The following is a 112030-nucleotide window of genomic DNA, read 5'->3' on the forward strand; positions in this document are numbered from 1 at the left end:
CCTGAGGGCCTTGGCCGCCTGAGCACCGTCATGTGTCCGCCGCTCCGCTAAACACGGGGGCTGCGCGGCGGACACGCCGACGTCACCGCGATGCCACGCCATTTTGCAGAACTTGACGCACACAACTCGGGGCAGGGGTGGCGCCGACTTTGGTATCCGCATGAGGACGATCGTTACCTGATACCGAGCGGCACTTCGAACTGCCAAGCCGAGCGACCGGCTCCTTCCGGAATGGGAGGAAACGGAGAAGCCCGGCGGACTGCGTCGAGTGCGGCTTTGTCCAGCGCGGCAACACCCGAACTGCCCGTCAGCCTGGCTGACCGGACGCTGCCATTCGAGCCGACGGTAAAGGCAACGGTTGCTGTGCCGGTGGCGCGTGTGCGTGTCGAATGGAAGGCCCGCACCAGTTTTGACCTGATCTTGCCGGGATAGTTCGTGACGGCTGCATTGCCGATGCCTGATTTGCCGCCTCTGCTGGCGGTCAGGATCTTGCCGTCCTTCCTGCCGTCGGCCATGCCGCGCGCGACATCCGTTTCGTCACGGCCGCCGGAGCCGGCTTTTTTCTTCTTGGTGTCGGCTTTGGCCGCAGCCTTGCCCGCCTTCTTGCGCAGGGCCGGCTTTTCAGGCTCGTTTGGTTCGGCCTTCCTGGCCGGCTTGTTCTTTGCGGTTGCCTTCTTCGGCTGCCTGGGCTCCGGCCTGTCCGGCTTCGGTTCTTCCGCCGCGCCGACTGTCTCGGTCGTCTGAACTGTTTCGGCTGGCTTCGGATCGGCTGGTGCCGGTGCGCTTCTCTCGGCAGGCTCGGCCGTTTCGGCCGCGCTGACTGGCGGCGGCACGGCATTGCCGTCGGCAGGCACCAGCCTGTCGGTCGCAAGAATGTCGGGCGACGGGTCCTGGCGCGCCGGCTGGACAGTTTGCGCAGGCTCGGCCCGGTCGGCAACGGCAGCGATTTCCGTGGCGGCCTCGCTGACCGGCTCCACCACTTCTTTGTCCGATGTCTCCGCCGCATTGGTGACCGGCTGGAGCGTCTCCTCTGCCGCGGCCGCCTGCGCCTCGACCGTTTCGACCGGCTTGGCGTCCAGCATGGTCACCATCGTCACGTTGGCCACGTCCGGGTCGTCTGCGACATCGCCGGCCGCCTGCTGCGGGTCGGCGCCGAGCAGCATTTCGCCTTGCTGGTCGGCACCTTCGATGCTTGGCCGGTCGTCCGGCAGCGTGAGAAAGGCCAGCGCCACGGCTACGTGGAATGCGCAAGAGCAGGCGATCGCCACCGTCCAGTTGCGGCGCCGCCGCGTCTGTCGTGCCTGCCGCAATGGCTCCGCAGGCACCGTCGGCAAGTCGCCGTCGGCATCGGCGATGTAACTGTCTTCCGGCCTGTCGCGCAGCGAAACACGCAGCGCCTCGCGCGGGATGGCGAAGTCCGGATCGTCCGGCTCCGGCGGCAGGAAACCGGCTAGTGGCCACGCCACGGCGTTTCGCGCGAATGCGGGTTCCGGTCCCAAAATTCAGACCCCGAAGGCGATGCCGGTCCTGGTCTGCGTCGTCAGCCCGCGCATGCAGGCATTCGGCTCGGCGCCGGCGCATTCCGTGGCGCTGTTGATCAACACGCGGCTGACCTTGCCGCAATCCGTGCCGGCAAGATCGAAACGCGTCACCTTGGTCTTGCCTGCGGGCAGCTCCTTGAAGTCGAGCACGGTCAGCCGCTCGACGACGCCGGCCTCGTTGAACAATGCGATCTCGAATGCCGCCTTGGAAAGGTCGGCGCCGAGATTGTTGGTGACCACGAAGGTCAGGCGGCAGCCCTTGTCGGAGGGCTGCGCGCCGTTGAGCTCGAGGATCAGCGCCGGTGCTTGCTGTTGTGTCCACGCTGGAGCCGCCGCAAGCAATATTGCCAGCACCGCGGCGAACAGACGAAGGGATGCCGTCATGCCTTTCATTGTCTCAGCCTCCAAACCTCATGGTCGCCGCCAGCTTCAGGGTGACGCCTGGCTCGTAGACAACACTGGTGGTTGATGCGTTCAGCGGGTTGGCGTATTTGACGTCGAACAGATTGTCGGCGCGGAAATCGACCTTGAAATTGTCGGTTGCCTGGTAGCTGGCGAAGGCATTAACCAGCGTGTAGTCCTTGGCGACGGCGTTGCCCTGCGGCTTGCCGTTGTATTGCACCTCGCCGCCGACGGTCAGCCTGTCCTCGAGGAAGCGAAAGCCGAGTTGCCCGGTGACCTGGGAGGAAGGGACGGTGACAAGGTCCGCCCGTTCGCCTTCATAGGAAATCGTATGGCCGTCGGTGAACGACGCCGAAAGCCCGGCAAAGCCCCAGGCGGCATCATAGACGCCCTCCATCTCGAAACCGTGGATCTTGGCCTTGGCGAAGTTCTGATACTGGAAGCAGATCGGGATGCCCGGGCCGAACGGGCAGCCGCTGGTCGGGTCGAACGGTGATAGCGTTACGCCATCAATGTAGTCGTCGACGTTGTTGTTGAAATAGGCCGCCTTCAGCCGCAGCGCGTCATCAGCCTCGATGACGCCGTTGGTGCTGTAATTGACGCCAAACTCCACGGTCTTGCCGGTTTCGGGCTTGAGATTGGGATTGGGGAGGAACGGGAAGCTGACGCCGGCTGGATGGTTGCCGCTGATCAGGGTCTCCGACAGCGACGGAGAACGATAGCCTTCAGCGTAGGTGCCGTAGAATTGCAGCCCGGAAAGGCTGGCGCTCTCGAAGGGCGAAATGCCCACTGTGATGCGTGGCGACAGCCGGTCGCCAGAGGTTTCGCCGACATCGCTGTCAAGCTTGTAGCTGTCGTAGCGCAGCCCGGCGATGATCTCGAGCCAGTCCCAGGTGAGCTTGTCCTGAACGTAAGCGCCGGAGACGTTCCTGTTGCCCGAGGGCGTATAGAAGCTGTCGCCGCCCGCCGTGCCGCCTGTCTCGACATCGTCGCCAACCCAGTCGCCGCCATAGGTCAGCTCATGCGCAATGCCGACGGCCTCGAATCTCGACGTGTTCCAAATGTCGATGCCGGAGGTGCCGATGTCGAACGTCGATTTCGAACCCGCCGGCAAAACCACGGGCAGACCGGTGACCGGATCAAACCGGTTTTGCGCGACAAGGGTCGTCAGATCGAGCTTGGTCTTGTTGTAGGATGCGTTGATGTGGAGGTCGAGCCAGCTCTTGTCTTGGTCGGTGATGTTGTAGCGGGCCGTGAAGGTATTCGCCTTCAGGTCGGCGTCGTTCACCGGCGCGCTGCCGCTGGTCTCGGTCCATCCGTCGTTCGAGCCGATCCAGCCCAGCTTCAGCTCGCTGTTTTCGCTGGGGCGGATGGTCGTCTTGAGGAGGCCGCTCAAGACGTCGAAGCCGGTGCCCGCTACAGTGTCGCCGCCGCCATGCTCGTAGTCGTCATAGTCGCGGTAGACGATATTGCCGAGCACGTCCCAGTTCTCGTTGATCCGATAGGCGCCGGTGGCGCTGGTGGTCCAGCCTTCGCCGTTGGTTTCGTAGCGCCCGGTCGCGGATGCCGCCCAGGTCTCGTCGGGCTTGAGGAAATCCTGCGCATCCTTGGTGTCGAAAAATACGACGCCGCCGATCGCCCCGGAGCCATAGGTGTTGGCGACCGGACCGCGGATCACATCGACGGATTTGATCAATTCGGGATCGATGTAGAAGGTCGATTGCGTGCCATGATCCGAGCGCTGGAAATTCTGGCGGGCGCCGTCGACGATGACGGAGACGCGGCCGAAGTCCTGCAGGCCGCGGATGTTGATGCTGGAACTGACACGCCTTGTGTCGGCCTGGACGGCGACACCCGGCACACCGAACAGCATTTCGTTGGGCGTCGTCGCCATGCGGCGCTCGAGCTGTTCCTCGTCGACATGGCTGGCTGAAGCAAGCGACTCGATCGCCGTCTCGCCGGTACGGCTGAGGATCAGGATCTTGTCGAGCAGTGTGGTACCCGCCGGGGCCGGCTTTACCTTTTCGGGCTGTTGAGACGGGTCAGTCTGCTGCTGGTCGGCTGCCGGTTGGGCGGCCTGCTGGGCGCCGGCCGGTGTGGCAAGCAGCGGGATCGCCGCCGCGCCGGCCAGCAACGCGGCCATTTTGCTTGTCATAGAACAATGTGTCAGGCCGCTGCCCGCCAGCCGTCCCCAATTCGCCAACCCCATGCTGCAGCTCCAAGAATCCATGTTCGATGCTGGCTGGCTTGGGGCTCGCTGGCATTTTTCATCGTGTCCGGCGTCTTAAATGTTGACTCATTTACTCCGGTATTGCACTGCTAGATAACATGATCATTCGAGTCAAGAATTGAATCGGCATTTCACGCAGGCGCCGCGCCAGATGCCCGGCACAGGAAAGGGATCGAACCAATGAACACGCACAATCCCAGCGACTTTCGCTATCGCGTCCGCCGTTCCGACGAAAATTCCGTCCGTTTCGACCGGGTCCAATCGGCCGTGAGAACGCTGTCCAGCAACACGCTGTTCCAGGGCGAGCACGAGATCGGCATCGAGCATCATGGTGCGCTGTACCGGCTGAAGATCACCCGGCAGGGCAAGCTCATCCTCAACAAGTAGGTGGCAGAAATGGACCAGCGCGTAAAACCCGCCCCGCACGAGATCCGGCGGGCACGGGCAGACAATCCGAAAATGCGCGAGCGCGACCTCGCCGCCCAGCTCGGTATTTCGGAGGCCGAACTGGTCGCCGCGCATTGCGGCGACGGCGTCGTGCGCGTCGAGCCGCGTGTCAACGACCTTTTGACTGGCCTCGAAGCTGTCGGTGAGGTGATGGCGCTGACCCGCAACGAAAGCGCGGTGCACGAGAAGATCGGCGTCTACGACAAGGTTGTCACCGGTAATCACAATGCCATGGTGCTCGGCGAAAATATCGACCTGCGTATTTTCCCAAAAGTTTGGGCGCACGGCTTTGCCGTGGAAAAGCGCGATGGCGCCGACATCCGCCGCAGCCTGCAGTTCTTCGACACCGCAGGCGAGGCGGTACACAAGGTGCATCTCAGGCCAGCCTCCAACCTCTACGCCTATCAGAAACTGGTGGCCGGGCTGGAATCGCCGAACCAGGAGCCGACGGTGGCGATTTCAGCGGGCACGGCTGACGAGACCGAGACTGCGGACAATTCGGCGAGCATCGACGATCTGCGCGACCGCTGGAGCCGGCTGACCGACGTGCACCAGTTCTTCGGCATGCTGAAGACACTGAAGATCAGCCGCCGACAGGCGGTGCGCATGGTCGGCCAGGACTACGCCTGGCTGGTCGACAAGGATGCAGTGAACGCCATGTTCAACCACGCCGCTGCCGGCGCCATGCCGATCATGTGCTTTGTCGGCAATCGCGGCTGCATCCAGATCCATTCCGGCCCCGTCGCCTCGATCAAGCCGATGGGACCATGGCTCAACGTGCTCGACCAGAACTTCCATCTGCACCTGCGGACCGACCACATCGATGAGGTCTGGGCCGTGCGCAAGCCGACCGGGGACGGCCATGTCACGTCGCTCGAAGTCTATGGCGCCGACGGCAAGATGATCATCCAGTTCTTCGGTAAGCGGCATGAAGGCGAAAGCGAGCGCGACGACTGGCGCTTTCTGGCCGAAAACCTGCCGCGTATCCCAAGCCCGACCGCAGCCTGAGGAAAACGACGATGGTTCTTGTCTCCAGGCTGGCATCGGTCTCCAGGTCGGCGCTTGGTCCTGCGGCCGCCGTTTTCCTGGCCTTCGCCGCGCTGATAACGGCTCAAGCCGCTGAGGGCATCGCGACTTTCGCCGATCGCTCGAGGATCGTGGCTATTGGTGGCTCGATCACCGAGATCGTCTACGCGCTCGGTGAACAGGATCGTCTTGTCGCACGCGATTCGACCAGCCGCTATCCGCAAGCGGCGGTGGAACTGCCGGATATCGGCTACATGCGCCAGCTGTCGCCGGAGGGTGTGCTGTCGGTCAAGCCGTCGGGCATATTGGCCCTGCGCGGCAGCGGACCGAAGGAAGCCGTCGACGTCTTGAAGAACTCAAGCATCCCGTTCATCGAGGTGACCGAGCGCTATGATAATCAAGGCATTCTCGAAAAGATCCACATCGTCGGCAAGGCGCTTGGCACCGAGGCCAAGGCCGATGCGCTGGCGGCCCAGATAGACGCCAAGCTGAAGGCAGCCGAAAAGCAGACCGCCTCGATCAAGGAGCGCAGGCGCATCCTGTTCGTGCTGTCGATGCAGGGCGGCAAGCTGCTTGCTGCCGGCAGCGACACCGCCGCCGACGGCATCATCAAGCTTTCGGGCGGCATCAACGCCATCGACGGCTTTGCCGGCTACAAGCAATTGTCGGACGAGGCAGTCATCACCGCCAGGCCCGACGTGATCCTGATGATGAACAACGCCGGGCCGGCCACCGCGGATGACGAATTGTTTTCGAACCCTGCCGTGGCTTCGACGCCGGCGGGTGCCGCCCGCAAGCTGATCCGCATGGACGGCGGCTATCTGCTCGGCTTCGGCCCGCGCACGGCCGACGCCATCCACGACCTCGCCGTCTCGCTCTATGGCGGCCAGGTCACGGATTGAGCGCGATGGCGGATCATTCGATCGCCGGTGCGGCGGGCATCATGGCGACGGCAGCCGAGGGTGATCGTTCGCGGCGCGCCCGCCTTGTCATCGTGCTGCTCTGCGTCGGGTTGACTATCGCCGCGATGTTGTCGCTGACCTCCGGCGCATCCGATGCCTCGGCCATCGGCGTCATGCATGATTGGCTGTTCGGCGCGTTGCCCGGCGACGCGGCATTGAGCGCCCGCGACCGCCTGATCATCCATGACATCCGTCTGCCGCGCGTTGTTCTGGGCGTGCTGATCGGCGCATCGCTCGCAGTCTCCGGTGCCGTCATGCAGGGGTTGTTCCGCAATCCGCTGGCCGACCCCGGCCTGATCGGCGTTTCGGCCGGATCGAGCCTCGGTGCGGTCGCCGTCATCGTGCTTGGCTCGACCATGCTGGCGCCGCTGACTTCGGCGCTCGGCACGATGGCTTTGCCGCTGGCTGCGTTCTGCGGCGGGCTGGCTACGACATTGCTGCTCTATCGGGTCGCGACACGGCAAGGCCAGACCTCCGTCGCCACCATGCTGCTCGCCGGCATCGCGCTGGCCGCGCTTGCCATGGCGCTGACCGGCATCCTGATCTTCATGGCCGACGACCGGCAATTGCGCGACCTGACCTTCTGGCAGCTCGGCTCGCTGGGCGGCGCAACCTGGCAGAAGATCGGCTCGGTCGGGCCGGTCATCGTGCTGGCGCTGGCGGCAATGCCGTTCCTGGCGCGCGGCCTCAACGCGCTGGCGCTCGGCGAGGCCACGGCCGGCCATCTCGGCATTCCGGTGCAGCGGCTGAAATACTCCGCGATTGTCGGCGTCTCGGCAGCGGTCGGCGCGTCGGTCGCCGTCAGCGGCGGCATCGGCTTCGTCGGCATCGTCGTGCCGCATTTGCTGCGCCTGCTGATCGGCCCCGACAACCGCTATTTGCTGCCGGCATCGGCACTGCTTGGTGCCGCGCTGCTGCTGTTGGCCGACGCCGTCGCCCGCACCATCGTTGCCCCGGCCGAATTGCCGATCGGCATCGTCACCGCGGTCGCCGGTGCGCCGTTCTTCCTGTGGATCCTGCTGCGCAAGCGCGGCGTCATCGACTTGTGAGGGTTTGCCTATGATCGAAGCGCGCGATGTCTCGGTGGCGATTGGAGGCAAGCGCATTGTCGCCAATGTCGATTTCGAGGCGCGGCCCGGCGAAATCGCGGCCATCGTCGGCCCCAACGGTTCGGGCAAGACGACCTTCCTCAGAGCACTGTCCGGCGATCTTGGCTATTCGGGAGAGGTCACCGTCAACGGCCGCAATCTATCCGCGATGAAGCCTCTCGAAGCGGCGACACTGCGCGCGGTGCTGCCGCAGGCGACGACGCTGTCGTTTCCGTTCACCGTGCGTGAGATCGTCAGGCTAGGCCTGGTCGGCGGGCGCTCCGGCGCGTTGCCCGGCGAGGACCAGCGCCTGCCCGAACGGGCGCTGGCTCGCGTCGACCTCGACGGTTTTGCCGGCCGCTTCTACCAGGAGCTGTCCGGCGGCGAGCAGCAGCGCGTGCAGCTTGCCCGCGTACTCTGCCAGGTCTGGGCGCCGGTGCTCGATGGCAAGCCGCGCTATTTGTTCCTCGATGAGCCGGTGTCCAGCCTCGATATCAAGCACCAGCTGATCATCATGGACATCGCGCGCGATTTCGCCAGACGGGGAGGCGGCGTGGTCGCCATCCTGCACGACCTCAATTTGACGGCGATGTATGCCGACCGGATTTTCGTCATGCATCGCGGCAGGCTTGCCGCGACAGGTTCGCCGCAACAGGTGCTCAGCGACGAGCTGATCGAAAAGGTCTTCGATTGCCGGCTGAAGGTCGGCGTGTTGCCGGCCGCAAACATGCCGTTCGTATTGCCGCAGTCGGTCTGTTGATATTCAGGTGATGCCGGCCTGCAAATGGCGGTTTCCTGCGCTTCCGGTACTCACGTACCCAAACGTACTCCGTTCCGGTTCTCGGAACCCACCATTTTGGTCGCTTCGCGCCCGTCTTCGACTCCGGCTCGGCCTGACCTGAATCTCAACAGACCTCACCAATTGAGATGCGACCAGAAATCAGGCGGCCGGCGCCCTTTGCACCAGCATGTCGATGCCGAGCAGGTGGCGCACATTCGGGCGCGCCGCCACTAGGTCAGCGATCGTGTAGCGCGACAGCACGGCGAAGAAGGCGTTGAGCGCTTCGCGCAATGCCGAATTCAGTGCGCAGCTGTCAACCAGCGGACATTCGGCGGCGTCGTTCTCGAAGCACTCGGCCATGGCAAAGCTTTCCTCCGTTACCCGCACGACATCGAACAGGCTGATTGATTCGGCCGTGCGGCCGAGCCTGACGCCGCCATTCCTGCCGCGCACCGTTTCGATCAGGCCGTTTTCGACCAGCGGCTGCAGGATCTTGAACAGGAAAAGTTCCGATACCGAATAGGCGGCGGCGATCTCGGGGATGCGGCTCAACCGCTCGGTGTTGGCGGCGCAATACATCAGAATGCGCATGGCGTAGTTGGTCTGACGGGTAAGCCGCATTGTGTCCTCACATAACAGTGGTTGGCGTCAATATGGCCTATAGTTTGGAACAATTCCAGACTGGCGCTGCATAATAGATGAATTCCGGCGTCAAGTTTGCGTGCACGATTGCGCGCACCGGAACCAGCGGCGCGCTTTCTAGGGCAGGCGGCACTAGATAAGTTCGCATACACGATCAGGAGCGGCCCATCATGTCACGACCAGCCCCGGCATTTGCATCCGTCGCGTCCGTCCGGTTCGACGCCGATGCCGACGCCAAGCTTTCGGCGCTCAGGCGCACCAAGTTCGTCGCCGCCGCAGCACTCGCGTTTTGCCTGCTGATCTTCGCGGTGGCGAAATCGCTCGAGAGCCGGCATGCCTGGCTGGGCTTCGTCGCCGCTTTCGCCGAGGCGGCGACGATCGGCGGGCTGGCCGACTGGTATGCGGTGGTGGCGCTGTTTCGGCGGCCGCTTGGCCTGCCGATCCCGCATACGGCCATCATCCCGGAAAACCAGAACCGCATCGCCGACAATCTCGGCCGCTTCATCGAGGTGAATTTCCTGGCGCCGGAACCGGTGCGCGAAAAGCTCGCCGAGGTCGACTTTTCCGCGCTGGTCGCGGACTGGCTGGCCGACCCGAACCGCGCCGCCGATTTGTCGCGCTTCGTCGGCCGGCTGGTGCCGCAGACGCTGGCGGCGGTCGAGCAATCCGGGCTGCGCGGCTTCGTCACCAGCCGTATGCTGGAGCAGATCGAAAAGGTGCCGCTGGCGCCGCTCGCCGCCGAGCTGCTGTCGGCGCTGACTGACGATCGCCGCCACCAGAAATTATTCGACGAGTTCACCAAGGTGGTCGGCCGCTTCCTGAGCGACGAGCAGGCGCTGGCGACGATGCGCGAGAAGATCCGCGAGGAACTGCCGTCGCTGTTCAACCTGTTTCGCGCCGACGCCTATCTGTTGAAGAAGATCATTGCGTCGGCCGGCTCGCTGCTCGATGAGGTGCGGGCCGATCCGCACCATCCGATGCGAGTCGAATTCGACCTTTTCGTCGAAAGCTTCGTCGAGCGGCTGAGGACATCCAAACAATATGCCAGGCGCGCCGAAAAGCTGAAGCGCGATTTCCTTGCCCGGCCGGAGCTCAGCGCGCTGGCCGGCGATATGTGGGACAGCCTGCGGCTGTTCATCGAACAGGACGCCAAGGCGCCGAATTCGATGATCCGCGACCATCTCGCCACCATGTTCGTCGAGGTCGGCCGCCATCTTGCCGACGACGCGCAGATCAGGGCCGACATGAACCAGGGCTTCATCGTGGCGCTGGCGTCCTTCGTCGAAAGCCAGAAGAGCGGCGTGTCGAAGTTCATCGCTGACCAGGTCAAGCGCTGGGACCTCGCGCAATTGACAAGGCTTATCGAAATGAACATCGGCAAGGACCTGCAATACATCCGCTTCAACGGCATGATCATCGGTGGTCTTGCCGGGCTCGTGCTCTACATCGCCGAACGGCTGTTTCTTGTCGGCTGACTCGTCCGAATGGACCGCTGAGCTTCGCTGCACTATCTTCCGTGCCGTGGCGGCGTTCACGGCAACAAGGGCCCTCAAGGGGGAGAGAACCAGCATGGCAAAACGACCGGAGTCCGAGTCCTTCATCGACATGTTCGGCAAGTTCGGCCGCGACCTGAAGCTGCCGAATGTCGATGTCGAGGCGATCCTCGCCCACCACGCCAAGAACCTGGAAGCGCTGGAGAAGTCGGCCAGGGCGAGTGCCGCCGGAGCGTCGGCGCTGTTGTCAAGGCAACGCGAGATGCTGCAGGACACGCTGCGCGAAATCACCGACATGGCACAAACCTACAGAGCGCCCGGCAATCGGCAGGAAATGATGCAGAAGCAGGCGGCGTTCGCCAGGAAATCCTTCGAGACCGCGCTGAAGAATGCCGGCGAGATGGCCGAACTGGCGAGGGCGTCCGGCACCGAATCGATCGAAATCCTGCGCAGCCGCATCAAGGAGGCGATGGAGGAGATCCGCGCCGGCCACGACAAGAGGTAGCTGTTCCCCGGCAGCACACTTGGCGGCGGCGAAGACCGACGGCCGAAGATTATGGGCTGGAATCGCACTGGCGAATTGACAGGGGCGGCCCGTCGTGGTCCGGAACAGGCAAGCGATCGGGAAAGCAGGAATGACGCAGATACGGCCGAGGACGCCGCCGACCTTCGAGCAACTCAGGGCGATGGCCGGGCAGGAGTTGGGCGTCTCGGACTGGACACTGGTCGATCAGCACCGCATCGACCAGTTTGCCGAATGTACGGGCGATCATCAATGGATCCATGTCGATCCCGAGCGGGCGAGGCGGCAAAGCCCGTTCCGCACCACGATCGCGCATGGCTATCTGACCCTGTCGATCATCGGCGCGCTGGCGCTCGAGATGGGGATCGTACCCGAAAACACGCAGGCCGCGTTCAATTACGGTTTCGACAAAGTGCGCTTCGTGGCGCCGGTCAGGGTCGGCTCGCGAATCAGGCTGCGCACCACGCTGTTGTCGATGGAAGACAAAGGTCCGGGGCAATATCTGATGAAGGCCGCCAATACGGTCGAGATCGAAGGCGAGCAGAGGCCGGCGCTGACCGCCGAGACGCTCGTCATGCTTTACGCACGCCGCAAGCGGGCAGGGGCCTGAGAGCACAGCCTCAGGCCAGCAGGGTTCCGGCAGCGCGAATCAACGCGACATCGCCTGTTCAAGCGCCCTGAAAATCCGGTCATCTTCGGACTGCGCGACGTTGAAGCGCATGAAACGGCTGGCCGACCGGGACAGGCTGAACGCATTGCCGGGCGCGAGGACGACGTTGGCCGACAGGGCATGGCGGGCGACATCCGCGGCATCTATCCCCTCCGGCAGCCTGCACCACAGAAACATGCCGGCCGGCTGATCTATCCATGGCACGATGCCGATCGCCCTCAGGCGGGTGCTGGTTTCCTCCATTGCGCGCGAAAGCCGCGCGCGCAGCAGGTCCACGTGCTTGCGATAGAGGCCATCCTTCAGCAGCGTCAGTACCAGTTCGGATGCAAGCCGACCGCTGCCGAACGACGTGGCGATCTTGAGATCGGTCAATCCTTCCATCCAGTCGCGAGGAGCGGCGATGAAGCCGCAGCGCACCGATGCCGACAGCGTCTTGGAAAAGCTTCCGATGTGGATGACCCGGCTGAGGCCGTCGAAGGCAGCCAGCCGGGGCGCGGGCGTGTGTTCGAAATCGGCGAAGATATCGTCCTCGATGATGGTCAGCCCTGACTGGTCGGCGAGCTTCAGCACCCGATGGGCAACGACCGGGGACAATATGGCGCCGGTCGGATTGTGGAGCGCCGAATTGGTGATGTAGAGGCGCGGCCGATGCTCGTTCAGTGCCTGCGCGAACAGCTCGATGTCCGGACCCGAGCGCGTGTAGGGGACGCTGATCACCTTGGCCCGATGGGCGCGCAACAGGGCATGGAAGTTGAAGTAGCAGGGATCGTCGACCAACACCGTGTCACCCGGTTCGAGCAGGAACCGGCACAGCAGGTCGATCGCCTGAGTGCCCGATTCCGCCAGCATGATCTGGTCCGGGGAGGCTTCGATACCGTGCTCGGCCATGCGCCGCGCCAGCAGATGGCGTAGCGCCGGCAAGCCGAGCGGCGTGCCGTAGTCGGTCAGGGCGGCGTCGTCGGCGCGGGCCGTCGTCCGCAGTGCCCGGCGCAATCCGGCCTCGGGCATCCATGTTGCCGGCAGCCAGCCGCAACCCGGTTTCAGGACGCCGTCGCCGGCTTCCAGCGATTGGCGCGAGACCCAGAGCGGGTCGACGGCACGGTCAAGCCTAGGGCCGATCTCGGCCAGCGACAACGGAGCCAACGGTCCGGCGGCATAGAAACCCGAGCCCGGCCGCGAGCGGATCATGCCTTCCGCCGCAAGACGCTCATAGGCTTCGACCACGGTGGATTTGGAAACCTGCATGGCCTTCGCAAACGCCCGGATCGAAGGCAGCCGCGTTCCCGGTGTGAGGCTGCGCGCGGCGATCCTGTGCCTGATCGTCGCCATGACGCTTTCGACAAGCGTCCGGCTGCCCTCATCTGTTGTCGTCTGCTCATCCATCCGTACTGCTCGCCCTACCATGACGGTTTTGTCAAACTGTACCTGATTGTCTCTGGCGGAGCCAGACGCCCGGCCCGATAGAGGGCGAAATCAGCGGGGCATCGATGGACAAGGTGGCGAGTAGTTGGGCGGCGAGTGGTTGGGCGGCGAGTGGCTGGGTCAACGGGTTCATAGGCGTGCTGATCTTCAGCGGTTCGCTTCCGGCGACGCGCGTGGCGGTGATGGATTTCGATCCGGTGTTCGTAACGGTCGCCCGTGCGGCTTCGGCGGGCATCCTCGGCCTGGCGCTGCTGCTCATTTTTCGTCAGAAGCGTCCGGAGCGGCGAGATCTGTTCCCGCTGGCGATCGTGGCGCTTGGCGTCGTGGTCGGCTTTCCCCTGCTGACGGCGCTGGCGCTCAAGCACATCACGTCGGCTCACTCCATCATTTTCGTCGGCCTGTTGCCGTTGGCGACCGCGATCTTCGGTGTGGTTCGAGGCGGTGATCGCCCGAAGCCGGCGTTCTGGCTGTTCTCGTGCCTCGGCAGCGCCCTTGTCGCCGGTTTCGCAGTCACCCAAGGCCTGTCGGTCTCGCCGCTCGGCGACATCTTGATGCTGGCCGCCATCATCGTGTGTGGATTGGGCTATGCCGAAGGAGCGGCGCTGTCGCGCAAACTCGGCGGTTGGCAGGTGATTTCGTGGGCGCTGGTGCTGTCGCTGCCCCTCATGCTGGCGCTGACGTTCATCACTTTGCCGCCGTCGCTCGAAAGTGCCGGCAGGGGCGCCTGGATCGGTCTGGCCTATGTTTCGCTGTTCAGCATGCTGATCGGTTTCGTGTTCTGGTATCGCGGCCTGGCGCAAGGCGGCATCGCCGCCGTCGGGCAGTTGCAACTGCTGCAGCCCTTCTTCGGCCTCGGGCTGGCGGCAGCGCTGCTGCATGAGCAGGTCAGTCCCGCCATGATCGCCGTCACCGCCGCCGTCGTACTTTGCGTCGTCGGTGCCAAGAGATATGCGAGATAGGTGCGCCAGCTGCCGGAGTTGCATGCGAACGGGGTGGAAACCCTCAAGGATGCTTGGCAACGATATCAGTTCGCCCGGCCGTGGCGCGGGCTGAAAATACCGCAAGGATCAGCGCCATCAGCACCAGGCCCGTCGCCAGCTGGAAAGTGACCTGCATCCCTCGTGCCGCTGCCGCAGGTGCCAACACTGCCAAGCCAGTGCCTTCCCCAGCCGATGCGAAGGCGAACACCGCGCCCATCACCGACGCACCGGTGATCAGGCCGAGATTGCGCGACAGATTGAGCAGGCCGGAGACGACGCCACGCTGGTCGGATGCGACGCCCGTCATCACGGCCGAATTGTTGGAGGTCTGAAACAGGCTGTAGCCGGTGCAGACGATGATGATTGGTACGACATAGCCGGCAATACCGAATTCCGCCCGCGACAGACCAAAGGTGCCAATAGCGAGATCGAACAGGCCGACGATCATCATCCGGCTCGCCCCGAAACGATCGACCAGGCGTCCGGCCGGCAGCGCCGCCAATGCGGTAACCAGAGGGCCGGTCGACAGAACCAGCCCGACCATGGCCGCGTCTAGCCCAAGCGCGCGCGACAGATAGAATGGTGCGACCACCAGCGTCGCCATCATCACCGTGGCGACGATCAGGTTCATGGCGAGGCTTGCGTTCAACGCCTGGTCGCGGAACCTCGCAGGTTGAATCAAAGGGTTCTGGACCCTTGTCTGCGCAATGACAAACAGCAGGCCAGCCACGGTTGCGGCAATCAGCAAGCCGACATTGAGAGAACCAAAACTGCCACGCCCAAGGGTCATGGCGAGCGCATAGGCGGCTAGCGTCAGCGCGAGCAAAGCCGTGCCGATCCCGTCGAAACCGCGCCGACCTGGCGTCTTTTTTCCGGCCGGCAGGAAGCGCCAGGCAAGCGCAAAGGCCAGCATCCCCAATGGCAGATTGATGAGGAAGATCGCGCGCCAGCCGAGGCCGGCGATCAACTGTCCGCCAAGGGAGGGGCCAAGCATGGTGCCGATCGCCGACATGGCGCCGAGCAGGCCCATGGCGCTGCCGGTTTTATCCCGGGGAACCGTGTCGGCGACAAAGGCCAGCGTCAGAGCCATCATAATGGCCGCGCCGAGCCCCTGTGCCGCCCGAGCGGCAATCAGCAGCCAGAGCGTCGGCGCGAGCCCGCAAAGCACCGATGCGAACGTGAACAGGGCAATGCCGCCGAGCAACAGCGGTCGGCGGCCGAATACGTCGGCGAGCCGCCCGACGCTGACGATCAAGGTAGTAATGGCGAGCAGATAGGCCAGGACGACCCATTGCACGAGCTGGAACGATGCGCCGAATGCCTGCATCAGCGATGGCAGCCCGACGCTGGCGATGCTGGTGGCGAGCGACGACAGCAGCGTTGAAAGCGACAGGCTTGCCAATGCCCATCGGGTCGAGCGTGCGCTCACCGGGGCAACTTCGTCCCAGGTCTTTTCAGCGGTCGATGCCAAGGTGAACTCCTTTGCCGGCAGCCCCCAATCGGAGCTGTCGGACGCTAATCCCTCGCATGATGTGGCGGAAGGCGCAGTATTTGCATCTTATTCGTGCATAAAACGCCACATCGCGGCCGAGCTGTGCTACGGTCCTTCCATGTCGTCACCCGATCTCAATCTGCTTGTCGCCCTCGATGTGCTGCTGAGCGAGGGCAGTGTGGCGCGCGCGGCCGGGCGGCTGCGCCTCAGTCCCTCGGCGATGAGCCGGACGTTGGCGCGGTTGCGCCAGGCGACAGGCGACCCATTGTTGGTCCGGGCCGGCCGTGGCCTGGTTGCGACGCCGCGCGCGCTCGAATTGCAGCAACAGGTAGGCCGCGTCGTTCAGGATGCGGAAGCGCTGCTGCGCCCGGCCAAGCTCCTCGACCTCTCTGCTCTCGACAAGGTCTTCACGCTGCGCGCCAACGAAAGTTTCGTCGAGGAGTTCGCACCGCGTCTTCTGACCCGTGTCGAAGCGGATGCGCCTGGCGTGCGGCTGCGTTTTGCGCCGAAATCCGACAAGAACGACATGTCGTTGCGTGGCGCGGCGGTTGACCTCGAAATCGGGGTTGCCAGTGAAACGAACCCTGAAATGCGCATTCAGGCGCTGTTTCGCGACCGCTTCATCGGTGCGGTGCGAACGGGTCACAGCCTGGGCGAGGGCCCAATGACGCCGGAACGCTATGCGGCCGGCCGCCACATCAGCGTTTCGCGGCGTGGCCGCGAAAAGGGCCCGATCGACGAGGCCTTGAAACTGCTCGGTCTCCAGCGGACGATCGTGTGCATGGTTTCCAGCTTCTCGGCCACGCTCGCCATGGCGCGCGCCTCCGATCTGATCGCCAGCGTCCCCGAACGGCACACGCTGGGCGCGCGCACGGGCATATACAGCTTCCCGTTGCCGGTCGATATCGAGGAGGTCACCATTTCGATGCTGTGGCATCCGCGACTCGATGCCGATCCAGCACAACGCTGGCTGCGAGCCTGCGTGCGGGAGGTCTGCGCGTCGTTTCGCTGATCCAGGCTCAGGGCGTGATCTAGAATCTGGTCACCACGCCGATGCCTATGCCTTCGAAGCCGCCCATCGCCATCAATGCGGCCGGCGCCTCTTCGAGGCTGATCTTCTTGCCGACCAGCAGTTCGGGTTTCAGCTTGCCGGTGCGGATCATCTCCATCATCGCCTGGTAGCGAAACGCCTGCATGCCGTGGCTGCCGCGGATTTCGAGCTCGAATGCGATCACCTTGTCCATCGGAATCTGCGGCCTGGCATGGTCGCCGAGCATCAGGCCGACCTGCATGTGGCGCCCGCGGCGGCGCAGGTTTGCGATCGAGTTGAACGAGGTACTGGGGTGGCCGAGCGCGTCCATCGACATGTGCGCGCCGCCATTGGTGATCTGCTTGACCGCCTTGACCACGTTCGGCGTCTTTGCCGCGTTGATCGTCGCCACCGCGCCGATCTTTTTGGCAAAGTCCAGCTTCTCGTCCGTGAGGTCGATGGCGACGACATTGGCGCCCATGGCGCTGGCGATCATGATCGCCGACAGGCCGACGCCGCCGCAGCCATGCACGGCAACCCATTCGCCGGGGGTCACGCGGCCCTGATCGACGATGGCGCGGAACGAGGTGACGAAGCGGCAGCCGAGGCTGGCGGCGGTGGCGAATTCCATCTCGTCGGGCAAGCGCACGAGATTGGTATCGGCATGGTCGATGGCGACATATTCGGCGAACGAACCCCAGGCGCTGAAGCCGGGCTGGAACTGATGTTCGCACACCTGGTGGTTGCCCGAGGTGCATTCGAAGCAGCGGCCGCAGCCGACGGCAAACGGCACAGTGACGCGCTCGCCGCCCCTCCAGCGGGTCACCTGGTTTCCTGCGGAGACCACGACGCCGGCAAGCTCGTGGCCGGGCACATGCGGCAGGCGGATGCCGTCGTCGTGCCCCATCCAGCCATGCCAGTCGCTGCGGCAGAGGCCGGTGGCCTCAACCTTGATGACGACGCCTTCCGGCGCCGGCGTCGGATCCGGCACGGTCTGGATCGTCGGTGCCTCGCCGAATTTTTCGAAGACGACGGCTTTCATCGGCTGTTCCTCATGACTTCTGCGATTTGCGGTCTATTCGGCATCGATCTGGTTCTCAGGCGCGGCCTTCTGGAACGCCGGCAGCGCCGTGCAGGCGGCATTGATGCGCGAGATCGTCGGGTAGGGCGTCATGTCGACGCCGAAGCGGGCATTGCTGGTGACCTGTGCGACCAGGCAGATGTCGGCCAGCCCCGGCGTGTCGCCATGGCAGAATGTCTTGGTCTCGGGCGAGGAAGCCAGAATCTTTTCAAGCGGCTGGAAGCCTTCGTTGACCCAGTGCCGGAACCAGTTGACGACATCCTGGTCGCCGGCGCCGAACAGTGTGCGCAGCGAGGTCAGCACGCGCAGATTGTTCACCGGATGGATGTCGCAGGCGATCATCTGCGCCAGCATCCTGACGCGGGCGCGGCCAGGCGCATCCGTGGGCAGCAGCGGTGGCTCAGGCGTGGTCTCGTCGAGATATTCGATGATCGCCAGCGATTGCGTCAGTAGCCTGCCGTCGTCCAGGACCAGTGCCGGCACCAGCCCTTGCGGATTGACCGCGAGGTAGGCGGGTTCGAGATGCTCGCCGTGGCGCAAATGATGCGGCACGTAGTCGTAGGACAGGCCCTTCATCTCCAGCGCGATCCGCACCCGGTAAGAGGTCGAGGAGCGGTAGTAGTTATGGAGGACGATGTCGCTCATCGGATCGGTTGGCCGATGGTCAGTTCGATTTCGCCGATGCCGTCGACGCCACCGGTGATCTTTTCGCCCGGCCCGACGGCGCCGACGCCAGCCGGTGTTCCGGTGAAGATCAGGTCGCCGGGCTTAAGCTCTAGCGCCTCGCTGCAAATCGAGACGATGTCGGGAACCGGCCAGATCAGTTCGGCGAGGTCGCCGTCCTGCCTGATCTCGCCGTCGACCGCGAGCCAGATGCGGCCCTTGTCGGGATGACCGGATTTTTGCGCCGGAACCAGCGGGCCGCAGGGCGCTGAACGGTCGAAGGCTTTCGACCAGTCCCACGGCCTTGCCGCCTTTTTTGCCTCGTCCTGAAGGTCGCGGCGAGTCAGGTCGACGCCGACGCCGTAGCCCCAGACATGGTCCAGCGCGCGCTCGCGCCGGATGCGGAAGCCGGCTCCGCCGATCGCGACGACCAGCTCGATTTCGTGATGCAGGTTTTGGGTCAGCGGCGGGTAGGGGATAATCGTGCCCGAACCGACCGCCGCATCGACCACTGCGTCGCCTGGCTTGGTGAAGAAGAAGGGCGGGTCGCGCTCGTCATTGCCGAGCTCGCGGGCATGAGCGGCGTAGTTGCGGCCGACGCAGAAGATCCGGCGCACCGCAAAACGCTCCGGCGAGCCGGCCACGGCCACCGACGAGGTTGCGGGCAGGGGAAGGACGAAGCCGGTCATGCACTGTCTCTGTTCAGTGGATCTGTCCGCGGCACATTCGGCCGATTTGGGCAAACGGGCAAGGCATTGGATGGCGGAAGAGCAGGCCTGCCGCACGGTGCCGCGGAAATCGCCGGTACATTTTGCTCTGCCGGCCAAGATGGAGATGTACCATTTGCCGTTAGGCTGGCCATGGCGCGCAGCGCCTGCCGCCAACGCCTGAGACTGTCGACCGTTGGTTTCGAGTAACGGACGTGAGAGCCCCTTTTCGGTCCGTCCTGTACTTCGGGCGTGTCGTTATCTCGCACTTGCACAAAGCTCTGGTGCGCTGCAATATAGCTGGAGGAATGCGGCCTTCCGCCCGCCTTTCGCAGGTTCAATGAAGGGACCGGCATGACGGACATCTCCGCGACGCGTCTTGTCGTGTCCAGGCCTGTGGCCGATAGCTCGGCAAGAACCAGGCTTGCCTATCTCGACGGCTGGCGCGGCCTGTCGATCGCGCTGGTGCTGATCGGCCATTTCTTCCCCGTTCCCGGCATCAATCTCGGCGTCCTGGGCGTCGAATTCTTCTTCGTGCTCAGCGGCCGGCTGATGGCCGAGATCCTGTTTGTCGAATACTATCCGCTGAAGAAATTCTTCAAGCGCCGGTTCTCCCGCATCTACCCGGCACTGCTGATTTTTGTCGTCGCCGCGATGGTTGCCTTGTCCGGCACATTCATCGCCTTCAAGTGGAAGGCGGCGCTGACGGCGCTGACGTTCACCTACAACTATGCCGGAATTCTCGTCACCCGCGCCGGCGCGCTCGACCATATCTGGTCGCTCTGCGTCGAAGAGCACGCCTATATCATCCTGGCGCTGATCAGCGTCGTCGTCTCGGGGCGATCCCGGGTCATCATGTTGCTCGGCGTATTGTCGGTGCTGGCCATGGCAAACGGCGCCATCTCCTACTGGGTGCTCGCAATAGGCTACGAGGGCACCTATTGGCGCACCGACGTGCACATCGCCTCGATCCTGCTGTCGGCGGTGATATGCCTGCTCAAGGCCGACGACAGGCTGCCGGCGCTGTTCAAGGGGCCACATGTCGCCCTGGCGGCCTCAGTAGTGGCTGTGCTCCTTTTCATGGCTGCCGTGCCAACCCCCATCCACTATCTGGTCGCGGTGCCGCTGCTGGCACTCGCCGTCAATTCGCTCGACTTCGGCAGCCGGTATCTGACCGGGTTTCTATCGTCCCTGCCGATGACGATGCTGGGGCTGTGGTCGTATTCGCTCTATCTTTGGCAGCAGCCCTTTTATCAATTCGTCGACATAAAAGGCAGTTCGCCGTGGTTGATGCTTGCGGCGGCGTTCGCTTGCGCGCTGTGCAGCTACTACATCATCGAAAAGCCGGCCCGCTCCTGGCTGAACCGCAATTGGTAGGGCGTACGGCGCCCGCCGTTCAGCCGGCGATCCGTCTTGCATAATACCGCACGGCTTTCCTGCCGCCGTGGATTACCGCGTCGCCCACTTCCGCAAAGCCGAGTGCGGCATGGAAGGCGTCCGAAGCCGGATTGGGTGGCTCGGCATTGACTTCGCAGGTGACGATCGCCTGGCCCGCGCGTGACGCCTGCTCGAACAGATCCTCGTACAGCCGGCGGGCATGGCCGCGCCCGCGCGCTGCGGCGGCGACCACGACGCGATCGACATAGACGAACCGCGGGTAACGCTGGCGAAACCACAGGAAGTTCGGGCTGTCGTAGCTGGCGTCCTGGTCGAAGGTCATGATGAAGGCTTCGAGCGTACCGATGCGGCGCGTGTAAAACGCTTCGGCGAGCAGGAAGGACAGGCGCTCGGGTTCGAGCCACGACAATTCGGCGGCATGCTCGTTGTTGAGCGCGAGGATTGCGGACTCATCACGCGGCGAAACCCGTTCGATCGGCAAACGCACTTCGATCATGTTGTTCGATCTTCCAGGATCACAGCCGGGCGGCTGCGATGGTCGCCGCCACCAGCGCCTCGTCGGTCACGGTGTTGCGGTATTCGCGGTCGAGGTCGGTGCCGCCCATGCCGACTTTCGGGTTGCGGTAACGCATGGCACTCGGCACGTCCTTGAGCGCGGCGAAGTGCATTTCGCTCAACCCGGTTTTCCTCCGCACCTTGCCGATGTTCTCGGGATCAAGCCCGCCGCAGCCGAGGATGATGATGCGGTCGCCGGCCTGCCTGACAAGATCGGCGAGCAGGTCAGCGCCCTCGAGCGCCGTGTCGCGCTGGCCGCTGGTCAGCACGCGGCCGACCTTGCAGCGGATCAGCGCTTCCAGCGCCTCTGTCGGATCGCGGGTCATGTCGAAAGCGCGGTGGCAGGTGACGTTCAAGCTTCCCGCCGCCTTAACCAATTCGCTCATGCGCTGTTCGTCGATGGTGCCGTCGGCAGTGAGGCAACCGACGACGACACCGGCGACGCCGAGCTCGGCAAGCGCGCCGACATCGGCGAGCATCGAACGATATTCGGCTTCGCCATAGAGAAAATCGCCGCCGCGCGGCCGCACGATGACGTGGAAGGGGATCGTCGCCAGCTCGAGCGCCGTGCGCACCGTGCCGAAGCTCGGTGTGATGCCGCCCTCGATCAGGCTGGCACAGAGCTCGACACGGTCGGCGCCGGCGGCTTGCGCGGCCAGCAGGCCGTCTATGCCTTCGACGCAGATCTCGATCAGCGGCAGGCGAGGGCGTTCGGTCTCGATCATAGGCGATCCGTCGATGATTTCAGCTGCCCAGCGGTAGCATCGGGCATGGTGCGATGAAAGCCGGAACTGTTGGCTCAACACGCGACAGGGCGGCCGGCGGTGCTCCAATTTTGCCGCTTGACATATCCATAACCGTTCAGCTATATGTCGATTCATAGCCAGCGAGTTATTGATTGATTAACAGCACAGCCGACCGAAAGCTAAATGTGCGGCCGGCAGAAACACGCCTAAGGAGACCACCATGCAAGCACGGTTGAAAAACCCGGTGATGCTCATTCCCGGCGCCTTGCAGGCACTGCTCGCGCTGGACAAGTCGACGGAGACGGCCGACCTGTCCTATGTGACGCGCAAGCTCGTCCATCTACGCGCCAGCCAGATCAACGGATGCAGCCTCTGCGTCGATATGCATGCGCGCGAATTGAAGAAGGCCGGCGAAAAAGACGAGCGCATTTTGCCGTGTCCGCATGGCGGGAGACACCCTACTTCACCGACGCCGAACGCGCCGCGCTGGCACTGACCGAGGCGGCAACCCGGTTGGCCGATCGGCCGGATCCGGTGCCGGATGCAGTCTGGGACGAGGCCGCCCGGCACTATGACGAAAAGGCGCTTGCCGCCCTGGTCGTCCAGATTGCCCTGATCAACGCATTCAACCGGCTCAACGCAACCACCAGGCAGATTGTCGGCGCCTGGGGCTGAACGGGGCTCGCTTTTCGCAACGGCACGTCAGATCCGCAACTCGTGAGCGTTCGCGCGGACGAAGTCGATGAAGGCCCGCAGCTTCGGCGGTACGAGGCGGCGGCTCGGACAATAGAGGTGGAGCGGCTCGTAAGCGGGACAGAAAGGCTCCAGCACCTTGACCAGCGCGCCTGAGGCGAGAAGCGGCGCGGCGAGGCCCTCGACCGCGAAGGCGAGGCCCAGCCCTTGCGCGGCGGCGGTAATGCACAGCGGAAGTGTGTTCACGACCAGACATGCGTCCGGCGTGAATGCGACTTCGCGTCCATCCACGGTGAACTCCCAGGGCGAAATCGCGCGCGTGCGGGTGAGGGCGAATGCGATGCAGCGATGGGCGGCGAGGTCGGCCGGCCGCTTCGGTGTGCCTTTGCGCGCCAGATAATCGGGGCTGCCCACCACGACCATCTGCAGTGGCCCGCCCAGACGCGCGCCGATCATGTCTTTCTCGAGAAGCTCGCCGATGCGCAGGCCGGCATCGAAGCCCTCGGCGGCGATGTCGACGAAGCTGTCGTCGAAAATTAGACTAAGCCGCACTTCGGGATAAGCATCCATGAACGGCCGCATCAGTGGCTCTATCAGCAGCGGCGCGGCGATCCACGGCAGGCTGAGGCGCAGCGTGCCGGCGGGACGGTCGCGAGCTTCGCGCAGTGCCGCGCCAGCCGCCCAGATATCTTCGGCTGCCGGGCGCACGTGGTCGAGGTATTCAGCGCCAGCTTCGGTCAAGCCAACGCTGCGGGTCGTCCGGTTGAGCAGCCGCACCCCCAGGCGCTCCTCGAGCCCCTTGATCGCCTCGCTTAACGAGGCCGGAGCGACGCCGAGCTCGGCGGCGGCGCGGGTGAAGCTTTTGGCCTCGGCGACTTTGACGAAGGCGACGATGCCGCTGAACTGGTCGAGGCGCATTGTAAGGATTTTCCAAATAGCCCTGTCGAATTCTACCGGTTTTTCCGGCGAACGAAAGGCGTCATGTTGGGTCTGACGAACGGGCCTCGGTGTTGGGAACGGCTCGAACAGGCAAGGAGACAGGACCGATGACCAGGCTTGCTTTACTCGCCGCCGGCACTCTTCTGGCGGTGTCTGCCGCCCCGGCGCACAGCGGGCCACTGGAAGACCGCAATATCCAGCTCATCAAAGGCTATTACGCAGCTTACGCGACCGGTAATCCCGAGGCCGTGCGGCCCTTCCTCGCGCCTGATATCGTGTGGCGCATTCCCGGCCATCATCCGCTCGCCGGCGACAAGCGCGGGCCGGACGAGGTGGTCGCCTTCTTCCGCGGCCTGGCCGATGGCAAGTTCAAGGCCGAGCCGATCTTCTTCCAGGCGCAAGGCGACCTCGTTGTCGACGTCCATCGCGGCTGGTCGAATGTCGGCTCAGGTCCCGAGATCGACCAGTTCTACGCGCTGATGTTCCGCATCAAGGACGGCAAGATCGCCGAGGCACAGAATTTTTTGACCGACATGTACCAGTCGGACGCTTTCTACTGGGCGCATTACCCGCTGAAGCCGCTGCCCGGCCGACTGGCCGGCGAGCGCTGAGACGGCGGTCTTTCTCGCAACGCGCAGCGCTTCTCACTCCAAGCCAAAGGAGACTTGCGATGTTTAAAACCCTGACACTTGCCGTAGCAACCACCGCCGCGCTCGCCGTCACCAATGCCGTCGCCGCACCGCGCGTCGAGCACGTCACATTCTCCTCGCATGGTGAGCAGCTTGTCGGCGAGCTCTATCTGCCGGAGGATATGGACGCGGCAAAACCTCGGCCGGCGCTGGTCGTGACCGGCGCCTGGATGACGGTGAAGGAACAGATGCCGGCCCGCTACGCCCGCGAGATGGCCGATCGTGGCTTCGTCGCCTTGACCTTCGATTTTCGCGGTTGGGGCGAAAGCGGCGGCCTACGCCGCCAGTACGAGGATCCTAGGGCCAAGATCGCCGACATCGAAGCGGCGGTCGCCTATCTCTCGAGCCGGCCCGAAGCCGATCAGGACCGCATCGGCGGGCTCGGCATTTGCGCCAGCTCCGGCTATATGGTCACCGCCGCCGCCGAAAACGCGGCGATCAAATCGGTCGCCCTCGTTGCGCCCTGGTTACAGGATGCCGAAGTGGTCGAGCAGGCCTATGGCGGCAGGCATGGCGTCGCCAGGCTTGAAGCCACGAGCGATGCGGCAGAGGCGGAATATCGCCGCACCGGCAGACAGGCATTCCTTCCGGCCGCGAGCCTGACCGACGAGCGCGCGATCATGTTCAAGGTGCCTTACTACACCGAACCCGATCGCGGCATGATCCCGGCCTGGCGCAACGAGGCCGATCCGGCGTTCTGGCGCGGCTGGCTGACGTTCGACGCCATCCAGGCTGCTCCGCGCCTGCGCCAGCCTTTTTTGATGGTGCACAGCGAGGCGGCTGCCATTCCGAAGGGGGCGCACAAATTCTACACGCGGCTGAACAGTTCCAGGCGGGAGCTGTGGCTCGACAACGTCACCCAATTCGATTTCTACGATCGTGCCGCGCCGGTGGAGGCCGCAAGCGATGCCGTCGCCGCGCACTTCCGCGCGACGCTGGGCAGTGCGGGGGAGGCGGGACAATGAGCCTCGTCACGCGCCGGCATGTCCTGGCCTCGGCGGTTTCCGCTGCGATGATTTCCGCCGTCTCGGCGCCCGCCTCGAGCGCTCCGGGAGATGCGCTGACGGTCAAAGACAGGATCGCAATCGCCGAGGCGATTGCCGGGATCGGCCTCTATGCCGATCTGCGTGAATGGAACCGGGTCAGATCCTATCTCGCAGCCCGTGTCACGACCGACTACACCAGCCTCTTCGGCGGCAAGGTCACGACTAGCGGCCGCGACGCGTTGATCGCGCAGTGGCAAGGGCTGCTGCCGGGCTTCGACGCCACCCAGCACCTCATAACCAACATCACCGTCGAGGGCGCGGGCAATGACGCGGTCGCACGCAGCCATGTCCGCGCAACCCACTGGATCGGCGGGCGGTTCTGGACGGTCGGCGGCAGCTACCTCCACCGGCTGGTGCGGACGCCGGAAGGTTGGCGCGTCAAGGCAATCTCCATCCGCCGCTTGTACGAAGAGGGGGATCGCGCCGTGCTGGCCGCCGCTGCCGGCCGGGTAAAGGCGGAGGCCAAATGAGTGTTCGGGTTTGCGCAGGCCCAGTCGCGCGGCGAGGTTGCTCGGAGCATCGGCAACGTGACTGTTGATCGAAATGTCGGGGCAGGCTTGGCGCATGCGGCATTAGTGCCGCCAACCGCGGAGACAGGACATGACCCTTTCATTGCAGGAGGTTTCCGATAGGCTTGGGATCGAACAGCTGCTTGTTCGCTATTGCTATGCGGTGGACGATCGCGACTGGGAAGCCTATCGCAAAATATTCACACCCGATGCCGTGCTTGACGACACTGTAACAGGTGGAATCAGGAGCGGTGTGGACGAGCATGTTGCTTACATGAAAGGCGCCCTTTCGAAGATATTGATCTCGCAGCACGCCATTTCGACAATCCTTCTGGATCTCCGAGGGGATGAGGCCAGCGCGCGCGTGCATTGTTCATGCCCGATGGTGGTCGACCTCGGCGAAGGCAAAAGGCAGGTCTTCTTCCAGGGGCTTTGGTATCGAGACCGCGTCGTACGCACGTCCGAGGGCTGGCGCATAAGTGAACTTGTCGAGGAAGGCTATTGGAATCACAATTTGCCGGAGGGGTTCGCGTTCTGACGTCTGTTACGCGCTGTGCTGGATCCGCCCCGGACGCCGTTCTCAGACCTGGCAGCTACTGGCGCAACACCGTGTTCTTGGTGCCTTCTTCGACCTGGTCGATGACCAGCAGCTTGACCGGGTCGGCGCCGACATTGGTCGCCTGATGCCATTGCCCGATCATCTCGATGATGAAATCACCTGTTTGATAGGTGTTGCTCTTGCCGGTCTCGACATTGGTGACCTGAAGCGTGCCGGCCTCGACATAGGCATAGCGCGGAAACGGATGCTTGTGGACCGGCAAGGTCGCGCCCGGCGCGATCTGATAGGCCGAGACCAGGACCTGGACGTTGTTCTGCGGCAGCGTGATCGGCTGGCCGGACGCGGTCTCGGTGCGAGAGGCAAGCGGGGTCACCACTACCGGCGTCCCGCTGGCATCCAGCGCCTGGGCAGCCGTTGCGGATAGAACTACCGCGAGCAGCAGCGTCGATACCAAGATTTTTCGCATGATTCCCCCCGAGCTGCGCCAGCATTGCGCAGCGCGCATTGGCGCGCAAGCTTGTCCTGTTCAGCAGCGTTTATCCCGCTTTTCTGAACATGCCTGGCGTCATGCCATGCATGGCCCGGAATGTACGGGACAGATGGCTCTGGTCGGCGAAACCGGCCGCGATGGCGGCGTCGGCAAGGCCAAATCCCTGTTCGATCAGCGTGCTCGCCCGGCGCAATCGCCGGTCGCGGATATAGGCCGCCGGCGTCAGGCCGATCGCCTTGTTGAAGTCGCGGATGACCTGGAACCGGGTCACGCCTGCCACGCCGGCAAGCCGCTTGAGGTCGAGCTGCGAACCAAGTTCGCTTTCGATAAGGTCGCGACAGAGCGAAAATCTTCGCTGTGATCCGGAGCTTTCGATCTCTTCGGCCTGTCCGCTCGAATCGCCATGGCGAACGATCAGCCGTCGCAGCGCCACGAGCAGAGACGTCTCGGCCGTCATCGTGTCCGGGGATGTCGAGCCCTGGTGCGCTGCCGTCAATACTGCGGCGAGACTGCTGTCTTCGATCGTCGCGCGCGAAAACACCGGAGCGCCGTCGCGGCCGAGTTCGCGGGCAAGCGCGCTCATCAGCGGCACCGAAGGATAAAACGTCCGGTAGGCCCAGCCTTCATCCGCGCCGCGTTCGCCGTCATGCCACTCCTCGGGATTGACGACGGCAATGGTGCCTGCCGGAGCGAGAACGCTTTGGCGGCCGATGCGAATGCGTTCGCAGCCGGAGGTGATCAGGGCGACCACATAGGTCGGGTGCGTGTGCAGGTCGTAACGGTGCCGGGTGAAGCGCGCCTTAAACAGACCAAGGTCGGGGAAGCACGGATGGCGCCAGAATTTCCCGGTCTCTGCCGCTTCGTTTGTCCTTGCCATGGTCAATCCGGTTCAAGACGCTTCTCGTCCGGCCTTCTATGGCTGGCAGGATCAAACCGCGCCGCCTTGCCGGCGTGAAAGGAGGCATCATGCTGCATAATGACCCCATCGCCGCGCTGACACCAGAGGTCATAGGCTGGCGGCACCATATCCATGCCAATCCGGAGCTCGGATTTAATGAATACGAAACGGCGCGTTTCGTTGCAGAGAAGCTGCGCTCCTTCGGCGTCGATGAGGTGCATGAAGGGATCGGCGGCACCGGCGTCGTCGGTGTCCTGCGCAGCGGCGCTGGAACGTGCGCTATCGGCCTTCGCGCCGAGCTCGACGCGCTTCCGGTGCTGGAGAAAACCGGCCTGTCCTATGCTTCGAGGCAAGAGGGCGTGATGCACGCCTGCGGCCATGACGGCCACGCCGCGATGCTGCTCGGCGCCGCCAAATTGCTTAGCGAGTCGCGCGCCTTCGACGGCGCCGTCACTTTCATCTTCCAGCCAGCCGAGGAAAACGAGGGAGGCAGCATGCGCATGATCGAGGACGGCCTGTTCAAGCGCTTTCCGGTCAAGGCGGTCTATGCGGTCCACAACTGGCCGGGCTTCAGGCTGGGGACGATCGCCGCCCGCGTCGGGCCGCAAATGGCGGCCGTCGATAATTTCGAGCTGACCTTCGAGGGTCTTGGCGCGCATGCCGCGATGCCGCAGCTCGGCGACGACCCGATCCTGGCCGCCAGCGCCTTCGTGCAAGCCGTCCAGCGCATCGTCAGCCGCTCGGTCGACCCGCAGAGCGCGCTTGTCGTCAGCATCACGCAGATCCATGGCGGCAATGTCGGCAACATCGTGCCGGGCAAGGTCTGGCTGCAAGGCACCTGCCGCTTCTTCGAGCAAGGCCTTTCCGACCATTGCGAGAGGCTGATCGGCGAGATCGCACAAGGTATTGCCGCCGCGCATTCGCTCAAGGCCAGGCTCGACTACAGGAAGGGCTATCCGCCGCTGATCAATACGGCGGATGCGACGGCCCGCGCCGTCGAGGCCGCCGCCCCCGTCGTCGGCCGGGAGAATGTCTTGACCGAGTTCAGCCCCAGTCTCGGCTGCGAGGATTTCGCTTTCATGATCCGCGACGCCGGCGGCTGCTATGCCTGGATCGGCGCCGGCGAGGCTGGCCCGGGCAAAGGCCTGCATGGCGACCGCTACGTTTTCAACGACGAGATCGTGCCGACGGTGATGCGCTATTACGTCAACCTCGTCGAGCAGACGCTTCCGCGGGCCGATCCTTCGACAGCAGTTTTTCCGGCGTGATCGGCAACTCCCGGATCCGCTTGCCTGTGGCGTCGAAGACGGCGTTGGCAACAGCAGCGGCAACGCCGGTGGCGCCGAGTTCGCCGATGCCTTTGCCGCCGATCGGGCTGGCATGCTCGTCCACCTCATCGACGAAGTGGATTATGATGTCGCCGGGAATGTCGGCGTTGACCGGAATGGCGACCCCGGAAAGGTTCTTCGACAGGAACCGCCCAAGCACCGGTTCGTGCCTGCTCTGCTCCATGGCCGCCATGCCCCAGCCCCAGATGATGCCGCCCGTCATCTGGCTGCGTGCGGTGCGGGGATTGACGATGCGGCCGGCGCTGTAGCTGCCGACGGCGCGACGGAGCCTGAGCAGGCCGAGCCCCGGATCGACGCCGACCTCCATGAAAATCGCGCCGAAAGTGCGCATGGCGAGGCCTTTGCCATGCTGCGCCGGATCGAACGAGCCGGAGCCGGTGATCTCGCCGATGTCGGTATGACTCATCACGTCGGCGATCGTCTGACCGCCGGCAGCGCCCCTGCGGCGAATCTTGCCGTCCTGCATCTCCACCTCGTCCGGCAGCAGATTGGCAAGACGGGCAAGCTGCGAACGCGCATCTTCGGCGGCGGCAAGCACCGCCGCGCCCACCCCCATGGTCGATGACGAGCCATAGGTCGGTCCCGCCTCCGGCAGCTGCGTATCGCCCATTTCCAACTCGATCTTCTCCATCGGCAGGCCCAGCACGTCGGCTGCGATCTGCGGAAAGATGGTGAGTGTTCCGGTCCCTATGTCCTGCGTGCCGGTGCGGATGAGCACCGTGCCGTCCCTGTGCAGCCTGACCTCGGCTGCAGGCGTCGGGTGGCGGAAACAACCCATGGTACAGGTCGCCATGCCGTAGCCGATCAGCCAATCGCCGTCGCGTTGCGGCTTGCGCGGGCGCTCGCGCCAGCCGAACAGGCGGGCGCCTTCCTCATAGGCCTCGCGCAGCTTCTTCGATGACCAGGGCTGGCCGGTGGCCGGATCCGTGTCCGCATGGTTGATCAGACGCAGGTCGAGCGGATCGACGCCCAGGCGGTGGGCGAGCTCGTCCATCGCGCTTTCGAGGGCCCAGGTGCCTGGACCCTCGACCGGCGCGCGCAGCGCCGTCGGCATGGCGACGTTCGCGCGCTCGACGCGCTGGCTGAGACGCATCGCCGGCGTGGCGTAGAGACCCTTCGAGGCTTCGGTGGCGAACTCGACGAAATCGTCGCTCACGGTGGTCAGGTTGATCACGTCCTGTTGCACGGCGGTCAGCTTGCCCGAGCTGTCCGCCGCCAGCACGATCTTCTGCGCCATGCGCGGCTGATAGCCGAGACAGGAATAGGCGTTGGCGCGGCTTAGCGCCAGCCTGACCGGGCGCTGCGTGATGCGCGCAGCGGCGGCGGCCAGCACCTGATGCGGCCAGATCCAACCCTTGCCGCCGAAGCCGCCGCCGGTATGGCGGGAAATCACGCGGACCTTCCCGGCCGGGACATTCATGCGGGCGGCAAGCACCTGGCGGACACCGTAGACGTGCTGCGTGGCATCGTGCAGCGTCAGCTCTCCGTCATTCCACTCAGCGAGCGTCGCCGAGGGCTCCATCGCGTTGTGATGGCGCGACGGCTGCAGGTAGACGGCTTCGACCATGGCGGCTGCGTCGCTAAGCCCGCGGTCGACCTCGCCCTTCGTAAACGTCGGCTCCAGGAACAGGAAGCCGCTCTCCCTCGGCACGACCGCAGCCTTGTCGATGGCGGTCCACTCCGGCGGTGCCGGCAATTCCGGCTCGGCGAACTCGTAGCGTAATGCGACGCGGCGAGCGCCGGCCTCCGCCGCCTCCAGCGTCTCGCCCAGCACAATGGCAAGCGGCTGACCCTCGTGACGTATCTCGTCGCCCTGCATGGGCATGAAGCTCTGCGCTGCCGGCGGGCCTTCGGCCTGCTGCATCTGCGTATCGGGCTCGGCTCTCGGCGATGCGAACCGGCCGAATTTGGGCATGTCCTCATGCGTGAGCACACGCACGACGCCCTTCTCGGCGAGCGCGTCGTCGACCATGATCGACGTCACGCGGCCGGCCGGAACGGGCGCGGTCACGAGTACCGCATAGAGCAGGTCGGGGGCGAAATAGTCGGCCGCATAGCGGGCGCGGCCGGTCACCTTGGCGCCGCCGTCAGGGCGGGCAACAGGCTGGCTGATCATCATGACGGCATCCTCGCTGCTCTTTCGATCGCCCGCAAAGCGGCGGTCTTGGCCAGTTCGATCTTGTAGGCGTTCTGCGACAAGGGACGCGCTTCGGCGAAGGATTGCTCGATAGCGGTGCTCAACGCCTCGCGATCGCCGATTTCGGCACCGGCGAGCTGCTCCTCGGCGGCGCTCAGCCGCCACGGCCGCAGCGCGACGGACCCCAACGCCAGGGCCGCCCGACGGATAGTTTGGCCGTCCATCTCCAGCACAGCGGCGGCGGAGACGATGGCGTATTCGTAGGATTCGCGCTCGCGCACCTTGAGGTAAGCCGATCGCGGTGCCGCTGCCGGCAGCTCGATTGCCGTGATCAGTTCGCCTTGCTGCAACACATTGTCCGCCTCGGGCCGCGTATCGGGAAGCAGGTGGAATTCGGCTGCCGGAATGCGCCGGCCGCCGCTGCGGTGCGCGGTGACGATGACCGCATCAAGTGCTGCCAGCGCCACGGCCGGGTCGGATGGCTGGGTGGCGACGCAATCCTCGGTCCAGCCGAATATCGCGTGATTGTCGTTGATGCCATGCAATGCGGAGCAGCCGGAGCCGAGCTGACGCTTGTTGCATGGCAGCTGCTCTTCGGCACGGAAATAGGCGCAGCGCGTCTTCTGCAGCAGATTGCCGCCTATCGTTGCGAGGTTTCTCAGCTGCGGCGACGCTGCGTTGAGGATCGCCTGGCTCAACACCGGATAATCGCGCATCACCAGCGCATGCTGCGCGACATCGTTGAGATGCATCAGCGCGCCGATCGTCAAGCCGCCGCCTGGCAGTGCCTCGATCTGATCCAGCCCATCGAGGCGGGAGATATCGATGATCCGCGCCGGCCCGGCAATTCCAAGGCGCAGCCAATTGAGCAATTCGGTGCCGCCGGCGAGAAAGGCGCTGTCCGGCGCGGCACCGGCCGCGATCGTGTCGCCCAGGCTATCGGCGCGCGCGTAGACGAATGGGGTCATTGGCTCACCCTCCCGGCCGCCGCGCGCACCGCCTCGGCGATTTGCGGATAGGCGGAGCAGCGGCACAGATTGCCGCTCATCCATTCGCGGATCTCGGCATCGGAGCCGGTATGTCCCTCCTCGATCAGCGCCGCCGCCGACATCACCTGGCCGGGCGTGCAGAATCCGCACTGGAAACCATCATGATCGATGAACGCCTGCTGCACGGGATGAAGCGCGTCGCCGTCTGCCAGCCCTTCGATCGTCGTGACCTCGCGTCCCTCGCAGGACACGGCAAGTATCATGCAGGCATTCACACGCCGTTCGTCGAGATGCACGGTGCAGGCGCCGCACTCGCCGAAATTGCATCCCTTTTTCGTTCCGGTCAGATGAAGCCGCTCGCGCAGCAGGTCGAGCAGCGTGACGCGGGGATCGAGATCGGAAAGGCTGTGATCCTCTCCGTTCACCCGCAACCTCAATAGGTGCCGATCGTGGAAGTTCATGTGGGGGTACCTCGAAGCACATGCCGTACTCGCCGCAAGGGACTCGTCCAGCAAGCAGCCACCCACCTGTCGAGGCGAAATAGGGCGGTCAATTCCGGTGAAAAGGCGCTGCCGGTCAGGGAAGGCTAAAAAACGCGCATTTGAGATTTGCGGCGGAAACGCCCTGAATGCCGCCGCAAAAGTGTCACCGTAATTCCGTAATTCCCGTCATTCAGGTTGGCTTGGGCGGCCTACATTGGGAACATTGCCGCGCCGCTGTCCAATCTAGGGCAGGCGGCTTTCCAGGGCAGGGCGGCCTTGCGACTGGCAATGTCGTCCGGCAAATGAAAGATGAAGCTGAGAACTACGAGTTCGCAATCGGACGACGCCAGGATTCGCCGCAAGCGCACAGGAAACGAAACGTGACCGTGATCGCACTGAGGCGCTACTCGTTGCCGGCGGGCCGAGGAGGATTGCTCGTGAAGGTCGGCTAGGGACGGTATCGCGCGGCAGTGTTGAACGCGGCCTGGGGATCAGTACGATCACGAGGGAAATCAGGGAGCGGGTCGCCGCGGTGGCAAGGAGGTGCTCCATGCCGGTCGTGGCGTCTGTGACCGCAGGGGCAGGCGCTGTCGAAATCCGCACCCGGCTCATGCCGCTGTTTCCCGTGATGCCACCGCGCTGCACACGCCTCAGCCAGCACGTTCAATTCTCACCGTGACGGAACCGGGACGATCAAAGATCGAAACATCGCCGGCGACCTTCCCGAGCACAACGATGCCGGACGACGGGACGCGACCATTCCGATAGTAGATCACGAAATGATCGGAACTCCACAGCCCGAGCGTGCCGACCGAGAAGTCGCGCTGCCGTGTCTGTTCCGGAAATGGAACCGGTAGATTTGCCGGTCTTCTTCCTGGCGAAGGTGGTCGCTCATCTCAATGGCAAGCGGCAACATCTGAGCAAGAAATTTTTCGGCTTCGTTATCGGCAAGATCGGCCGTGACCTCGCCCCAGTCTGATGAAATGCCAATACGTTCTTGAGCCATCCTGGGTCCAACCATTCCAAATGCAATAGCGCCAGCGCTCAGCAGTGATTTCAGCACGGGTCATTCCTCCGTTTTCTAGGCAGATGGAGCCCGCCCCAGCAAACACAGGCTCCATCTCGTCAGTCACGCGGAGAGGTGCTGATTGAAGAAGCTGGTAAGCCTGTCGAACGGAATCAGGTCCACACGGTCGTAGAGATCGACGTGACCGGCGCCCTGGACCCAAACCAGTTCCTTGGGCTCGGCTGCCAGTCTGTAGGCTTCCTCGCTGAATTCCCTCGAATGCGCCTGATCGCCGCTGATGAACAGCATTGGGCGCGGCGAGATCGTCTCGATGTCATTGAACGGGTAGAAGTTCATGAATTTGACGTTGCTGGTCAGCGTCGGCTTAGTCGTTATCTGGTCGGAGACACCCGCCGGGGTAAACTCTCCGCGGGGTGTCCGATAGAAATCGTAGAACTCGCGCTGGATGGGATGCGTCGACGCGGTCAGTTCGAGATCAGTGCCGCCCGTATACTGGACTTGGCCGCCTTCGAATTCGGAGTAGCGCTGTTCGGCGGCCGCTGCGATGATCTGCTTCCGTTGCTCGACGCTTAGCGAGTGATTGAGTGCGTTTCGGTTCGCCGCGCCCATGTCATACATGCTGACCGTGGCGATGGCGCGCATGCGCGGGTCGATCTTGGCGGCGCTGATGACGAAGCTGCCGCTGCCGCAGACACCAATCGCGCCAATGCGGTTGCGGTCCACGAACGCGTGTGTCCCGAGGAAGTCCACCGCCGCGCTGAACGCCTCGGCGTAGACATCCGGCGAAACGATCTGTCGGGCTTCGCCCTCGCTCTCGCCCCAGGATGGCAGGTCGATCGCCATGGCGATGAAGCCCTGCTCGGCCATCTTGGTGGCATAGAGGGTCGCGCTTTGCTCTTTCACCGCGCCCATTGGATGGCCGACGACGATGGCCGGATGACGTGCATTGCGGTCGAGGTTCTTGGGAACGAGCAGATTTCCCGCAATATTCATCTGGTATTGGCTTTTGAAGGTCACTTTCTCCAGCGTCACCTGACCGCTTGTATAGAAATTGTTTGCACCGTTTGACATGTCTTGAGCCTTTGCGAAGGGAAAGTTGAAGAGTGACGCCCCACTGAAGGCGGCGATGCCGGAGCCGGTCAGCTTCAAAAGCTCCCGCCGGTGGATTTCACGCGCTGGTATTTTCGTATCAGGGGTATTCAAAGGCATTTCCGATCTCCTGTAAGTTTGGGTTGGAATTGAACCACTCGCCACTTTGGCCAGTCCTCTTCGAGTTTGAGCAGACGCCGACCGTTGCCGATCAGCGCGATTGCGAAGCCGGCCAGAACCAAGCTGCCGATGAAGATCGCGGAGATCGTCAGACCATACAGCAGCACCCCTCCGACTACCGCGCCCAGAAGGATCGAAGCCTGGATCGCCGCGACCATCAGGCTTGCCGGCGGCCTCGGCCGCATTTTGCGACATCCATGTCATCCAAATCACCGACATCGCGGTAATGCATTGTTGCAGTGCAAACCTAATGGTTTTGCCATAAAGCGATTACCCATATAAATCGGCATGAACCTATCGACTATATCGAATAATCCGCTGCAAGCGACGGAGAGAGAAACTTCATGGCCAGAACCGATCTCAACCAGTTGACGTGGTTTCAGGCTGTCGCAGAAGAGCGCAGCTTCACCAAGGCGGCGGCAAAGCTCGGCGTCGCGCAATCGACGCTCAGTCACACGATCAAGCAGCTCGAAACACGCATGGGCATACGCCTTCTGACCCGCACGACGCGTAATGTCGCGACGACCGTTGCGGGCGAAAGGCTGCTACAGACGATCACCCCGCGCATTGGTGAAATCGAAGACGAGATCACAGCGCTGATGGCGCTCCGCGAAAAGCCGTCAGGCTCGATCAGGTTGACCCTGTCCGACCACGCGCTCGAAAGCGTGGTCTGGCCGAAGCTTAAGCCGGTCCTCAGCGGCTATCCCGACATTGGCGTCGAACTGATCCTGGACAGCACCTTCCGCAACATTGTCGAGGAAGGCTTTGATGCCGGTGTCCGGCTTGGAGAGAGCGTCGAGAAAGACATGATCGCGGTCCGCATCGGCCCGGACTGGCGCTTAGTCGCCGTGGCTTCGCCGCGATACTTCGCGGCGCACGGCGTGCCTGTGCATCCGCAGGATCTGGTCCGGCACGTCTGCATCAACATGCGTCACGAAACCGCCGGTGGTCTGTACGCATGGGAGTTCGAGCAGGATGGACAGGCGCTGCGTGTCCGTGTGGACGGTCAACTTACCTTCAACAACTCCTACGCCATGATCGACGCGGCAGCGAGTGGCTATGGCATCGCCTATGTTCCCGAGAACATCGTGGAGCGGCACGTCGTCTCAGGATTGCTGGTGAAGGTCCTCGACGACTGGTCACCCTTCTTCGATGGCTATTTCCTCTATTATCCGAGCCGCCGCCAAAACCTTCCTGCGTTCAAGATCATTGTCGACGCGTTGCGGCATAGGGATCCGTCGGGATCGTGATGTCCCTTCGTCATATTGCACTCAGGGGCGTGGTCGATAGCGGCTCATTCCTGAATCTCGATAGGCGCAGCAGGAAAGGCTTAGGTCGAGGTCCGGTATCCAACTTGAAGCGTTCGTTATAACCAGAACATCGCGTCGATGCTTGCGCGGGCGTTGGCCACAACTTTCTTCCCCATCGCGCCGGCTGGAGCGAAGCGCATGATCCTACAGGGAAATTGAATAGGTCGCAGCCGCATCGCACCGCAGCATGCATGTTGGCTCCCCGGGCCGGATTCGAACCAGCGACCAACCGGTTAACAGCCGGTTGCTCTACCACTGAGCTACCGGGGAACAGAGGCTCTTGCGTGAGTGGGGCAGCCTATAGCAAACCCGTTTCGGCTTTGCAAAGAAGCATTTCGCATTTTTTCGATGCTTTTTGGCGCAGGGCTTGCTGGCAATGGCCGGCGAGCGCCCTCATATGAGCTATCTCTCGCATGTCACGGAACAGAAAAGGCCGTTGCGGCTTTCTCCGGCTGACGGTGCTACTGATGCAAACGGATCGACATTTCACATGACGGCAATGAGCGACGAACAGCCACCGGCCCGGAAAATCTCGGTCTTCGGCCGCCAGTTCACCATGCCGCGCTCGCGCGGCCTCAGGATTGCGATCGGCGTCGTGCTGATCATCGGCGGCATTCTCGGCTTCCTGCCGATCCTGGGTTTCTGGATGGTACCGATCGGACTGCTGGTGCTCTCCTACGAATTTGCCCTGGTGCGTCGTCATCGGCGCCGCTTCGTCGTCTGGTGGGAGCGACGGCGCCGGCCTGACTGAGATTGCCCCGCTGACGGCCGCCAGCCTGCCATATGTCGGCGAGCGGCGTCGTCCGCCCATACGTTTACCGAGGTTGGTCGAAGCAGCTCTCCAGACGTTCGCAAAGCTCCTTGAGAACGGCGGTAGCCGATGCCAGCCGCGCCCGGTCGCGCGGCGGCAGGGTGTTTGCGCCTTCTATGCTGAGGCGGTCGATGGCATAGCGCACAAGCTCTGCAGACTGCGACAATCCGCGCGACGTGCCGTCCTTCGTAGCTGCTCGACGCATGGCGGAGCCTCCTCTTTGCCCAACGTGGCCGCCGGTTTCGGGTTCCCGTCGCCCAGAATCATGCTTAACGATAAGCTAATATGTTATTGCTAAGATGGGCATTGCGTTGATAAGGCAGGGCATGGAAGGTCGAGGAACCGTTGGGAATGCATGGTGGCCGCTTGACGGCATTTTCGCCGCAACCTATTGGAGCCGGGTGGAACGCTGGGAGCAATGAGGCCTCGTGGCGGAGTGGTTACGCAGAGGACTGCAAATCCTTGCACCCCGGTTCGATTCCGGGCGAGGCCTCCAATGCCCGAGCTCCCGCGCGTCAGCGCCAGGGGGCTTCAGTTCCGGTCGAAACAGCCGCGGCCTTTGCGCGGCAAGCGGATGGTTGGAACATGAGCGCTGATTTTGCCGAACGCCGGGTGAAGATGGTCGACGGCCAGATCCGCACCACCGACGTGACCAGCGCGCCGTTGCTCGAGGCGATGCTTGTGGTGCCGCGCGAGGCCTTTGTTGCCCCCGGCCAGCGCGATCTTGCCTATATCGACGAGGACATCCGCATTGCCGATACGGCCGATGGCCCGCGCTATCTGATGGAACCGTCGCCATTGGCCAAGCTGATGCAGCTGGCCGATATCGGCCCAAGCGATTCGGCACTCGATGTCGGCTGCGGCACCGGCTATGCGGCGGCGATCCTGTCGCGGCTGGCAAGGTCCGTGGTGGCGCTGGAAAGCGATCCGGCGCTGGCCGAGACCGCCACTTCGACGCTTGCGGCGCTGGGTTGCGGCAATGTCACGGTGGTCCACGGGCCGCTGCCGCAAGGCCACGCAGAGAAGTCGCCTTACGACGTCATCCTGATCGGCGGCAGCGTCGGCGAGGTGCCGGCGGCGCTGTTCGACCAGCTTGCCGAAGGCGGCCGACTCGTCGCCGTTGAAGGGCAGGGCAATTCGGGCGTAGCCCGGCTTTTTTTTAAGACTGGAGGGGTTGTAACGGGAAGACGCGCATTTAATGCGGCAATTAAGCCACTACCGGGATTCGAACGCATTCCCGCCTTCGAATTCTGAGTGATTTTGCCTTGCAGCGAAGGCGCTGTCATGATCGCTTGCGTTTGAACAATCGTTGCTGATCTGCATAACCGGGTGTTTCTTGGGGGCTTTCAGCGGGGGAACGATAAAAAACGCGGCGCCGGCTGATCAGAAGGAGAAGCCAGCGTGGCGCAGTTCCCGTGCAAAACGAATGAGGGAATATAACGTGCCGTCTGTACGCAAGTTGCTTTTTACCGCTGTCCTCGTTTCGGCGACCGCGCTTTCTCCAATGGCCGCCTCGGCCGAAACCATTCTCGGGGCACTTTCAAAGGCCTATCAGAACAATTCCTCTCTCAATTCTTCACGCGCCGGCGTTCGCGTCACCGACGAGGGCGTTGCCATCGCCAAGTCCGGCTGGCGCCCGACCATCACCGGTTCCGGAAGTATTGATTATACCGCCAGCCACAGCAACCTGTTGCACCGAAACATCTCGTTGACCACCGGCAACTTTGGCGTCGAGATCGACCAGACGCTGTTTGACGGTTTTCAGACCAGGAACAATGTGGCGGCCGCCGAATCGCGGGTCCGCGCTTCGTTCGAAAGCCTGCGCAACGCCGAAGAAAACACTCTTTTCAACGCGGCAAGCGCCTATATGGACGTCATCCGCGACCGTCAGGTCGCCGTGCTGACCGAACAGAACCTGCAATTCCTGACCGAGCAGGCGCGTGCGGCGCGTTCGCGCTTCGAGGTCGGCGAAGGTACGCGCACCGACGTCGCGCAAGCCGACGCCCAGCGTGCCTCCGCGGTGGCGCAGTTGAGCGCCGCCCGCGCCACGGCGCTGGCAAGCGCCGCGACCTATCGCCAGATCGTCGGCGACGAGCCGGGCAGGCTCAGGCCGGCTTCGCCGGTGTCGAAGCTGTTGCCGTCGAGCCTCGATGCAGCGATCGCGATCGCATCGGCCGAGCATCCGGCCATCCTCGCCACCGCGCATCTGGTCGACGCGGCGGCGTTTTCGGTGAAGTCTGCCGAAGGCGCGCTGCTGCCGCAACTCTCGGCGTCGGCGGGTGTTTCGAGCGCCTATCGCGGCACCGCGCCCGGCTCGCTCTCCTCGACACAGGATGGCGTAACCAATTCGGCGAACATCGGTGCGACATTGACGATACCGATCTATTCCGGCGGCCGGACCTCGGCATTGGTTCGCCAATCAAAGGAATCACTTAGCCAGGCCCGTATCGAGGTCGATGTCAGCCGCGACACCGTGCGCCAGGCGGTGACCTCGGCATGGTCGCAATACACCGCCGCGCAGCAAAGCGTCACGGCCAACCGGCAGGTGGTCGCCGCCGCGCAGCTTGCCCTGAACGGCGTCATCGAAGAGCGCAATGTCGGCCAGCGCACCACGCTCGACGTGCTCAACGCGCAGGCGACCCTCATCACCGCCAAGATCAATCTTGTCAGCGCCGAACGCGACGTGGTGGTGGCGAGCTATGCCATCCTCTCGGCGGTTGGCCATTTGTCGGCAGACCGCCTTGCGCTCAACGTGACGAAGTACAGGCCCGAAGAGCATTACAACGCCGTCAAGGACAAGTGGATCGGTCTGCGCACGCCGGACGGCCGCTGATCGCCAGGCCGTGTTTTCAGCCCGCGCTCGAACGACGCGCGGGCTTTCAACTCCCGACCCTAATCTGTTGAAATCCGAGATGTCGCCAGATTGGGGATTCTCGCAAGCCGTTCCGTCGGTTACGCTGTTGCCATGATTCGAATCCGGCATTGCCGGACAGGAAATCTGGGAACGAGTCACAAGGGCGGCGGATGTGACGATGGCGACGGCAAGCAGCGTACAGCGCGAACCTTCCATGGAAGAAATACTAGCTTCCATCAGAAGGATCATCGAGGACAGCGATACCGGCCGCAAGCAGCCGGGCGACGCCGACGAGCTGCGCCAGGATCTGCAACCGGCGCCGGCAGCCGGACGGGCAGCGGAGGGGGATGCGTTCCGCTCCGAACTGCGCGGCGGGCTGGAGATCGCCAAGCCGGCCACGCGCGCCGAGGTGCAGCCAACGGCCGCGCCGGTCATTGAGCCCCTGGAAACGCCGCTGCGCGCCGGCCCGGAAAAGGCAGCGGTGACGCTGGCTGAGGTGAACACCGCTCCCGCAAAGCCGGATCGGCCTGCGACAGCCAAGGCTGCCGAGACGACCGACACCATCATCGCCGATTGGCGGCGCGAGATCGCGGCGGTCGGCGACGCGATGGCCAAGCCGGAGCGCGCCGAGCCACTCCTGACGCCGGACGCCGAGCCGAAAGCCGAGGTTTTCGAGAACGAGGCGACTGCTGGACTTGTGCCGGAGCCTTCGGAAATTGGGCCGGAGCCTTCGGAAATCGGCCCGGAATCTTCGAAAATCGGCCCGGAATCTTCTAGAATCGGATTGGCGCGTCCGGCGGCCAGCGAGGCGCCGTCCCTTCGGCCGGCGATCCTTTCGGAGCATGCGGGCCGGCAGGTTGCCGCCGCCTTCGGTGAACTTTCGGACGCGTTTGCCAGCCGCAGCAAGAAGACCTTCGACGAGATGGCCGAGGAGATGCTGCGGCCGATGCTGCAGGACTGGCTGGACAACAACCTGCCGACGCTGGTCGAGCGGCTGGTGCGCGAGGAAATCGAGCGCGTCGCGCGCGGCGCGCAGTAGCAATTCGGAGAGCCGCCAATGGGCGGCGCTCGACCGGCGAATTGTCGAAGTCGGCGCTGCCCCTCATCCGCCTGCCGGCACCTTCTCCCCGTATAGTGACGGGGAGAAGGGGTTGACCGCAATTTAGGCGCCTTTTCCGCAACGTTCGTGACTGGCGAAAGCTTCAGTGCAGGCGTTTTTCTCCCCGTCACTATACGGGGAGAAATGCCCGGCAGGGCAATGAGGGGCAGCGCAAACCTGAAGCGATTGCCTTGCAACATTCAGTCCCCCGAGTTGCACCGAACCATCCCGGCGCTATCTATTGGCCATGCCGCCCTTGCGGTTGACTTGGCAACAACCTTCCGATTTACACCGGACCACAAATTCCGGACAGCGCGGACCGTTTTCCCATGCTCGAAAAGACCTACGACGCCAAAGCCGTCGAGCCGAAGATTGCCAGGATCTGGGAAGAGGCCGACGCGTTTCGGGCCGGCGCCGGGGCCGAGGAGGGGGCTGAAGCCTTCACCATCGTCATCCCGCCGCCGAACGTCACCGGCTCGCTGCATATGGGCCACGCGCTCAATAACACGCTGCAGGACATTCTGGTGCGCTTCGAGCGCATGCGCGGCAAGAACGTCTTGTGGCAGCCGGGAATGGACCATGCCGGCATCGCCACGCAGATGGTGGTCGAGCGCCAGCTTATAGAAAAGCAGATTCACCGCCGCGACCTGACGCGCGATGAGTTCATCGACAAGGTGTGGGAATGGAAGGCAGAATCCGGCGGCGCCATCCTCAACCAGCTGAAGCGGCTCGGGGCCTCGGCCGACTGGAGCCGGGAGCGCTTCACCATGGACGAGGGCCTGTCCAAGGCCGTGCTCGAAGTGTTCGTGACGCTCTACAAGGAAGGGCTGATCTACAAGGACAAGCGCCTTGTGAATTGGGACCCGAAGCTGTTGACCGCCATCTCGGATCTCGAGGTCGAGCAGCAGGAAGTCAACGGCAACCTCTGGCACTTCCGCTATCCGGTCGAAGGCATGACCTTCGATCCGGAAAATCCGAAGACCTTCATCACCGTTGCGACGACCCGCCCGGAGACGATGCTGGGTGATACGGCTGTCGCCGTCCACCCCGACGACGAACGTTTCCGGCATCTCGTCGGCAAGAACCTCATCCTGCCGATCGTCGGCCGCAGGATCCCGGTGGTGGCGGACGAGTATTCCGATCCCGAAAAAGGCAGTGGTGCGGTCAAGATCACGCCGGCGCATGACTTCAATGATTTCGAGGTCGGCAAGCGCCACCGGCTGCCGGCGGTCAACATCCTCACCGTCAATGCGGCGGTGAGCCTCAAGGACAATGAGGACTTTCTCGCCGGACTGGAAGTGACGCCGGAGCGCCAGGCCGTCTGGGACAGCCTCGACGGCCTCGACCGTTTCGATGCGCGCAAGAAGATCGTCGAGCTGATGCAGGCGGGCGGCTTTCTCGAGAAAGTCGAGCCGCATCGCCACACGGTGCCGCACGGCGACCGCGGCGGCGTGCCGATCGAGCCGTTTCTGACCGACCAGTGGTATGTCAATGCGGCGGAACTGGCCAAGCCGGCGATCGCCTCGGTGCGCGAGGGCCGTACCAATTTCGTGCCCAAAAACTGGGAAAAGACCTATTTCGACTGGATGGAAAACATCCAGCCCTGGTGCATTTCGCGCCAGCTCTGGTGGGGCCACCAGATCCCGGCCTGGTACGGGCCGGACGGGCATGTCTTTGTCGAAAAGACCGAGGAAGAGGCGCTCGGTGCCGCCGTCGAATACTATCTGGCGCTGGAAGGGCCGTGGAAGGCCTGGGTCGAGGACAAGCTTGAGAATTTCCAGCCTGGCGAGATCCTGACCCGCGACGAGGACGTGCTCGATACATGGTTCTCGTCGGCGCTGTGGCCGTTCTCGACGCTTGGCTGGCCGGACCAGACGCCGGAGCTGAAGACCTATTACCCGACCGACGTGCTGGTGACCGGTTTCGACATCATCTTCTTCTGGGTCGCCCGCATGATGATGATGGGCCTGCATTTTATGGACCAGGAGCCGTTCCATACGGTCTATGTCCACGCGCTGGTTCGTGACAAGAACGGGCAGAAGATGTCGAAGTCGAAAGGCAACGTCATCGATCCGCTCGAGCTCATCGACGAATACGGCGCCGATGCGCTGCGCTTCACCTTGACTGTGATGGCAGCGCAAGGCCGCGATGTTAAGCTCGATCCGGCCCGCATTGCCGGTTATCGCAATTTCGGCACCAAGCTGTGGAACGCGACGCGCTTCGCCGAGATGAACGAAGTGGCGCGCGACGACGATTTCTGGCTGCAGGACGCCAAGCTGGCGGTCAACCGCTGGATCCTGACGGAGCTGACGCGAGCCGCGCGCGACATAACGGACGGCATCACCTCATACCGCTTCAACGAGGCGGCGGGTGCCGCCTACCGCTTCGTCTGGAACCAGTTCTGCGACTGGTACCTGGAACTGCTGAAGCCGGTGTTCATGGGCACCGACGAGGCCGCCAAGGCCGAGAGCAGGGCCTGCGTCGCCTTCGTGCTCGACGAGATCTACAAGCTGCTGCATCCGATGATGCCGTTCATGACCGAGGAACTGTGGGCCGAAACCGCCGGCGAGGGCAGGCAACGGCAATCGCTGCTTTGTCATGCGGCATGGCCGTCGCCCGACTTCGAGGACGAGGCGGCCGCCGCCGATATCAACTGGCTGATCGACCTTGTCTCCGGCATCCGCTCGGTGCGTTCGGAGATGAACGTGCCGCCGGCGGCTATCGCACCGCTCGTGGTGATCGGCGCCAACGACGCGACACACGAAAGGCTCGAGCGTCAGGGCTCGGCTATCAAGCGTCTGGCGCGGGTCGGCGACATCTCGCTCGCCGAGGCGCCACCCAGGGGATCCGCCCAGATCGTCGTCAACGAGGCGACGATCTGCCTGCCGCTCGGCAGCCTGATCGACCTTGCCGCCGAGGCAGCGCGCCTGCACAAGGAGCTTGCGAAGGTGACCGAGGAAATAGCGCGGCTCTACAAGAAGCTGTCCAACGAGAAATTCGTCGCCAACGCGCCGGAAGAGGTGGTGGAGGCCGAGCGTGAAAAACTCGCCGAATATCGCGAGGCGCAAGAGAAGCTTTCGGTGGCATTGGCGCGGGTGCGCGATGCCGGTTGATCGAATAGATTGGGCCGGTTGATCGAACAGATTGGGCCGGCTGATCAAACAAGTTGATCGAACAGATTGGGCCGGCTGATCAAACAAATTGGGCCTGCTGGCCGCAATAGATTCGCCGGTCACGAATCTGCCTTCCAGACAGGCCGCCTGCCACGAAAACGGGCATTCCGCAGCGTAAATCTTGAGGCAAACTGAATGTTTTTGCCCCATTGTTGCCGTAATGTAACAATGGCTAATTGGGCACGCAAAATGCCCTGTTTTGTAGTGATTTAGGGGTTTTTCCCGAGTTTTCTCGTCGATCTGTATTGTGGCGGCCATTTTCCCGCCTCGGTAAGAAGGCCGACACCTTGTCGGAAATGCGTTCAGCCAAGCTGTACATGTACGCACGGCGAATTCGTTGTTGCGCCGTTAACCTGAATTGGTTCTAGCTTGATGCAAGGATATTTCGGGGAGGAGATTCATGTGTTATTCGCGTCTGAAAGTGCTGCTGGGCGCGGGGGCTTTTTCGCTGGCTTTGGCTGGGACGGTGCAGGCCGGGGGCTTTGACCGGGGCGGCGTCAACATCGACCAGCTGTTCGACGCGGCGCCATATTCGTTCGACGCAGGCGTCACCTATGTTTCGCCACAGCGCAAACTCAAGAATGTGCAGCGTCTCGATGGCTCGGGTTTGTCGACATCGGCGGTGGACGTTGGTGGCGATTATGCGGTGCCGCATGTCGGCATCAAGGCCAACATCTTTGAGCCCGTAGACTGTCTTGCCACCTATACGAGACCGTATGGTGCGGACGCGAATTTCGGCATGAACAACGCCTATTCGCCGACAGCGGTCAAATACGCCGTCGACACAGACGATTTCGGTCTCACCTGCTCCTATAAGGTGAACGTCGGCAAGGGCTCCGTACGATTCATCGGCGGTGTCTCCTACCAGCAGGTAGACGCGTTTCTTTCCCGTCAGACACTGCTCGCCTTCGGCAATACCGGCCTCGGTGTCTTCAAGCTATCCGACGAGGCATGGGGTTGGCGTGCGGGCGCAGCCTATGAGATCCCCGAGATCGCCCTGCGCGCCAGCCTGATGTACTCTTCGAGCTACAAATATGACGGGCTGTCGGGAACCGTCGACACGACCGGCTTCAGGGGCGCCTTTCCAGCGGATCTGATTCCCGGCTCTACCGGCGTGTACCCAGTCTCGGCGTCGGCTGAGATACCTCAGGCTCTGGAATTCAAGCTGCAGAGCGGCATAGCTCCTGGCTGGCTGGCCTTTGGTTCCATCCGCTGGCAGGAGTGGAGCAAGCTTGGCGTCATTGCCATCAATGGCGTGCGCAGTCCGGTAACCGGTTTGCCCTCGCCCGTTTCATTCGACCTGCTTTATCGCGACGGCTGGACGGTCACGGGCGGTATCGGGCACAAGTTCACCGATCAATTGTCGGGCGTGGTTTCGCTGACCTGGGATCGCGGCACCTCGACGACCTCCGGCTATCAGTCGGATACCTGGGCCGTCGCCAGCGGCGTCTCCTATTCGCCGAACGACCAGGTCGAGGTCAGGCTCGGCGGCTCGATCGGTGTGCTGACGAGCGGGTCATCGACTTTCAGCGGTGTCGGCGACGTGGCAAATGCCGTTACCTACACCTACGGCAACGACCTGCTTCTCGCCGGTTCGGCTTCCGTCAAGATCAAGTTCTAACTATTGAATTTTAAACGACAAAACGGCCGGGCGCTGCCCGGCCGTTTTGTTCGGTGCGTCATCCGGCATTCGGCCAATGCAACAAATTGCCCCCCATGATGTTCGCTCCGATAATTGTGACGTTTTGGCAACAGTTTCTGAACAACCCTCGCGTCGCCCGGCCGCCCGAGAACATTGCCTATTTCCCGCCATAAACCCGGCGCACCTCGAACCTGTCTCGGGACATGCGCCAAAAGGCTAGGCGAAGAGGCAGGCCGCACCGCCCGCGGCAAGGACGAGTATGGACGCCAGAGCGATCTCCAAGGCCAAGCTGCCGAGCCGCCACGTGACCGTTGGTCCCGAGCGGGCGCCGCATCGCTCCTACCTTTATGCAATGGGGCTGTCGGCGGCCGAGATCGCGCAGCCTCTGGTCGGCGTCGCCAGCTGCTGGAACGAGGCCGCGCCCTGCAACATCTCGCTGATGCGCCAGGCGCAAGTGGTCAAGAAGGGCGTGGCGGCGGCCAACGGCACGCCACGCGAATTCTGCACCATCACCGTCACCGACGGCATCGCCATGGGTCATCAGGGCATGAAGTCGTCGCTGGTGTCGCGCGAGGTCATCGCCGACTCGGTCGAGCTCACCATGCGCGGCCATTGCTACGATGCGCTGGTTGGATTGGCCGGTTGCGACAAGTCGCTGCCCGGCATGATGATGGCCATGGTGCGCCTCAACGTACCGTCGATCTTCATCTATGGCGGCTCGATACTGCCCGGCAGCTACCGTGGCCGGCAGATCACCGTGCAGGACGTGTTCGAGGCGGTCGGCCAGCATTCGGTCGGCACGATCGGCGACGCCGAACTGCTCGAGATCGAGCAAGCCGCCTGTCCGTCGGCCGGCTCCTGCGGCGCCCAGTTCACCGCCAATACCATGGCCACCGTCGCTGAGGCGATCGGCCTGGCGCTGCCCTATTCCTGCGGCGCGCCGGCACCCTACGAGATGCGCGACCGCTTCAATTTCGCTTCCGGCGAAAAGATCATGGAGCTGATCGCAAGGAACATCCGCCCGCGCGACATCGTTACTATGAAAGCGTTGGAAAATGCCGCGACCGTGGTCTCGGCCACCGGCGGCTCGACCAACGCGGCGCTGCATCTGCCGGCGATCGCGCACGAGGCCGGGATAAAGTTCGACCTTTTCGACGTGGCCAGGATATTCGAGAAGACACCCTACATCGCCGACCTCAAGCCGGGCGGCAAATACGTCGCCAAGGACATGTTCGAGGCCGGCGGCATTCCGCTGTTGATGAAGACGCTGCTCGACCATGGCTATCTTCACGGCGATTGCCTGACGGTGACCGGCCGCACTTTGGCCGAAAATATGGAACATGTTGCCTGGAATGACAGCCAGGATGTGGTCCGTCCCGCCAACAGGCCGATTACCCAGACCGGCGGGGTCGTGGGCTTGAAGGGTAACCTTGCCCCCGAAGGCGCGATCGTGAAGGTCGCAGGAATGGCGGAACTCAAATTCTCGGGTCCGGCACGCTGCTTCGATTCGGAAGAGGAATGTTTCGAGGCTGTTACGCACCGTAACTATAGCGAAGGCGAGGTTCTCGTCATCCGTTACGAGGGTCCGCGCGGCGGCCCGGGCATGCGCGAAATGCTGTCGACGACGGCGGCTCTCTACGGCCAGGGCATGGGCGGCAAGGTGGCGCTCATCACCGACGGGCGTTTTTCGGGCGCGACGCGCGGTTTCTGCATCGGCCATGTCGGGCCGGAAGCGGCAGTGGGCGGCCCGATCGGGCTGCTTAGGGATGGCGACTTGATCTCGATCGATGCGGTGAACGGCACGATCCAGGTTGCATTGTCCAAAGCCGAACTGGCGGCGAGGGCAAAAGCATGGAAGGCGCGCACGACCGACTATCAGTCGGGCGCGATCTGGAAATACGCACAGACGGTCGGACCTGCCCGCGACGGCGCGGTCACCCATCCCGGCGGTGCCAAAGAAACACACTGCTATGCGGACATCTGAGTTGTTGAGGTCGTCTGTCCTTTCGGCACTGGTTGCGCTCGCCACGTTTGGCGCGACCTTGGGCGCCGTCGGCCAGGCCATGGCCTTCGACGACAAGGTGTTCGACGACAAGACCGGCGTGAAGCCGCAGTCGAGCCCGTGGGCGGTGTTCCAGTTCGGCTTTTCCGCCTACAAGAACGGCCATAAGGAGCAGGCCGCGGAAGCCTATAAATATGCCGCCGAGAACGGCCAGATCGGCGCCACCTGGAAGCTTGCGCGCATGTATGCCGAAGGCGATGGCGTGGCGCGAGACGACTACGCGGCATTCAAGTTCTTCAGCGAGATCGTCGACCAGGATGTCGAGCCCGGTTCGCCCGAGGAAAGCTATGTTTCGGACGCGCTGGTGGCGCTTGGCGACTATCTGAGGAAGGGCATTCCCGGCAGCCCCGTCGAGGAGAACGAGGTGGCGGCCCAGGAATATTACATGCGCGCCGCCGCCAACTACCGCAACCCGAACGCCCAGTTCGAGATGGGCCAGATGTTCCTCAAGGGTGAGGGCGGCGTCAAGGCCAGCGTCAAGCAGGCCGGACGCTGGTTCCAGCTGGCGGCCGAAAAGGGCCATGCGGGCGCGCAGGCGACGCTCGGCAACCTGCTTTTCCAAAGCGGCAAGATCGTGCGGGGGCTGGCGATGATGACCGCGGCGCTCGAACGGGCCTCACCCGCCGACCAGCCATGGATCCGCGGCATGCAGGAAGAAGCGTTTGCGGCCGCCGGCGAAGCCGACCGCCGCACCGCGATCTCGCTGGCCGACGACATCCTCACCAAGGGTGGCGGCGACCAGTAGGTCGGCAGAATTTCCGTTTTGAAATCAATTGTCGGTCGGTTCCGCCGGCATGCCGCTGGGCGCCGGTGTTGAGATCGGCGTGCCCTGCAGATGTGGGGCCAGCGTGTTCTCCGGGCAGCCATCCCGCTGCTTTGTCCAGGACGTGTTGTTGAGCACCATCTCGCAACGGGCGAGGTAGCTTTGGCCGGCAAGCGTCAGGCAGGCGACCCGGCCGATCTGGAATGATTTGCCGTTAGCCAGGCACTCTGCATCGGCAAAAGCCGGCGTCGCCACCGCCATCGCAAGCGCGCAGCCGATCGGGCAGAGTGCAAATCGAGTAGTCATGGGAACCCCAGCCACCATGATGATTTCTCATCAAGCACGCGATTTGTGGCGATAAGAGGTCAACTTATCAATGTGCCGCCGGACAGCAGCTGCGGTCAGGCCGGCTGCAGCGCCAGATCGATCGCCACCGGCACGTGGTCGGAGGGTTTTTCCCAGGCGCGCACCTGTTTTTCGATCGAAGCCGAGGAAAACCAGTTGGCGGCTTCGGGCGACAGAAGCAAATGGTCGATGCGAATGCCGTTGTTCTTCTGCCAGGCGCCGGCCTGATAGTCCCAGAACGTAAAAATGTCCGGGGCGTCGGTGACGGCACGCACGGCTTCGGTGAAGCCGAGATTCTTCAGCCGCCGGAACGCTTGCCGCGTCGCGGGCTGGAACAGTGCATCGCTTAGCCAGTTTTCCGGATATTTCGCGTCGATCGGCTCGGGAATGACATTGTAGTCGCCGGCCAGAACCAGCGGCTCTTCCAGTGCAAGCCGCTCCTCGGCCCAGCGCTCAAGTCGCGCCATCCAGGAAAGCTTGTAGGAGAACTTCTTCTCGTCGTCGATCGGGTTGCCGTTCGGCAGATAGATCGAGGCAACGCGCAAGGCGCCCTTGTCGGTCGAGAACACGCCCTCGATAAAACGCGCCTGTTCGTCGGCATCGTCGCCCGGCAAGCCGCGATTGACCTCGTCGAAACGCAGCTTCGACAGGATGGCGACGCCGTTGAAGCCTTTTTGGCCGTAAGTCTCGACATTGTAGCCGAGCGCCTCGATCTCGGCGCGGGGAAACTGCTCGTCGACCGTCTTGATCTCCTGCAGGCAGGCGATGTCGGGCGCGCTTTCCGTCAGCCAATGGGTCAAGTTGCCGATGCGGGCGCGAACGCCGTTGATGTTCCAGGTGACGATTTTCATGACGGCCTCGATAGGCTGGTGGTCCGGAGACTAGCGATCCGGTGGATGACGTTCGACAAGGCCGATCGTATTGCCTGCCGGGTCCTTTAGGAAGGCCATCCATTCGCTTTCCCCCGCCTGGCCGAACAGGCCTTCGGTGTCGCGATGGACGAGCGCCGGCGGCGCGGTGAAGGGAACACCCGCGGCCCTTGCCGAGGCGTGGAACTCGTCGAGGCCCGATATGTCGAGATAGACGGTGCCGGCAGGCAGGCCGTCGGTGAAAAGCAGGCGCACGTCACCGGCCATGATAAAGGCGATGCCCGGCGGATCGAAACGCGCATGCAGGTTCATGCCGAGCACCTCGCGCCAGAACGCCAGCGTCGCATCGAGGTCGCGCCCGGCGGAAAGCGCGACCTGACGGACCGCGCCGACACGGCGCATGCTCATTCACTCCCGAAAGGTTGGGGTTCGGCATTTTCCGCGAGTATTTGCTCTATCATCCATCGCAGGTGCGATGCCTGCTCGCGCGTTGCATTCTCGTCCATCCAATCACAGCCGTTGTAAAGGTCTCCAAGCCAGTGTGGAAAATCGTATTTGTCCTCAATCGGCGACACCATACGGCAGACCTGAAAGGGTTCCAGGTCGCCGTCAAGGTAAGTCCGAATGCGTCGAAGGAACAGCTTACGTGCTATTTCCTTGGCTTCATCGGACTTGTCGTTGAAATCGGGAAAACACCGCGCGATCAGCGACCTCAAATGGCCATGAGCTTTCGCAAGATTAACGGCATTCCGCGGATTGCACCGCACGAGCTGCACATAGTCAGCGTCGTCTGCGTAGACCCGAGCTGCCTTGTGACGGTTGGCCCAACCAACGATATCGACATCGGAAATTGCTTCTATCTCGCGGGCGACAAGGACCGTCATCGGATCCTCAAGGCCCTCGAGGAGCGGCTTCATATTTTCAAATACTGAAGCTGGTGCCGCAGCCGCAGGAGGCGACCGCATTGGGGTTTCTGATCTGGAACGACTGGCCCATCAGATCGTCGACGAAATCGATCACCGAGCCGCCCATATAGACCAGCGACAGGTCGTCGATCAGCACGGTGGCGCCGTCCTTCTCGATGGCGACGTCGTCGTCATTGCGCCCATCGACCAGGTCGAACTTGTAGGAGAAGCCGGAACAGCCGCCGCCCTCGACCGAAACGCGCAGCGCCGTCTTGCCGGCTTCGCTCGCCACAATCTTGGCGATCCGCCTGGCGGCGGCGTCGGTCATCTCGACTTTCATGGCGGGCTTGGCATCAGCGCCCATGGGCGTCACCTTGCTTTCGGTTTTGTATGATAGGTATGAAGCGCGACGGGGCAAGTCAACTGCGGCATACGCTATGACCAACGAGTTGGGCGACATCGGATTCGGCTATCGGCCGCGCGCGGCCTATGCCAGCGACCCGGCGAAGTCGCGCGGGCGGCTGTTCGACGAGGTGGAAAGCCCGACGCGCACGCCGTTCCAGCGCGACCGCGACCGCATCATCCATTCGACGGCGTTCCGCCGGCTGAAGCACAAGACGCAAGTGTTCGTCGCACACGAAGGCGACCATTACCGCACGAGGCTGACGCATTCGATCGAGGTGGCGCAAATCGCACGCGCTCTGGCGCGGGCGCTGCGCGGCGACGAGGACCTGGCCGAGGCGGTGGCCCTGGTGCACGACTTCGGCCACACGCCCTTCGGCCATACCGGCGAGGACGCGCTGAACGACAAGATGGCCGCCTGGGGCGGCTTCGACCACAATGCACAGTCGCTGCGTGTGGTGACGCGGCTGGAGCGGCGCTATGCCGAGTTCGATGGGCTGAACCTCACCTGGGAAACGCTGGAGGGGCTGGTCAAGCACAATGGCCCGCTGACCGATGCCAAGGGCAAAGGGCTGAAGGGGCCGGTGCCGCAGGCTATCCGCGACTATTCCGAACTGCACGACCTCGAGCTCGACCGCTTCGCTGGTATCGAGGCGCAGTGCGCGGCGATTGCCGACGACATCGCCTACAACACCCACGACATCGATGACGGCTTGAGGGCAGGGCTGTTGACGCTCGATATGCTGGAAGGCGTCTCGCTGCCGGGGTCGATCCTCAAGGGCGTGCGTCAGCGCTATCCGGCGCTCGATGACGTACGCACCGGCCACGAGCTGATGCGCCGGCAGATCACCATCATGGTCGAGGACGTGATCGTCTCGACGACGGCCAATCTGGCGCGCATCAAGCCTGACAGCGCCGAAGCGGTAAGGGCGGCCGGCGAGCCGATGGTGAGCTTCTCCGCCGAGACGGCCATATTGGAAAAGGAGCTGAAGGCCTTTCTCTACAAGCACCTCTACCGGCATGCGGAGGTCATGCGGGTGCGCGCCGATGCCGACCAGATCGTCAGGGACCTGTTCGACGTCTATTTCGCCGATCCGCGCGCCATGCCGGATGGCTGGCGCGAAGGGCTCGACCGGGCAGAGGACCGCGTCAAGGCGCGCAGTGTTGCCGATTTCCTGGCCGGCATGACGGACACTTATGCACTCAAGGAACACAGGCGTTTGTTTGACCATACGCCGGATTTGAGCTAGGGCGGGCGCGATTTTGCCGGCCAACGCGCCGGATCCCTGCAAAACCGTCAGAGCCACAGCAATGAACATCTTCGCCGATTTCAACGCGCGAATCATAAAGGCCGTCGAAGCGCTTGATTTGAAAGACAAGGATGGCGTGTCGCCGGACCTGTCGCGCATCGCCGTCGAGCCGCCGCGCGATGCCAGCCATGGCGATCTCGCGACCAACGCAGCCATGGTGTTGGCCAAGCCGACCGGCCAGAACCCGCGTGCGCTGGCCGAAAGGCTGGCCGAGGCGCTGCGCGCCGACGAGGATATCGCGGCCGCCGAGATCGCCGGCCCGGGCTTCGTCAATCTCAGGCTCAAGGACGGTTTCTGGCAGGCGCATCTGACGGCGCTGCTCGGCGAAGGCCGCAACTACGGCCGCTCGACTATCGGCGGCGGCAAGAAAACCAATGTCGAATATGTCTCGGCCAACCCGACCGGCCCGATGCATGTCGGCCATTGCCGGGGTGCTGTGGTCGGCGACGCGCTGGCCAATCTGATGGCCTTCGCCGGTTACGACGTGACCAAGGAATACGTCATCAACGATGCCGGTTCGCAGATCGACGTGCTCGGACGCTCAGTCATGCTGCGCTACCGCGAAGCGCTCGGCGATGAGATCGGCGACATTCCGGCCGGGCTTTATCCAGGCGACTATCTGATCCCCGTTGGTCAGGCGCTGGCCAGCGAATTCGGCCGCTCCCTGCTGCAGATGCCGGACGAAGAGGCGCTTGCCATCGTCAAGGACAGGACGATCGATGCGATGATGGCGATGATCCGCGAGGATCTGGCGCTGCTCAACGTGCATCACGACGTCTTCTTCTCCGAGCGGACGCTGCATGCCAACAATGCCAAGAAGATCCGCTCGGCGATCAGCGACCTGACGCTGAAGGGCCACATCTACAAGGGCAAGCTGCCGCCGCCCAAGGGCGAGAAGCCGGAGGACTGGGAGGACCGCGAGCAGACGCTGTTCCGTTCGACCGCGGTCGGCGATGACATGGACCGGGCGCTGGTCAAATCGGACGGCACCTTCACCTATTTCGCCGCCGATGTCGCCTACCTCAAGGACAAGGTCGATCGCGGCTTCGTCGATCTGATCTATGTGCTTGGCGCCGATCATGGCGGCTACGTGAAGCGGCTGGAAGCGCTTGCCCGGGCGATTGCCGGCGACGAGGTCAAGCTTACTGTGCTGCTTTGCCAGCTGGTGAGGCTGTTTCGCGCCGGCGAGCCGGTACGTATGTCGAAGCGGTCAGGCGAGTTCGTGACCTTGCGCGAAGTGGTGGAGGAGGTCGGCCGCGACCCGATCCGCTTCATGATGCTCTACCGCAAGAACGACGCGCCGCTCGACTTCGATTTCGCCAAGGTGACCGAGCAGTCGAAGGACAATCCGGTGTTCTACGTGCAGTACGCCTCGGCGCGCTGCCATTCGGTGTTCCGGCAGGCGAGCGAGCAATTGGGCGAGGCCATGTTCGACCGCAACCAGCTGGCCGCCGAAGTGGCTTTGCTGACCGACGAGGGCGAGATCGGCCTGATCAGGAAGCTCGCCGAATATCCTCGGCTGATCGAAGCCGCGGCGCTCGCGCTCGAGCCCCACCGGCTGGCATTTTACCTTTACGAACTCGCTTCCAGCTTCCACGGACACTGGAACCGGGGCACCGATAATCCCGACTTACGTTTTGTTAAGGTTAACGACCGACAATTGACGCATGCCAGACTAGGGCTGGTGCAGGCTGTTTCGGACGTTTTGACGTCCGGCCTGACGCTGATCGGAGCCAATGCGCCCACCGAAATGCGTTAGGTTTGAGTAAAAAACCTGTCACCTTTTGCCCACATTGCGCTGGTAAGGGCCAACCCTACGCGACGTCCATGGCGTCCGAATGAGTGCGAGTTCGGGAACAATAATGGCAGACAGAACCCAGCTGAGAGCAGCCGACCACAACGACATCGCCAACGATGATCCGTTCGCGGAACTGACCAGGATCATGGGGTTCGACCCGCGCCAGCCGGTCAAACCGCAAACGCCGGCACAGCCGAAAACCGCTGCCGCCGAACCGTCGCTGGACGAGGGCGATTTCGAGATCGATCTCGAGAAGGAGTTGATGGGCGAATTCGGCGCCGACGCCAATGACAATGCTTCCCCTACCAAGCTTCGCGAGCCGACACCCGAACCGGCCGCCGCCGACGAAATGGAGGACGCGCTTGCTGCCTCGTTCGAACAGGATTTCGCGTTCGACGACAATGCGGCGGACGATGCTGCTCCTGTTGCGGCCGCTCCTGTTGCCGCCGACGAAAGGGCGTTCGCTCCCGCCGTCGAGCCGGAGCTCGACGACGAGTTCGATAACGCCGTCGCCGGCTCGCTCGAAGACGTGCCGCCGTTCGAGGACGACCTTTCGAGTGACGACGAACTTGCCGCCTCGCTCGACCAGGATTTTCGGCACGACGACGATGTGACGGCCAAGATCGCGGTGACCGGTGAGGATGAACCCAGGGCCGCAGCCGAGGCGATCGAGCCGGTCGACGAGCCCGCCTTCGACGATGAGTTCGACAATGCCGTGGCAAGTTCGCTCGAAGACGAGATGATGCTCGAAGAGCATGAGCCGATGGAGCAGACCGTCGCCGTTGAAACCGCCGCGCAAGCGGCCGCGCCTGCGTTCGACAACGAGTACGACAACGCCGTTGCAAGCTCGCTCGAAGACGAGCTGATGTTCGACAAGCATGAGCCGATGGAGCAGACCGTCGCCGTTGAAACCGCCGCGCAAGCGGCCGCGCCTGCGTTCGACAACGAGTTCGACGATGCCGTGGCAAGTTCGCTCGAAGACGAGCTGATGCTCCACGAGCATGAGCCGGCGGAAAACGTCGCCGCCCCGGCATCGCCGGTTGAGGCGGTTTCGGCCGATGAGGATCTTGCCGGCCATTTCGATGATGCCATGGCCGATGTCGACATGGACTTCGACGTTCGTCCGAACGAGCCTGCCGAAATCGAAGAACCAGAGTTTATCGAAGAGCAGTCGATCGAAGAGCCAGAGGCGGCCCGGCTTTCCGGCACGGCCGCTGAAGCGGCGTTCGACGACGATTTCGATCTGAGCTTCGACGATGCGCCTGCCGAGGAAGCTGAAGAGCCCGTGGCGCAGGTTGCGGCCGAACCAGCGGCGCCGGCCGCTGTCGTCCCGACGGCCCCAGTGGCTGAGGAACGCAGCCTGGAAGACGAACTGAACGCGCTGCTCGGTGCGATGAGCACACGGCCTGCACAAGCGGTCAACGAACCTCAGACAAGCCCGCAGACTGCCCAGAAGCCCGTGATGGCTGTTCAGCAGCCCATCGCGCCGGTAGTTCAGAAGCCAGCAGTGGCCGCCGAACAGCCAATGGCGGCGGTCAAAGACGTCGCCAACGAACCGGTGCATGCTGTCGACGAGCTGGATTGGGAACTCGACGAGCACGAGCCCGCTGAGCCGCAGCAGTCCAGTGCCGCCGATGACGCCGATCTTGGCAGTGTCCTCCTCGATGAGCTTGAAGGCGAGGATTTCGGTGTTGAAGCCGCTGCCGGACCCGCGGATGATCTCGACAGCGATGCGCTCGATGCCGACTTCGCCAGGAATATCGGCCTGGATCATGACTCGGCCGACAAGAGTGCGGCAGCTGCTGCCGAAGAAGACCCGCTCGATGCGCTGAACTGGCTGACGACACGCGCCACACCGCCCGAGCCGGCCCGCTCGTGGAGCCGCGTGACACCGGTCGCACAGCCTCAGCCCGCTTTTGCAAGCCAGCCGATGGCTTCGGCGCGTTCGGCACCACCGCCGCAGCCGGCCGCAACGCCGTCCTATCGGGCCGCACCGGTCGAAGAGAGGCCGTCCTATGAAAGCCAGGCATCCCGTGAAGAGAGGCCGTCCTATGAAGATCGGCCCGCCTACACGGAAGCTGCACCAACTTCGCGTCAACAGCCTTCCGCCTATGACGAGATGCCCGATGTCGAGACGGTCGACGTGCCCGAGCGCGTCGTGGCGCTGGCGGACGATCTCGACATTCCGGAGCTCAACTTCGACGATGACGAGCCGGTGGCGCCCGCCTACGACGATCTCGATGCCGATTTTGCCAGCCTTCTCACCGAAATGAATGCAACGGATATAGCGCCTGCCCCGGTGCGCAGTGCTGGCTATGACGATGAATACGATGCCGGCTTCGCGTCTGGCTACAAGCAAGATCGCGGCGAGACGCGCGCCTATGGCGCCAAGCCTGCGGAAGCCCCCGTCAGCGCGGCGGCCGCTTCCTATTCCGATGCAGCGGATGGTTTCGATCTGGGCCAATTGCCCGGTGGCCAGCCGGTTTCGCAAGCCGACGATTTCACCTTCGATGAGCTCGACTACGATCCCGAACTGGACGAGGAGATGTCGGTTCCGGGCCTTGCCGAACGCGGGGCCGAAAGGCAGCCGCGCAGGCGGGGGCTGCTGATAGGAGCGGTGGTCGGCGCCGTGGCGATCGCCGGAGGCCTTGGCGCCTTTGCGTTGACCCTCGGCGGCAAGAGCGGCGGCGATGCGCCGGTTATCGTCAAGGCCGACAACAGGCCGATCAAGATCAAGCCGGAAAATCCAGGCGGCACCGTCGTGCCGAACCAGGACAACAAGGTTTATGACGCTGTGGTCAAGGGCACCAAGCCCGCCGAGCCGGTTCAGCAGAAGCTGGTCACCAACACCGAAGAGCCTGTGGACCTGAAGGCCAACGAACCGGAGAGCCGCGTCGTCGATCTTTCGCCCAATGACCCCGATGCCGCGGACGATATCGACGCGCCCGGCACCGCGGCGTCCGACACCGACGGGGCTGGCACCAATGCGCCCGGCACCAGCGCGTCTGACTCCAGCACGCTTGGCGCCAGTGCGGCTGGCGCTGCCGAAACCGCCGCCGCACCGGCGCCCAAGTCCGAGGATCGCATCGCGCAGGTTCTGCAGGAGGCCGAGAAGGGTGCAACCCCCGAGATCGTCGCCGTTGCGCCGCGCAAGGTACGGACCATGGTCGTGAAACCTGACGGTTCGCTGGTGGCGCGCGAGGATCCGGCGCCTGCCGCCCCGCAGATGGCTGCTGCCGAGCCGGCCGATCCGGCGCCGCAGCACGTGGCTCCGTCGGCCCAGGCCGACGCCGCCGCGCAGACCGGCACCGTGCCCCTGATCGACCAAATCACAAGTGATCCGAAGATTGGCGACCAGCCGAGTGGCGATCAGGCGAGCGGCGATCAGGCCGAAACCTCCAAGCTGCAGCCGGCGCCCAAGCCCGACACAAAGGCTGAAGCCAAGCCGTCAGCCAGCAAGCAGTCCGCCAGCACCCCGGCCACGGTTCCGGTGGCGCCGCAGCGTCCGTCCGACCAGCCGGTCGACGTGGTCGGCGAGGTCAAGCCCGATCAGGTCGCTTCCATCGATCCGGCCGCGGCCGGGGCTGGTTCGTGGTCGATACAGATCGCTTCGCAGCCGACAGTCGAAAGTGCCCAGGCGACTTACCAGGATCTGCAGCGCCGCTACGGCAGCGTGCTTTCCGGCCGCACCGCCAACATCGTCAAGGCCGAGATCGCCGGCAAGGGCACCTTCTACCGCGTCCGCGTTCCGGCGCAGTCTCGCAACGAGGCGATCAAACTGTGCACCAGCTACAAGGCGGCCGGCGGCAATTGCTTCGTGTCCCACTAGCCACCAAAACCCCTCGAAAAGCCGGCGTCCGCGCCGGCTTTTTTGCGTCAACGGAAACCTCTGAAGGCAATTGGGGGCGATTCCCTTTGTCGGCGCGAAGCTCTAAACTGTTCCGCATGACCGAATCAAAATCCATGATCCTCGGCTGCGCCGGGAAATCACTGACCCGCGACGAAATCCGTTTCTATCGCAACGAATGCCCGTGGGGCTTCATCCTGTTTGCGCGCAATATCGGCGAGACCGAGCAGATCCGCGATCTGGTCGCCGCCATGCGCGACTGCGTCGGGCGTGCGGATGCGCCGGTGTTCATCGACCAGGAGGGCGGCCGTGTGCAGCGCCTGCGGCCGCCGCTGGCGCCGAACTATCCGGCTGCCGGTGCACTCGGCGCCTTGTGGCGCGACGACCATGACGCCGGCACCCGTGCCGCATGGCTGATGGCGCGGCTGCATGCCTTCGACCTGCTGCGCTACGGCATCACGGCGGATTGCCTGCCGGTGCTCGACGTGCCGATCGAGGGCGCCAGCGACGTCATCGGCGCGCGCGCCTATGGCAAGGAGCCGCGCGCCGTCATCGAGTTGGGTCGCGCCGCGGCGGAAGGCCTGATGGCGGGCGGCGTGCTGCCGGTGATGAAGCATATTCCCGGTCATGGAAGGGCCTTCGCCGATACGCATTTCGAACTGCCGACCGTCGACGCCTCGATCGGCGACTTGCAGCGGCATGATTTTGCCCCGTTCAGGGAGCTCAACCATTTGCCGATGGCGATGACGGCGCATGTCGTCTATAGCGCGATCGACCCGAAGAACCCGGCCACGACTTCCGGTAAGGTCATCGAAAAGATCATCCGAGGCGAAATCGGCTTCGACGGCCTGTTGATGAGCGACGACACCTCGATGAAGGCACTTTCTGGGGATTTCCCGTCAAAGGCGGCCGCTATCCTTGCGGCGGGCTGCGATCTGGTCCTTCACTGCAACGGCGTGTTCGAGGAAATGGCCGGCATTGCGTCGCGCACGACCGGGCTTGAAGGCAAGTCGTTTGAGCGCGCTGAGCGGGCGCTGACCTATATCAGGAACCGTGATGTGGCGGACGAGACCGAGATTCGGGCCGAATTTGCCAGTTATTTCGACGCGGTGGCCTAGCATCAAAGGAAGCGAAGTGGCGGAAACATTGGACCTGAAGGCCGGCAAGGCCGCACCGATGGACCGCTTGTGGGCCGAGAACGACGATTCCCGGCTGACCGGCGATCCGGCGTTGGTCGTCGATGTGGCCGGCTTCGAAGGTCCTCTCGATCTTCTGCTGCATCTTGCCCGCAATCAGAAGGTCGACCTGTCGCGCATCTCGATCCTGGCGCTGGCCGAACAGTATCTGGCCTTCGTCGAGAAGGTGAGGGCGCTGAGACTGGAGCTTGCCGCCGACTATCTGGTGATGGCGGCGTGGCTGGCGTTTCTCAAGTCGAAGCTCCTGATCCCCAAGCAGCCCGGCGACGAAGGCGAAAGCGGCGAGGAACTGGCGGCGGTGCTGCAGTTCCGGCTGAAGCGGCTGGAGGCGATGCGCGACGCGGCGGCACGGCTGGTCAACCGCAACCGGCTCGGACGCGACGTGTTTGCACGCGGCATGCCGGAAATGGTCATCGTCGAGAAGCGCAATGCCTATTCGGCCTCGCTCTACGACCTGTTGACCGCCTATGCCCAGCAGCGCCAGAAGCAGGCAATCACCAATGTGACGATCGCCAGGCGCGGCGTGTGGTCGCTCAAGGATGCGCGCGACGTGCTGACCAGGCTGATCGGGTCGCTGCGCGACTGGACGGCGCTCGACAGTTTCCTGGTCGAATATCTGGCCGGCCCGGAAGAGCGGCGCACCGCGGTTGCCAGCTCGTTTGCCGCGACATTGGAACTGGTGCGCGAAGGCAAGATGGAAATGCGGCAGGACCAGGTGTTCGCGCCGCTTTATCTGCGCGGCCGCGCCCAGGCCATCAAGATAGTCGAGGTAACACCATGAGCGAACGCGCCAACGCTTCGGTCATTCCGTTCAAGGTCGACGACGACGCCGAGCAGGGCGCGGTCGCCGAAAACCCGGCACAAAATCAGGGGCAGAATTTGTCGCGGAATCCTGGCGAGCGGCGGCTGCATATGGCGGAGGCCGTAAGGATGGCCGAGGCGATCGTATTCGCCAGCGCCGAGCCGGTCAGCGAAAAACAGCTCACTTCGCGACTGCCCGACGGCATCAACATTGCCGCGGCAATGGCCGAACTGCAGCAGATCTATGCGCGGCGCGGCGTCAATCTGGTGCGCGTCGGCGATGCCTGGGCGTTTCGCACCGCCGGCGACCTCGCCTTCCTGATGAGTCGTGACACGGTGCAGCAGCGCAAGCTGTCCCGCGCCGCCCTCGAAGTACTGGCGATCATCGCCTACCACCAGCCGGTAACGCGCGCCGAGATCGAGGACATCCGCGGCGTCGAGACGTCAAAGGGGACGCTCGACACGCTGATGGAGACCGAATGGGTGAGGATGCGCGGCCGGCGTCGCACGCCCGGCCGTCCCGTCACTTATGGCACGACCGACATTTTCCTCGACCATTTCGCACTGGAGGAGATACGCGATCTCCCCGGCATGGAGGAATTGAAGGGTGCCGGGCTGCTGTCCGGCCGCATGCCGTCGAATTTCTCGGTGCCGCTGCCGCCGGCCGACCCCGATGCGCTCACCGACGACGAGGATCCGCTGACCGACATCGACCTCGAAGAACTCGGCCTTTTGACGCCGCGCGTCACGGAAGATTGAGCCGAGCGCCATCTTAAAGCCACAGGCAGGATGGAACTGCGCCGATTGGTAGCGGGCCGCCGTGCCGAAAGTGCGTGACTTCGGCGACTCATTCATGAACTCTGTCGCAGTTCTGTTTGAATCCGAACCCGAAAGCGCATAGATCAGCGTCTGGGAAACCGTTCGAGAGAGATTTGCTATGGGTTCATTTTCGATTTGGCACTGGATGATCGTTCTGGTGATCGTGCTGCTGGTGTTCGGCCGCGGCAAGATCCCCGAGTTGATGGGCGACATGGCCAAGGGCATCAAGAGCTTCAAGAAGGGCATGGCGGACGACGAGACTGCCGAGGACAAGCGTACCGTTGAACACCGTGCCGACGAAACCGTTTCGGTACCGAAGGAAAAGGCCAGCAAAAGCTGAGCCCAAACTTTAGTCGGAACGTATAGCCATGTTCGAAGTCGGCTGGACCGAGATGCTGGTGATCGCGATCGTCATGATCGTGGTCGTCGGGCCCAAGGATTTGCCCAACATGCTGCGCACCTTCGGCCGCACAACGGCGAAGCTGCGCGCCATGGCGTCCGATTTCCAGCGGCAGTTCAACGATGCGTTGAAGGAAGCCGAGCTCGACGACGTCAAGAAGTCGGTCGATTCGCTGAGAAGCCTCAATCCGGCAGCCGAGATCAGGAAGCAGCTCAATCCATTCGAGCAGGCCGCCGCCGACGTCCGTTCCGGCGTCGACACCGTGATGAAACCCAAGCCGGCCGTCGATGCCGCCGCTGCGACGGAGCAGGCGGCCGAGCCGCTTAAGAACGGCGCAACGACGACGCCGGGCGTCAGCCCGCCGGAGCCGACGCCGGCGACGCCGATCTTTCCGGCGATGACGGACGAGTCCGTCGTAGCGCCGGCAGTGCAGGCGCAAACGGCTGCAGCGGCCGTGCCGAAAAAAGCACCTGCGGCAAAGAAGAAGCCAGCGCCCGCAAAAGCCGCGGCCGCCGCGCCGGCCAAGCCGGCAAAGACTGCTGCGCCGAAGGCTGCCGCAAAAGCTGAGCAAAAAGCGCAGTCGTCAGCAGCGAAGAAGCCGGCGTCAGCAACGAAGAAGCCGGCCGCCAGGAAAACGGCGGGAGCCGCCAAGTGAGCGTTTCGGACAAGGAAAAGGACGAGATAGAAAAATCGTCGGCTCCGCTGATGGAGCACCTGATCGAGTTGCGCCGGCGGCTGATCTGGTCGATCGGCGGTTTTTTTGTTGCCTTCCTGGTCTGCTTCTTTTTCGCCAAGCGGCTGTTCAACCTTCTGGTCATTCCGTTCAGATGGGCAACCCAATGGGCCGGGCTCGACCCGCACAAGGTCGAGCTGATCTATACGGCGCCACAGGAGTTCTTCTTTACCCAGGTCAAGCTCGCCATGTTCGGCGGCATGGTCATCGCCTTTCCGCTGATCGCCACGCAGATCTACAAATTCATCGCGCCCGGCCTCTACAAAAACGAGCGCAACGCCTTCCTGCCGTTCCTGATCGCCTCGCCGATCCTGTTCCTGATGGGCGCATCGCTGGTCTATTTCTTCTTCACGCCGATGGTGATGTGGTTCTTCCTCGCCATGCAGCAGACCGGCACCAACGACCAGGTGCAGATTTCGCTGCTGCCGAAAGTGTCCGAATATCTCAGCCTGATCATGACGCTGATCTTCTCCTTCGGCCTGGTGTTCCAACTGCCGGTGGTGACAAGCCTGATGACGCGGGTCGGCATGCTGTCGTCCACGGCCTTGGCCGAGAAGCGCAAATGGGCGATCGTCATCGCCTTTGTGGTGGCGGCGGTGCTGACGCCGCCCGACCCGATGAGCCAGATCGGCCTCGCCATTCCGACGATCCTGCTCTACGAGGTCTCGATCTGGTCGGCCCGGCTGATCGAACGCAGCAAGGAGCGCGACCGTGTGGCCCGCGAAAAGCAGGACGCCACCGAAGAGGTGGCCGAAAAGCCGGCGGACGCGTCTTCGACATAGGTTCGGTTCAGGCGGGCAGCATCTTTCTTCCGGCCGCAGCAACTTTGTTCTTGCTTTGTGCCGGCAGCTATGCTACTAATTTAGGTATGGTGCCAATTGGCTCCAAAAACCCGCCTCTCGAGGCGGGTTTTTGTTTCCAGGGTTCTTTCGATCGAACGTTGCGCGTGCTGCCTACCTGAGGTCGGCGCGAAGGAACTCTGCCTTGACGTCTTGTATCGATGCGGTTTACGCCCTCTGGTCTTTGTTTTGGGCATTTCCTTGCCCCGAAACCGCCGTGCCGAGGACGAACAGACCATGCTTGACATCAAATGGATTCGCGACAACCCGAAGGCCCTTGTCGAAGCGCTGAAGAAGCGCTCGTGGTCGGCCGAGGATGCGCAGTCCATGGTCGACGACCTGATCGCCGCGGATGAGGCGCGGCGCGAGCATCTGACCGAGCTGCAGACCAGGCAGGAACGCCGCAACGCCGCATCGAAGGAGATCGGCAATGCCATGCGCTCGGGCGATGCAGCTCTTGCCGAAAGGCTGAAGGCCGAGGTCGGCGAGATCAAGGCCTTCATCCAGAATGGCGAGGCGCGCGAGCGCGAGCTCGACAAGGCGCTGAACGATGCGTTGGCAGTGCTGCCAAACGTGCCGTTCGACGATGTGCCGGTCGGCAAGGACGAGCACGACAACGTCGTCAAACGCGTCGTCGGCGAGGTGCCGACGCGGCCGAACTGGGTGAAGGAGCATTTCGAGATCGGCGAAGCGCTCGGCATGATGGATTTCGCGCGGGCAGCACGGCTTTCTGGCTCGCGCTTCACCGTGCTCAATAGCGGCCTGGCGCGGATGGAACGCGCGCTCGGCCAGTTCATGCTGGATCTGCACACCACCGAGCACGGCTATGTAGAGATCCAGCCGCCGTTGATGGTGCGCGACGAGGTGCTTTTCGGGACCGGGCAACTGCCGAAATTCGAGGAGGATTTGTTCTTCGTTCGGCACGGGGACGGCAGGCTTGGCCTAATCCCAACCGCCGAAGTGCCGCTCACCAATCTCGTTCGCGACGAGATCACGCCGCACGAACAACTGCCGCTGCGCTATACGGCGCTGACGCCGTGCTTCCGCTCCGAGGCGGGCTCGGCCGGGCGCGACACGCGCGGCATGCTGCGCCAGCACCAGTTCTACAAGGTCGAGCTGGTGTCGATCACCGACCAGGAGACTTCGGTTGCCGAGCATGAGCGCATGACCGAATGCGCCGAGGAGGTGCTGAAGCGGCTCGGCCTGCCGTTCCGCACCATGACGCTGTGCACCGGCGACATGGGCTTTGGCGCGCGCAAGACCTACGACATCGAGGTCTGGCTGCCCGGCCAGAATGCCTATCGCGAGATATCGTCGTGCTCGGTATGCGGCGATTTCCAGGCGCGGCGCATGGACGCCCGCTACAAGGACAAGGACGGCAAGGGCAACCGCTTCGTCCACACGCTGAACGGTTCGGGCACCGCCGTCGGACGTGCGCTCATTGCCGTCATCGAAAATTATCAGAACGAGGACGGCAGCGTAACCATTCCTGAAGCGCTTCGGCCTTACATGGGCGGTCTGGAAAAGATCGAATCGAAATAATGCGCATCCTTCTGACCAACGACGACGGCATCCATGCCGAGGGCCTTGCATCACTCGAACGCATCGCGCGCACGCTGTCGGACGACGTCTGGGTGGTGGCACCGGAACAGGATCAGTCCGGCTATGCGCATTCGCTGTCGATCTCGGAGCCGCTGCGGCTCAGGAAAATCGGCGAAAAGCACTTTGCGGTGCGCGGAACGCCGACCGACTGTGTCATCATGGGCGTGAAGAAGATCCTGCCCGCAGCGCCTGACCTGATCCTGTCCGGCGTCAATTCCGGCGCCAACATCGCCGACGACGTCACCTATTCGGGCACGGTCGCCGGCGCCATGGAAGGCGCGCTGCTCGGCGTGCGATCGATCGCCATCAGCCAGGCCTATTCCTATGTCGGCGAGGACCGCGTCGTTCCCTACGAGACCACCGAAGCGCTGGCGCCGGCCCTGCTCGAAAAGCTCGTCGCCATGCCGTTGCCGGACGGCGTGCTGCTCAACGTCAATTTTCCGAACTGTGCGCCGGAAGAGATCGCCGGAACTGTAGTCACTTCGCAGGGCAAGCTGGTCCACAGCCTGTGGGTCGACGAGCGGCGCGACGGGCGCGGCCTGCCTTACTACTGGCTGCGCTTCGGCCGCGAGCCAGTCGAGGGCAAGCAAGGCACCGACCTCAATGCCTTGCGCAATCGGCTGGTGTCGGTGACGCCGCTGCAGCTCGATCTCACCGCGCATGAAATCCGCGATCAACTGGCCAAGGCGCTCGCATGAACTTGAACCACGCTGCAACGGTCGACGAGCGCGAAGGTTTCGCTGCCTTCCTGCTTCGCCTGCGCGGCAGGGGGACGGTGCCGAAGGCGCTTATCGCCGCCTTCGAGGCGACGCCGCGGCGCGGCTTTCTGTCTCCGCATTTCCACTCGATAGCCTGGTCGGACCGTATGCTGCCGATCGAATGCGGCGAGGCCATCGAAGGCGCCGACCTGCAGGCGGCGGTGATCGCGGCACTTGCCATCGAGCCGGGCAACCGGGTGCTCGAGATCGGCACCGGATCCGGCTACACGGCGGCGGTGATGTCGCGGCTTGCCGCGCGGATCGTCACCATCGACCGTTACAAGACGCTGGCCGAACAGGCCCGGCAGCGGCTCGAGGCGCTCGCCATCGGCAATGTCATCGTGCGCCAGGCGGACGGTTCCAACGGGCTGGCCAACGAAGCGCCGTTCGACCGCATCGTCGCCTGGGCGGCCTTCGACAGCCTACCGCGCTTCCTGCTCGACCAATTGTCGAGCGGCGGCATCGTCATCGCGCCGATCGGACCCGACGAAGGCGAGCAGGTGCTGGCCAAGCTGACCAAGGTCGGCAGCCGCTTCGAACGCGAGGATATCGGCCTGGTGCGCCTGCAGCCGATCCTGCACGGTGTCGCCGCGGTGATCTGATTCCGGGTACATCGCGCCGCTTGAGGATCAGCCGAAGCCTGTCGTTTCGTCATCCTAGGACGACGAAGTTGAGAGCCTTCCTCGAAGATTTTAAGAAAATTTGCGTCTGATTCTACAGGTTTAACCGACCGGTAACATTAACGCGCTTTAATCACACTCAGTTGTACCGGGTCTGTGCGGGTTAGTGCGATGCAATTCAGTGTTTTGAAGGCAAACGGACGCAATCTGGCGCGTGGCTGCGCCGTCCTCATGATCGCAGGCGCTGCGACGGGGTGTAGTTCCCAGGTGGCGCGGTTCAACAGCGTCGATGACGTGTTCACCGCCTCGACCAACAACCAGCGCGCCATCATCGACAAGCAGGATGCTGCCCAGCCCTATCCGGGCGATGTTGCGGCCGCGCCGGTCGACGGCAGCCACACCCAGTCGGTCAGCCGCTCAAGCCTCGAACCGGTTACGGCGCAGCAATTGCCACCGCCGGCTCCCGCCCTGGCACCCGCCGCCCGTCCGGTGCGTACCGCTGCCGCGCCGACCCTGGCGCCTGCCGCTCCTCGTGTCGACAGGACGGCAACCGGCACCGTCGCTCCGGCGGCAAGGCCGTTCAAGAACGCCGAGCCCGACGCGCCGCGCATGGCGACGGCCGCCGGCGCACCGCATGCAACCGAGATCGTCGTCAAGGACGGCGAGACCATTTCCGGCCTGTCACGGCGCTACGGCGTGCCGGCCGATGCCATCATGAAAGTAAACGGGCTGAGCGCGACCAAGGGGCTGAAGACCGGCCAGAAGCTCGTCATCCCGGCCTATGCGTATTCGAGCAACGGCGCCACGCCGAAAGTCGCCGACGCCAAGCCCGCGAACGGCACCAGGCACGACCAGCCGGCCGACGCGCCGGAGAAGGTGGCCGTGCTGCCGCAGCAACCGAAGCTCAGGGAAGGCAAGTCTGCCGCGCAGGTGGACGCCTCGGCTGCCCCGAGCCAGCCGAAGGATGGAAAGGCCGCGCCCAAAGTGGCTTCGGCGACGGCCAAGTCGGCGGGTGCCGGCGGCACCTACACGGTCCAGCAAGGCGATACGCTGTCGGCCATCGCCAGAAAGACCGGCGTCGGCGTCGTCGCGTTGAAGCAGGCGAACGGCATGCAGGATGGACTGCTCAAGATCGGCCAGACCCTGAAAGTGCCGGCAGGCGGAACCGCTGTTGTCGCCGGTGCGAAGCCGGCAAAGCTCGATCCGGTGACGACGGCCACCACCCAGCCGCCTGCCAAGGCCACGCCGACGCAGACGCTCGCCTCCTACACGCCGCCAAAGAAGGACGCGAAAGTCATCCAGCAGGCCGAGGACGACGATGCGGTGGCGCCGGACGCAACGGGCATCGGCAAGATGCGCTGGCCGGTGCGCGGCCGCGTGATCTCAAGCTTCGGCGGCGGCAAGGACGGCGTCGACATTGCCGTGCCCGAGGGGACGCCGGTCAAGGCAGCTGAAAACGGCGTCGTCATCTATGCCGGTGACGGCCTCAAGGAATTCGGCAACACGGTGCTGGTACGGCACGAAAACGGTCTGGTCACCGTCTACGGCCACACCAGTTCGATCGAGGTGCAGCGCGGCCAGAAGGTCAAGCGCGGCCAGGAAATCGCCCTGTCCGGCATGAGCGGCACCACCGACTCGCCGAAACTGCACTTCGAAGTGCGCAAGAACTCGGCGCCGGTCGATCCTTCGACCTATCTCGAATAGAAGACGAAAGCGATTTGCGGGCCACCTGACCTTCAGCCCGCCGAGGAAGTCCGCTCCGCAAGGTGCGGGCTTCTTTTGTTGTTAGTCGTTGAGCGGCTAATCCTTGAGCGGCTTGCCGAGCCGGCCCGCCAGATCCTGGGTGAACTGCCAGGCGACGCGGCCCGAACGGCTGCCCCGCGTCGTCGCCCATTCCAGCGCCTCGGCGCGCAGCGTCTCGGGATCGATGGCGAGATCGTGATGGCGGACATAGCCGTCGATCATATCGAGATATTCGTCCTGCGAACATTTGTGGAAGCCAAGCCACAGGCCGAAACGGTCCGACAGCGAAACCTTTTCCTCGACCGCTTCGGACGGATTGATCGCCGTCGAGCGCTCATTATCGATCATGTCGCGCGGCAACAGATGCCGCCGGTTCGAGGTGGCGTAGAAGATGACGTTGGCCGGGCGGCCCTCGACGCCGCCTTCAAGCGCTGCCTTCAGCGATTTATAGGACGTGTCGTCGTGGTCGAATGACAGGTCGTCGCAGAACAGGATGAAGCGGAAGGGTGCTGCCTTCAGCAGGCCCATCAGCTTCGGCAGCGTGTCGATGTCTTCGCGATGGATCTCGATAAGCTTGAGCGGCAGGTCGAGCTTGGCCGAAGCGTTGACCGCGGCGTGCACCGCCTTGACCAGCGACGATTTGCCCATGCCGCGCGCGCCCCACAACAGCACGTTGTTGGCGGCATAGCCTGACGCGAAGCGCTCGGTGTTGTCGACCAATATGTCGCGGACGCGGTCGACCCCGCGGATCAGGCCGATGTCGACGCGGTTGACCTTGAGCACCGGCTCCAGATAGCCGGGATCGGCCTGCCAGACGAAGCAATCGGCCTCGCCCAGGTCGGTTTGCGGCACCGGCGGCGGGGCGAGGCGGGCGACCGCCTCGATCAGGCGGTCGAGCTTCTGGCTCAGGGTATCGATGGTGCTGTCGGTCATCTCTTGTCTTTTTTGTTTCGCTTTCGGGATGGTGCGGCAGGCCAACCTACCTGATTTCAGCGGTTTCGAAACTCGTCCCAAGCATTTGTTCGGGCATGATCTTTTACGGAAACCGAGCGTCGCTTTTGGGGATCATCCTCTAACACGGCTCACCAGGCCGGAAAAGCAGCCGATTTGCCCGGCGGCGCAGTTGCATTGGCAACGTTACCGACTATATTCCGGCCAAATTTGGCGGGGCCGTCAAATTCCCAGAACGGTTAAGGCCGCTGTTTTTAAAATTCAGGAGTACCTCGATGTTCGTGACACCGGCATACGCCCAAGGCATCGGCGGGGACTCGTCCGCAATGTTTATCCAGATCGTGCCGTTTGCTCTGATTTTCGTGATCATGTATTTTCTGATCATCCGGCCGCAGCGCACGCAGCTGAAGAAGCGCGGCGAGATGCTGGCGGCGGTTCGTCGCGGCGATACCGTTGTCACCGGCGGCGGCTTGGTCGGCAAGGTGACCAAGGTGATCGACGATAACGAGCTGGAGATCGACCTTGGCGGCGGCACCAAGGTGACGGCGCTGCGCTCGACGATCGCCGACGTGCGCGTCAAGGGCGAGCCGGTGGCAAACCAGAACGCCAAGAAATAACCCAAATCCAAGCGGTGATATCCGCGGGCAGGGCTACTAACGACGGCATATGTTCTATCTTTCGCGCGTGACGATCGTCCTGACTTGGCTTGCCGCGGCCGCCATGTTGGTCTTCGACGCGTCCAATCTCCTCGCCGCCGGTCCGCATATTCTGCTTCGGTTGGACGCGGCCGATGTAACCAACGGCCGGCTGGTGTCGACACGCGACGAGATCAGGACGCTGCCGCGCGATGCCAAGATCGGCTATACCGAACTTACAGGATCGGGCCGGACAGTGCAGGTGCACATCACCGATCCGGGTCAGCTTGACTCCGCCAAGGCGGCACTCAAGACAGTGACCGATCCTGTCGCGGACAGCGGTGTCCAGGAAATGACCCTGGACGATAGCGAGCCCGGCCTGCTCAAATTCACTGTAACAGATGCAGGTCTGAAGTATCGAACTTCGGCCGCGCTTGCACAGTCGGTTGAGGTCATCAAAAATCGTGTCCGCGATCTAGGCGTCACCGACCCGGTGGTCCAGTCAACGGATGAAGACGGCATATTGATCCGGACTGCGGGTGTTGCCGATCCGCAAAGGCTAGGACAAATTCTCACCCGGCCCGGTCGCCTAAGCTTCCAGCTCGTTGATCAATCGATGCCAGTCAACGAGGCAATCAACGGCCGCCCACCCGTCGGCTCGGCGGTTTTTTATTCGATGGGTGATCCTCCGGTTCCCTACTTGATCGAAAATTGGGTTATCCTTTCCGGTGAAAATGTGGTGGATGCGGAAGCAACCCGCAATTTGGCAATCGATGAGCCCGTCGTCGCATTCCGGCTTGATTCGCGAGGTACGGCGCGTTTCAAATGGGCTACAACGCAGAATGTCGGCAAGCCGTTTGCGGTGATGTTGGACGATCAGGTGATTTCGGTGCCTATTATCCGAGAGCCCATTGAAGGCGGCACCGGTCAGATATCGGGAAATTTCACCGCTGAAAGCGCCAATGACCTCGCCTTGCTGCTACGCACCGGTCCATTGCCAGCAAGATTGACAATCGCCGAGGAAGCACGATAGGGCCGGCCGTGGTCAGAATTAGAAATATGCCCATAAACCGACCGATGGCGGAACGCTGCCGCTTGTACGCCTGAACGGATAAGAACTGATGCTTTATTTTTCGCGCTTCAAGATGATCCTGATCTGGCTGGCCGTGGCCGCCACAGTGGTCCTCGCTGCGCCCAATCTTTTCTCGGCAAGCACGTTGGCCCAACTGCCCAGTTGGGTGCCGAAGCGGCAGATGACGCTCGGCCTCGACCTGCAGGGCGGCTCGCACATCCTGCTCAGGATGGATCCGAACGATCTGATCAAGGATCGGCTGGAGACGACGCGCGACGAAATCAGGACGCTGCTGCGCGATGCCAAGATCGGCTATACCGGCCTTGCCGGGTCGGGGCGCACGGTGCAAGTCCGCATCACCGATCCCGCACAGATCGACGCCGCCAAGAACGCACTGAAGCCGTTGACCAATCCGGTGGCGGCCGGCCTGTTCAGCGGCGGCTCCATCCAGGAGATGACCCTGGATGATTCCGAGGCCGGCCTGCTTAAATTCACCGTCACCGATGCCGGCATCAAATACCGTACGTCGACGGCGCTGACCCAGTCGATCGAGGTCGTCAGCCGTCGTGTCAACGAACTGGGAACGACCGAGCCGATCGTGCAGCGGCAAGGCGACGACCGCATCCTTGTGCAGGTGCCTGGTTTGCAGGACCCGCAACGGCTGAAGGAAATTCTCGGCCAGACCGCCAAGCTGACCTTCCAGATGGTCGACCAATCGATGCCGGTGCAGGATGCGCTGAACGGCCGTCCGCCGCCGGGGTCCTCGGTGCTGTATTCGCAGGACGATCCGCCGGTTCCGTATCTGATCGAGAACCGCGTCATCGTTTCGGGTGAAAACCTCGTCGATGCCCAGGCGACGTTCAACTCGCAGACCAATGAGCCGGTGGTTTCGTTCCGCTTCGATTCCAAGGGGGCGCAGCGGTTCGGCCAGGCGACAGCGCAGAATGTCGGCAAGCTGTTTGCCATCATCCTCGACAATCAGGTGATTTCGGCGCCGCGGATCAACGAACCGATCCCTGGCGGTTCCGGCCAGATATCGGGGAATTTCACTGCCGAGAGCGCCAACGATCTCGCCGTGCTGCTGCGCGCCGGCGCCTTGCCGGCGACCCTCACCGTGATCGAGGAGCGCACGGTTGGCCCTGGCCTCGGCCAGGACTCCATCCATGCCGGCAAGGTCGCCGGCATCATCGGCTCGATCCTGGTGGTGGCGTTCATGTTCGTCGCCTACGGTTTCCTCGGCTTCCTCGCCAACATCGCGCTGGCGGTGCATGTCGCGATGATCGTCGGGCTGCTGTCGCTGCTTGGCGCGACGCTGACCTTGCCGGGTATCGCCGGTATCGTGCTGACCATCGGCATGGCGGTCGACTCGAACGTGCTGATCTATGAGCGTATTCGCGAGGAGCGACGTGCCGGCCGCTCGGTGATCCAGGCGATCGATACCGGCTTCAGCAAGGCGCTGGCGACCATCGTCGATTCCAACGTCACTTCGCTGATTGCCACCGTGGTGCTATTCTACCTCGGCACCGGGCCAGTGAAGGGTTTTGCCGTCACCTATGCCATCGGCATCCTGACCACGGTCTTCACCGCCTTCACCTTCACCCGCCTGCTGGTGTCGATCTGGCTTCGCCGGGCCCGTCCGAAGGAGTTGCCACGGGCGCCGGTGACCTTCATTCCGCCGGGAACGAAAATTCCGTTCATGGGCATCCGCCGCTGGACGTTCACACTGTCGAGCGTGCTTTCGGTGCTGTCGGTCATCGGCTTCATGACCATCGACATCAATTACGGCATCGATTTCAAGGGCGGCTCGCTGATCGAGGTGCAGTCCAAGGCCGGCAATGCCGATCTGGCCGACATCCGCGGCAGGCTGACGGAACTCAATATCGGCGAGGTGCAGGTTCAGCAATTCGGCGAGCCGAACGACGTTCTGATCCGCGTCGGTACCCAGGAGGGCGGCGAGAATGCCGAGCAGACCGTCATCGACAAGGTGCGCGGCGAGCTGCAGGACCAGTATGATTTCCGCCGCGTCGAAGTGGTCGGGCCGACGGTCTCGGGCGAGCTTGCCAAGCAAGGCACCATTGCCATGCTGGTCGCGCTGCTCGGCATCCTGATCTATGTCTGGTTCCGCTTCGAATGGCAGTTCGCGGTCGGCGCCATCGTTGCGACCGTTCACGACGTGGTCATGACGATCGGCTTCTTCGTCCTCACCGGCCTCGAATTCAACCAGTCGTCGCTGGCGGCGATCCTTACCATCATCGGTTATTCGCTCAACGACACGATTGTCGTCTATGACCGTGTTCGCGAGGATCTGCGAAAATACAAGCGAATGCCGCTGCCGCAACTGCTGAACAATGCCATCAACGAGACGCTGTCGAGGACGACGCTGACCTCGGTGACGACGATCCTGGCGCTGCTGGCCCTGGTGCTGTTCGGCGGCGAGGTGATCCGCTCGTTCACCATGGCCATGCTGTTCGGCGTCGTGTTCGGCACCTATTCGTCGATCTTTATCGCCGCGCCACTGCTTATCCTGTTCAAGCTGCGGCCGCAGGCCACAGCGTCGGACGAGGAAAAGCCGGTGGGCGGCGGCAAAGCCATAGCCACCTAACGGCTTGCCTCAAAAGTGGCCAAGGGTATCGTCATCCGCGAGGCGCATTTCCCCGGCCGCGCACCGATCGAGGCTTACGGCAATGGCGGTTTCCGCTTTGCCGACATGTCGCATCGCGGCTCGCTGCTGTGCCTGCCTTCGGGCATCTATGGCTGGGAGCCGGCCGATCCGCTGGCGCTGACGGCAGCGGATTTCGCCAAGCTGTTCAACGAGGCAGACAAGGTCGAGATCCTGCTGGTCGGCAGCGGCAAGGATCTGAGGCCGTTGCCGGCCGCGCTGCGTGCCGCGCTGAAGGATGCCGGCATTTCCGCCGATCCGATGTCGACCGGGGCGGCTGTGCGGACCTACAATGTGCTGCTGGCTGAAGACCGCGCGGTGGCCGCAGCACTCATCGCCGTCGACTGACGTGGCCGAAAACACCAAACTCGTCATGGAGACGGTGCGCGCCGCTGATCATGACCGCTACCTGACCGCGCTCTACGCGCCCGAAGACAAGCGGGACGCGCTGTTTTCGCTCTATGCCTTCAACGCCGAAATTGCCGGCATACGCGACCGCATCCACGAGGCGCTGCCGGGCGAGGTGCGGCTGCAATGGTGGCGCGACGTCATCGCAGCCGAAGAGGATGGGGCTGAGGTCGGCCATCCCGTGGCGGACGCGCTGAAGGCGACTATTTCCGCCCACCATCTGCCCAAGGCCGCTTTCGAGAACATGCTCGAAGCGCGCATCTTCGATCTCTATGACGACCCGATGCCGTCGCGCAGCGACCTCGAAGGCTATTGCGGCGAGACTGCCGCAGCACTTATCCAGCTTGCGGCGATGGTGCTCGATCCGGTCGAAGCACCGCGCTTTGCCGAGCTTGCCGGCAGGGCAGGTTGTGCGCAGGCGATGACCGGTCTGCTGCTTCTGCTGCCGCTACATCGCGAGCGGGGACAGTGCTTTGTGCCGGCCGATATTTTGGCGGCGGCGGGATCCTCGCCGCAAGAATTCGTTACAGGTGACGGCGGGCCGGGCGCGGAACGCGCCGCTGCCGCAATAATCGCGCTGGCACGGGAACATCTTTCCGCCTTCGAGCAGGGGGCGTCCGCTCTACCGGTTTCGCTGCGCCCGGCGTTTCTGCCGCTGGCTCTTTCGGGCGCCTATCTCGACAAAATGGAGCGCGCCCGCCGCTCGCCTGTCAAGGAGGTGGCGCGGCTCTCTGTCCTGCGCCGGCATTGGCTCTTGTTCCGGCGCGCGACGCGGGGCTGGCCGGTCGCATGAAGGCTGCCGCGTAGCCAACCCGACCGTTATTCCGCAGCTTCCGCCTGGGAAGGCAGCCCCAGCCATTCGCGGCAGGCGGCGAGCGCGCGCGACGTTACCGCGTGCCGCTTGGCGACCGTCTTGTCCTTGCCACGCAGCCGCTTGCCTTCGATCTTCGGCGCGTCCACCGGCGGGAACAGGCCGAAATTGACGTTCATCGGCTGGAAGGAGCGCTTTCCCGGCTCATCGTCTGAAACGATATGGCCGCCGGTGATGTGGTTGAGCAAGGCGCCGAAGGCGGTGGTCAAGGGCGGCAGCGACGGCGCATGGCCAAGCCTTTCGGCGGCTGCAAAGCGCCCGGCGAGCAGGCCGATGGCGGCGCTCTCGACGTAGCCCTCGCAGCCAGTGATCTGGCCGGCAAAGCGCAGGCCGGGCCGCGACTTCAACTGCAGCGACGCGTCGAGCAGCGTCGGCGAATTGATGTAGGTGTTGCGGTGCAGGCCGCCTAGGCGGGCAAATTCGGCGTGTTCCAGCCCGGGGACGGTGCGGAATATGCGCACCTGCTCGGCGTGCTTCAGCTTGGTCTGGAAGCCGACCATGTTGTAGAGCGTACCCAGCGCGTTGTCCTGCCGGAGCTGGACGACGGCATACGCCTTTACAGACGGATTATGCGCATTGGTCAGTCCCATCGGCTTCATCGGCCCGTAGCGCAATGTCTCGACGCCGCGCTCGGCCATCACCTCAATCGGCAGGCAGCCGTCGAAATAGGGCGTGCCTTCCCATTGCTTGAATTCGGTCTTCTGGCCGTCGACCAGCGCCTGCACGAAGGCAAGGTACTGCTCCTTGTCCATCGGGCAGTTGATGTAATCCTTGCCGGTGCCGCCGGGACCGACCTTGTCGTAGCGCGACTGGAACCAGCAGATATCCATGTCGATCGTGTCGAAATGGACGATCGGCGCGATGGCATCGAAGAAGGCGAGCGCGTCGGCGCCGGTCACTTCGGCGATCGATTGGGCGAGCGAAGGCGCCGTCAGCGGGCCGGTGGCAACGATAGCCTGGTCCCACTCCGCCGACGGCAGGCCGGGCACTTCCTCGCGCCGAATGGTGATGAGCGGGTGCGCTTCGAGCTTTCTGGTGACCGCTTCGGAAAATCCGTCGCGGTCGACGGCCAGCGCTCCGCCGGCCGGCACCTGATGCGCGTCGCCGGCGCTCATGATCAGCGAACCGGCCAGCCGCATTTCGGCGTGCAGCAGGCCGACGGCATTGGTTTGCGCATCGTCGGAGCGGAAGGAGTTGGAACAGACGAGTTCGGCCAGCCCGTCGGTCTTGTGCGCGTCGGTACCGCGGACGGGACGCATTTCATGCAGGACAACTGGAACGCCGGCTTCGGCCGCCTGCCAGGCGGCTTCGGAGCCGGCGAGACCGCCGCCGATAACGTGAATGGGGTTCTTGTCCATGAGCGCCGAAATAGTCGCTTGGCGCGGGGATTGCAATTGCCACTCGGGAGAATGGCTGACGGGGGAAGCCGCCCCAAAACAACAACACCCGCCGGGGGAGGAGGTCCGGCGGGTGTCGTTTTGTTGGTCGATCCTTGGGAGGAGGTGAAGATCGACCGTATTCGTCATCGCCGGGGAGGAGGTCGGCTTTGACGAAATTCCTTTCGCCATTTGAAAGGGCGCGAAACCCTTTTTAGAAACAGCGCCCGCCGGGGGAGGAGGTCCGGCGGGCGCCGTTTTTGTGGTCAACCCTCGGGAGGAGGTGAAGGCTGACCGTATCCGTCAGGGTCGGGGAGGAGGTCGACCCTGGCGAAATTCTTGTTGTTAGATCGCCCTGCGAGCGACCATCTTGATCTCGTCGCGGACGATGCCGAGATCGTTGAGCTGGCGGTTCGACAGGCGACCCAGCTCGGTAACCGTCTCGCGGTAGACGCGCCAGTTACGATAGTTGCGGATCAGGTTCATTGTCGTTCTCTTTTCAAAACTGGTTCGGGCCATTTGCGGCCCGAAGGATTAGACCGCCTTGCGGGCGACGTAGTGAATGTCGCTGCGGCTGATGCCGAGATCGGTCAGTTCACGGGTGCTCAGGCGGCTCAGCTCGGACACGGTGTCCCTATAGCGGCGCCAGTTGCGATAGTTGCGGATCAGGTTCATGGTAGTCTCGTTTCGTCTTTCTTTCGGATCATTCCGTCTTTGTGTGCACCGTGAAAATAGGTGGGGTCATATCGATTTAAAAGCGCTATTGGTGCATGGCAGCAATGCAAATTGTGCAATGCAGCATTAGCGCGCGTCCAGTTTTCCGCCCAGATCGGAAAATGCCGTTAGGTCAAACGCTTGGCCGGACGAGCTAAAAGAACCAAGGAAAGGGGGAGGGGCATGGCGAGCTATTCGTCACGGGTCAGGTCGGATATCGCGCGATGGCAGCAGGCCGGCCTGATCGACGCGCCGACAGCCGAGGCTCTAACGCGCGACGTCGAGGCAAACGAACGCAAATCGCTGAGTTTCGGCTCGATCCTGGCGATGATGGCGGCGCTGCTGTTCGGCGCGGCTATCCTGATCTTCATCGCCGCCAACTGGGAAGTCATCCCGCGGCTGGTGCGGGTCGCGGCACTTTTTGCCGTTATCCTTGCCGGCTATGTCGGCGGCGCGGTGTTGAAGATGCGCGACCATGCGGCGATCGGCGAAGCACTGTGGATCGTCGCGGCGGCGGCATTCGGCGGTTCGATCGCGCTGATCGGCCAGATGTATCATTTGTCGGGCGACGAGGCCTCGGCCTTGATCACCTGGGGCGCCGGCACGGCGCTGGCGGCGGTGGCGCTGCGCTCAAACCCACTGACCGTCGCTGCCGTCGGCATCGCCGATGCCTGGCTGTTCCTGAGAGGGTTCGACTACTTCCGGCGCACGGAATTTCCGCATCTCTTCGTGGTCATGGCGCTAATACTGTTCGCCGTTTCGTTCTGGACGCGCAGCCAGGCGGCGCGCCACCTGATCATCCTGTCGGTCCTTTTCTACCTCGTGCTGTTGGCCATGGAATACGACACGCTGCAAGTCGCCATCCCGCTCGTTGCCGCGTCGGTGCTGCTTTTTACCGCTGCGATCTTTGCTGCCGGGCCGGTCGAGAGGGTTTTGCAACTCGGCGGCAGGTTGCCCTTGCACGCGCTGATCGGCTTTCTCACCGGCCTGGCGATGATCCAATTCGAACTGGCGGATGAAAGCAGCTACAATAGCGGCTTTGCCATTGCCTCGGCTGTTGCGCTGGCCGGCATCATCGCGGCGATCGTGCTGGGCGGCCGCGAGAGCCGGGGACTGCGCTGGGTTGCCTATGCGGGCTTCGCCTTCGAACTCGCCATCATCTATGTGGTGATGCTGCAATCAATGCTCGACACGGCAGGCTTCTTCCTTGCGGCGGCGGTGCTGCTCGCCGTTCTTGCTTTCATTATCATCCGCATAGAAAGGCGCATGAACGCCTCGAACATGACAGGAGCGGCGGCATGATGACCGGCAAAAGACTGATCATCTCGGCGCTGGTCCTGGCGCTCGTCCAGATCAGCTTTCTGAGCTGGATCATCGCCGGACGCGCGGCGATCCTGCGCGATGGCAAGCAGATCCTGCTCAAGGTCGAGCCGATCGATCCGCGCGATCTCTTGCGCGGTGACTACATTCTGCTCGGCTACGACATTTCACGCATACCGGTGAAACTGATCGGCAACATTCCGGCCGGCAAGCTTTCCAGCGAGGAAACGTCGATCGTGGTCAGGCTGAAGCAGGGCGCCGATGGCTATTGGGGGCCGACCGCGGCCTGGTTCGGGCAAGCGCCGGCGCCGGCAGCATCCGATGAAGCCGATATCGTCGGACACGTCTCCGAGGGCTGGAATATCGGCCAGGGAGCAACGACGATCGCGCCGGATTACGGCATCGAGCGCTTCTATCTGCCGGAAGGCGAGGGGATGGCGATCCAGAACGATATGCGGGTGCGGCCGTTCGGCATCCGGGTGGCGATCGCGGCCAACGGCACGGCGCAGATCAAGGCGCTGGTGGACGGCGACAAGACACTGTTCGAGGAGCCGCTTTACTAGATCGCGCCACGGCCTTGGCAATGATCTCCTGCGCCAAGGCTTCGGAGGAGCTTCGAGTGGCCTGCCACCCCAAGCTCGAAGGGCGAAGGGTGGTGCGGATGAAGGGACTCGAACCCCCACGCCTTTCGGCACTGGAACCTAAATCCAGGGCGTCTACCAATTCCGCCACATCCGCATTGCCCGGCCAATCCCATGTAGCCATCATTCTGTCAATGTCAGAGCCCACATCGGCATCATTGGCCGGAATGCAAAGATGGTTGAAAATCAGCGTCGCCTGTGACAAAAGGCGTGTCGAATGTGACGGGACGCGACGATCCGCTTCTGCAGAATGTGATAAGAAGTAGGAAAAACAAAGACTTATTCACATTTTGGAGCGTATTTCTGGAGGATTTGTGCCGCGTTGAGCGGACAGATCGCCAAGTCCCGCACCAAAAGCCATTCCCGGCAAGATCATACCGGCAGGCTGTAAACGGCAGGGGCCGTTTGACGGCCTCATTGGTGGAAACAAAGGTTTTATGATGCAGGTCACCGAAACGCTCAACTCCGGTCTCAAGCGCGAGATCAAGATCACCGTGCCGGCCGGTGACATGGAAGCCAAGCTGATGGCGCGGCTCTCCGATGCCAGGAACAAGGTCCGCATCAACGGCTTCCGCCCCGGCAAGGTGCCGGTGCAGCATCTGCGCAAGGTCTACGGCAAGTCGTTCATGGCCGAAGTGGTCAACGAGATCCTCAATGATTCGACCCGTTCGATCATCACCGGGCGCGGCGAAAAGGCCGCCATGCAGCCCGAAGTGATCATGACCGAGGACGAGAAGGAAGCCGAGAAGATCCTGGCAGGCGGTGCCGATTTCGAGTTCCGTCTGAACTATGAGGTCATTCCGCCGATCGAGATCAAGGATTTCTCCGACATCAAGGTGACGCGCCAGGTGTTCGACGTGCCGGATGAAGAGATCGACGAGCAGGTCAAGCGTGTCGCTGAATCCGCCCGCACTTACGAGCCGAAAACCGGCAAGGCCGCCGAAGGCGATCGCGTGACCATCGATTATGTCGGCAAGATCGACGGCGAAGCCTTCGGCGGCGGCGCAGGCACGGATCAGCCGCTGGTGCTCGGCTCGAAGGAATTCATCCCCGGCTTCGAGGACCAGCTGGTCGGCAGCAAGGCCGGCGACGAGAAGCAGGTCACGGTTACCTTCCCGGAAAACTACCAGGGGGCGCATCTGGCCGGCAAGGAAGCCACTTTTGACGTGACGGTCAAGGAAGTGTCGAAGCCCGGCGCGCTTGAGATCAACGACGAGATGGCCAAAAATCTCGGCCTTGAATCGCTGGAGCGCCTGCGCGAGGTGGTGCGCGGTCAGATCGAGAACCAGTTCGGCTCGATAACGCGCCAGAAAGTCAAGCGGCAGTTGCTCGACCAGCTCGACGCTGCCTACTCGTTCGAGGCGCCGTCCAAGCTAGTCGAGGCCGAGTTCAACAACATCTGGAACCAGGTCAATCGCGATCTCGAAGCTGCCGGGCGGACCTTTGCCGACGAAGAGACGACGGAAGAAGAAGCGCGTGCAGAATACATGCGGCTTGCCGAGCGCCGCGTGCGTCTCGGCCTGGTTCTCGCCGAAATCGGCGAGAAGGCCGGCGTCACGGTGACGGACGAGGAATTGCAGCGCGGCCTCTTCGAGCAGGTGCGTCGCTATCCGGCCAACCAGCAGCAGGAGGCCTTCGAATTCTATCGCAACAATCCCGAAGCGCTGAACACGTTGCGCGCGCCGATGTTCGAAGAGAAGGTGGTCGACCATCTGCTCGGCCAGATTTCGGTCACCGACGTCAAGGTCAGCAAGGAAGAGCTGCTGGCCGACGAGGAGGATACGGATACAACCAAGGCCAAGCCGGCGAAGAAGGCGGCTGCGAAAAAAGCGGACACCAAGAAGGCCGACGACGACGCTGAAGAGCCGAAGAAAAAGGCCGCGCCGAAGAAGAAGACCGCCAAGGACGCTGAATAACGTCTCTGCTGAATTCCGAAAGGCCGCCTTCTCGAGGCGGCCTTTTTCGTTGTGGCACAGACGCAACGGATTTCGCGCATCTGGCGGTCGAGGTAGCGATATGAAGCTTTGATGATTATCTGCGCTGGGTTGCTGACCGCAGCGGTTGTTGGAGGCATCGTTGAGACAGTTCTTCGGTATCGGAAGCGTGGCGGCGGCGTTCCTGCTTGCGTCGGTCTGCGGCATTGCCCAGGCTGATACGGTTCTCGACAACTGGCGGTTCGACAAGAGCAGCGATGGCCTTGTCACCGCCTCGCTTTACGCGACCAACAAGCTCATCACCGGCGGCGGCGCATTGAGCTACAGCCCGGTTTTGACGATCGCGTGCCGGACCGCCGGCGAACCGCGTTGGAGCGAATGGCTGCAGCTGAGCGACACCGTTTCCGCCAGCCGAACCATCGCCATGTCGGTGACTGTCGGCCAATCCGGCAAGCTCAACGAAAGCTGGTCGGTCGGCCCGCGCAGCAGGATGCTGGTCCGCGACGGTGCCGACGGCATCAGGCGACTGATTGCCGCGGACCGGCTGCTGCTGTCCTGGCGGTTCGGGCTGCTGTCGGGGCGCGGCAAAGCCGAGTTTGACCTCACCGGAGTTGAAGAGGCGATCGGCCGGATCGCCGCCAGCTGCAACACCAAATTGCCTTGAGCAGATTGTCCGCATTAAACCTTGGCACGGCCGAACTCTATCTGCCGGCCGGGTTCCGTGGTATGTAGGTGCCGCAACCCCAGGCAGTGGATATCCGTTCTGCCATTCAAGAGCGCATGCCAGCGGACTAAATGTCGGCCTGTGCAGGTCAGCCAGGGCAAATTGGCGATCAGGGAGGAAATGCCATGCGTGCCTTTGTGTTTTTTGTCATCATGTCCGTCGCCACCGTCATTGCCGGCCCCTCGCGGGCACAGGATGCCGCGGCGGGTGAGAAGGTCTTCGCCAAATGCAAGGTCTGCCATATCGCGGACAAGGATCAGAACAAGGTCGGCCCGTCCTTGAACGGCGTCATCGGCCGAACGGCCGGCACGCATCCAGGGTTCAGCTATTCCAAGGCCATGACCGAGGCCGGCAAGTCCGGCGTCAAATGGGATGAGGCCACGCTAACGACCTACCTTCACGATCCCAAGGCGATGGTCAAAGGAACCAAGATGGCATTCCCCGGCCTCAAGAAGGACGAGGACGTCGCCAATGTCATTGCTTATCTGAAGCAATTCTCCAAATAGCCCGGCTCTTCCGCCGGATCTTGGTATAGCAAACAGGTCGAGGCATAGCCTCGGCCGCAATCTGCCGGCAGTGTCGGTGGGGAGGGCGACTCGTTGCAAAAAAGACATTGGCCGGCTAGGCTGCCATTCCCATCGGTGGTCGTCTGAATGTCGACTGAAGAAAGCCGTCTCAAGGATACCGGCATCCGCCTCTCGGAGGCGACGGCGGGTGATTTCTTTGCGCTTTTGAAACCACGCGTCATGGCGCTCGCCGTGTTTACTGCCTTCGTCGGCCTGATGATGGCGCCCGGCGTGATGAATCCAGTTATCGCCTTAATTGCCATCGGCGCAATCGCGGTTGGAGCGGGAGCCGCCGGCGCGCTCAATATGTGGTACGATGCAGACATAGACGCCTTGATGTCTCGCACGTCCAAGCGACCAATTCCGTCCGGTCGCGTCACGCCTGGCGAAGCTCTCAGCTTTGGTCTGGTGCTTTCCGCACTGTCGGTCATGACGCTCGGCGTGCTGGTGGGGTGGCTCGCCGCATCGTTGTTGGCGTTCACCATCTTTTTCTATGTCGTTATCTACACGATGTGGCTGAAGCGCTCGACGCCACAGAATATCGTCATAGGCGGCGCGGCAGGCGCCCTTCCTCCGGTGATCGGGTGGGTTGCTGCAACCGGCGCAATCGGCATTGAAAGTCTCATCCTGTTTCTGATCATTTTCCTCTGGACGCCGCCTCATTTCTGGGCGCTGGCCCTTTTCAAGGTCGGTGACTATGCCGCGGCTGGGGTCCCGATGATGCCGAATGTGGCCGGCCAGCACTCGACCAGAAAACAAATCTTCGCCTATTCGCTGCTCTTGGCGCCAATCGGCGTGCTCCCTTGGGGCCTCGGCTTCGCGAGCGGATATTACGGCACTGCTTCAGCCGCGTTGGGTGCAGGTTTCATTTGGCAGGCCTGGAAGGTTCTCGTCGCCGACAAGGAGATGAAGCCGGCAAAGGCGCTGTTTGCGTATTCGATTGTCTATCTTTTCGCAATATTTGCAGCGTTGCTTGCCGACACCATTGTAATGCGAGTGATCGCTTCAGCCGACTATTGACCCGGCTCAAAACATCACATTGGCAGAGCACAAAATCCTAGCAACAGCAGAATAACGACGCCAAGGCCGAGTATGAGAACTGTCCTTCCGTCCATGGCCTTCACCTTCGACTAGAAGAGCATATCGAAGAACGGCGTCCGTAGCTAGTCAGGCTACCCGGGACCTCTTACTCCCGGGCCTTCCTACAAAGCGCGACAAGTCCCCCGCATGAGAGTATATTGATCATGGTGCAGGTCGCGGTTTGCGTGGGCCAATCATGCGGAACGGCAGCACCGTAAAACGCGACCTTACCGGACCTGGTCTGGAGGAATGGTCATGGCAAGCTTTCACGTAATAGCAGGCGCCAGCGAGACGCTGGAACACACCAGAATTCGAAAAATCGGTGTCTCCGATCTTTTTGATGCGCTCAGGCGTGGCGTCGATGATTTCATGGTCAAGCCGTCGCACATCGTTTTTCTCTGCCTGATCTATCCGATTGCGGGTGTCGTGCTTGCTGTCTGGACGTCAGGTAACAACACGCTGCCATTGCTGTTTCCGCTTGTGTCCGGCTTTGCACTGATTGGTCCGTTCGCGGCGATCGGCCTCTATGAGATCAGCCGGCGACGGGAAGCCGGGCTCGACGCCTCGTGGAGGCACGCCTTTGAGGTCAGGAGTTCTCCTGCACTGCCGGCTATTGCAGCGGTCGGCGTCATGCTGCTTGCGATCTTTATCGCCTGGCTTTTGACGGCCCAGATATTCTACCAGACCCTGTTCGGCCCGGCGCCGCCGCAATCGCTGTCCAGCTTCATCAGTGAAATATTCGCCACGGGACGCGGCTGGACGCTCATCATCCTGGGTCACGCCATCGGCTTCGTGTTCGCCGCGGTTGTGTTGTGCACCACGGTCGTCGCATTCCCGTTGTTGCTCGACCGCGATGTCGGCGCCTACGAAGCCATCCACACCTCGGTGCGCGTTGTCCTGGCCAACCCGATCGTGATGGCCGTGTGGGGCCTTATCGTCGCCGTCGCCCTGATCGTCGGCTCGCTGCCAGTGTTCGCCGGGTTGGCAGTCGTGCTGCCGATCCTTGGTCATGCGACCTGGCATGTCTATCGGAAAGTTGTGGAATCGCCGCCGGCCACCAGACCGTGAGCTGAAAAAAACCAGCCCTGCGCGCACCGGTGAAAGTGCCGGTGCGGGCAGGTGGGGCAGAGCTTTCAATAGGCCGGGTGGCTGAAACGGGCCTGGCGCGCGTCCTTTGTCAGGTCGCGAAAATCCCTGCCGCTCACATGCACCAGCGTCCTATGATCACCGCCCTCGAAATAGATTTCGGGAGCGTCGCCGAGGCTTTCATCGAGGACCACTGGCACATCATAGGCAGCGCCGATCGGTGGCACAGCGCCGACATCGCAATCGCCGAACAACGAGACCACCTCGTCTTCGGAGGCAAGTCCAAGAGGCTTCTCCATGACATCCTGCAATGTCGCGAGTTCTATCCTGTGCGTGCTTGGAACCACGGCGAGCGCGTAGCCACGATCGTGGTGAACGACCACCGATTTGGCCATTATGCTGCCAGGCACATGTGCCGCAATGGCGGATTGTCTGCTTGTCGCCGTGCGGTGATGCTCGACGGTGTCGTAGGAAATTCCTTTCCTATCGATGAAGTCCTTCAGTCTGGTTGCGATGGTCATCTTGGGCGCCCCTTGCTGGTGTTCGCGACGCATGTGGAAACGCCGGCATCGCCTGTCGTTTCCGATACCAACAGAAATGGACCAGCCGTGGATTGTTTCAAGGCGAAGGCTCCAGGACCGGACGGCCCGGATCCGGATTGCATGTCAGGGCCCGGCCCCGAAAAACGCCATTCGGGTGAGAAGCGTGTAGTCCGCTTCGAAGACCATCATCGTCACGAACACCAGAACCAGCACCGGCGGCAGAATAATTGCATATGCCAGTGCCAGCCGTTCCCAGGCCATGTGCATGAAGATGGCGACGATCAGTCCTGCCTTGAGGATCATGAAGATCAGGATCAGCGACCATCTGAGATAGCCGTGGAGACCGAAATAGTCGACCAGATAGGAGCAGGTGCTGAGGATGAACAACCACGCCCAGACCACCAGATAGAGCTTGATCGGGTGCTCCTGATGAACCTCCGCCGGGGTAACGCCGGTCGTCGTCGCATCATGGGTACGGGCGCTGTCCAGTGCGTGTTGTCCCAGGCCGTTTGCGGTTGCTTCAGCCATGTCCTGCCTCTCACCAAAGATAGAAAAATGCGAAAATGAACACCCAGACCAGGTCGACGAAATGCCAGTAAAGCCCCATGATTTCGACGTTCTCGTAGCGGCCCCTTCGGCTAGTGAAGAAGCCGGGCCGTCCGACATCGTAATCCCCGCGCCAGACCTTTCGCGCCACGATGATCAGGAAGATCACCCCGACCGTCACGTGCGTGCCGTGGAAGCCGGTGATCATGAAAAAGGATGCGCCGAACTGGGCAGCGCCCCAGGGATTGCCCCAAGGCCGCACGCCCTCGGTGATCAGCTTGGTCCATTCGAAGGCCTGCATGCCGACGAAGGTCGCGCCGAGTGCTGCGGTCAAGAGCATCAGCACTGCCGTCTTGCGGCGGTCGCGGCGGTAGCCGAAATTGACCGCCATGGCCATCGTTCCGCTGCTCGAGATCAGCACGAAGGTCATGATGGCGATAAGGATCAGTGGAATGTCGGAGCCACCGATGCGCAGGGCGAAGACCTCGCTCGGATTGGGCCACGGCACACGTGTTGAGATACGCGCGGTCATGTAGGAGAGCAGGAAGCAGCCGAAGATGAACGTGTCGCTGAGCAGGAAGATCCACATCATGGCCTTGCCCCAGGACACGTTTTTGAACGCCCGCTGATCCGAGGACCAGTCGGCGGCGATGCCTTGCCAGCCTGCGGGCCGCGGCTCTGTTCGGCCGATGTGGGCCAGTGTCGTCTCTGCCATCCGCCCGTTCCTCCTAGGTCAGCAACCCTCGGCAAATGTCGATTAAAGTCGAAGCCCAGCCGGCCAGAAGCGCAAAGATGGCGAGCCAGACGAAAAGCAGGAAATGCCAGTACATGGCGCACAGCTCGACACTGAGGCGAAGCCGCTGCGGCTGCGCTCCGTTCCAGGCGCCGACGCTCGTTCTGCCCAGCCCGACCAGTCCTCCCAGTATATGCAGGCCATGCATTCCCGTTAGCAGGTAGAAGAAGCTGTTGGCCGGATTGGATGCCAGAAAATAGCCATCCGCACTCAGTTCCCGCCATGCCACAAGCTGTCCAATCAGGAAGACGAGCGCCGTGAGTCCAGCGGTGGCGAGGCCGAGCCTGACCATGTCCACTTGACCCTTGCGCGCCGCGAGCGAAGCGCACTGTATCGCGATGCTGCTCAAGACCAGTACGCCGGTGTTAAGCCAGAGCAGGGGCGGGATGGGCAGCGGCCGCCAATCCGACAGCGCCATGCGCATGAAGTAAGCACTGGTGAACAGCGCGAACAGGCAGCCGACGACGGCAAGGAAGACGCCGAGACCGATCTTTGCGGTCGGCAGCGCCGATCGGTCCAGAGCAACAAAATCCCCGATCATACCTTGCTCGAGCCACGGTTTCGTCATTAGCCGCTGATGGGAAAGCCACCACCCGGCAATACCGGCGATCACGAGCAGGAAGACCAGGATTACGCTCATGCCGGCTCCCTGGAGGGCGCGAAGGAGCCCGGAACGTTTTGCGGTATGAAGTCCTCCTTGGCTCCCGGTACGCTGTAGTCATAGGCCCAGCGATAGACGATCGGCAGATCCTTGCCGAAATTGCCGTGGGCGGGCGGTGTTTCGGGCGTCTGCCACTCGAGCGTCGTTGCCCGCCACGGATTGCCGCCAGCCTCACGGCCATGGCGGATGCTCCAGATGAGATTGAACAGAAACACAATCTGAGCAAAACCGACTATAAAAGCCATGATGCTGATAAACGAGTTCAGGTGGTGGGCCGATTCCGTCATGATCGTCATGTCGGTCAATTCGTTGTACCGCCGCGGCACGCCCATCAAGCCGAGATAGTGCATGGGAAAGAAGATCAGATAGGCGCCGAGGAAGGTGACCCAGAAATGGAACCGGCCCAGTGTCTCGTTCAGCATCCGGCCGGTGACCTTCGGATACCAGTGATAGATCGCGCCGAAGATTACGATGATCGGGGCAACCCCCATGACCATATGGAAATGGGCGACGACGAACATCGTGTCCGACAGCGGAACGTCGACGACGACATTGCCAAGAAATAGCCCAGTCAACCCGCCATTGACGAAGGTGACGATGAAGGCCAAGGCAAAAAGCATCGGTATGGTGAGGTGGATGTCGCCGCGCCACAGCGTCAGCACCCAATTGTAGACCTTGATGGCTGTTGGGACGGCGATGATCAATGTCGTTGTGGCGAAGAAAAAGCCGAAATAGGGATGCATGCCACTGACATACATGTGGTGCGCCCAGACCACGAAGCTCAGCGCGCCGATGCCGACGATGGCCCAGACCATCATGCGGTAGCCGAAGATGTTCTTGCGCGCATGGGTGCTGATCAGGTCGGATACGATGCCGAAGGCCGGAAGCGCCACGATGTAGACCTCCGGATGGCCGAAGAACCAGAACAGATGCTGGAACAGGATCGGGCTGCCGCCGCCGTGCTGCAACTGTTCGCCCATCTCGACGATCGCCGGCATGAAGAAGCTGGTGCCGAGCGCCCGGTCGAGCAGCATCATCACGCAGGCGACGAACAGCGCCGGGAAGGCGAGCAGTGCCATGACGGTGGCGGTGAAAATACCCCAGACAGTAAGCGGAAGGCGCATCAGCGTCATGCCGCGCGTGCGCCCCTGCAGCACCGTCACGACATAGTTCAAGCCGCCCATGGTAAAGCCGACGATGAACAGGATCAGCGAGACAAGCATCAGGATGATGCCCCAGTCCTGGCCGCCTGGCGTACCGGTCATGATCGCCTGCGGCGGATAGAGCGTCCAGCCGGCACCCGTCGGTCCGCCGGGCGCAAAGAAGCTCGACACCAGGACCAGCACGGCGAGCAGATAGATCCAGTAGCTCAGCATGTTGACATAGGGAAAGACCATGTCGCGAGCACCAACCATCAACGGGATCAGATAGTTGCCGAAGCCGCCCAGGAAGAGTGCCGTGAGCAGGTAGATCACCATGATCATGCCGTGCATGGTGATGAACTGGTAGTAGGCTTCCGGGGTGATGAAGTCGAATGTGCCGGGGAAGCCGAGTTGCAGCCGCATCAGCCAGGATAGCACCAGCGCGACCATGCCGATCGCTGTCGCCGTCGCCGAATACTGGATGGCGATGACCTTGGCGTCCTGCGAGAAAACGTATTTCGTCCACCAGCTGTGCGGATGGTAGAGTTCCATTTCCGCGATTTCGGCCGGCGGTACCGCATCTGCAGGTGTGATATCGACCATAGGAACACCTCCGTGCCCTTCTCGGCCAGCCCGACAGTTCGGACTTGCCGCATTAACTTCAATCCCGACGGCGCGCCGTCGTTCCGGTTTCCTACTCTGCCGAGCCCATCTGCTGGGGCGCGGACAGCTGCGCAAAAGTCTGCTGCTGGCCAAGCCACGCCAGATAGTCTTCCTGAGTATCGACCATGACCACGCCATGCATCATCGGATGTCCCTGGCCGCAGAGTTCGGCACACAGGACCTGGAAGGTTCCGGTCTTGGTCGGAGTGAACCAGAAATAGGTGACCGAGCCCGGGATCATGTCCATCTTGGCGCGGAATTCCGGCACGTAGAAATCGTGCAGCACATCGATCGAGCGGAGCAGCATCTTGACCGGTTTGCCTACCGGGAGGTGCAGGTCGGCCGCTTCCACTACGACATCGTCCTGACCGTTGGCATCGGTGGCGATGACGCCGAGTGGATTTTCAGCGTTGACGTCGCGAGTGTCGGATGTGCCGAGCTTGCCGTCCTTGCCGGGGAGGCGGAAACTCCATTGCCACTGCTGGCCGACGACTTCGACCTCGGTTGCGTCGCTTGGAACGGTAACGAACCGGCTCCAGACGAACAGGCCTGGAACGAGCAAAGCGGTGACACCAACCGCGGTGACGACCGTCAGCCAGGATTCGAGCCGCCTGTTCTCAGGTTCGTATGCCGCCTGATTGCCTTCCCGATGACGGAAGCGGAAGACGCAATAGGCCATGAAAAGAACCACGGCGGCGAAGACGACACCGGTGATCCAGAAAGTTATGATGATGGTGTTGTCGATATAGTCCCAGTTCGAGGCAATCGGCGTCCACCACCATGGGCTCAGGAAGTGGAACAACACCGAGCCCACGACTATCAGAACGAGTACAAGCGCAACGGCCATGTCCCGGTTCCTCCCGGTATTCCAAGCGGCGCAAGCCGTCCCGGGAAATACCAAGTGCATCATAACTTGATTTGCGATGAAAATTCTAGAGCCGGCTGTGGGAAGGGCAAAAATACCATTTCGCGGCGCTGGCGGTCCTTCGGTTCGGCGGTGATCAGCGGCAGGCCCTCATCTATTTCCAGCTCACCCGCCCGATGCGGCCACGCGGCAAACATCGTCAGCGTGGAGTAGCCGGCAATGGCGGGCACGCCGAATGCGCCTAGCAGAACCACCGGAACGGCGATCGTCGGGGATCCCTCCACCTGCTCGACCGACAGCTCGACGAAGGGAGTGGAGCCACTTTATTGGCCGGCAGATGTCACCCGCCAAACTGTGTTGCCGACGTCGTCGGCGATGAGCAGGGCCCCGGTTTTGTCGACAGCCAGGCCGACAGGCCGGCCGCGCGCCTTGTTGTCCTTGTCCAGGAAGTCAGTCACCACGTCGGTAGCGACGCCGCTCGGACGGCCGCCGCTGAATGGTACGAAAACTACCTTGTAGCCATTGAAGCGCATGCGGTTCCAGCTGCCATGCTCGCCAACGAAGGCGCCGCCGCGATATGCCTCGGGAAGGCTGGTTGCCGCATAGAAGGCCAGCCCCAGAGGGGCGACGTGGGAACTCAGTGCATAATCCGGAACGATCGCTTTTGCGACCAGGTCCGGACGTTGGGGCATGACGCGGGGATCGAGATGCTGGCCGTAATAGCTGTATGGCCATCCGTAGAAGCCGCCATCCTTTACCGAGGTCAGATAATCCGGCACGAGATTGGGGCCGAGCTCGTCGCGTTCATTGATCACTGCCCAGAGCGCCCCGGTCTGCGGCTCCCAGCTCAGGCCGTTTGGATTGCGCAAACCGCTGGCGAAAATGCGCGACCGGCCGGTGGCCCTGTCTACCTGCCAGATGGCGGCGCGGTTCTTCTCCGCCTCGATGCCGTTTTCGGCGACGTTGCTGTTCGAGCCGATGCCGACATAGAGCAGCGAGCCGTCGGGGCTTGCCACCAGGCTCTTCGTCCAATGGTGGTCGATCGGGCCGCCGGGCAGGGCGGTTAGCGGCGTCCCGGGCGCGGTGATCTTTGTGTCACCGGTGTTGTAGGGATAGCGGACGATGGAGTCGGTATTGGCGACGTAGAGATCGCTTCCCACCAGCGCCACGCCAAAGGGGGAGTTCAGGTGGTCGAGGAATACGCTGGTCAGCTCCGGCTTGCCATCGCCATCGGCGTCGCGCAGCAGCGTAATGCGGTTGCTTGGGCCGCTGTCGCCGCCCGAGGTGACCCAGGATTCGATCCAGCCCATCACCAAATCCTTGGGCCGTTTGATCGGTTCGCCACCCGGCGCCTTGGACTCGACCACCAGCACGTCGCCATTGGGCAGCACATAAAGCGACCGCGGATGCTGCAAGCCGTGGGCAAAAGCCTGGATCTGCAGCCCCTGCGCGACTGTCGGCTTCTCGTCGCTATTCCATCCGACCACGGAAGCGAGATGCATGGGCGGGAAGAAATATTGGATCGGGTCCGGCAGTTTTGGATTCGGCCCTATCTGACTGCTGGGGTCCGGGTCGTTGCCGCTGCACGCTGCAAGAGTGATCGCCGCAGTGCAAACGAGGACGGACACCGCGATGCGCCTGGTCTGACCGATGGAGCTTGCTATGCGCATCAATCCGCCACTCCGACGTGATGCCGGTACACCATGGACCAGCCCAGCCAACCAGTGAAGATGAGGACGAGCACGACAACCGCCGAGAGGATCAAGCCTGTAGGAACGATGGAGGTCCATGCATCGCGGGTGTGCACGAGCATGTTGATGATGGATAACGCCAGCGCCAGAAGATTGCCGAGCACGTGCGGCCAGGCGGGGGGCTGTGCCCTTATCAGCGGATTGGCCAGGAAATCGATCAGCCCCGCGATCGCTGCCAGGCAGCCCATGATCACGCCGACGGTAACCAGCCAAGCGGAGAAGTCAGCCCACATCATCTCCGCTGTTCGCCAATAGGCTAGATCCGTCAGCAGGGTGCCGACGAAGCAGGCGATCGGAAATGGCACGAGCATCGGATGAATAGGATGTCCCGCAATCCTGGCCGTCGAACGCGGATTGTCACCGACCATAATGCGCCATCCTTCCTATTCTCGTCCAAACAAACGCCGCCTACCCGGCCTCCGGCGGCTGTTGCCGAGAGACCGGCAGACGACCGATAGATCCGTCAGGCCCAAAAAAGGGCGCTGGCTGGCTGCGCCTGTTAGGCGGCGGACTGGGTCGGCGGGTTCTGATACATCATCCAGAGCTCGATCGCCGCCAGCACGGCGACCAGAATGCCGATCACGACATGCACGGTCATCGCCGTGGTCGCCTGGAATCCAAGCACCCAGGGCGATGCGAGAACCCACAGTCCGACGACCAGGTTCACCCACTCTTCCCACACGGCAAATGCTGCGAGGGCGGCAACCGAAAGCACGACAATCAAGATTCCGCTGCCGAGGGCGTTCTGCGTCTGCGGGCCTGCCGCAAAGGTGAAGATCCAGGGGGAGAAGAACAGAATTGCCCCAAGGATCAGGTTGGCTACGTCACAGAGCCTGGCGTTTGTCCACTGGTTCATGGCATCCTCCATAGGGAGCGTTTATGGCTCCCGAGTTCGGCAAGGTGGTGCCTGAGTTCGGCGAGATGCGCCCGAAGCCGCTCACTCCGTGTCACGGTAGTGCCCTGCCCGGCTGGAATTCCGCATCTGGCGGTACTCCAGCCAAATCCGGCTATCTAACTGAATTCCGGGCTTTATGTTCCATTCGGCACCGGCACGCCTGGATCACTGTTGGGTGATCGAGCGATCCAAAGCTGCCTGTCAGGGGGCGGCGGGGCGGCGGCGCGTAGCTCATTCTGTCTTTTTATCGAGCCGATGAAACATTTCTCATGGATCGCAGTTCTTGGATGCAGAGGAGTTGAATAAGGGCAACCTGATTGCACGGGAGGAGCACGGACGGCACAACTATAAATACGCTCTGCATAGAATACTTCGCAACTGGAAGCTCTCGCTTGTCTTGGTTGCCGCCGAAGCTTGTTTGAAAGACGGCGATCGCCGCCGAAAAGATTTCTAAATGAAAATAGCCCAGATCGCACCGCTAACCGAATCCGTGCCGCCCCGAACCTACGGTGGAACGGAGCGAATTGTTTCGTATCTGACCGAAGAACTTGTCCGACAGGGCCACGAGGTGACGCTGTTCGCCAGCGCCGATTCTCGTACCTCAGCCGAGCTGGTGCGGTGTTGCGACGTCGCGCTGCGCCTGAACCCCAGGGTCCAGGACGGTGGTCCGCACCATGTTATGATGCTTGAACGGGTGCGCCGGCGAGCCGGTGAATTCGACGTTTTGCATTTCCACGTCGATGTTCTGCACTTCCCCATAATTCGGGATTTTGCCAGACGAACGGTTACCACGCTTCACGGCAGGCTCGACCTGCCCGATCTGGCGCAGCTTTATGCGATGTTCGACGACGTTCCCCTGGTCTCGATTTCCTTCGACCAGCGCCGGCCCATGCCGCCCGTCAATTGGGTTGGAACCGTGCATCATGGCCTACCCCGCGATCTTCTGCCATTTCACCCGAACACCTCCGGCTATCTTGCGTTTCTCGGTCGCATCTCGCCGGAAAAGGGGCCGGAAGCCGCCATACAAATAGCAGCGCGGGCCGGGTTTCCCCTGAAGATCGCCGCCAAAATCGACAAGGTGGACCAGTCGTTCTGGAAGGAAAGGGTCGAGCCGCAAGTGCTGCGGCATTCGAACGTGGAGTTCATTGGCGAGATCGATGAGCGGCAAAAGGCGGATTTTCTGGGCAATGCGAAAGCGCTTTTGTTTCCGATCGACTGGCCGGAACCCTTCGGTCTCGTAACGATCGAAGCAATGGCCTGCGGTACGCCGGTGGTTGCGTTCCGGCGTGGCGCCGTCCCGGAGATCATCGATGACGGTGTGTCCGGATGGATCGTGGATACGGTGGAGGAAGCCGTGGGCGCGCTCCGGCGCATAGACAGCCTCGATCGCGCACGAGTGCGGCAGACGTTCGAGAAGCGGTTCACGGTCGAGCGCATGTGCAGCGATTATCTGGCACTCTACCGAGCACTCACGAGCGGCACGGCAGACGCAGTTGCCCCCACAAACGAGCTCTCCAGAAATATCGCGATGGTGGCTGTGCCGGGCTGAGGAACCGACTGATCCACATACAGACCACGACGGCGGAGTCCGGGAGCGCCTGCGGGGTCTTGTCGCCGGGCGCGGCGATCGCGCCAGAAGCCTTTGATCAGCAGCAAGCCTTCCCGGGACTAATGCTTTCGCGAGCGGCGTCGTACTGCCGCCCGGTCCGGATTGACGCGCGCTACTTTCGCTGCAAAGGTGCTTTAACGACTTGTTTACCATGCGTCGGTCAGGGGTGGGGGAATTTGGAACGGTTTCTGGGCGCGAACCGCCTTAATTGGGATGATCGGGCCGAACTGCACTCGACCGACACAACGGGCAGCTACCACATCGAGAATGTGCTGGCCGGCGGATCCAATCTCTATGAGCTGGAAACGCGCGAGCTCGGCGATATCGCCGGCAAGGATATCGTCCACCTGCAGTGTCACATCGGTCTTGACACGATCAGCCTGAAGAATCTCGGCGCAGGCAGCGTGACCGGGCTCGACTTTTCACCGACGGCGATCGTGGCAGCGCGGGATTTTGCTGCGAAGGCAGGCACCGAAGTGCGCTTCGTGGAAGCGCCACTGTTCGAGGCGGTGGAAGCGCTCGGCCGGACCTTTGATATCGCTTACGTTACCTGGGGTTCGGTAAACTGGCTGGACGACGTGTTCCGTTGGGCGCGGGTGGTTGCCGATCTTCTGCGACCCGGCGGCCGCCTCTACATGGCCGAGGGCCATCCATTGCTGTTTCAGTGCGATCGAAAGGCCGCGGCCCTGGAATTGAAGCACGACTGGCGAACGCCGATAGCTCGGCCGCTCGCCTGGAACGAGGAACTGACCTACACCGGCGATGATCGCATCTTGAAGCATCCTCGCTATTATGAATGGATCCACCCGATCAGTGACGTGGTGAATGCGCTGATTTCAGCTGGTCTGACGCTCGATTTTCTCAATGAGCATGACACGGTTTCGTGGCAGCACTTTTCATTTGCCGTGCGGGCCGGCAAGGATATGTACGGCTTGCCGGAGAACTCTCCCAAGATACCGATGGCTTATTCCATTGGCGCGACGAAGCGCAGCGTCGGCAAGATACCATACCTTGTGTCTCCCAAGGCGATTGAGGGGCACTAGTCCAGGTCAACGCTCCAGAGTACTCGGGTCGGAGCGTCGACTTGTGCAATCGCGCTCGCGCTCCTCTATCTTCCGAGCAAGCCAGGTCTAGCTGGCCTCTCTCTCGGTCCGCTTCCACAGACGAGCGCCTTGAGATGAGCAGATCTCCTCGCGAATGGTCGACAGACGCTGGATCGCCGGCGCCAGCGTATCTCAATCAGTGGGACCATGGCAGTGGAAGTCGGCAGCTGGCTCCAACCGCTCGGGCCTGCAACGTCAGCAACGGTCGGAAGTGCAAAAGCTCTAAGGAGCGTGAAGGTCAAATTAAACATTGAAAGCTAATGTTCCTCATCGGGTCGACCCGAAAACCTGAAATGGCACTTGAGGAATCGCCTATTGGCTTTTTTCCGCGCTAGGTTCGGCGGCATCAAGGAGGTCGTCTTTTCGTCGGCAAATATTCCGGCGGCGATCGCGCTTGTCGTCATACTTATCAGCGCTGCGTTCGCGGAGCACCAGAACAAAATCGTCTCGGACCAGGCCGTCCGTGCGGACGTGCTGACCAAGGTCAACCTCATCCGCGCCAAGCTCGAAGGCAATATCAACGGAAACCTTCAACTCGTGCGTGGATTGGTCGCCGCGGTCGTGACCGAGCCCTATATGGGTCAGCAACGCTTCGCCTCGCTCGCGAGCAATCTGTTTGGCGCCGACTCGCAATTGAACAATATTGCCGGCGCGCCCGATCTGGTCGTTTCCCTGATGTACCCGATGGAGGGTAACGAGCAGGCGATGGGCCTGGATTACCGCAAGAACGAGCGACAGCGTGCGGCTGCGCTAAGGGCGCGAGACGAACGCAAGCTGGTGCTTGCCGGTCCCGTCGAGCTGAAGCAGGGAGGACAAGGCTTCATCGGCCGCTTTCCGGTTTTCGTGCGGAGCGCGGGCAATACGGAAAGATTCTGGGGCATCATTTCCGCCGTTGTCGACGTGCAGCGTCTTTATCGGGCGAGCGGGCTGCTTGACGACGATCTCGGGATTGACATAGCGCTGATCGGCAGGGACGCTCTCGGCCAAAATGGAGACCAATTCTACGGTAATGAGCGGATCAGCAAAAGCGATCCAGTGACAGCCGACGTTGTGCTCCCGTCCGGTTCGTGGCAAATCGCGGCCATTCCCAAAAATGGCTGGCCTTCGACGCCAAGCAACGCATGGTTGTTGCGCGCTATCATGGCGACGGCCGGAGCCTTGGTTGTGTTCCCTTTCCTGGTCACAGGCCGCCTGATTGGCGAAAGACAGCGCAATTATGCGGAATTGCGTCGATTGTCACGACGCTTGGAACTCGCCCTGGAAGCGTCGGCTATTGGGGTTTGGGAACACGATCTCGCGACCAACGAGCTTACGTGGGATGATCGCGTCAACGAAATATATGGCAAACCAACCGGCGAGCACCGGGGCTATCCAGACTGGGCGGGAGCAATACACCCAGATGATTTGGCTGGCGCCAACGCGGACTTCGACAGGGCGGTGGCCAGCGGACGACCATATTTGTCGGAGTACCGGATTGTGCGTCAGGATGGCGAGATCCGTCATGTCCGGTCCAAGGCGATCGTTTACCGGGTCGCAAACGACACCCCAAAAATGATCGGCGCGGAATGGGACGTGACTTCCGACGTCCTGCTGAACAAGGATCTGGTTCGTGCAAAACAGCTGTCCGAGTCGAAAAATGCAGAACTCGAGTCAGCCAAAGCGCGCATAGAGCACATCGCGCTTCATGATTCGCTGACCGGCTTGCCCAACCGGCGTTACCTCGACCAGGTACTGGAACATTACGCGGCAAACGCCAGGCGCTCAGGCGGGCACGCGGCACTGCTTCACATAGATCTGGATCGGTTCAAGCACATCAACGATACGCTGGGCCACGCCGCCGGTGACGCGATGTTGGTTCACGCGTCAACCGTGCTCAGGTCGAAGGTCGGCGACGAGGGATTCGTCGCCCGTATCGGGGGAGACGAATTCATCGTTCTGTGCGTGGTGCGCGACGATACCAAGCAGCTGGCGCTGCTCGCCGACCGCGTCATCAGCCAGATGCGCGAACCGGTCTACTATCAGGGTCATCGATGCCGTTTTGGTGTCAGCGTGGGAATCGCTGTCGATAACGGAAAAGATGTCGAAGCCAAACACCTGCTGGTGAACGCCGATATCGCGCTTTACCGAGCAAAGGGGCGGGGGCGCAATCGATACGAATTCTTCACCGACGCGATGCAAAGCGAAATCGTCGATACCAAGCGGATTGCCGACGAAATTCTCGGCGGCCTCGAGCGCAACGAGTTCATCCCGTTCTACCAGCCCCAATTTGACGCAAAGACGCTCGAAATCGTTGGAGTTGAGGCGCTGGCGAGGTGGAAACATCCAATAAAGGGTATTTTGGCGCCCGACGTCTTCCTGAGGATTGCAGAAGAACTGAACGTTGTCTCGATCATCGACCAAGCCATATTGAAGCAATCGCTTTCGGATTTCGAAGCGTGGTCCGCTGCAAAACTTCACATTCCGCGGGTGTCGGTCAATGTCTCGGCCAGGCGCCTTCAGGATGAGGAGCTCATCAAGAGCCTGCGAGAGCAAAATATCAAGAAGGGAACAGTTTCGTTTGAGCTTGTTGAGTCGATTTTCCTGGACGAGAACGACGACCTTGTCACGTGGAACATCGAGCAGATAAAAGAACTGGGGATTGACATCGAAATAGACGATTTTGGTACCGGTTACGCTTCGATGGTCAGTTTGCTGAAGTTGCAGCCGCGCCGGCTGAAGATAGATCGGCAGCTGGTCACCCCAATCGTCAAATCGCCGCAGAGAAGGCAGGTTGTCTCGTCGATCATTGAAATCGGCAAGTCGCTGGGTATCGAGGTCGTGGCGGAAGGCGTCGAGACGATGCAGCATGCACGGCTACTTAAGGGCCTGGGCTGCGACATATTGCAGGGTTATGCCTTCGGCCACGCGTTCGATTCCGAGGGACTTAAGACCTTTGTCCGATCGCGACGCCTGCGCACGGCCAGCTGAGCCTCGGCGCCAGAATTTATCGAGCCGACCGCCTTCACGTTGCGGTACATAGGCGTACAGCGGACAAAGCTGAAAACAACGCCAAACCTCAGATCAGCAGCAGCCCCTTCATGCTGGAGTGGCCTTTCCTGCCGATGATGATGTGGTCGTGAACGGCAATACCAAGCGGTTTGGCCGTCTCGATGATCAGCTTGGTCATCTCGATGTCGGCGCGCGACGGCGTCGGGTCTCCCGACGGATGGTTATGCGCCAGAATGATCGCCGTGGCGGAGAGCTCCAAGGCGCGCCTGACCACCTCGCGCGGATATACCGGTGTGTGGTCGACGGTGCCGACCTGCTGGACTTCGTCGGCGATCAGCGCGTTTTTCTTGTCGAGGAACAGGATGCGGAACTGCTCGCGCTCCTCGAAGGCCATCACCGACCGGCAGTATTCGAGAACCTGCGTCCAGGTCGACAACAGCTCGCGGCCGGCGATCTCGCCGCGCGCCATGCGCTGCGCCGTTGCCGCAACCACCTTGAGGTCGAGCGCCACCGCCGGGCCGATGCCCTTCACCTCCTGCAGGCGCTCGACGGACGCACCGAGGACCTCGGCCAATGTACCGAAGCGTGCCAGCAATGCCTTGGCGACCGGCTTGGTGTCGGCGCGCGGGATCAGCCGAAACAATAAAAGCTCGAGCAGTTCGTAGTCGGGGAGGGTGTTGGCACCGGCGGCGAAGCGCTCGCGCAGGCGGTCGCGATGGCCGAGATAATGCGGCTTGTCGGCGGCCCCCGCCTTCGCGGGCGATCGCACTGGGCTTTCGGGAAAGAAGGCCCGCTCGTCGTCGTTGCCGTTCATGGCTGCCCCACCCAGCATTTGCCGGGCAAGGTAACGCCCGATCTGCCAGACACTAGGCCCGCAGGCCGGGGCGGTCGAGGTTTTTTGGCGACAGCGTGAAGATCTCGCAGCCGGTCTCGGTGACGCCGATCGTGTGCTCGTACTGCGCCGACAGCGAACGGTCGCGCGTCACCGCGGTCCAGCCGTCCGACAGCACTTTCACATGCGGCCGGCCGAGATTGATCATCGGCTCGACGGTGAAGATCATGCCCGGCCGCATCTCGACGCCTTCGCTGGCGCTGCCGTAATGCAGGATATTCGGCGCGTCGTGAAACAGCCGGCCAACCCCGTGGCCGCAGAAATCGCGCACCACCGAGCAACGCTCGGCTTCGGCATAGGTCTGGATGGCGGCGCCGATGGCGCCGGTTCGGGCGCCCGGCTTGATTGCCGCGATGCCGCGCATCAGGCACTCATACGTGACTTCGAGCAGCCGCTCCGCGGCACGCTTGATCGTGCCCACCGGATACATGCGCGAGGAGTCGCCATGCCAGCCGTCGAGGATATAGGTGACGTCGATATTGACGATGTCGCCATCCTTCAACGGCTTGTTGTCGGGTATGCCGTGACAGACGACGTGGTTGATCGAGGTGCAGGATGATTTCGTGTAGCCACGGTAGTTGAGCGTCGCCGGAAGCGCGCCATGGTCCATCCCGAACTCGAAGACGAAGCGATCAATCGCTTCGGTGGTGACGCCGGGCGCCACAATCGGTACCAGTTCGTCGAGGCAGCGCGCGGTGAGATCGCAAGCCTTGCGCATGCCGACAAAACCTTCCTCGTCGTAAAGACGGATCTGGCCGGTGTTTCTGAGCGGTGCCGTGGCGGCGTCGAGATAGGTGACCATTTTATCCGTCTTGCAGGGATGCGGGGCTGGATGAGCCTCGGCGAGAGAAACCTTCCCAGATTTGGCACTGGAAAGCGCAAGGTTCAAGGACGAACTGCCAGCGACGGGCCGAAGACCGGCGATATTCACGCCTGGGGGCATTCTCCTTGCCTCTAGCGGCCCATACTTCGCTGGGTTCATTGACCACCGTAGTGACGACACATTTCTAGGTGAGAAGCGGCCCAAGCATTAAGCCGCCACGGCAATTTTTTGCGACGAACGGCGTTGCTGCGGGGGTGTCAGTTCGGGAGAGATCGAATGGACAGACTGCAATTCGAGGTGCCGGTGCGGATCGCGCCTGTGCCCGGCCAGCCGGTCGAGGAAATCTACAGTGTCGAGCAGGCGCTCGATTTCCTGCAAACGTGGCCGGTTCGCCGGAAGGGACCAACCTATCAGGCCGCGTTCAATGCCTGTTTTGGCGCCACGGTGGACATCGTCGAGACCGAAGACGCATGGCGGGCCTTCATGGCCTTTTGCCGGGTGAGCGGGCTGCTTGCCAGGGACATGATGGTTCCGCGCAAGCGCGGCGGCGAGGCGAGGGGACTGCGGGCTTAGACAGCCTTCGACGTAGTCCTCAGTCGTCTTCGTCTCTTCTTGCCGACATCCCTATCAGAGTGGCGGGCCCAGCAGAGCTGGCGCAGCATCACGCTGGCGATAGACATATTCCAAGTTGAAATGCTGGTACGCCCAAGGGGAATCGAACCCCTGTTACCGCCGTGAAAGGGCGGTGTCCTGACCGCTAGACGATGGGCGCGCTCAGATGTGAGCGCTTATAGTTGCGTCGCGACAAACCGGCAACCCGTCTGCCGCCGGCTGCGACAACTTTTTTCCTTTGGCTCCAAACCGCGTCTTTCCGACAGCCAAGCTGGTTTTGCGGCATGATGTAACGTCGCCGACGGAACTTCGCAGTGCCCGAAGAACCTCGCCCTAGCCGCGCCTGCGGCAGCGCCAGTTCCAGTCGCGCTCGGGGCCGACATCGACATGGACGGATTCGGTGTGGCAGTAGGTGCCGACGCCGCCGCGGCCCGGCATGGTGCGGATGTAGCTCGCCAGTTCCCACTTCGAGACGCCGGGGACCTGGATGTCGGCGGCAGCGCAGTACATGTGCAGCGAATTCTTGGCGCCGTTGGCGCGGCGGTTGCGGGCCGGATCGCGATAGCCAGAGGTGACCGTCATCTTGCGGCCGTAGTGGCCTTCGATCGTCTTCAGCACGCGAACCAGCGACGGCTTCAAGCAGGCGACATCGACGCTTTCGTTCTGTTTCAGGAGGCCGTTGGGCGCCAGCCGGGCAAGGCCGGCGGCGGAGGCGACCTGGTAGGCGCCACCCGAACCTTCGTCTTCGTTGAGATCGACGTCACTCTCATCGTCGAGGCCGGATTTGCGCTTGATCTCGAACAGCGCCGTCTGTCGCACGCCGGGCAGCGCGTCGGCCGTGAAGTGGCTGGTATTGCCCGTCGACACCAGCTGCACCGGCTTTTCAGCCGGATCGGCCGAGGCCAGGGTGACGGTGGGTTTTGCCGCAGGCGTCGCCTTGGCCTGCATGACCGTTGGCTGCCCGCCCGATCTGCTGTTGGCCGGCGAAGAAGGTGCCGCCGAAGCAGGCGTGGCGCTGAACAGTGAGGCCAGGAAGTTTTTCTTCGGTGCGTAGGCCTGTGGCTGCGGCATCTCGCCGGCGGTCACATAGACCGGGTTGTTCATCGCCGGCTCGGCGGCCTTGGCGTCGGGCTTCGATGCATCAGCACTGTTCTGCGCCACGGCCTGTTCAGCCGTCTGGGCGTTTGGTTGCAGCGGTTGCGGCGTGTGTCCCGCGATCGTCTCGGCTGCCGTGGGAACGGCGATCGGGAAGCCGGCGTCGAGCTTGGCCCCTGGCTTGGCCACCGGCACATAGGCGACCTGCTCGGGAAGGTTGGCGTCGCCGTCGGCATTCATCGTCATTTGTGTGCTTGTCATCTGCGACGATGATGCGGCCGTGCTGGCCTGGGGCGCACCGGCGGCCGTGCTGATTTCGGTAGCCGAGGTATTATAGCCTGGCATGCCGACCGACATGGTCGGGTCGCCGGCCGAGGTGCAGGACGCCAGGAGCACCGAGAAAAGCGCCACCACAATGGCGCGGCTCTCTCCCTTCGCGAGGCGCGATCCTGCTGATCTCAAAACCAAATTCCCCCTCGATATCCGACCGGTTCGTCATTGGCGCGGCGTCGAAACGTCTCGTCGAAATGACCCTTGTTCCCCGAACCGGAAACGAGACCTGTGTCAAATCTGCAAGCCTCAAAGTAATTTGGCGGCTAGAGGATGAATCAAGGCTGCTCAGGGTTGACGGCACCATTTCGCCCGCTTTTGGCGGCGCGTCAACTCACCACACATTACAGATGGTTACACGCGCACCTTGACATAGGTGCCGGGGGCTTCGCCTAGAACTTGCATATGCTCGCCCGGTTTGCGGGCCGGTACGCGGGTATTGTCCTTGGCTTCGATCCAGCGTTGCCAGTGCGGCCACCAGGAACCGGGATGGTCGGTGGCCCCGGCGAGCCACTGGTCGAAGTCGCCGGCCGGCTTGCCGCCGGTCCAGTAGTGATATTTCTGCGCCGCCGGCGGATTGACGACCCCGGCGATGTGGCCGGAGCCGGCCATGACGTAATCGACCTCGCCGCCGAAATATTTCGAGCCGAGGAAGACCGAAAGCGCCGGCGCGATATGGTCCTCCTTAGAGGCGAGGTTGTAGACCGGAATGGTAACGTCCTTCAGCGAAACCGTGCGGCCCGCCAGTTCCATCATGCCTTGCGAAAGCCTGTTCTCGAGATAGCAATTGCGCAAATAGAAGGAATGGTTGGCAGCGCCCATGCGGGTCGAATCGGCATTCCAGTACAGCAGGTCGAAAGGCAGGGGATCCTTGCCGCGCATGTAGTTGTTGACGACATAGGGCCAGATCAGGTCGCCCGAGCGCAGCATGTTGAAGGCGGTCGCCATCTTGGTGCCGTCGAGATAGCCTTTCTCGTTCATCGCCTTTTCGACGGCCGCGACCTGCTCCTCGTCGACGAACACTTTTAGATCGCCGGCATAGGTAAAATCGACCTGGGTGGTGAAGAAGGTGGCGGATTTGATGCGGTTGTCGCCTTCCTGCGCCATCAGTGCCAGGGCCGCCGCCAGAAGCGTGCCGCCGACGCAATAACCGATGGCGTTGACTTGCCTTTCGCCGGTGGCCTTTTCAATCGTGTCGAGGCCGTATTGCAGGCCCTCCCTGATATAGGCCTCCCAGCTCTTGGCGCCGTGCCGCTCGTCCGGGTTGATCCAGGAGATGATGAAGACGGTGTGGCCTTGCTCGACTGCCCAGCGAATGAAGGATTTTTGCGGGTTGAGGTCGAGGATGTAGTATTTGTTGATCCATGGCGGGCAGATCAGCAGCGGCCGCTTGAGCACGGTGTCGGTAGTCGGTTCGTATTGCAGGATTTCGGCGACGTCGCTGCGGCCGACCACCTTGCCGGGAGTGGTGGCGAGATTCTTACCGATCTCGAAAAGCGAATAATCGGCCTGCCGCAGCTTCAGGTCGCCCTTGCCGGCGGCAATGTCCTCGGCCAGCATCTTCATGCCGCGCACCAGGTTTTCGCCGTTGGAGGCGACAGTCTCGCGAAACAATTCCGGATTGGTCAGGATGAAATTCGACGGCGAGATGGCATTGGACACCTGCTTGACATAAAAGCCGGCCTTGTGGCGGGTGTGCTCGTCCAGGCCATCGGCGTGCTCGACCAGTTCGGCCGCCCAGCGCGAGGTGACCAGATACGCCTGTTTGAGGAAATCGAAGAAGGCGTTGCGGCCCCATTCCGGGTCCTGGAAACGCTTGTCACCGCGCTCGGGCTTGACCGCGTCCTCGGCGTCCTCGGCGCCGGCGCCGATGCGCTGGACGGCATTGGCCCAGACGGTCATGTAGCCGGAAAACAGCCGCGTTTGCGCCTCCAGCGCGCGCTGCGGGTCGGAGAGCCAGTACTCGGTGAGCTTGGAGAACGTCTTCACCATGTCGACGACCGGCTCGGCGACGTGATCGCGCACCTCGCCCTTTTCCCGCGGCTCGGCCCATGCCGAGGCGGCCTTGCCGGCCTGCTCGATCATGCGAGCCATGTTCAGAGCGAAGCGTTCCGGGTCCTTCACCAGGTATTGCTCGACGGTCGAAGGTTGGTCATCTTCCGCTTTGCCCGAATCGGGTGTTTTGGACATGGTTCGCGGGGTTCCTCCCGAAGCGTTTTGTTGACATATTACCATGGGATATCGAACAGGGTCCAATGTGCTCTAACCCGGCCGCCAGGAAAACAATATGACGATTAATATTGGCAAGGACGTTTTTTCCGGCACTGGTCGTTTTTGCCGCATGGCGCTCGTCCTGTTGGCGATGGCCGGTTGCACGAGCAGCAACATGGAAGGTGCGGCGCCCGCCACCGGCCTTGTCGGCGCGAAGGACACCGGTTCCTATCCGAACCTGAACATCCGGCCGCAGGTGGCGGCCGAGCAATTCACCGACGAGGAAAAGAACGCCAAGCTCGCCCAACTGAAGGCCGAGGAGCAGAGCCAGGCCGCCAAGGGCGGCGGCGTCAAGGTTGCGGACCAGGCAGCGCTGGACCAGCTGGCAAAAAAACACGGCGCCGAGGCGCTGAAGCAGATCGAAGGCAAATGCGACCCCGCTCTCGACCCTAGTTGCAAATAGGCTTATACGCGCGACCGCAACCTCACTGTCTGGAACTGCCATGGAAGAATTTCACAAGGTCCGCAGGCTTCCGCCCTATGTCTTCGAACAGGTCAACCGGCTGAAGGCCAGCGCGCGTTCGCGCGGCGCCGACATCATCGACCTTGGCATGGGCAATCCGGACCTGCCGACGCCCAAGGCCATCGTCGACAAACTCTGCGAGGTGGTACGCGATCCGCGCACGCACCGCTATTCGTCGTCGCGCGGCATTCCGGGCCTGCGTCGTGCCCAGGCCAACTACTATGCCCGCCGCTTCGGCGTGAAGCTCGACCCGGACAGCCAGGTGGTGGCGACGCTCGGCTCGAAGGAGGGCTTCGCCAATATGGCGCAGGCGATCACCGCCCCCGGCGATGTGATCCTGTGCCCCAATCCGACCTATCCGATCCACGCCTTCGGCTTCATTATGTCAGGCGGCGTCATCCGCTCGCTGCAGGTCGAGCCGGACGACGGCTTTATCCCGGCCCTGGAGCGCGGCATCCGCCATTCGATCCCGAAGCCGCTGGCACTGATCCTCAATTATCCGTCCAACCCGACGGCACTGGTCGCTTCGCTCGATTTCTACAAGGAGGTGGTGGCCTTCGCCAGGAAGAACGACATCATCATCCTGTCGGATCTTGCCTATTCGGAGATCTATTTCGACGGCAATCCGCCGCCTTCGGTGCTACAGGTGCCGGGCGCCATAGACGTCGCCGTCGAGTTCACCTCGATGTCGAAGACCTTTTCGATGCCGGGCTGGCGCATGGGTTTTGCGGTCGGCAATGAACGGCTGATCTCGGCGCTGACGCGAGTGAAATCCTATCTCGACTACGGCGCCTTCACGCCAATCCAGGTGGCGGCGGCGCATGCACTCAACGGCGACGGCGCCGACATCGCCGAAGTGCGCGACGTCTACCGCAAACGCCGCGATGTCATGGTCGACGCTTTCAGCCGCGCCGGCTGGACCATTCCCGCACCGGCGGCATCGATGTTCGCCTGGGCGCCGATCCCGGAGCCGTTCAAGCACCTTGGCTCGCTTGAATTCTCCAAGCTCCTGATCGAGCACGCCGACGTCGCGGTGGCGCCGGGCGTCGGCTTCGGCGAGCATGGCGACGATCACGTGCGCATCGCGCTGGTCGAAAACGAGCACCGGATCCGGCAAGCGGCGCGCAACATCAAGCGCTTCCTCGCATCCAGCGCCAAGCAGCCGAATAACGTCGTACCGCTCGCCGCGCATCGCTGATTTTCTACACATCGACCGACTGAATGGGGCGTCGCCGGACATGGCTGAAGCGTTGCGTGTTGGAATTGCCGGGCTCGGCACCGTCGGTGCGTCGGTGGCCCGCGTGCTGCGCGACAAGGCGGCTGAACTGACGCGACAGTGCGGACGCGACATCGTCGTGTCGGCGGTTTCGGCCCGCGATCCCAAACGCGACCGCGGCGTTGATCTTGGCACAGCACAGTGGTTCGACGATGCCGTCAAGATGGCGCAGACCGCCGAGATCGATGTCTTCGTCGAGCTGATTGGCGGCGACGAAGGCCCGTCACGCTCGTCCGTCAAAGCGGCGCTCGAGGCCGGCCGCCACGTCGTCACCGCCAACAAGGCACTGCTTGCCAAGCACGGGGTGGCATTGGCCGAGATCGCCGAGAGGAAAGGCGTGCTGCTCAATTACGAGGCGGCGGTGGCCGGCGGCATTCCGGTCATCAAGACGATGCGCGAGGCGATGGCCGGCAATTCGGTGACCCGCGTTTTCGGCATCCTCAACGGTACCTGCAATTATATTTTGACGCGCATGGAAGCCGAGGGCCTGTCCTTTGATGCCTGCCTGAAGGATGCGCAACGGCTGGGCTATGCCGAAGCCGACCCGACCTTCGACATCGAGGGTCACGACACCGCGCACAAGCTGTCGATCCTGACCAGCCTTGCCTTCGGCACGAGGATCGCCGCCAACGATATCTACATGGAAGGCATCTCCAACATCAGCCAGGCCGACATCCGCGCGGCCGGCGATCTCGGCTACCGGATCAAGCTGCTTGGCGTCGCCCAACGCACCGAAAGCGGCATCGAGCAGCGCGTGCACCCGACCATGGTGCCGACGGCCTCGGTCATCGCGCAGGTGCACGGCGTCACCAACGCGGTGGCGATAGAAACCGACATCCTCGGCGAATTGCTGCTTTCCGGCCCTGGCGCCGGCGGCAACGCCACCGCGTCGGCGGTGATCGGCGACATTGCCGACATCGCCAAGAGCCGGCCTGGCTTCCAGCATGGTCCGGTCTTCGGCCGGCCGGCGAAGGAATTGAAGCCTTACAAGAAAGCGCAGATGCGCAGCCATGCCGGCGGCTATTTCATCCGGCTGACCGTGCACGACCGCCTCGGCGTCTTCGCGGCAATAGCCAAGCGCATGGCCGACAACGACATTTCGCTGGAATCGATTGTCCAGCATGCCGCCGGGCCGGAAACCGAGGCACAGAAGACGGTCATCCTGGTGACCCACGAGACGACCGAGGCGGCGGTGCGCAAGGCCGTCGACGGCATCACCAGGGACAGCCTTCTGACCGACAAGCCGCAAGTCATCCGCATCGAGCGGGCCGGATAGCAGTCTCACATTTTGCGTTTAATCGATTGATATTGCTGCGCTTTCAAAAAGGTCCAACGCAGGTCTTGCTGTTGTCACGGGGCTTTGACACAAGAAGCGCGTCTCTGGCGGAGAGGCTAAACTGCCAACGAGGATTGTCCATCGATGAATGTGGCCCAGAACATTGTCGCCGGCCTCGACCGGATACTGACCATGGAATTGGTGCGCGTCACCGAACGCGCCGCGGTCGCGGCCGCCAGATTGCGCGGACGCGGCGACGAGAAAGCCGCCGACCAGGTCGCGGTCGATGCCATGCGGCAGGAGCTCAACCGTCTTGCCATCAACGGCACGGTGGTGATCGGCGAAGGCGAGCGCGACGAGGCGCCGATGCTTTATATCGGCGAAGAGGTCGGTACCGGCCAAGGCCCGGCTGTCGACATCGCGCTTGATCCGCTCGAAGGCACGACGATCTGCGCCAAGAACCTGCCCAACGCACTGGCCGTTATCGCCATTGCCGAAAAAGGCAGCCTTTTGTTCGCGCCGGACGTCTATATGGACAAGATCGCGATCGGTCCGGGTTATGCCGACGGCATCATCGACATCGATGCCTCGCCGGCCGAAAACATCGCCAGCCTCGCCAGGGCCAAGGGCGTGCCGGTGGCGGAGATCACCGCCTGTATTCTCGACCGGCCACGCCATGGCGCGTTGATCGAAGCCGTGCGGGCGACCGGAGCCGCGATCCGTCTGATCGGCGACGGTGATGTCGCCGGGGTCATCCATACCACCGACCCGGACGAGACCGGCATCGACATCTATCTCGGCACCGGAGGCGCGCCCGAAGGCGTGCTCGCAGCTGCCGCCTTGCGCTGCACCGGTGGCCAGATGCAGGGCAGGTTGATCTTCGATACGCCGGAAAAGCTGGCGCGCGCCGCGAAGATGGGGATCTCCGACCCAAAACGGATCTACCACACGCAAGACATGGCACGCGGCGACGTGCTGTTTGCCGCGACCGGCGTCACCGACGGCAATATGCTGGCCGGCGTCAAGTTCGGCCGCAATTTCATCACCACGCACACGATCGTGCTGCGCTCGTCATCGCGGACCGTGCGCGAAATCAAAGCCAGGCATCAGGATCTGGAAAAGTTTTGATTTCGACTCAGTTAGCCGTTGCATATTGTGCGCAATGACAAATTGCAGACGGCGCGTCACGTGACGGGGGAAAGACGCTTTTTCCTCGATGTCAGGCAGTCGGCCACCGGCGTTTCCTGGGAACACCGGCTGACCGAGCGTCAGGACATGGCCGCGCTCGCCATCGCGCAAGGGTATGGCGTGCCTGACATCGTGGCACGTGTGCTGGCCGGGCGTGGTGTCACCGCCGAGCAGACCGAGCGGTTTCTGGATCCGACCATCCGCAATCTGCTGCCCGACCCGGCATCGCTGACCGACATGGACAGGGCCGCCGCTCGCATCGCCCAGGCGGTGATGGCCAGGGAAAAAGTGGCGATCTTTGGCGACTACGATGTCGACGGCGCCGCCTCGTCGGCGCTGCTCAAGCGCTTTCTCGCATATTTCTCGGTGGCGTCGGAGATCTACATACCGGACCGCATCTTCGAGGGTTACGGCCCCAATCCGGAAGCGATGCGCGAACTCGTCTCGCGCGGCGCGACGCTGATCGTCACCGTCGATTGCGGCACCAACAGTGCTGCTTCCATCGACGCCGCAAAGGCCGCCGGCGCCGACGTCGTGGTGCTCGATCACCATCAGGTCGGCGGGCCGCTGCCGGCGGCGGCTGCGGTCGTCAACCCAAATCGCGAGGACGACCTTTCCGGCCAAGGTCATCTTTGTGCCGCCGGCGTCGTCTTCCTTTGCCTGGTGCAGACCGCGAAGATCCTGCGCGGCCGCTTGCCGGATGCCGCACCGCCGGACCTGCTTGGCCTGCTCGACCTGGTGGCGCTGGGCACAGTCTGCGACGTGGTGCCGCTCACCGGCGTCAACCGCGCCTTCGTGGTCAAGGGGCTGCAGGTGGCGCGGCAGCAGAGAAACGAAGGGCTGGCGGCGTTGGCGCGGGTCTCGCGTATAGGCGAGCCGATCAGCACGTTCCATCTGGCCTTTCTGATCGGTCCGCGCATCAACGCCGGCGGGCGCATCGGCGACGCAGCACTTGGCAGCCGCCTGCTTGCAACCGACGACCCGGTCGAGGCCCGCACCATCGCCGAGACGCTGGATCGGCTCAACCAGGAACGGCAGTCGATGGAGCAGGAGATGCTGGCCGCCGCGCGCTCAGAGGCCGATGCCGAGCTTGCCGGCGGCAATGGTCCGGCCATCGTGGTGACAGCCAGCAGCAACTGGCATCCTGGCATTGTCGGCCTGCTTGCCTCGCGGCTCAAGGACCATGCAAGACGGCCGGCCTTTGCCATCGCCTTCAACGCCAATGGTGTCGGTACGGGGTCAGGCCGTTCGGTGTCGGGCTTCGACCTCGGCCGGCTGGTGCGCGAGGCTGCCGATGCCGGGCTTATCGTCAAGGGCGGCGGCCACGGAATGGCGGCCGGCATCACTGTCGAGCGGGCGAAGCTCGGCGAACTCAGGGCTTTCTTCGAAGAGCGCGCGGCGGTGGATGTGTTCCGCCTGCAAGGCGAGGAGAGCCTGGCGATCGACGGCGCGCTTGCCGCCGAGGGCGCGACGCTTGCGCTGCTCGATGCGCTTGAGAGGGCAGGGCCGTTCGGCGCCGGGCATGTTGCGCCGGTGTTCGCGCTGCCGCGCCACCGGCTTGTCGATGCGCGGGCGGTCGGCAGCAACCACATCCGCGCCGACCTGCAGTCGGAAAGCGGCGGCCGCATCCAGGCGATCGCCTTTCGCGCGGTCGACACGGCTCTTGGCGAATTCCTGTTCAAGAACAGGGGTAAGCCGGTGCATGTCGCCGGCTCGCTGTCGGGCAACCACTGGAACGGCAACCGCACGGTGCAGTTCCGCATCGTCGACGCGGCGCTTGCCTGAGAGCTCGCTGCCGCCCTGCCTAAGCGAGGACGGTCTGCAGCCGGGTCAGGTCGCCGATCTGCGCCATCGTTGCCTGGTAGCCGATACGGATCGCTTCGTCGGCGCGGTGGAATTCGGTCAGGCCGATATGGCTGAGCTTCGGCTGCAGCGATATGTCCGGCGGGTCGCCGGCCAGCCTGGCGCGCGAAATGCGGTCCTGGATGATGTTAAAGGCCTCGACCATGACGCCAGTAATGCCGAGCCGCGTCTCGCGCGACTGGCGTTCGGGATCGGCGTGGCCGGCCCTCGGCGCGTCTTTCTCGATGACCAGCTCGCCGGCATTGTGCTTGATCACCGCGGCGCGGCCGAACAGATCGTAGTGAAGGTTCACCGCAACCACGAGCGGCTGCTCGTAGGCACGGCAGACCGAGACCGGCACCGGATTGACCAGTGCGCCGTCAACCAGCACACGCCCATTGCAGGCGACCGGCTCGAACACGCCGGGCAGCGCGTAGGAGGCGCGCATTGCGGTGCTCAACGAGCCGCTCGACAGCCAGATCTCATGGCCGGTGCGGATTTCCGAAGCGACGCAGACGAATGGTTTTGGCAGGTCCTCGAAGCGGATGCCGGCTATGTGCTCGCGCAGCCGCGCATCGAGCTTCATGCCACCGAACAGGCCGCTGCCGCGTAGATTGAGGTCGAGAAGGCCAAAAATGCGCCGCCTGGTCAGGCTGCGCGCGAATTCTTCCAACTCGTCGAGCTTGCCGGCAACATAGCAGCCGCCGACCAGCGCGCCGATCGAGGTGCCGGCGATCATCGACACTTCGATGCCGGCTTCATCAAGCGCGCGCAGCACGCCGATATGCGCCCAGCCGCGCGCACAGCCGCCACCCAATGCCAGCGAAATCCCGGTTTTGCCCGGAGATTTGGTTTCGGATGCGCCCGCAGCCGAGGAGAGGCCATTGGCCTCCCGAACGTCAGGTCTGTTGCGCAATGACGCCCAGTCGAGCATCACAATCTCCCTTGTCCCACGGTCATCCTACAGGCGGGCCGTATCGAAATCATGAATATACGTGGCTGAAGTGCTGCGAATGGTTCATATTGATGGTGTATTGGGCTTTCGATTGGTTTTTTCCGCATCGAACGGCGGCTTGCTGCCGTCGCTGGCAAGCGTCCCTTTGCCATCGCTCAGCCCCACCGTCCGATAAAAGCATGAACGTCGGCCGGTGTGACAAGTTGCTTCGTGACCCAGCACTTTGACGCGCAACCATATCGCGTCCTGGTCACAATCCGTGAGCATCTCGACGACCTGCTGGACATTGCCCGAGGTTTCGCCCTTCTTCCACAGCGCGTTGCGCGAACGCGACCAGTAGTGCGCGATGCCGGTCTCGAGCGTCAGCGCCAGCGCCTCGGCATTCATATGCGCGACCATCAGCAGCACGCCGTCTTCGGCATCGGTGACCACGACAGTGACGAGGCCGGCAGCATCGAAGCGCGGTGAAAGGACCGCGCCTTCCTCGAGTGCCTTCTTGTCTGTTGGAGCTTTCGGGAATTCCAATGCCGACATTCGCCGGTCCTTATCTAGCGAAGCCGGCAGGCCGATCAGATCCTGCCGCCGCGCACCATGGTGACGAAGCGGACCTGCTCTTCGGGTGTGTCCTTGAAGACGCCGGTGAAGGTTGAGGTCAGCGTGGTGGAGCCCTGCTTGCGGATGCCGCGCATGGCCATGCACATATGCTCGGCCTCAAGCATAACGGCCACACCGCGCGGATTGAGCACGTCCTGGATGACGCCGGCAATCTGCGCGGTCATCGCTTCCTGGGTCTGCAAGCGATGGGCGAAGATGTCGACGACACGGGCTATCTTGGACAGGCCGACAACCTTGCCGTCAGGCAGATAGCCGACATGCGCCTTGCCGATGATCGGCACCATGTGATGCTCGCAATGCGAGTGGAAGGATATGTCCTTGACGAGAACGAGGTCGTCATAGCCGGCAACTTCCTCAAAGGTGCGGCCAAGTTCCTCGGCTGGGCACATATCATAACCGTTGAACATTTCGCTGAACGCCTTGGTGACGCGCTTCGGCGTGTCGATCAGGCCCTCGCGGTCAGGGTTGTCGCCGGTCCAGCGCAACAAGGTGCGCACAGCGGCTTCGACTTCGGCCTCGCTCGGCCGGTCGGTGACCGGCTTTTCCATATAGGCAGACCGCGGCATGAGTTTCTTGATAACGGCGTCCATAAAGGCGTCTCCCGTAGTTCCTCTCTCAGGAGGAACGAGTTGAACGGACCACGACCTTTCGGGTGTCAGAAACTCGCCCGGTTTCCAGCCCGTAAGTGGCGTGAACAGAATTGGGTATGACGAGGTTTGTGGTCGCCTTGTCGATACCCGACTACCGCCATTATATATGTTCGTGCCGAGCGAAAGGAAGACGCCAGAGCGGCAATGACTGTTCGCTGGGCGGCGACGGATTGGAAAAATATGATCGACGATGTCTACAATGCGAAAATTCTGGGTTTTGCCGGAAACATCGCACGGATCGGCCGGCTCGACCGGCCCGACGCAACCGCACGAGCACATTCCAAGCTGTGCGGATCGACGGTGACCGTCGATCTGAAGATGGATGATGGCGTCGTCAGCGATTTCGCGCATGACGTGAAGGCCTGTGCGCTTGGCCAGGCGTCGTCGTCGATCATGGCGCAGCATGTCGTCGGCGCCAGCGCCGAAGAATTGCGCAGCGTGCGCGAGACGATGCTGAAGATGCTGAAGGAAAACGGCCCGCCGCCCGAAGG

Annotated in this window: 108 protein-coding genes, 4 tRNA genes and 1 pseudogene (1 of these 113 cut by a window edge); 62 read left to right on the forward strand and 51 right to left on the reverse strand. The window is 62.7% G+C overall.

Features of this window, described 5'->3' with window-relative positions; translation table 11 throughout:
* Positions 1 to 173: 173 nt before the first annotated feature.
* From NKH41_RS16720 to NKH41_RS16730, 3 genes are read right to left on the reverse strand one after another with little or no spacing between them, the layout of a single operon-like run.
* On the reverse strand, positions 174 to 1466 hold the full coding sequence (locus NKH41_RS16720; protein ID WP_352933128.1) for an energy transducer TonB family protein: 1293 nt from the start codon (positions 1464 to 1466) through the stop codon (positions 174 to 176).
* Between the two features lie 36 nt (positions 1467 to 1502).
* Positions 1503 to 1934 carry a hypothetical protein gene (locus tag NKH41_RS16725; RefSeq protein ID WP_352766840.1) on the reverse strand — a complete coding sequence of 144 codons (432 nt, stop codon included), beginning with the start codon at positions 1932 to 1934 and terminating at the stop codon, positions 1503 to 1505.
* Positions 1935 to 1938: 4 nt separating this feature from the next.
* Positions 1939 to 4152 carry a TonB-dependent hemoglobin/transferrin/lactoferrin family receptor gene (locus NKH41_RS16730; protein ID WP_502900192.1) on the reverse strand — a complete coding sequence of 738 codons (2214 nt, stop codon included), beginning with the start codon at positions 4150 to 4152 and terminating at the stop codon, positions 1939 to 1941.
* 201 nt (positions 4153 to 4353) lie between these two features.
* Between NKH41_RS16730 and hemP the strand changes: the two genes are divergently transcribed.
* From hemP to NKH41_RS16755, 5 genes are read left to right on the forward strand one after another with little or no spacing between them, the layout of a single operon-like run.
* The gene (gene hemP, locus NKH41_RS16735; RefSeq protein ID WP_352451949.1) at positions 4354 to 4560 is read left to right on the forward strand and encodes a hemin uptake protein HemP; all 207 of its coding nucleotides are present in this window, start codon (positions 4354 to 4356) and stop codon (positions 4558 to 4560) included.
* Between the two features lie 9 nt (positions 4561 to 4569).
* Entirely contained in the window at positions 4570 to 5628 is a 1059-nt protein-coding gene (locus tag NKH41_RS16740) for a hemin-degrading factor (RefSeq protein WP_352771493.1), read from the forward strand.
* An 11-nt stretch (positions 5629 to 5639) separates the two neighbouring features.
* A complete protein-coding gene (locus NKH41_RS16745) occupies positions 5640 to 6548 on the forward strand; it encodes a heme/hemin ABC transporter substrate-binding protein (protein WP_352771491.1) in 909 nt (302 codons plus the stop codon).
* Between the two features lie 5 nt (positions 6549 to 6553).
* Positions 6554 to 7657: a FecCD family ABC transporter permease gene (locus NKH41_RS16750; RefSeq protein WP_352614008.1), complete on the forward strand. Its 1104-nt coding sequence runs from the start codon at positions 6554 to 6556 to the stop codon at positions 7655 to 7657.
* A 10-nt stretch (positions 7658 to 7667) separates the two neighbouring features.
* Positions 7668 to 8456 (forward strand): heme ABC transporter ATP-binding protein, encoded by a 789-nt coding sequence (locus tag NKH41_RS16755; RefSeq protein WP_352771489.1) that lies wholly within the window; start codon positions 7668 to 7670, stop codon positions 8454 to 8456.
* 180 nt (positions 8457 to 8636) lie between these two features.
* On the opposite strand, the gene rirA is transcribed toward NKH41_RS16755, so the two are convergent.
* Positions 8637 to 9098 carry an iron-responsive transcriptional regulator RirA gene (gene rirA / locus NKH41_RS16760; protein WP_352771488.1) on the reverse strand — a complete coding sequence of 154 codons (462 nt, stop codon included), beginning with the start codon at positions 9096 to 9098 and terminating at the stop codon, positions 8637 to 8639.
* A 191-nt stretch (positions 9099 to 9289) separates the two neighbouring features.
* On the opposite strand from rirA, the gene NKH41_RS16765 reads away from it, so the two are divergent.
* From NKH41_RS16765 to NKH41_RS16775, 3 genes are all read left to right on the forward strand, one after another.
* Positions 9290 to 10594 carry a DUF445 domain-containing protein gene (locus tag NKH41_RS16765; protein ID WP_352771486.1) on the forward strand — a complete coding sequence of 435 codons (1305 nt, stop codon included), beginning with the start codon at positions 9290 to 9292 and terminating at the stop codon, positions 10592 to 10594.
* A 94-nt stretch (positions 10595 to 10688) separates the two neighbouring features.
* The gene (locus NKH41_RS16770) at positions 10689 to 11117 is read left to right on the forward strand and encodes a phasin family protein (protein ID WP_352771484.1); all 429 of its coding nucleotides are present in this window, start codon (positions 10689 to 10691) and stop codon (positions 11115 to 11117) included.
* Positions 11118 to 11247: 130 nt separating this feature from the next.
* Positions 11248 to 11745: a MaoC family dehydratase gene (locus NKH41_RS16775; protein WP_352771482.1), complete on the forward strand. Its 498-nt coding sequence runs from the start codon at positions 11248 to 11250 to the stop codon at positions 11743 to 11745.
* Positions 11746 to 11784: 39 nt separating this feature from the next.
* On the opposite strand, the gene NKH41_RS16780 is transcribed toward NKH41_RS16775, so the two are convergent.
* Positions 11785 to 13188 (reverse strand): aminotransferase-like domain-containing protein, encoded by a 1404-nt coding sequence (locus NKH41_RS16780; RefSeq protein ID WP_352771480.1) that lies wholly within the window; start codon positions 13186 to 13188, stop codon positions 11785 to 11787.
* Between the two features lie 104 nt (positions 13189 to 13292).
* Here NKH41_RS16780 and NKH41_RS16785 point away from each other — a divergent pair, with 104 nt between their 5' ends.
* On the forward strand, positions 13293 to 14186 hold the full coding sequence (locus NKH41_RS16785; RefSeq protein ID WP_352771479.1) for a DMT family transporter: 894 nt from the start codon (positions 13293 to 13295) through the stop codon (positions 14184 to 14186).
* A 43-nt stretch (positions 14187 to 14229) separates the two neighbouring features.
* On the opposite strand, the gene NKH41_RS16790 is transcribed toward NKH41_RS16785, so the two are convergent.
* On the reverse strand, positions 14230 to 15678 hold the full coding sequence (locus tag NKH41_RS16790) for an MFS transporter (RefSeq protein ID WP_502906026.1): 1449 nt from the start codon (positions 15676 to 15678) through the stop codon (positions 14230 to 14232).
* A 139-nt stretch (positions 15679 to 15817) separates the two neighbouring features.
* Here NKH41_RS16790 and NKH41_RS16795 point away from each other — a divergent pair, with 139 nt between their 5' ends.
* Entirely contained in the window at positions 15818 to 16711 is an 894-nt protein-coding gene (locus NKH41_RS16795; protein ID WP_352771500.1) for a LysR family transcriptional regulator, read from the forward strand.
* 19 nt (positions 16712 to 16730) lie between these two features.
* On the opposite strand, the gene NKH41_RS16800 is transcribed toward NKH41_RS16795, so the two are convergent.
* Genes NKH41_RS16800 through NKH41_RS16810 form a run of 3 tightly spaced genes read right to left on the reverse strand, consistent with a single transcriptional unit; the run spans position 16731 to position 19162 of the window.
* Entirely contained in the window at positions 16731 to 17771 is a 1041-nt protein-coding gene (locus NKH41_RS16800; RefSeq protein WP_352771475.1) for a zinc-dependent alcohol dehydrogenase family protein, read from the reverse strand.
* Positions 17772 to 17804: 33 nt separating this feature from the next.
* Entirely contained in the window at positions 17805 to 18455 is a 651-nt protein-coding gene (gene maiA / locus NKH41_RS16805) for a maleylacetoacetate isomerase (protein WP_352500892.1), read from the reverse strand.
* On the reverse strand, positions 18452 to 19162 hold the full coding sequence (locus tag NKH41_RS16810; protein WP_352614016.1) for a fumarylacetoacetate hydrolase family protein: 711 nt from the start codon (positions 19160 to 19162) through the stop codon (positions 18452 to 18454). Before NKH41_RS16810 ends, maiA begins: the two co-directional genes overlap by 4 nt.
* A gap of 372 nt (positions 19163 to 19534) precedes the next feature.
* On the opposite strand from NKH41_RS16810, the gene NKH41_RS16815 reads away from it, so the two are divergent.
* Positions 19535 to 20557, forward strand: coding sequence for an acyltransferase family protein (locus tag NKH41_RS16815; protein WP_352614017.1), 1023 nt, complete (start codon positions 19535 to 19537; stop codon positions 20555 to 20557).
* Positions 20558 to 20576: 19 nt separating this feature from the next.
* On the opposite strand, the gene NKH41_RS16820 is transcribed toward NKH41_RS16815, so the two are convergent.
* Together NKH41_RS16820 and NKH41_RS16825 are read right to left on the reverse strand one after the other, a co-directional pair.
* Positions 20577 to 21074: a GNAT family N-acetyltransferase gene (locus NKH41_RS16820; RefSeq protein ID WP_352470358.1), complete on the reverse strand. Its 498-nt coding sequence runs from the start codon at positions 21072 to 21074 to the stop codon at positions 20577 to 20579.
* Positions 21075 to 21093: 19 nt separating this feature from the next.
* Positions 21094 to 21858, reverse strand: coding sequence for a copper homeostasis protein CutC (locus NKH41_RS16825; protein ID WP_352771473.1), 765 nt, complete (start codon positions 21856 to 21858; stop codon positions 21094 to 21096).
* A 241-nt stretch (positions 21859 to 22099) separates the two neighbouring features.
* Here NKH41_RS16825 and NKH41_RS16830 point away from each other — a divergent pair.
* Positions 22100 to 22554: pseudogene (locus NKH41_RS16830) on the forward strand (carboxymuconolactone decarboxylase family protein).
* Between the two features lie 27 nt (positions 22555 to 22581).
* Here the strand turns inward: NKH41_RS16830 and NKH41_RS16835 are convergent.
* A complete protein-coding gene (locus NKH41_RS16835) occupies positions 22582 to 23490 on the reverse strand; it encodes a LysR family transcriptional regulator (protein ID WP_352771469.1) in 909 nt (302 codons plus the stop codon).
* Positions 23491 to 23618: 128 nt separating this feature from the next.
* Here NKH41_RS16835 and NKH41_RS16840 point away from each other — a divergent pair, with 128 nt between their 5' ends.
* The 4 genes from NKH41_RS16840 to NKH41_RS16855 all read left to right on the forward strand — a co-directional run bounded on the left by NKH41_RS16840 (position 23619) and on the right by NKH41_RS16855 (position 26293).
* Positions 23619 to 24122, forward strand: coding sequence for a nuclear transport factor 2 family protein (locus NKH41_RS16840; RefSeq protein ID WP_352614021.1), 504 nt, complete (start codon positions 23619 to 23621; stop codon positions 24120 to 24122).
* 59 nt (positions 24123 to 24181) lie between these two features.
* Positions 24182 to 25165, forward strand: coding sequence for an alpha/beta hydrolase (locus NKH41_RS16845; protein WP_352614022.1), 984 nt, complete (start codon positions 24182 to 24184; stop codon positions 25163 to 25165).
* Positions 25162 to 25716, forward strand: coding sequence for a nuclear transport factor 2 family protein (locus NKH41_RS16850; RefSeq protein WP_352539717.1), 555 nt, complete (start codon positions 25162 to 25164; stop codon positions 25714 to 25716). The genes NKH41_RS16845 and NKH41_RS16850 overlap by 4 nt, the downstream gene beginning before the upstream one ends.
* A gap of 130 nt (positions 25717 to 25846) precedes the next feature.
* Positions 25847 to 26293, forward strand: coding sequence for a nuclear transport factor 2 family protein (locus NKH41_RS16855; protein ID WP_352771466.1), 447 nt, complete (start codon positions 25847 to 25849; stop codon positions 26291 to 26293).
* Positions 26294 to 26348: 55 nt separating this feature from the next.
* Here the strand turns inward: NKH41_RS16855 and NKH41_RS16860 are convergent, their stop codons facing one another.
* On the reverse strand, positions 26349 to 26780 hold the full coding sequence (locus NKH41_RS16860) for a cupin domain-containing protein (RefSeq protein ID WP_352470368.1): 432 nt from the start codon (positions 26778 to 26780) through the stop codon (positions 26349 to 26351).
* Between the two features lie 70 nt (positions 26781 to 26850).
* The gene (locus NKH41_RS16865; protein WP_352771465.1) at positions 26851 to 27681 is read right to left on the reverse strand and encodes an AraC family transcriptional regulator; all 831 of its coding nucleotides are present in this window, start codon (positions 27679 to 27681) and stop codon (positions 26851 to 26853) included.
* 89 nt (positions 27682 to 27770) lie between these two features.
* On the opposite strand from NKH41_RS16865, the gene NKH41_RS16870 reads away from it, so the two are divergent.
* Entirely contained in the window at positions 27771 to 28970 is a 1200-nt protein-coding gene (locus tag NKH41_RS16870) for an amidohydrolase (RefSeq protein ID WP_352539724.1), read from the forward strand.
* Here the strand turns inward: NKH41_RS16870 and NKH41_RS16875 are convergent.
* From NKH41_RS16875 to NKH41_RS16905, 7 genes are all read right to left on the reverse strand, one after another.
* Positions 28909 to 31170 carry a xanthine dehydrogenase family protein molybdopterin-binding subunit gene (locus tag NKH41_RS16875; RefSeq protein WP_352771462.1) on the reverse strand — a complete coding sequence of 754 codons (2262 nt, stop codon included), beginning with the start codon at positions 31168 to 31170 and terminating at the stop codon, positions 28909 to 28911. The genes NKH41_RS16870 and NKH41_RS16875 overlap by 62 nt on opposite strands.
* Positions 31167 to 32156, reverse strand: a complete 990-nt coding sequence (locus NKH41_RS16880) for an FAD binding domain-containing protein (RefSeq protein WP_352766811.1) — start codon at positions 32154 to 32156, stop codon at positions 31167 to 31169. The genes NKH41_RS16875 and NKH41_RS16880 overlap by 4 nt, the downstream gene beginning before the upstream one ends.
* Entirely contained in the window at positions 32153 to 32638 is a 486-nt protein-coding gene (locus NKH41_RS16885) for a (2Fe-2S)-binding protein (RefSeq protein WP_352539766.1), read from the reverse strand. The genes NKH41_RS16880 and NKH41_RS16885 overlap by 4 nt, the downstream gene beginning before the upstream one ends.
* A 671-nt stretch (positions 32639 to 33309) precedes the next feature.
* A complete protein-coding gene (locus NKH41_RS16890) occupies positions 33310 to 33456 on the reverse strand; it encodes a hypothetical protein (RefSeq protein ID WP_352766966.1) in 147 nt (48 codons plus the stop codon).
* Positions 33432 to 33722, reverse strand: a complete 291-nt coding sequence (locus NKH41_RS16895) for a hypothetical protein (protein WP_352771458.1) — start codon at positions 33720 to 33722, stop codon at positions 33432 to 33434. The genes NKH41_RS16890 and NKH41_RS16895 overlap by 25 nt, the downstream gene beginning before the upstream one ends.
* Positions 33723 to 33788: 66 nt before the next feature.
* Complete coding sequence (locus NKH41_RS16900) at positions 33789 to 34835, reverse strand: alpha/beta hydrolase (RefSeq protein ID WP_352771456.1); 1047 nt, start codon at positions 34833 to 34835, stop codon at positions 33789 to 33791.
* 50 nt (positions 34836 to 34885) lie between these two features.
* Complete coding sequence (locus NKH41_RS16905) at positions 34886 to 35113, reverse strand: hypothetical protein (RefSeq protein WP_352470377.1); 228 nt, start codon at positions 35111 to 35113, stop codon at positions 34886 to 34888.
* Positions 35114 to 35299: 186 nt separating this feature from the next.
* Between NKH41_RS16905 and NKH41_RS16910 the strand changes: the two genes are divergently transcribed.
* The gene (locus NKH41_RS16910) at positions 35300 to 36205 is read left to right on the forward strand and encodes a LysR family transcriptional regulator (RefSeq protein ID WP_352771454.1); all 906 of its coding nucleotides are present in this window, start codon (positions 35300 to 35302) and stop codon (positions 36203 to 36205) included.
* 255 nt (positions 36206 to 36460) lie between these two features.
* Here NKH41_RS16910 and NKH41_RS16915 read toward each other — a convergent pair.
* A tRNA-Asn gene (locus NKH41_RS16915) sits at positions 36461 to 36535 on the reverse strand.
* A gap of 220 nt (positions 36536 to 36755) precedes the next feature.
* Here NKH41_RS16915 and NKH41_RS16920 point away from each other — a divergent pair.
* Complete coding sequence (locus NKH41_RS16920; RefSeq protein WP_023676401.1) at positions 36756 to 37016, forward strand: hypothetical protein; 261 nt, start codon at positions 36756 to 36758, stop codon at positions 37014 to 37016.
* A 64-nt stretch (positions 37017 to 37080) separates the two neighbouring features.
* On the opposite strand, the gene NKH41_RS16925 is transcribed toward NKH41_RS16920, so the two are convergent.
* Positions 37081 to 37281, reverse strand: coding sequence for a hypothetical protein (locus NKH41_RS16925; protein ID WP_352451402.1), 201 nt, complete (start codon positions 37279 to 37281; stop codon positions 37081 to 37083).
* A 217-nt stretch (positions 37282 to 37498) separates the two neighbouring features.
* On the opposite strand from NKH41_RS16925, the gene NKH41_RS16930 reads away from it, so the two are divergent.
* The 8 genes from NKH41_RS16930 to NKH41_RS16965 all read left to right on the forward strand — a co-directional run bounded on the left by NKH41_RS16930 (position 37499) and on the right by NKH41_RS16965 (position 48651).
* Positions 37499 to 37572 (forward strand) — tRNA-Cys (locus NKH41_RS16930).
* An 89-nt stretch (positions 37573 to 37661) separates the two neighbouring features.
* Positions 37662 to 38330, forward strand: a complete 669-nt coding sequence (locus NKH41_RS16935) for a protein-L-isoaspartate O-methyltransferase family protein (protein ID WP_352771452.1) — start codon at positions 37662 to 37664, stop codon at positions 38328 to 38330.
* A gap of 187 nt (positions 38331 to 38517) precedes the next feature.
* Positions 38518 to 39909: a TolC family outer membrane protein gene (locus tag NKH41_RS16940; RefSeq protein WP_352470406.1), complete on the forward strand. Its 1392-nt coding sequence runs from the start codon at positions 38518 to 38520 to the stop codon at positions 39907 to 39909.
* Between the two features lie 199 nt (positions 39910 to 40108).
* Entirely contained in the window at positions 40109 to 40969 is an 861-nt protein-coding gene (locus NKH41_RS16945; protein WP_352771450.1) for a DUF2497 domain-containing protein, read from the forward strand.
* Positions 40970 to 41358: 389 nt separating this feature from the next.
* Positions 41359 to 44142: a valine--tRNA ligase gene (locus tag NKH41_RS16950; protein WP_352500880.1), complete on the forward strand. Its 2784-nt coding sequence runs from the start codon at positions 41359 to 41361 to the stop codon at positions 44140 to 44142.
* A 460-nt stretch (positions 44143 to 44602) separates the two neighbouring features.
* Positions 44603 to 45823, forward strand: a complete 1221-nt coding sequence (locus NKH41_RS16955; protein WP_352500879.1) for an OmpP1/FadL family transporter — start codon at positions 44603 to 44605, stop codon at positions 45821 to 45823.
* A gap of 280 nt (positions 45824 to 46103) precedes the next feature.
* Positions 46104 to 47828 (forward strand): dihydroxy-acid dehydratase, encoded by a 1725-nt coding sequence (gene ilvD / locus NKH41_RS16960; RefSeq protein WP_352771447.1) that lies wholly within the window; start codon positions 46104 to 46106, stop codon positions 47826 to 47828.
* Positions 47815 to 48651, forward strand: a complete 837-nt coding sequence (locus tag NKH41_RS16965) for a tetratricopeptide repeat protein (RefSeq protein ID WP_023678939.1) — start codon at positions 47815 to 47817, stop codon at positions 48649 to 48651. The genes ilvD and NKH41_RS16965 overlap by 14 nt, the downstream gene beginning before the upstream one ends.
* 24 nt (positions 48652 to 48675) lie before the next feature.
* On the opposite strand, the gene NKH41_RS16970 is transcribed toward NKH41_RS16965, so the two are convergent.
* The 5 genes from NKH41_RS16970 to erpA form a co-directional block, all read right to left on the reverse strand.
* On the reverse strand, positions 48676 to 48993 hold the full coding sequence (locus NKH41_RS16970; protein ID WP_023678938.1) for a hypothetical protein: 318 nt from the start codon (positions 48991 to 48993) through the stop codon (positions 48676 to 48678).
* Positions 48994 to 49070: 77 nt separating this feature from the next.
* Entirely contained in the window at positions 49071 to 49865 is a 795-nt protein-coding gene (gene xth / locus NKH41_RS16975; RefSeq protein ID WP_023678937.1) for an exodeoxyribonuclease III, read from the reverse strand.
* 30 nt (positions 49866 to 49895) lie between these two features.
* Entirely contained in the window at positions 49896 to 50285 is a 390-nt protein-coding gene (locus NKH41_RS16980) for a VOC family protein (RefSeq protein WP_352454660.1), read from the reverse strand.
* Between the two features lie 2 nt (positions 50286 to 50287).
* Complete coding sequence (locus tag NKH41_RS16985; protein WP_352771445.1) at positions 50288 to 50767, reverse strand: hypothetical protein; 480 nt, start codon at positions 50765 to 50767, stop codon at positions 50288 to 50290.
* 37 nt (positions 50768 to 50804) lie between these two features.
* A complete protein-coding gene (erpA, locus tag NKH41_RS16990; RefSeq protein ID WP_352771443.1) occupies positions 50805 to 51152 on the reverse strand; it encodes an iron-sulfur cluster insertion protein ErpA in 348 nt (115 codons plus the stop codon).
* Positions 51153 to 51225: 73 nt separating this feature from the next.
* Here erpA and NKH41_RS16995 point away from each other — a divergent pair, with 73 nt between their 5' ends.
* The 13 genes from NKH41_RS16995 to NKH41_RS17055 all read left to right on the forward strand — a co-directional run bounded on the left by NKH41_RS16995 (position 51226) and on the right by NKH41_RS17055 (position 67617).
* Complete coding sequence (locus tag NKH41_RS16995) at positions 51226 to 52440, forward strand: deoxyguanosinetriphosphate triphosphohydrolase (RefSeq protein WP_352771441.1); 1215 nt, start codon at positions 51226 to 51228, stop codon at positions 52438 to 52440.
* Between the two features lie 61 nt (positions 52441 to 52501).
* Positions 52502 to 54259, forward strand: a complete 1758-nt coding sequence (gene argS, locus NKH41_RS17000) for an arginine--tRNA ligase (protein ID WP_352771440.1) — start codon at positions 52502 to 52504, stop codon at positions 54257 to 54259.
* A gap of 103 nt (positions 54260 to 54362) precedes the next feature.
* Positions 54363 to 58127, forward strand: a complete 3765-nt coding sequence (locus NKH41_RS17005) for an SPOR domain-containing protein (RefSeq protein ID WP_352771438.1) — start codon at positions 54363 to 54365, stop codon at positions 58125 to 58127.
* Between the two features lie 116 nt (positions 58128 to 58243).
* Positions 58244 to 59263, forward strand: coding sequence for a beta-N-acetylhexosaminidase (gene nagZ / locus NKH41_RS17010; protein WP_254818318.1), 1020 nt, complete (start codon positions 58244 to 58246; stop codon positions 59261 to 59263).
* Between the two features lie 58 nt (positions 59264 to 59321).
* On the forward strand, positions 59322 to 60122 hold the full coding sequence (locus NKH41_RS17015; RefSeq protein ID WP_023678931.1) for a segregation and condensation protein A: 801 nt from the start codon (positions 59322 to 59324) through the stop codon (positions 60120 to 60122).
* Positions 60119 to 60901, forward strand: coding sequence for an SMC-Scp complex subunit ScpB (scpB, locus tag NKH41_RS17020; RefSeq protein WP_352771436.1), 783 nt, complete (start codon positions 60119 to 60121; stop codon positions 60899 to 60901). The genes NKH41_RS17015 and scpB overlap by 4 nt, the downstream gene beginning before the upstream one ends.
* Before the next feature lie 178 nt (positions 60902 to 61079).
* Positions 61080 to 61301, forward strand: coding sequence for a twin-arginine translocase TatA/TatE family subunit (locus NKH41_RS17025; protein WP_352490594.1), 222 nt, complete (start codon positions 61080 to 61082; stop codon positions 61299 to 61301).
* Positions 61302 to 61329: 28 nt separating this feature from the next.
* On the forward strand, positions 61330 to 62016 hold the full coding sequence (gene tatB / locus NKH41_RS17030) for a Sec-independent protein translocase protein TatB (protein WP_352771434.1): 687 nt from the start codon (positions 61330 to 61332) through the stop codon (positions 62014 to 62016).
* Positions 62013 to 62876 (forward strand): twin-arginine translocase subunit TatC, encoded by an 864-nt coding sequence (gene tatC / locus NKH41_RS17035; protein WP_023678927.1) that lies wholly within the window; start codon positions 62013 to 62015, stop codon positions 62874 to 62876. Before tatB ends, tatC begins: the two co-directional genes overlap by 4 nt.
* A 294-nt stretch (positions 62877 to 63170) precedes the next feature.
* Positions 63171 to 64475, forward strand: coding sequence for a serine--tRNA ligase (serS, locus tag NKH41_RS17040; protein WP_352771432.1), 1305 nt, complete (start codon positions 63171 to 63173; stop codon positions 64473 to 64475).
* On the forward strand, positions 64475 to 65233 hold the full coding sequence (gene surE / locus NKH41_RS17045; protein ID WP_352539743.1) for a 5'/3'-nucleotidase SurE: 759 nt from the start codon (positions 64475 to 64477) through the stop codon (positions 65231 to 65233). The genes serS and surE overlap by 1 nt, the downstream gene beginning before the upstream one ends.
* Entirely contained in the window at positions 65230 to 65895 is a 666-nt protein-coding gene (locus tag NKH41_RS17050) for a protein-L-isoaspartate(D-aspartate) O-methyltransferase (RefSeq protein ID WP_352500868.1), read from the forward strand. The genes surE and NKH41_RS17050 overlap by 4 nt, the downstream gene beginning before the upstream one ends.
* Positions 65896 to 66084: 189 nt before the next feature.
* Positions 66085 to 67617, forward strand: coding sequence for a peptidoglycan DD-metalloendopeptidase family protein (locus NKH41_RS17055; RefSeq protein ID WP_352771430.1), 1533 nt, complete (start codon positions 66085 to 66087; stop codon positions 67615 to 67617).
* A 96-nt stretch (positions 67618 to 67713) separates the two neighbouring features.
* Here NKH41_RS17055 and NKH41_RS17060 read toward each other — a convergent pair whose 3' ends face one another.
* The gene (locus NKH41_RS17060) at positions 67714 to 68589 is read right to left on the reverse strand and encodes an ATP-binding protein (RefSeq protein WP_352614034.1); all 876 of its coding nucleotides are present in this window, start codon (positions 68587 to 68589) and stop codon (positions 67714 to 67716) included.
* A gap of 293 nt (positions 68590 to 68882) precedes the next feature.
* Between NKH41_RS17060 and yajC the strand changes: the two genes are divergently transcribed.
* The 5 genes from yajC (at position 68883) to NKH41_RS17085 (ending at position 74174) form a co-directional block, all read left to right on the forward strand.
* Entirely contained in the window at positions 68883 to 69224 is a 342-nt protein-coding gene (yajC, locus tag NKH41_RS17065) for a preprotein translocase subunit YajC (protein ID WP_352451381.1), read from the forward strand.
* A gap of 49 nt (positions 69225 to 69273) precedes the next feature.
* Entirely contained in the window at positions 69274 to 70275 is a 1002-nt protein-coding gene (locus NKH41_RS17070) for a SecDF P1 head subdomain-containing protein (RefSeq protein ID WP_352771428.1), read from the forward strand.
* Between the two features lie 88 nt (positions 70276 to 70363).
* Entirely contained in the window at positions 70364 to 72916 is a 2553-nt protein-coding gene (gene secDF, locus NKH41_RS17075) for a protein translocase subunit SecDF (RefSeq protein WP_352470433.1), read from the forward strand.
* Between the two features lie 15 nt (positions 72917 to 72931).
* Positions 72932 to 73321 (forward strand): Mth938-like domain-containing protein, encoded by a 390-nt coding sequence (locus NKH41_RS17080; RefSeq protein ID WP_352500864.1) that lies wholly within the window; start codon positions 72932 to 72934, stop codon positions 73319 to 73321.
* A gap of 25 nt (positions 73322 to 73346) precedes the next feature.
* Positions 73347 to 74174 (forward strand): phytoene/squalene synthase family protein, encoded by an 828-nt coding sequence (locus tag NKH41_RS17085; RefSeq protein WP_502895719.1) that lies wholly within the window; start codon positions 73347 to 73349, stop codon positions 74172 to 74174.
* Positions 74175 to 74200: 26 nt separating this feature from the next.
* Here the strand turns inward: NKH41_RS17085 and trmFO are convergent, their stop codons facing one another.
* From trmFO to NKH41_RS17100, 3 genes are all read right to left on the reverse strand, one after another.
* Positions 74201 to 75610, reverse strand: coding sequence for a methylenetetrahydrofolate--tRNA-(uracil(54)-C(5))-methyltransferase (FADH(2)-oxidizing) TrmFO (gene trmFO / locus NKH41_RS17090; RefSeq protein WP_352771426.1), 1410 nt, complete (start codon positions 75608 to 75610; stop codon positions 74201 to 74203).
* A gap of 363 nt (positions 75611 to 75973) precedes the next feature.
* Positions 75974 to 76114 carry a DUF1127 domain-containing protein gene (locus NKH41_RS17095; RefSeq protein ID WP_023678914.1) on the reverse strand — a complete coding sequence of 47 codons (141 nt, stop codon included), beginning with the start codon at positions 76112 to 76114 and terminating at the stop codon, positions 75974 to 75976.
* Between the two features lie 48 nt (positions 76115 to 76162).
* Positions 76163 to 76303 carry a DUF1127 domain-containing protein gene (locus NKH41_RS17100; protein WP_091596947.1) on the reverse strand — a complete coding sequence of 47 codons (141 nt, stop codon included), beginning with the start codon at positions 76301 to 76303 and terminating at the stop codon, positions 76163 to 76165.
* A gap of 222 nt (positions 76304 to 76525) precedes the next feature.
* On the opposite strand from NKH41_RS17100, the gene NKH41_RS17105 reads away from it, so the two are divergent.
* Both NKH41_RS17105 and NKH41_RS17110 read left to right on the forward strand, forming a co-directional pair.
* Positions 76526 to 77644: a DUF2157 domain-containing protein gene (locus NKH41_RS17105; RefSeq protein WP_352685534.1), complete on the forward strand. Its 1119-nt coding sequence runs from the start codon at positions 76526 to 76528 to the stop codon at positions 77642 to 77644.
* Entirely contained in the window at positions 77641 to 78225 is a 585-nt protein-coding gene (locus tag NKH41_RS17110; RefSeq protein ID WP_352771424.1) for a GDYXXLXY domain-containing protein, read from the forward strand. Before NKH41_RS17105 ends, NKH41_RS17110 begins: the two co-directional genes overlap by 4 nt.
* A gap of 90 nt (positions 78226 to 78315) precedes the next feature.
* Here NKH41_RS17110 and NKH41_RS17115 read toward each other — a convergent pair.
* Positions 78316 to 78400, reverse strand: a tRNA-Leu gene (locus NKH41_RS17115).
* Positions 78401 to 78743: 343 nt separating this feature from the next.
* On the opposite strand from NKH41_RS17115, the gene tig reads away from it, so the two are divergent.
* The 5 genes from tig (at position 78744) to NKH41_RS17140 (ending at position 83675) form a co-directional block, all read left to right on the forward strand.
* Positions 78744 to 80219, forward strand: coding sequence for a trigger factor (gene tig, locus NKH41_RS17120; protein WP_352771498.1), 1476 nt, complete (start codon positions 78744 to 78746; stop codon positions 80217 to 80219).
* A gap of 160 nt (positions 80220 to 80379) precedes the next feature.
* On the forward strand, positions 80380 to 80901 hold the full coding sequence (locus tag NKH41_RS17125) for a hypothetical protein (protein WP_352470439.1): 522 nt from the start codon (positions 80380 to 80382) through the stop codon (positions 80899 to 80901).
* A gap of 212 nt (positions 80902 to 81113) precedes the next feature.
* Complete coding sequence (locus tag NKH41_RS17130) at positions 81114 to 81467, forward strand: c-type cytochrome (RefSeq protein WP_502893720.1); 354 nt, start codon at positions 81114 to 81116, stop codon at positions 81465 to 81467.
* Between the two features lie 147 nt (positions 81468 to 81614).
* On the forward strand, positions 81615 to 82547 hold the full coding sequence (locus tag NKH41_RS17135) for a heme o synthase (protein ID WP_352500859.1): 933 nt from the start codon (positions 81615 to 81617) through the stop codon (positions 82545 to 82547).
* A gap of 315 nt (positions 82548 to 82862) precedes the next feature.
* Positions 82863 to 83675 carry a DUF2189 domain-containing protein gene (locus tag NKH41_RS17140; protein ID WP_023678906.1) on the forward strand — a complete coding sequence of 271 codons (813 nt, stop codon included), beginning with the start codon at positions 82863 to 82865 and terminating at the stop codon, positions 83673 to 83675.
* Positions 83676 to 83740: 65 nt separating this feature from the next.
* Here the strand turns inward: NKH41_RS17140 and NKH41_RS17145 are convergent, their stop codons facing one another.
* From NKH41_RS17145 to NKH41_RS17190, 10 genes are all read right to left on the reverse strand, one after another.
* A complete protein-coding gene (locus tag NKH41_RS17145; protein WP_352470443.1) occupies positions 83741 to 84214 on the reverse strand; it encodes an aminoacyl-tRNA deacylase in 474 nt (157 codons plus the stop codon).
* Positions 84215 to 84358: 144 nt separating this feature from the next.
* The gene (locus NKH41_RS17150; RefSeq protein WP_352470444.1) at positions 84359 to 84763 is read right to left on the reverse strand and encodes a cytochrome C oxidase subunit IV family protein; all 405 of its coding nucleotides are present in this window, start codon (positions 84761 to 84763) and stop codon (positions 84359 to 84361) included.
* A 10-nt stretch (positions 84764 to 84773) separates the two neighbouring features.
* A complete protein-coding gene (locus tag NKH41_RS17155; RefSeq protein WP_352771422.1) occupies positions 84774 to 85496 on the reverse strand; it encodes a heme-copper oxidase subunit III family protein in 723 nt (240 codons plus the stop codon).
* A gap of 13 nt (positions 85497 to 85509) precedes the next feature.
* Positions 85510 to 86214, reverse strand: a complete 705-nt coding sequence (locus NKH41_RS17160) for a cytochrome c oxidase subunit 3 (protein ID WP_023678902.1) — start codon at positions 86212 to 86214, stop codon at positions 85510 to 85512.
* Complete coding sequence (ctaD, locus tag NKH41_RS17165; RefSeq protein WP_352771420.1) at positions 86211 to 87980, reverse strand: cytochrome c oxidase subunit I; 1770 nt, start codon at positions 87978 to 87980, stop codon at positions 86211 to 86213. The genes NKH41_RS17160 and ctaD overlap by 4 nt, the downstream gene beginning before the upstream one ends.
* 91 nt (positions 87981 to 88071) lie before the next feature.
* Positions 88072 to 88887 (reverse strand): cytochrome c oxidase subunit II, encoded by an 816-nt coding sequence (gene coxB, locus NKH41_RS17170; RefSeq protein WP_352500857.1) that lies wholly within the window; start codon positions 88885 to 88887, stop codon positions 88072 to 88074.
* Between the two features lie 59 nt (positions 88888 to 88946).
* Complete coding sequence (locus tag NKH41_RS17175; RefSeq protein WP_352567649.1) at positions 88947 to 89135, reverse strand: hypothetical protein; 189 nt, start codon at positions 89133 to 89135, stop codon at positions 88947 to 88949.
* Positions 89136 to 89228: 93 nt separating this feature from the next.
* The gene (locus NKH41_RS17180; protein ID WP_352933149.1) at positions 89229 to 90575 is read right to left on the reverse strand and encodes a PQQ-dependent sugar dehydrogenase; all 1347 of its coding nucleotides are present in this window, start codon (positions 90573 to 90575) and stop codon (positions 89229 to 89231) included.
* Positions 90575 to 91024, reverse strand: a complete 450-nt coding sequence (locus NKH41_RS17185; protein ID WP_352470450.1) for a DUF2231 domain-containing protein — start codon at positions 91022 to 91024, stop codon at positions 90575 to 90577. Before NKH41_RS17185 ends, NKH41_RS17180 begins: the two co-directional genes overlap by 1 nt.
* A gap of 131 nt (positions 91025 to 91155) precedes the next feature.
* The gene (locus tag NKH41_RS17190) at positions 91156 to 91512 is read right to left on the reverse strand and encodes an SPW repeat protein (protein WP_352451366.1); all 357 of its coding nucleotides are present in this window, start codon (positions 91510 to 91512) and stop codon (positions 91156 to 91158) included.
* A 493-nt stretch (positions 91513 to 92005) separates the two neighbouring features.
* Between NKH41_RS17190 and NKH41_RS17195 the strand changes: the two genes are divergently transcribed.
* The 3 genes from NKH41_RS17195 (at position 92006) to NKH41_RS17205 (ending at position 97230) form a co-directional block, all read left to right on the forward strand.
* Positions 92006 to 93100 (forward strand): glycosyltransferase family 4 protein, encoded by a 1095-nt coding sequence (locus NKH41_RS17195; protein ID WP_352614039.1) that lies wholly within the window; start codon positions 92006 to 92008, stop codon positions 93098 to 93100.
* A 59-nt stretch (positions 93101 to 93159) separates the two neighbouring features.
* Positions 93160 to 94203: a class I SAM-dependent methyltransferase gene (locus NKH41_RS17200; protein ID WP_352771418.1), complete on the forward strand. Its 1044-nt coding sequence runs from the start codon at positions 93160 to 93162 to the stop codon at positions 94201 to 94203.
* Positions 94204 to 94650: 447 nt separating this feature from the next.
* Complete coding sequence (locus NKH41_RS17205; RefSeq protein ID WP_352473926.1) at positions 94651 to 97230, forward strand: bifunctional diguanylate cyclase/phosphodiesterase; 2580 nt, start codon at positions 94651 to 94653, stop codon at positions 97228 to 97230.
* Positions 97231 to 97318: 88 nt separating this feature from the next.
* On the opposite strand, the gene radC is transcribed toward NKH41_RS17205, so the two are convergent.
* Positions 97319 to 98065, reverse strand: a complete 747-nt coding sequence (radC, locus tag NKH41_RS17210; RefSeq protein WP_352771416.1) for a RadC family protein — start codon at positions 98063 to 98065, stop codon at positions 97319 to 97321.
* Positions 98066 to 98117: 52 nt separating this feature from the next.
* Entirely contained in the window at positions 98118 to 98945 is an 828-nt protein-coding gene (gene map / locus NKH41_RS17215; RefSeq protein WP_352451363.1) for a type I methionyl aminopeptidase, read from the reverse strand.
* Between the two features lie 297 nt (positions 98946 to 99242).
* On the opposite strand from map, the gene NKH41_RS17220 reads away from it, so the two are divergent.
* Complete coding sequence (locus tag NKH41_RS17220) at positions 99243 to 99539, forward strand: DUF982 domain-containing protein (protein WP_023678889.1); 297 nt, start codon at positions 99243 to 99245, stop codon at positions 99537 to 99539.
* Positions 99540 to 99663: 124 nt separating this feature from the next.
* Here the strand turns inward: NKH41_RS17220 and NKH41_RS17225 are convergent.
* From NKH41_RS17225 to phaC, 3 genes are all read right to left on the reverse strand, one after another.
* Positions 99664 to 99738, reverse strand: a tRNA-Glu gene (locus tag NKH41_RS17225).
* A gap of 173 nt (positions 99739 to 99911) precedes the next feature.
* Positions 99912 to 101141: a D-Ala-D-Ala carboxypeptidase family metallohydrolase gene (locus NKH41_RS17230; protein ID WP_352771414.1), complete on the reverse strand. Its 1230-nt coding sequence runs from the start codon at positions 101139 to 101141 to the stop codon at positions 99912 to 99914.
* A 216-nt stretch (positions 101142 to 101357) separates the two neighbouring features.
* Positions 101358 to 103193 (reverse strand): class I poly(R)-hydroxyalkanoic acid synthase, encoded by a 1836-nt coding sequence (gene phaC / locus NKH41_RS17235; RefSeq protein WP_352771413.1) that lies wholly within the window; start codon positions 103191 to 103193, stop codon positions 101358 to 101360.
* Between the two features lie 151 nt (positions 103194 to 103344).
* On the opposite strand from phaC, the gene NKH41_RS17240 reads away from it, so the two are divergent.
* The 5 genes from NKH41_RS17240 (at position 103345) to recJ (ending at position 109262) form a co-directional block, all read left to right on the forward strand.
* On the forward strand, positions 103345 to 103677 hold the full coding sequence (locus NKH41_RS17240) for a hypothetical protein (RefSeq protein WP_352647805.1): 333 nt from the start codon (positions 103345 to 103347) through the stop codon (positions 103675 to 103677).
* 40 nt (positions 103678 to 103717) lie between these two features.
* On the forward strand, positions 103718 to 104935 hold the full coding sequence (locus NKH41_RS17245; protein ID WP_023678886.1) for an LL-diaminopimelate aminotransferase: 1218 nt from the start codon (positions 103718 to 103720) through the stop codon (positions 104933 to 104935).
* Between the two features lie 40 nt (positions 104936 to 104975).
* Positions 104976 to 106289 carry a homoserine dehydrogenase gene (locus tag NKH41_RS17250; protein ID WP_352500850.1) on the forward strand — a complete coding sequence of 438 codons (1314 nt, stop codon included), beginning with the start codon at positions 104976 to 104978 and terminating at the stop codon, positions 106287 to 106289.
* Positions 106290 to 106433: 144 nt separating this feature from the next.
* Complete coding sequence (glpX, locus tag NKH41_RS17255) at positions 106434 to 107417, forward strand: class II fructose-bisphosphatase (protein ID WP_352451359.1); 984 nt, start codon at positions 106434 to 106436, stop codon at positions 107415 to 107417.
* 60 nt (positions 107418 to 107477) lie between these two features.
* Complete coding sequence (gene recJ / locus NKH41_RS17260) at positions 107478 to 109262, forward strand: single-stranded-DNA-specific exonuclease RecJ (RefSeq protein WP_352451358.1); 1785 nt, start codon at positions 107478 to 107480, stop codon at positions 109260 to 109262.
* 19 nt (positions 109263 to 109281) lie between these two features.
* On the opposite strand, the gene NKH41_RS17265 is transcribed toward recJ, so the two are convergent.
* The 3 genes from NKH41_RS17265 to folE all read right to left on the reverse strand — a co-directional run bounded on the left by NKH41_RS17265 (position 109282) and on the right by folE (position 111479).
* Entirely contained in the window at positions 109282 to 110253 is a 972-nt protein-coding gene (locus NKH41_RS17265; protein ID WP_023678882.1) for a patatin family protein, read from the reverse strand.
* A gap of 84 nt (positions 110254 to 110337) precedes the next feature.
* Positions 110338 to 110808: a phosphoribosyl-AMP cyclohydrolase gene (gene hisI / locus NKH41_RS17270; protein ID WP_352771409.1), complete on the reverse strand. Its 471-nt coding sequence runs from the start codon at positions 110806 to 110808 to the stop codon at positions 110338 to 110340.
* A gap of 35 nt (positions 110809 to 110843) precedes the next feature.
* On the reverse strand, positions 110844 to 111479 hold the full coding sequence (gene folE, locus NKH41_RS17275) for a GTP cyclohydrolase I FolE (protein ID WP_352466975.1): 636 nt from the start codon (positions 111477 to 111479) through the stop codon (positions 110844 to 110846).
* A 240-nt stretch (positions 111480 to 111719) separates the two neighbouring features.
* Here folE and NKH41_RS17280 point away from each other — a divergent pair, with 240 nt between their 5' ends.
* Positions 111720 to 112030: the 5' portion of an iron-sulfur cluster assembly scaffold protein gene (locus tag NKH41_RS17280; RefSeq protein WP_023678879.1), read on the forward strand. It continues 136 nt past the right edge of the window; 311 of the gene's 447 nt are visible here — the first part of the coding sequence; its start codon is at positions 111720 to 111722; its stop codon lies beyond the right edge, outside the window.

It is taken from the genome of Mesorhizobium sp. M1169 (genome assembly GCF_040318345.1).
GTDB lineage: Bacteria > Pseudomonadota > Alphaproteobacteria > Rhizobiales > Rhizobiaceae > Mesorhizobium.

What these genes read in the sequence shown, in the direction of transcription:
- NKH41_RS17245 (WP_023678886.1), top strand. Translation starts at nt 103,718, where the DNA reads ATGGAAGAATTTCACAAGGTCCGCAGGCTTCCGCCCTATGTCTTCGAA.
- NKH41_RS17005 (WP_352771438.1), top strand. Translation starts at nt 54,363, where the DNA reads ATGGCAGACAGAACCCAGCTGAGAGCAGCCGACCACAACGACATCGCC.
- surE (WP_352539743.1), top strand. Translation starts at nt 64,475, where the DNA reads ATGCGCATCCTTCTGACCAACGACGACGGCATCCATGCCGAGGGCCTT.
- NKH41_RS16970 (WP_023678938.1), bottom strand. Translation starts at nt 48,993, where the DNA reads ATGGTGGCTGGGGTTCCCATGACTACTCGATTTGCACTCTGCCCGATC.
- rirA (WP_352771488.1), bottom strand. Translation starts at nt 9,098, where the DNA reads ATGCGGCTTACCCGTCAGACCAACTACGCCATGCGCATTCTGATGTAT.
- NKH41_RS16855 (WP_352771466.1), top strand. Translation starts at nt 25,847, where the DNA reads ATGACCCTTTCATTGCAGGAGGTTTCCGATAGGCTTGGGATCGAACAG.
- NKH41_RS16825 (WP_352771473.1), bottom strand. Translation starts at nt 21,858, where the DNA reads ATGATCGAGACCGAACGCCCTCGCCTGCCGCTGATCGAGATCTGCGTC.
- hisI (WP_352771409.1), bottom strand. Translation starts at nt 110,808, where the DNA reads ATGTCGGCATTGGAATTCCCGAAAGCTCCAACAGACAAGAAGGCACTC.
- NKH41_RS16950 (WP_352500880.1), top strand. Translation starts at nt 41,359, where the DNA reads ATGCTCGAAAAGACCTACGACGCCAAAGCCGTCGAGCCGAAGATTGCC.
- yajC (WP_352451381.1), top strand. Translation starts at nt 68,883, where the DNA reads ATGTTCGTGACACCGGCATACGCCCAAGGCATCGGCGGGGACTCGTCC.
- NKH41_RS16745 (WP_352771491.1), top strand. Translation starts at nt 5,640, where the DNA reads ATGGTTCTTGTCTCCAGGCTGGCATCGGTCTCCAGGTCGGCGCTTGGT.
- NKH41_RS16995 (WP_352771441.1), top strand. Translation starts at nt 51,226, where the DNA reads ATGACCAACGAGTTGGGCGACATCGGATTCGGCTATCGGCCGCGCGCG.
- NKH41_RS17220 (WP_023678889.1), top strand. Translation starts at nt 99,243, where the DNA reads ATGGACAGACTGCAATTCGAGGTGCCGGTGCGGATCGCGCCTGTGCCC.
- NKH41_RS16840 (WP_352614021.1), top strand. Translation starts at nt 23,619, where the DNA reads ATGACCAGGCTTGCTTTACTCGCCGCCGGCACTCTTCTGGCGGTGTCT.
- NKH41_RS17050 (WP_352500868.1), top strand. Translation starts at nt 65,230, where the DNA reads ATGAACTTGAACCACGCTGCAACGGTCGACGAGCGCGAAGGTTTCGCT.
- NKH41_RS17145 (WP_352470443.1), bottom strand. Translation starts at nt 84,214, where the DNA reads ATGACCATCGCAACCAGACTGAAGGACTTCATCGATAGGAAAGGAATT.
- NKH41_RS16835 (WP_352771469.1), bottom strand. Translation starts at nt 23,490, where the DNA reads ATGCGCCTCGACCAGTTCAGCGGCATCGTCGCCTTCGTCAAAGTCGCC.
- NKH41_RS16860 (WP_352470368.1), bottom strand. Translation starts at nt 26,780, where the DNA reads ATGCGAAAAATCTTGGTATCGACGCTGCTGCTCGCGGTAGTTCTATCC.
- argS (WP_352771440.1), top strand. Translation starts at nt 52,502, where the DNA reads ATGAACATCTTCGCCGATTTCAACGCGCGAATCATAAAGGCCGTCGAA.
- NKH41_RS16815 (WP_352614017.1), top strand. Translation starts at nt 19,535, where the DNA reads ATGACGGACATCTCCGCGACGCGTCTTGTCGTGTCCAGGCCTGTGGCC.
- hemP (WP_352451949.1), top strand. Translation starts at nt 4,354, where the DNA reads ATGAACACGCACAATCCCAGCGACTTTCGCTATCGCGTCCGCCGTTCC.
- NKH41_RS16765 (WP_352771486.1), top strand. Translation starts at nt 9,290, where the DNA reads ATGTCACGACCAGCCCCGGCATTTGCATCCGTCGCGTCCGTCCGGTTC.
- NKH41_RS16850 (WP_352539717.1), top strand. Translation starts at nt 25,162, where the DNA reads ATGAGCCTCGTCACGCGCCGGCATGTCCTGGCCTCGGCGGTTTCCGCT.
- NKH41_RS17140 (WP_023678906.1), top strand. Translation starts at nt 82,863, where the DNA reads ATGGCAAGCTTTCACGTAATAGCAGGCGCCAGCGAGACGCTGGAACAC.
- NKH41_RS16750 (WP_352614008.1), top strand. Translation starts at nt 6,554, where the DNA reads ATGGCGGATCATTCGATCGCCGGTGCGGCGGGCATCATGGCGACGGCA.
- erpA (WP_352771443.1), bottom strand. Translation starts at nt 51,152, where the DNA reads ATGGGCGCTGATGCCAAGCCCGCCATGAAAGTCGAGATGACCGACGCC.
- NKH41_RS16800 (WP_352771475.1), bottom strand. Translation starts at nt 17,771, where the DNA reads ATGAAAGCCGTCGTCTTCGAAAAATTCGGCGAGGCACCGACGATCCAG.
- NKH41_RS16755 (WP_352771489.1), top strand. Translation starts at nt 7,668, where the DNA reads ATGATCGAAGCGCGCGATGTCTCGGTGGCGATTGGAGGCAAGCGCATT.
- ctaD (WP_352771420.1), bottom strand. Translation starts at nt 87,980, where the DNA reads ATGGTCGATATCACACCTGCAGATGCGGTACCGCCGGCCGAAATCGCG.
- folE (WP_352466975.1), bottom strand. Translation starts at nt 111,479, where the DNA reads ATGGACGCCGTTATCAAGAAACTCATGCCGCGGTCTGCCTATATGGAA.
- glpX (WP_352451359.1), top strand. Translation starts at nt 106,434, where the DNA reads ATGAATGTGGCCCAGAACATTGTCGCCGGCCTCGACCGGATACTGACC.
- NKH41_RS17015 (WP_023678931.1), top strand. Translation starts at nt 59,322, where the DNA reads ATGGACCGCTTGTGGGCCGAGAACGACGATTCCCGGCTGACCGGCGAT.
- tatB (WP_352771434.1), top strand. Translation starts at nt 61,330, where the DNA reads ATGTTCGAAGTCGGCTGGACCGAGATGCTGGTGATCGCGATCGTCATG.
- NKH41_RS17130 (WP_502893720.1), top strand. Translation starts at nt 81,114, where the DNA reads ATGTCCGTCGCCACCGTCATTGCCGGCCCCTCGCGGGCACAGGATGCC.
- NKH41_RS16980 (WP_352454660.1), bottom strand. Translation starts at nt 50,285, where the DNA reads ATGCGCCGTGTCGGCGCGGTCCGTCAGGTCGCGCTTTCCGCCGGGCGC.
- NKH41_RS16780 (WP_352771480.1), bottom strand. Translation starts at nt 13,188, where the DNA reads ATGGATGAGCAGACGACAACAGATGAGGGCAGCCGGACGCTTGTCGAA.
- NKH41_RS16905 (WP_352470377.1), bottom strand. Translation starts at nt 35,113, where the DNA reads ATGGTCGCGGCGATCCAGGCTTCGATCCTTCTGGGCGCGGTAGTCGGA.
- NKH41_RS17240 (WP_352647805.1), top strand. Translation starts at nt 103,345, where the DNA reads ATGGCGCTCGTCCTGTTGGCGATGGCCGGTTGCACGAGCAGCAACATG.
- coxB (WP_352500857.1), bottom strand. Translation starts at nt 88,887, where the DNA reads ATGGCCGTTGCGCTTGTACTCGTTCTGATAGTCGTGGGCTCGGTGTTG.
- NKH41_RS16730 (WP_502900192.1), bottom strand. Translation starts at nt 4,152, where the DNA reads ATGGGGTTGGCGAATTGGGGACGGCTGGCGGGCAGCGGCCTGACACAT.
- NKH41_RS16795 (WP_352771500.1), top strand. Translation starts at nt 15,818, where the DNA reads ATGTCGTCACCCGATCTCAATCTGCTTGTCGCCCTCGATGTGCTGCTG.
- NKH41_RS16865 (WP_352771465.1), bottom strand. Translation starts at nt 27,681, where the DNA reads ATGGCAAGGACAAACGAAGCGGCAGAGACCGGGAAATTCTGGCGCCAT.
- NKH41_RS17250 (WP_352500850.1), top strand. Translation starts at nt 104,976, where the DNA reads ATGGCTGAAGCGTTGCGTGTTGGAATTGCCGGGCTCGGCACCGTCGGT.
- ilvD (WP_352771447.1), top strand. Translation starts at nt 46,104, where the DNA reads ATGGACGCCAGAGCGATCTCCAAGGCCAAGCTGCCGAGCCGCCACGTG.
- NKH41_RS16845 (WP_352614022.1), top strand. Translation starts at nt 24,182, where the DNA reads ATGTTTAAAACCCTGACACTTGCCGTAGCAACCACCGCCGCGCTCGCC.
- NKH41_RS16885 (WP_352539766.1), bottom strand. Translation starts at nt 32,638, where the DNA reads ATGAACTTCCACGATCGGCACCTATTGAGGTTGCGGGTGAACGGAGAG.
- maiA (WP_352500892.1), bottom strand. Translation starts at nt 18,455, where the DNA reads ATGAGCGACATCGTCCTCCATAACTACTACCGCTCCTCGACCTCTTAC.
- NKH41_RS16870 (WP_352539724.1), top strand. Translation starts at nt 27,771, where the DNA reads ATGCTGCATAATGACCCCATCGCCGCGCTGACACCAGAGGTCATAGGC.
- NKH41_RS16935 (WP_352771452.1), top strand. Translation starts at nt 37,662, where the DNA reads ATGAGCGCTGATTTTGCCGAACGCCGGGTGAAGATGGTCGACGGCCAG.
- NKH41_RS17105 (WP_352685534.1), top strand. Translation starts at nt 76,526, where the DNA reads ATGGCGAGCTATTCGTCACGGGTCAGGTCGGATATCGCGCGATGGCAG.
- scpB (WP_352771436.1), top strand. Translation starts at nt 60,119, where the DNA reads ATGAGCGAACGCGCCAACGCTTCGGTCATTCCGTTCAAGGTCGACGAC.
- tig (WP_352771498.1), top strand. Translation starts at nt 78,744, where the DNA reads ATGCAGGTCACCGAAACGCTCAACTCCGGTCTCAAGCGCGAGATCAAG.
- NKH41_RS17055 (WP_352771430.1), top strand. Translation starts at nt 66,085, where the DNA reads ATGCAATTCAGTGTTTTGAAGGCAAACGGACGCAATCTGGCGCGTGGC.
- NKH41_RS17135 (WP_352500859.1), top strand. Translation starts at nt 81,615, where the DNA reads ATGTCGACTGAAGAAAGCCGTCTCAAGGATACCGGCATCCGCCTCTCG.
- NKH41_RS17190 (WP_352451366.1), bottom strand. Translation starts at nt 91,512, where the DNA reads ATGAACCAGTGGACAAACGCCAGGCTCTGTGACGTAGCCAACCTGATC.
- NKH41_RS16875 (WP_352771462.1), bottom strand. Translation starts at nt 31,170, where the DNA reads ATGATGATCAGCCAGCCTGTTGCCCGCCCTGACGGCGGCGCCAAGGTG.
- NKH41_RS16945 (WP_352771450.1), top strand. Translation starts at nt 40,109, where the DNA reads ATGGCGACGGCAAGCAGCGTACAGCGCGAACCTTCCATGGAAGAAATA.
- NKH41_RS17110 (WP_352771424.1), top strand. Translation starts at nt 77,641, where the DNA reads ATGATGACCGGCAAAAGACTGATCATCTCGGCGCTGGTCCTGGCGCTC.
- radC (WP_352771416.1), bottom strand. Translation starts at nt 98,065, where the DNA reads ATGAACGGCAACGACGACGAGCGGGCCTTCTTTCCCGAAAGCCCAGTG.
- serS (WP_352771432.1), top strand. Translation starts at nt 63,171, where the DNA reads ATGCTTGACATCAAATGGATTCGCGACAACCCGAAGGCCCTTGTCGAA.
- NKH41_RS16785 (WP_352771479.1), top strand. Translation starts at nt 13,293, where the DNA reads ATGGACAAGGTGGCGAGTAGTTGGGCGGCGAGTGGTTGGGCGGCGAGT.
- NKH41_RS16740 (WP_352771493.1), top strand. Translation starts at nt 4,570, where the DNA reads ATGGACCAGCGCGTAAAACCCGCCCCGCACGAGATCCGGCGGGCACGG.
- secDF (WP_352470433.1), top strand. Translation starts at nt 70,364, where the DNA reads ATGCTTTATTTTTCGCGCTTCAAGATGATCCTGATCTGGCTGGCCGTG.
- NKH41_RS16725 (WP_352766840.1), bottom strand. Translation starts at nt 1,934, where the DNA reads ATGAAAGGCATGACGGCATCCCTTCGTCTGTTCGCCGCGGTGCTGGCA.
- NKH41_RS17095 (WP_023678914.1), bottom strand. Translation starts at nt 76,114, where the DNA reads ATGAACCTGATCCGCAACTATCGTAACTGGCGCGTCTACCGCGAGACG.
- NKH41_RS16820 (WP_352470358.1), bottom strand. Translation starts at nt 21,074, where the DNA reads ATGATCGAAGTGCGTTTGCCGATCGAACGGGTTTCGCCGCGTGATGAG.
- NKH41_RS17100 (WP_091596947.1), bottom strand. Translation starts at nt 76,303, where the DNA reads ATGAACCTGATCCGCAACTATCGCAACTGGCGCCGCTATAGGGACACC.
- NKH41_RS17265 (WP_023678882.1), bottom strand. Translation starts at nt 110,253, where the DNA reads ATGCTCGACTGGGCGTCATTGCGCAACAGACCTGACGTTCGGGAGGCC.
- NKH41_RS17025 (WP_352490594.1), top strand. Translation starts at nt 61,080, where the DNA reads ATGGGTTCATTTTCGATTTGGCACTGGATGATCGTTCTGGTGATCGTG.
- NKH41_RS16810 (WP_352614016.1), bottom strand. Translation starts at nt 19,162, where the DNA reads ATGACCGGCTTCGTCCTTCCCCTGCCCGCAACCTCGTCGGTGGCCGTG.
- trmFO (WP_352771426.1), bottom strand. Translation starts at nt 75,610, where the DNA reads ATGGACAAGAACCCCATTCACGTTATCGGCGGCGGTCTCGCCGGCTCC.
- nagZ (WP_254818318.1), top strand. Translation starts at nt 58,244, where the DNA reads ATGACCGAATCAAAATCCATGATCCTCGGCTGCGCCGGGAAATCACTG.
- map (WP_352451363.1), bottom strand. Translation starts at nt 98,945, where the DNA reads ATGGTCACCTATCTCGACGCCGCCACGGCACCGCTCAGAAACACCGGC.
- NKH41_RS17160 (WP_023678902.1), bottom strand. Translation starts at nt 86,214, where the DNA reads ATGAGCGTAATCCTGGTCTTCCTGCTCGTGATCGCCGGTATTGCCGGG.
- NKH41_RS17185 (WP_352470450.1), bottom strand. Translation starts at nt 91,024, where the DNA reads ATGGTCGGTGACAATCCGCGTTCGACGGCCAGGATTGCGGGACATCCT.
- NKH41_RS16955 (WP_352500879.1), top strand. Translation starts at nt 44,603, where the DNA reads ATGTGTTATTCGCGTCTGAAAGTGCTGCTGGGCGCGGGGGCTTTTTCG.
- NKH41_RS16770 (WP_352771484.1), top strand. Translation starts at nt 10,689, where the DNA reads ATGGCAAAACGACCGGAGTCCGAGTCCTTCATCGACATGTTCGGCAAG.
- NKH41_RS16985 (WP_352771445.1), bottom strand. Translation starts at nt 50,767, where the DNA reads ATGACGGTCCTTGTCGCCCGCGAGATAGAAGCAATTTCCGATGTCGAT.
- NKH41_RS17150 (WP_352470444.1), bottom strand. Translation starts at nt 84,763, where the DNA reads ATGGCTGAAGCAACCGCAAACGGCCTGGGACAACACGCACTGGACAGC.
- NKH41_RS16965 (WP_023678939.1), top strand. Translation starts at nt 47,815, where the DNA reads ATGCGGACATCTGAGTTGTTGAGGTCGTCTGTCCTTTCGGCACTGGTT.
- NKH41_RS17195 (WP_352614039.1), top strand. Translation starts at nt 92,006, where the DNA reads ATGAAAATAGCCCAGATCGCACCGCTAACCGAATCCGTGCCGCCCCGA.
- NKH41_RS17060 (WP_352614034.1), bottom strand. Translation starts at nt 68,589, where the DNA reads ATGACCGACAGCACCATCGATACCCTGAGCCAGAAGCTCGACCGCCTG.
- NKH41_RS17155 (WP_352771422.1), bottom strand. Translation starts at nt 85,496, where the DNA reads ATGGCAGAGACGACACTGGCCCACATCGGCCGAACAGAGCCGCGGCCC.
- NKH41_RS16880 (WP_352766811.1), bottom strand. Translation starts at nt 32,156, where the DNA reads ATGACCCCATTCGTCTACGCGCGCGCCGATAGCCTGGGCGACACGATC.
- NKH41_RS16925 (WP_352451402.1), bottom strand. Translation starts at nt 37,281, where the DNA reads ATGCGTCGAGCAGCTACGAAGGACGGCACGTCGCGCGGATTGTCGCAG.
- phaC (WP_352771413.1), bottom strand. Translation starts at nt 103,193, where the DNA reads ATGTCCAAAACACCCGATTCGGGCAAAGCGGAAGATGACCAACCTTCG.
- NKH41_RS16910 (WP_352771454.1), top strand. Translation starts at nt 35,300, where the DNA reads ATGGCCAGAACCGATCTCAACCAGTTGACGTGGTTTCAGGCTGTCGCA.
- NKH41_RS16920 (WP_023676401.1), top strand. Translation starts at nt 36,756, where the DNA reads ATGACGGCAATGAGCGACGAACAGCCACCGGCCCGGAAAATCTCGGTC.
- xth (WP_023678937.1), bottom strand. Translation starts at nt 49,865, where the DNA reads ATGAAAATCGTCACCTGGAACATCAACGGCGTTCGCGCCCGCATCGGC.
- NKH41_RS17180 (WP_352933149.1), bottom strand. Translation starts at nt 90,575, where the DNA reads ATGCGCATAGCAAGCTCCATCGGTCAGACCAGGCGCATCGCGGTGTCC.
- NKH41_RS17085 (WP_502895719.1), top strand. Translation starts at nt 73,347, where the DNA reads ATGGAGACGGTGCGCGCCGCTGATCATGACCGCTACCTGACCGCGCTC.
- NKH41_RS16775 (WP_352771482.1), top strand. Translation starts at nt 11,248, where the DNA reads ATGACGCAGATACGGCCGAGGACGCCGCCGACCTTCGAGCAACTCAGG.
- NKH41_RS17070 (WP_352771428.1), top strand. Translation starts at nt 69,274, where the DNA reads ATGTTCTATCTTTCGCGCGTGACGATCGTCCTGACTTGGCTTGCCGCG.